Genomic DNA, 115,343 nt, shown 5'->3' on the forward strand with positions numbered 1-115,343 from the left:
GAGATTCTTTCAAAGACAAATCAAATCATCGAGGCGGGAAAGGCAAAGCCGAAAAGATACGGCATGAGAATCAACCGCCTTGACAGCAATCCGGCGACCCGTGTGAAATATGTCCTTGATGCGGTAGGGATGACACCTGCGGGGATGAACTACTCCGGAGGCGGATTCGATTATGGAGACTGGGGAGACATTTGGTTCGTGAAGAACAACCGCCCCGTCATGCTGCGGACAGACGGAACGGTGGACTATGAACTCAACCATGAGAACCACGCATTGAAATTGACAGGCGGTGCGTCCGATATTGCAAAGACATCATACGGAGGGAACGCAATGTCTGAAATCCCTCTGATTTGGGTCAAGCGGTATTCCATAGCAAATTATGATTATGTGATTTTCTGCGAAACGCAGTACGATGACACATACAAGGCATACGCCCACACGGACGCAGACGGGAACATCCTGCCCGTGACTTATTTCCCGATGTATGAGGGGGCGGTCATCAATAACCGGATGCGTTCCCTGTCCGGTCAGACACCGACAGCGTCGCAGACGGACGCACAGGAAACCACGGCAGCGCAGCAGAACGGCGACCGATGGGATAAATTATCGTTTTCGGAAATCAGTCTCATGTATGAAATGTGTACCATGATTTCATGCAGCACAAACTCACAAACAAAATTCGGGAATGGGTGCAGCAGTTCAGACACTTTCCTCCAAACGGGAACGCTCAACGGGAAAGGACAGTTTTTCGGCAGCACATCCACGACGGCAGCGGTTAAAGTGTTCTATTGCGAGAACTTTTTCGGGAATTACTGGAAACGGCTGCGGGGGCTGCTGCTGATTAACGGCGTGTACCACATCAAGCCCGTTCCTCCCTACAATTCAGTGGGAACGGGGTACATCAACACGGGAATGACCGTGGGCGGTACATCCGGAGGATATATCTCACGGATGGAACTTGCGTCAGACATCGGCAGGATTCCGACCGTTGTGTCCGGAAGTGAGACCACATACGAATGTGACGGGTGTTGGTTCAACAATGCGATTGTCGCTGTTGCCCTGTTCGGTGGCGCCCGTGGCAACGGGTCGAGGTGCGGTTTGTCGTGCTGGGCTGTGGACAGCCCTGCGCGGGACGTGATCACGCACATCGTGGCGAGCCTTTCTTGTAAACCACCTGTGCAAGCTGCGTAAGCAGCAGGGGGGAACGGGGGGAGCCATCCCCCCGCAAAGGGAGGTTCGGAGGGCTTGCCCTCCGAGTGTTCCAGAGATTTTAGGATTTCCACGATAGTGGAAACACGGCGCATTTTACGCACAAACGAAAATTTTTGTGATAAAATCTCCGTCATGAATCAAAAGCCGATGACCCGACGTGACAGGGGATTCGGTGTGCGTCCTTGCCCTGTTCGGTGGCAACCGTGGCAACGGGTCGAAGTGCGGTTTGTCGTACTGGAATGTGAACAACCCTGCGACGAACGTGAACACGAACATCGTGGCGAGCCAATCTTATCAATGACGGAGCGTATAACCAAAAGCACACCGTTTCCCTACACCGCAGGGCGTTGAAATACGCCTAACCAGTGGAAATTGTACCGATGCAGGCAGGGGCGAGTAAGTTCAGACAGAAAGTCCTTGAGGTGATAAGAAAGATGGGTAAAAAGTCCGTCAATAACCTGTATAAGCCCATGTTAGAGCATGGCAATGTTGAGAAGAAATTTCACACGGCAGCACGGGGGAAAAGCAACCGACCGGATGTCGCTGCGATATTGAATCCGGACAACATTCAAACACACGTCAATGTGGTCATCGAGCAGTTATCCAATACCGCACCGGAGGGGTACAACGTACCCTGTCCGGAACGGGCATGGAAACCGACGAACCACGGGAAAGTCAGAATCAACGAGGGAACGACGAAAAAGGCAAGGGATATTGAAAAGCCACGATACAATTATGAGCAGGTCGTTCATCATATTGTGGTATCTGCCTGTTATGAAATATTCATGCAGGGGATGTATGAGTTTTCATGCGGGAGCGTTCCGCACAGGGGCGCACACTACGGAAAGAAGTACATCGAAAAGTGGATAAAGACAGACGGGAAGAACTGCAAATATATCCTCAAGATGGATATTCGGCACTTTTTCGAGAGCGTTGACCACGGCGTATTGAAAGAATGGCTTGCAAAGAAAATCAGAGACAAAAGGATGTTGCACATCCTCAATCTGATTATAGACGGGGCGGGGAATCCCGCAGGGGATGACCAGAAAGATGTCAAGGGTTTGCCGTTGGGGTTCTACACGTCACAGTGGCTTGCAAATTTCATGTTGCAGCCTCTTGACCATTACATAAAAGAGGAACTCCGTGCGGTGCATTATATCCGGTACATGGATGATATGGTCGTGTTCGGGAGGAATAAAAAAGAATTACACCGGATGCAGCAGTCAATCGCCCTGTTTCTGCGGGATAGGTTCAACCTTGAAATGAAAGGAAACTGGCAGGTGTTCCGGTTCGAGTACGTCGAGCGGAAAACCGGAAAGGTGAAAGGGCGACCGCTTGATTTCATGGGGTTCGAGTTCCACAAGGACAGGACAATCTTGAGGGAATCCATCATGTTAAGCTGCACAAGGAAAGTGAACAGGGTGTCAAAGAAAGATGTCATCACATGGTATGACGCAACGGCTATCCTGTCATATATGGGCTATCTCACACATACGGACACCTATCAAATGTATTTGCAGCGGGTCAAGCCACATGTGAACGTAAAGAAGTTAAAAAAGATAGTAAGCAAACACTCAAAAAGAGAGGAGAAAAAGAAACGTGAAAGAATGGAGAGAAGTGTTCGGAACGGAGACGGAGAGACCGGAGGAGTTCGACACGCAGCAGTCGCCGACAACGGTGTATCAGAGACGGAACATAAAACGGGAGACAAGGGCAGAACCGGACGGAACAAAAGTGACCGGATGGCTGCGGGAGGAGCGGGAGTTGACGATTGAGGAATATCATCAGATGGCACTCATGCAGCAGGTCGTCGCAGAGAACACGCAGGGAATCGTCGCATCCGTCACGGAGTTTCAGAAAGGGGCGGTCATCGACGAGTACACAATGCAGTTGATTGAGGAGGGAATCATCTAATGAGAATACTTGCGGAAAGCATCAAACGGTTGTATGTCGGCGAAAAGCTGACAAAAGCACAGGTCGCCGAACGTGTGCAGAAAGGAAGTATTTCAGCGGAGGAATATGCCTACATCACCGGAGAGGAATATCCGGACGGTGAGGGCGCATGACAACGCTTGAAATAATCTCACGGTTATGTGGCATAACGACCGGATTGTCTGAAATCGTGAGGAAACAGCAGGAAACCATTGAACGCTCAAAGGTCGAGGAGGCGGTCAAAGAGGAACTCCGTCAGATGGTGGACGGGGCAGAAAGGGAACTGGATGTCATGGAGTATCATTTGCGGAGAATCGTTGACACCGACGACGTTGAGGCGTTCGGAAAGGAGTAGACGTTGACGGTTGAAATCTCACTTTTGTTGTCCGGAATCTCTGTTGCTGCTGCAATCTTTTTCGGCATTTCCTCAAAGAACAGGAATGAACGGAAAGACACGGAGCAGGAGACGGAGGACAGGGCATCAACACACACGCTTTTGATGACAAAACTTGAGAATATTGCGGACGATGTCAAGGACATCAAACGTGATTACCGTGAGACCAACGCAGAGGTGCAGAACCTCCGTGAAAGGGTCGTGGCGGTGGAGCAGTCATTGAAAAGTTATCACAAGAGACTGGACGGGGCAAAATCCGACCAATAACAGGAGGGCGGGAAACAGGCAGGAATCAACGGCACGTTTGGAGGAACAAAAATGAGGATGACCAAGAGCGAGCGTCGCAGATACATCCGGCATCGGAAAAAGATGGAGCGGATGGCATTGCGGGCAGCGGAAAAGAAAGAAAAGGTCTCCGGTCAGTTCATGAATCGTGTTGTGATTGCGATGATTCTTGCAGCTTTTATCTTTACAGTCGTGATGATATTTGTGTTTGTGAGAACAGGGTCAGAGCCGTCCACGCTGATTGAAAATGTATTCAGATTTCTTTCAGTCGAGGGCGGGGCAATGGCACTCATAAAATCCGTTAAGACGGTAACAAGAAAGAGGTCAGACAGAGAATCAGAAATACAACATGAGAACGAGCCGGAGCAATGTGAGGAGGAATGACAATGAAATTCATCACGGAGAACTGGTTTGTGCTTGTGGCATTTGCAGCGGTGGCAGCAGCGGGAGGGTATGCGGTATATACTTTCGTGAAAATGCCGACCGACAAGCAGTTGAAAAAGGTGAGGGAATGGCTGCTCTATGCGGTCACGAAAGCAGAAAAGGAACTGGGAGGTGGTACGGGTCAAATCAAACTGCGGTATGTATACGACATGTTCGTGGCAAGGTTCACATGGCTTGCACAGGTGATCTCTTTTGAAATGTTCAGCATGATGGTTGACGAGGCACTTGAGAAAATGAAAGGGATGCTTGAAAGCAACAAGGCGATGCAGGAACTTGTGAACGGAAAACCGGAGGGTGATTTCGGCAATGGAGAAACGGAGGGGATGAAATGATTTCAAACTGCGGACATGATGAAAATAACAGATACAAGGGCGGGAAAGCGGGAGACCAGACCGGAGGGGAATGGGCGTTGATTAAGTGGAATAACCGCCAGTGGAAATGCGTTCTCCGTCATCCGGATGCGAAAGTCCGGAAAATGATTTCGGATATGGCGACGGCAGCAGCAAAGAACAATAAAATCGGATATGACCAAAGTGAACGGTATACCTTTTGGCAGCATTTGAAAGCGAGCGGTTACGACCCCGCAGGAATCACGGTCGCTTGCGAGGCTGATTGCAGTTCCGGCGTGGCTGCAATCGTAAAGGCTGCGGGTTATCGTTTGGGAATCCAAAAGCTGAAAGATGTGAGCATTTATTGTTATACCGGAAATCTGCGGGCAGCTTTAAAGGCTGCGGGGTTCGAGGTATTGACAGAAAGCAAATATCTGACAGGCGATGCGTATCTGCTTGAGGGCGACATCCTGCTCAATGATTCCTGCCATACCGCAACGAACGTGACGACGGGGGCAAAGGCAACAACGACGGAGCAGACCGCATCAAACGGGGCAACGGTCGTCACAAAGGTTGACGCTGCCCAGGGCAAGGATAAGAGCCTCACCGGAACGTATGAGGTCACAGCGTCGGACTTTTTGTCTCTGCGGGCAGGGGCAGGAACGGGCAAGACGGAGATTGAAAAGATGCAGCACGGGGAAAAGGTTCAGTGTTATGGGTATTATACGGACGTTTCCGGCGTGAAATGGCTCTATGTGGTCTATAAGGGAATCACGGGATTTTGCTCAAGCAAATATCTGAAAAAGAAATAAGGAGGACGGATTCATGTTATATTATTTAGGCAAGGGAACGGAGTTCAAGAAAGAGGAGTGCAAGGAATACAAGACCATCGAGGGGGCGTTGCGGGCAGCAGCAAAGGACGAGGCGTTCGTGGTATGGGATGAAAACGGAAAGGTCGTCGGAGGGCTGACCGACAATGTTCCGGAGGGGGCATTGAAAACAAATCCGGACGGCAGTGTTCCGGCGTTTGATAAAAGCGGTCATCCGGTCGGAACGGTGGACGCAGAGACGGCGCAGAAAGCCACCGGAGAGGGCGCAGAGACCGCCACAGACGGGCAGAACGGGGCAGAGCCGGAAAAGAGTACACCGGAGACCGAAAACGCCGGAAATGGGGCAAATACAGAGCCGGAGGAAAGCGAGACAATCATTCCGCAGGGAACAATGAGAGTGACGGTGATTTGCGACGGAACACTCAATTTGAGACGTTCGGCAGAATGGGGGAACGAAAATATTTGCGGTCGTGCATCACGGGGGCAGTCATATTATGTGAAAGCGATTCATACAGTACAGGGAAAGAAGATGGTGCAGACGATTGATGACGTTTATCTGTCCGGACAGTCTGAACATGTACAGTTTGAGCAGTTATAAAATCCCATAAGTGGAGACGCAAAGACGGTCATGTGGTACAATCAAGGCAATGCGAGAGTGTATGAGTGGGTTTGGATAACTGACACGTAACTGACAAATTGCTTGAAAATGCCGTATTTTAGGCATTTGGAACTATCCAAGAGATAGGAAAACGGAGTATCAAATATGGATTTCAATCCCCAGAACTTATACGTTTTGGGGATTTTGTCTGGTTTTTGTATAAAATGCCAGTAGATATTTATCAGAAAATGAGTATAATATAAGTAAGAAGTTCAGTTGAACCTCTTACTATTCTGCCGGAACTGCATATCGGCATTTATAGAAAAGGTGCAGATACAAATATTTTTCGCTACCCAGCGAGCGACTAATAAATGGCTGGGATACAAATATTTGTGCTCCGCTGCTTAGCGGAGCATTTTTTGTACATAGGAGATATTTTGAATACGGGTAATTTTTATTTTATCAAAGATGAGTATTATAAGAGGTTTCCCAAATGTGGATTAATGGGAAATAAGGATAGTGATGAGGCAGGAGTGCATGGGAGACCTTGTTTCTATTGTTTTGAGATGGATGGATATTTTTGGATGGTGCCTATATCATCTAAAACGGAAAAATATAAGGCATTATATGAGGAGAAGAAAAAGAGATATAAGGAATATGATGGTTTACGATTTGGATATGTAAATGGAAAGTACAGAGCTTTTTTAATACAGAATGTATGTCCAGTGAGTGAAGAATATATTGACTGTCAGTATATGATTGAAAACAATACTGTGCCTGTTAAGATAAATGATGAACTGTCAGCAGAAATAAATGGTATTGTGAGAAAGGTAATCAGGCTAAATAAAAGAGGAATCAGGATTGTTTTGACGGACATAAATAATATTTTGAATGGGTTGAATGAAAACACCAATCCCCCAGCTATGCTGGGGAGAATAGAGTAAGCCGTAGCAAAGAGGATACCTTAAAAAAGCCTCCTATGCTAATATGAGAAAGGTGTCGCAAGCCAATCTCAAGAATAGGAGGCGGTCCAAATGGACAGTAAAAGTTTATCACATACAAGATGGAAATGCCAGTACCATATTGTATTTATACCTAAATACCGAAAAAAGAAATTATTCGGTCAGTTGAAGCTCGATGTACGAGAAATAATAAGTACATTATGCAGATACAAGGGAGTAGAAATAATAGAAGGAGCAGTGTGTGCCGACCATGTACACATATGCGTAAGTATTCCGCCAAAGCTAAGTGTTTCAAATTTTATGGGATACCTAAAGGGGAAGAGTACGCTAATGATATATGACAGGCATCCGGAGCAACAAAGCAAATGGAATAAAGCATTTTGGGCAAGAGGGTATTATGTAGCAACGGTAGGAAATGTAACAGAGGATGCCATAAAAAAATATATCCGGGATCAGTCAGAAGAGTCCCAAAAAGAAGAAAGTGAGGGAGCCGCTTTTTAGCGGAGGCAAGTAGTATAAGCTTGCGATACCCGCCTTTCAGGCGAGCAGCAACAGAGCCCTTGGGGGCGTTTTTCAAACCCCCACTTGAAGTGGGGGTTGGTGATTAGATAGAATATTTGCGGAAAGTGTTCCCAAATGTATATTCCAATATGGAAACAAAATTTGTCACGGAATTTGTCATGGAAATGCAAAAGCACCGCAAATACGGTGCTTTTGCGACAGCAGATAACGGGAATCGAACCCGCCTCCCCAGCTTGGGAAGCTGGTGTTCTACCAATGAACTATATCTGCGTATGTTCCTATTATAACACAAGAAATCCAGAAATCAAGATCAAAATTTAGAAAGAAAAAAGCGCCCGGGGGAACCAGGCGCTTTTTCCTTTCTTATGAGGGGGGAGATAGTGATGTTTAAATCAACTATCTGCATTTATTATAATATCCAAATGTGTTCAAAGTATGTCCATTTTCTAAAAGAATGCTAAAAAAATTGCACAAAAATTAAAATGTCCTTAAGACAAACGAAAATACCATGGAAGGATTGGAAAAAAAGTACAGAGTGTGGTATACTAGCAAAGAACAGTTCGGGGCACATCTGGCGCTCTTGTCTTGTTCAAGGATTAAGCAGAATAAACACAGGGAGGATAAGACAAGTGTCTGCAATACGCATAGTAGAAAACGAACAATTAAAGGTTTGTGTCAGTGATCACGGAGCAGAGCTTTGCAGTATTTTCGATAAGAAGACGGGCAGGGAAGCAGTCTGGACGGCAGATCCGGCATATTGGAACCGTCATGCGCCGGTGCTGTTTCCCTTTGTGGGAAAGGTGACGGGAGGCTTTTACACCTATGAAGGGCAGAGATACCCTATGGGGCAGCACGGCTTTGCCAGAGACCGCGAATTTCTTTTCCTGGATGCCGACGGAAGTACCATCCGGCACCGCCTTGTGTCTGATGAGGAGAGCCGTAAAGTGTATCCCTTTGATTTTGAATTGGAAATCGTGCATAAACTGGAGGGAAACTGTGTAACAGTAGAATGGAAGGTAAATAATCCGGGAGAGAAGCGGATGTATTTTTCCATTGGCGGCCATCCGGGCTTTTGTGTGAGCCAAAATGCGGGAAGCCGTGTGGTGTTTGAGGGGAAAGAATCTTTAAGCCGCGTGGCCATTGATTTGGAAACGGCAGGAGTGGACGTGGAACATCCGGAAACCTTGAATTTAGTTCAAGGAGCATACCAGGTGGACGAACATACCTTTGATCGGGATGCGTTGATTTTTGATCACGGCCAGGTGAAGCAGGTAAGCCTGGAAGAAGCCGACGGGACACGCCTGGTAACCATGCGCTGCCCGGATGCTTTAAGCGTGGGGATCTGGTCTCCGGTAGGAAAGCAGGCGCCCTTCATCTGCCTGGAACCATGGATTGGCAGATGTGACAACAGCGGTTTCACAGGAGAATTAAAGGATAAATTCGACATACAGAGTCTTGAGCCGGGAGAAAGCTTTGAGACTGCGTATGATTTAGTGATAGGGGAGTAAGGGTGGCTGAAAATTGATTTCATATGGGTGTACTTTGAGGAATATTACGGGACTTTTAATAGGAGGCTGAAATATGCGTGCAGTAAGGGAATTGCTAAAAGATCTGGACTACGAGGTCATAAAAGGAAGCATAGACATCAATGTAAACGATCTTGTCTACAATACAGCAAAGGTCACGAAGGAATGTCTTTTTGTATGCATAAAAGGCATGGCCTTTGACAGCCATGACGCAGCAGCCCAGGCAGCCGATGCCGGTGCAGTTGTAATCGTGGCCGAGCGCCCGGTAGAGGTGCCGGAAGGGATCACGGTCGTCCGGGTTAAGGATACCCGGTATGCCCTTGCCCTTATTTCAGAAGCGTATTTCGACTATCCGGCGAAAAAACTGAAAGTCATCGGAATCACGGGAACCAAGGGAAAGACCACAACCGCCTTTATGATACGTTCGATACTGGAGCATGCAGGAATCTCCACAGGCCTTATCGGAACCATAGAGACGATTATCGGAGACCGCCATATTCCGGCGGACAATACAACACCGGAATCCTATGCCATTCAAGAGGACTTTGCCCAGATGATCGCGGCAGGCTGCAAGGTAGTTGTGATGGAGGTATCTTCCCAGGGACTGAAGCTTCACCGGACGGCCGGAATAGAGTTTGACCTGGGCATCTTTACAAACCTTGCCCCGGATCATATCGGGCCGGGAGAGCATGAGAGCTTTGAGGAATATCTGGAGTGCAAAAGCCGCCTCTTCCGCCAGTGTAAAGCTGGAATTGCAAATATCGACGATGCATACTTTGAGAAAGTGCTGGAAGGCCATACCTGCCGGCTAGAAACCTACGGATTTTCCCAAGAGGCCGATTTGCGCGCCTCCCAAATGAAGCTTATCAGCCGCCCGGGATATCTGGGCGCGGCCTACCAGGCGGAGGGTCTGGCTGACTTCCCGGTGGAAATCGATCTTCCCGGAAAATTCAGCGTGTACAATTCCCTGGTAGCCATTGCAGTGTGCCGCCATTTTGATATTTCAAAAGAGGATATGCTGGAAGCTTTAAAGGCTGCAAAGACAAAGGGCAGGATTGAGAAAATCGAAGTATCCGATGAATTTACCTTGATGATAGATTATGCTCACAATGCCATGAGCCTGGAAAGCATTCTTACTACTTTAAAAGAATATAATCCAAAGCGCCTGGTGTGCCTGTTCGGCTGCGGCGGCAACCGTTCCAGGCTGCGGCGTTTTGAGATGGGAGAGGTGTCAGGCCGTCTGGCGGATCTGACGGTAATCACCTCCGACAATCCCAGGTTTGAGGAGCCCCAGGCGATTATAGACGATATAAAAACAGGAATCGAAAAGACCAGCGGCGCTTATGTAGAGATTATAGATAGGAAGGAAGCCATCCGCTATGTGATTGAGCATGGCCGTCCGGGGGACGTTATTGTACTGGCCGGCAAGGGCCATGAGGATTACCAGGAGATACGGGGCGTGAAGTATCCCATGGATGAACGGGTGCTGATCCGGGAGGTATTGGAGGAGCTGGCACAGGAAGAAAAGAGATAGGCAGTATGGATATGGCAGAAAGAGGTGGATTGTGGCCCGTTATGCCAATGTGATTGTAGATATTTCCATGGAAAAATTGGATAAAACCTTTCAGTACCGGATTCCCGAGGAACTGAAAGGAGTACTTGCCGTGGGGATGCAGGTGGTTGTCCCTTTTGGAAACGGGGCGCGCACCCTCACAGGCTATGTAGTAGAGCTGACGGATGTCTGTGAATTTGATCCTTTGCGGACAAAGGAGATTAAGGAGATTTCGAAAAAGGGAGTTTCCCTGGAGGGGCAGATGATTTCCCTGGCCCAGTGGATGCGCGGCACCTACGGGGCGACTATGAATCAAGCATTAAAGACAGTGCTTCCGGTTCGGAAAAAGGTACAGGAAAAGACGAGAAAGAGGCTGGTGCGTACGATCTCCCTGGAGGAAGCACAGACTTACCTGAAGCTCTTTGAACAAAAGCACCAGACAGCCAGGCTGCGCCTGCTGGCAGCCTTGATGGATACGCCGCAGCTTGATTACCGCCTGGCGGCAGAGCAGCTTCATCTGACGGCCCCTACCATAAAAAAGCTGGAGGAAATGGGGATTCTGAAGGTGGAGACAGAGACGATGTTCCGCAATCCGGTCAAAAGATCCGAGCTTTGCCCTCATCCCTTTGATCTGACACAGCAGCAGCAGGAGATCGTAGATGATATTCAGAAACGTCTGGCAGAGGGAGACAAGCGCCCCTCCCTGATTCACGGAGTTACAGGCAGCGGAAAAACAGCCGTTTATCTGGAACTGATCGGAAAGGTTCTGGAGCAGGGCAGGGAAGCCATTGTGCTGATCCCCGAGATTGCGCTGACCTTTCAGACAGCTCTTCGATTTTATAAGCGTTTCGGGGATCAGGTTTCCATTATCAATTCCCGGCTGTCTGCCGGAGAACGGTACGATCAGTTTGAACGGGCGAAACGCGGAGAGGTAAAGGTTATGATTGGCCCCAGATCTGCGCTGTTTACGCCTTTTCGGAATCTGGGAATGATTGTAATTGACGAGGAGCACGAGGCCAGCTATAAGAGCGAGACGGCGCCGCGGTATCATGCCAGAGAGACGGCTGTTGAACGGGCGCGGATGGCGGATGCCATTGTGGTTCTTGGTTCGGCCACGCCCTCGGTGGAATCTTATGATAACGCACAGAATGGAACATACTGTTTATATAAACTGAAGCAGCGGATTTTCGGACAGACCCTGCCTTCGGTGGAGATTGTAGATCTCAGGCAGGAATTAAAGGAAGGCAACCGCTCCATTTTAAGCCGGAAGCTCAGACAATTAATGGAAGAGCGTTTAAATAAAGGCCAGCAAATCATGCTGTTTTTAAATCGGAGAGGTTACGCGGGCTTTGTTTCTTGCAGAGCCTGCGGACATGTGTTAAAATGTCCCCATTGTGATGTGTCTTTGTCCCTCCATACAGGAGGACGCATGATCTGCCATTACTGCGGCTACGAAGAGCAGGCAGAGAAAGCGTGCCCCTCCTGCGGCTCCCCTTACATCGGGGCTTTCCGGGCAGGAACCCAGCAGGTGGCGGAGGTTGTGCAGAGAGAATTTCCCAAGGCAAGGGTTCTGCGGATGGACATGGATACAACCAAGAATAAGGATGGCCACGAAAAGATTCTGGAAGCATTTTCCGAGGGAAGGGCAGATGTTCTGGTAGGAACACAGATGATTGTAAAAGGCCATGATTTTCCGGCAGTGACGCTGGTGGGGGTTCTGGCAGCAGATTTGTCTCTCTATACCAGCGATTACCGGGCGTCTGAGCGGACGTTTCAGCTGTTGACCCAGTCGGCAGGCCGGGCTGGGAGGGGTAGGGAAGAGGGGACTGCGGTGATTCAGACCTACAGCCCGGGGCATTACAGCATTGAGACTGCGGCGGCCCAGGATTATGAATTGTTTTTTGAAAAAGAGCTTGCTTACCGCCGGCTGATGGAATATCCGCCCACAGCATATCTTCTGGCAGTCTATCTCTCCCATGGAGAAAAAGAAGCTCTGGAGGAAAGAGCGGGAAGCCTGAAAGAGATACTTGGGAAGCTGGCAGGAGAGAAGGCCGTACAGATCATCGGCCCTGCGGACGCCTATGTGGCAAAGGTAAAAGACATCTACCGGAAGGTGGTTTATCTAAAAGGAAGGGAATTGAAGGAGCTTACAAAGCTCAAAGGAGAATTGGAGGCCGTTGTGCAGCAGAGAGAAGAGCTGCAGCAGCTGAATATACAGTTTGATATGAATCCCATGAATGGATTTTAAAATATTATAGCGTTTCATACCAGTGCGCCGAAGGGACTTTGCCCTTTAGTGCCATCGCGCAGCGATTTAAAATAGGAGGATTAGGAAATGGCAATCAGAAAAATACGGCAGTTAGGGGACGAGATTCTGCGTAAAAAGTGCAGGGAGGTTCCGGAAATGACTGCCAAGCTGAAGGAGCTTGTTGAGGACATGTATGATACCATGTATGAAGCGGAAGGAGTGGGCCTGGCGGCGCCCCAGGTGGGAATTTTAAAACGCATCGTTGTGATAGATGTGGACGGAACTCCCTACACCATGGTCAATCCCAGAATTCTGGAGACCAGGGATACGCAGGAAGGAAGCGAGGGCTGCTTAAGCGTTCCCGGAAAAGCGGGAGAGGTGCTCCGGCCCGCCTTTGTGAAAGCAGAAGCATGGAATGAAAATATGGAGCATTACGTAGTGGAGGCAGACGGCTATCTGGCAAGAGCCATCTGCCATGAGCTGGATCATCTGGAAGGCATCGTTTACGTGGATAAGGTAGAAGGCGAGCTCTATGATGTGGAGCCGGAAGACGAGGAGTAAAGGGTATGAAAATAATTTTTATGGGAACGCCGGATTTCGCCGTGGGGACGCTGGAAGCTCTGGTGAAAGCCGGACATGAGATTACTCTGGTTGTCTCCCAGCCGGACCGGCCAAAAGGCAGGGGCCATGAGCTGGTTCCCACGCCGGTAAAGGCGGCGGCCCTGGCACACAAGCTTCCTGTTTATCAGCCGGCAAGGATCCGCCGGGAGGATGCGGTGGAGAGGCTTCGTGATACCGAGGCGGACGTGATTGTGGCAGCGGCTTTCGGCCAGCTGATTCCCAAGGCTGTTTTGGAAATGAAGCGGTATGGCTGCATCAATGTCCACGGCTCTCTGCTTCCGAAGTACCGGGGCGCGGCTCCCATCCAGTGGGCAGTCATTGACGGGGAAGAGGAAAGCGGCATTACCATTATGCAGATGGATGAGGGACTGGACACAGGGGATATGCTGCTGAAGGCTTCTATCCCCCTTGAGCCCAAGGAGACCGGAGGAAGCCTGTTTGACAAGCTGAGCGCATTGGGAGCTTCCCTCTGCGTGACGGCTCTTGAAAAGCTGGAGGCAGGAGAGCTTAAGCCGGAAAAGCAGGGGGAACCGCCTACCGATTACGCCCGGATGCTGACAAAGGAAATGGGGGAACTGGATTGGGCCAGACCGGCAGCAGAGCTGGAGCGTCTGATACGGGGATTGAATCCCTGGCCCAGCGCCTACACCAGGCTTTCCGGCAAGACCGTAAAGATCTGGGACGCAGATGTATGTGAGGAGGAACAGGCGGGAAGAGCCTTAGGGGAGATAGTGAGGGTTACAAAGGATGCTGTCTATGTGGCCTGCGGACAGGGGCTTCTTAAAATCAATGAGCTTCAGCTGCAGGGAAAGAAACGTATGGATACAGCGGCATTCCTAAGAGGATACCGGCTGGAGGAAGGAAGCATTTTCCAATAAGGAAAAATGCCAGGAAAGGAGATAAAACATGCCTTATTACGGATATGGTTACTATTTTGACCCCACATATATTCTTGTGCTGATTGGATTGGCGATTTCGCTGATTGCATCTGGAAAGGTTAAGGGGACTTATGCAAAGTACAGCAAGGTGCGCAGCCGTTCCGGTATGACCGGGGCCCAGGCGGCAGATCGGATTTTGAAATCAGCGGGCCTTTACGAGGTGCGCATTGAGCACATTGCAGGCAGTCTCACCGATCACTACGATCCCAGAACCAAGGTGCTGCGTCTGTCGGATTCCGTCTATGGTTCCGCTTCGGTGGCGGCCATCGGCGTGGCGGCCCATGAGTGCGGCCATGCCATCCAGGACGATCATTCCTATGCGCCTCTGCGGATCCGCAATTCCCTGGTGCCCGTGGCAAATATCGGAACCCAGGCAGCCTGGCCCATTATTCTGGCGGGACTTTTCCTGGGGAGCTCTTCTTTTTTGATTAATCTGGGAATTCTGCTGTTTTCCCTGGGCGTGCTGTTTCAGCTTGTCACCCTGCCGGTGGAGTTCGACGCTTCCGCCCGGGCCATCCGGATTCTGGGAGATTCGGGAATCCTCTATGAGGAGGAAGTGAAGCAGACAAGAAAAGTCTTGAGCGCAGCGGCTATGACTTATGTGGCGGCAGCAGCGGCCTCCATCTTATCGCTTCTCAGGCTTTTGATATTGTTTGGAGGAAGAAGCCGTGACTGAGGGACCGGACTGCAGGGAGCTGGCCCTTGGGATTTTGATGGAGGTAACCAGGCAGGAGGAGTACAGCCACATTGCCATCCGGAATGTGCTGGAGAAATACCAGTATCTGGGCAAGCAGGAGAGGGCTTTTCTGACCCGTCTGACGGAAGGAACCCTGGAATGGATGCTCCACCTGGATTATATCATCAACCAGTTTTCCAGTGTCCGGGTCAATAAGATGAAGCCGGTCATCCGCAATCTTCTCAGGATGTCCGTTTACCAGTTAAAATTTATGGACGGCGTTCCGGCTTCTGCGGTCTGCAATGAGGCCGTAAAGCTGGCTGGGAAAAAGAGCTTTCGGAATCTTAAGGGTTTCGTGAACGGCGTTCTGCGCGCCATTGCAAGGAATCTGTCCCAGGTATCTTATCCGGATCCTGCGGATAAGCGTGCTTACCTGTCAGTGATGTATTCCATGCCGGAGTGGATTGTGGAGGACTGGCTGGCTTGGTATGGGCCGGATACAACGGAGCAGATTTTGAAGGCCTTTCTGGAAAAGGAGCCTCTCTCTATCCGCACGAACCTGGCAAAGGTAAGTCCCAAGGAGCTGAAAGACCGTCTGGAAAGCCAGGGAATTGCGGTTTCAAAGGCCGCCTGGCCTGAGTATGCCCTGCGGATAGAGCAATATAATTACCTGGGGGCAATTCCGGAATTTCGGGAAGGGCTGTTCCAGGTTCAGGATGTGAGCTCCATGCTTGCAGTGGAAGCGGCAAAGCCCAGGGAGGGAGACGTATGCATCGATGTGTGCGCAGCTCCCGGAGGAAAGAGCTTTCATCTGGCAGAAAAGCTTGGGGGCACAGGCAGAGTGGAGGCCCGGGATCTGACGGAATATAAGACAGAGCTCATTCGGGAAAACGGGGAACGCTTAGGAGCCGGGAACCTGATTATCCGCCAGTGGGATGCCTGCGTCCTCCATGAAGAATCTGTGGAGACTGCCGATCTGGTTTTAGCCGATCTGCCCTGCTCCGGCCTTGGAGTGCTGGGGAAAAAGACGGATCTGAAATACCGGATGACCAGAGAGCAGCAGGAAGACCTGGCCGGGCTTCAAAGAAGGATTCTTGGGATCGTGCAGGCTTATGTAAAGCCGGGGGGAACACTGATTTACAGTACCTGCACCATCAATCCGGGAGAAAACGAGAAAAATGCAGCCTGGTTTCTGGAGCATTTTCCTTTTGAGGCGGTACCCCTTAAGGACTGCCTTCCAGCCGAGCTTGTCAGTGCGGCGGGAGACGGGGGAATGCTCCAGCTTTTGCCGGGAGTTCACGGCTGCGACGGGTTTTTCATTGCAAAATTCAGAAAAAAAGCGGGATAGTTTCGTGAAAAGCGGTTGAAGGAATCGAATACAATGGAACAGACAGACATAAAGTCCCTGACCTTGACGGAGCTTTGGGAGGAGTTTCAAGGCCGGGGAGAGAAAGCCTTCCGTGCAGATCAGGTCTATCAGTGGATGCATGAAAAGCTGGCAGAGGACATCTCCAGGATGAGCAATCTGCCAAAAGCTTTTCGGGAATGGCTGGAAAAGGAATATGAATACGTTACTTTGGAGATCGTAGAAATACAGAGATCAAAACTGGACGGCACCTGTAAGTACTTGTTCCGTCTGCCGGACGGCCATGTGATTGAGAGCGTACTGATGCGGTATCGCCATGGAAATTCCGTCTGCATTTCTTCCCAGGCCGGCTGCCGGATGGGCTGCCGTTTCTGCGCCTCCGCCATCGGAGGGCTTAAGCGGAACCTGCGGCCTTCGGAGATGTTGGAGCAGATATACCGGATACAGCAGGACTGCGGTGAGCGGGTATCCAATGTGGTTGTCATGGGCACGGGAGAGCCTCTGGATAATTATGACAATCTGGTGCGGTTTATCCGGCTTTTGTCCCATGAAAAAGGGCTGAATATCAGCCAGAGAAGCATCACGGTATCCACCTGCGGCATTGTGCCGGGGATACGGGCCCTGGCAGAGGAGGAGCTGTCCGTGACGCTGGCTCTGTCCCTTCACGCCGTCACCCAGGAGAAAAGGCGGGAGCTGATGCCCATAGCAAACCGTTATGAGCTGAAAGAGGTTCTGGATGCCTGCGGTTATTATTTTCAAAAGACAGGCAGGAGGCTGACCTTTGAGTACAGCCTGGTGCAGGGAGTGAACGACAGCAGAGAGGACGCAAAGGCTCTTGCAGCCCTGGCAGGCCCCCTTCATGCCCATGTCAATCTGATCCCGGTAAATCCTGTCACAGAGCGTGATTTTGTGCAGCCAGGGGAAAAAATTATAGACAATTTCAAAAAAAATCTTGAAAAATGCGGGATTAATGCTACACTTAGGAGAGAGATGGGCCGTGATATAGACGGCGCCTGCGGACAGCTTCGCAGAAAATATTTGAAAGGAGGAGAATGATTTGCTTAGGGCATATGGAATGAAGGATGTGGGCCGATGTCGGGACACAAACCAGGATTACATTTTTATTTCAGAAAAACCGGTCGGTAATTTACCCAATCTCTTCCTTGTGGCGGATGGAATGGGCGGTCACAAAGCAGGCGATCTGGCCTCGGAGTATACAGTTTTCCGGATTCGGGAAGCAGTCGAAAAAAGTATGCGGAAAATTCCCCTACAGATTTTTAAAAGTGCATTTCAGTATGCGAACCAGAAGCTGCTGGAAAAGGCCCGGGAGTCCAGAGCCTATAAGGGCATGGGGACGACCCTGGTTGCGGTTACAGTGATAGAGAACCGGGTTTATGCGGCCAATATCGGCGACAGCCGTCTTTACAAGGCGGGGGATACCATGGAACAGATTACGACGGATCACTCTCTGGTAGAAGAGATGGTGCGTCTGGGAGAGATTACAAGAGAGGAAGCAAGGAATCATCCGGAAAAGAATATTATAACCAGAGCTATCGGCGCATCAGGACAGGCGGAACCAGACTTTTTTGATACGTATCTGGAGCCGGGGGAATGCCTGCTGCTGTGCTCTGACGGCCTGAGCAATATGGTAGAGGATGCTCAGATTATGGAGATTCTGAAAAGGAGAAAGGATCTTCGGTCCTGTGCACAGGAACTGGTGGATACAGCGAACCAGAACGGCGGGAGAGATAATATTGCAGTCGTGCTGGTAGAACGGGATGAGGTGATAAGATGATTAGATTAGGTATGTTTTTGGGAGACCGTTATGAGATTCTGCAGAAAATCGGTTCCGGCGGTATGGCAGAGGTTTTTAAGGGCAAGGATCATAAGCTGAACCGTTTTGTGGCAGTGAAGGTTCTGAAGGATGAATTTGTGGAGGACAAGAATTTTGTCCGCAAGTTCAAAGAGGAAGCCCAGGCAGCAGCCGGCCTGGCCCATCCCAATATTGTAAATGTGTACGACGTAGGGGATGAGCAGAATATCAACTACATTGTTATGGAGCTGGTGGAAGGCATTACCCTTAAGACTTACATTGAAAAGAAGGGAAGGCTGACGGTGAAGGAGGCTACCAGCATTGCCATTCAGATGGGAGCCGGGCTGGAGCTTGCACATAACAATCAGATTGTACATCGGGATATTAAGCCTCAGAACATCATTATTTCCAGGGAAGGCAAGGTGAAGGTGACGGATTTCGGAATCGCAAAGTCGGTTTCCTCCAACACCAATACTTCCGATGCCATGGGTTCCGTGCACTATACCTCCCCGGAGCAGGCCAGAGGCGGCTACAGCGATGCCAAGAGCGATATTTATTCCCTGGGCATTGTGATGTATGAGATGGTTACGGGACGCGTTCCCTTTGACGGGGAGACCACGGTCGTGGTTGCAGTGAAGCATCTCCAGGAGGATATCGTATCTCCCAGGGTCTATGCCTCGGATATTCCCGTGAGCCTGGAGCATATTATTCTGAAATGTACGGAGAAGAGCCCGGATCGCCGGTATGCCAGCGTGGCTGATCTGACGGCAGACTTAAAGCAGTCTTTGGTTACGCCGGATGTGAATTTTGTGAAGGAGATTCTTCCGGACGGGGCAAAAACCGTTGCCATAACCAGGGATGACATCAGCAAGATCAAGCAGGAGACCGGGAGGATTTCTCTTGGACGAGGAGCGAAGCACGCTTATCCGGAGGACTTCGGGGAGGATGATGAAGAGCTCTTTGAGGACGGCGATTACGACGACGATGACTATGATGACTATGACGATGACGATTACGATGATGACGATTACGACGATGATGATTACGATGACGGCGAATACGATGAGGACGAGGATGACGATGACGACGGAGGCGTTTTAGACCCGAAGCTGGAAAAAATTATGACCATCGGCGGCATTGCGGCGGCAGTCATTATTATCATTATTATTTTCTTTATCATAGGGAAGATTTTCATCTTTGGCAAAACAGGTACAAAGCCGAAGGATGACAAGGAGCCTGAGATCGAGGATGTGCTGGACGGGGAAAAGGACAAGGAAGGGGAAGAGGCAGAGGTGCCGGATCTTTTGGGCAAGAGCTATTCCGAGGCCAAGGAAGCCTTGAACGGCCTGGGACTTGGAATCCAGCTTGGAGAGACGAGAGCTTCTTCCGACTATGAGCCGGGACAGATTATCGGACAGAGCGAGAAAGCCGGGACAAAGGTTGAGGCGAACACGACGGTTATTGTGGATATCTGCGGAGACGGAGAGGAGCTTACAGTGCCTGATGTGATCGGCCAGACGAAGGAGCGGGCAGTGAAGGCTCTGGAGGATATGGGCTTTACGGTAGACGTGACAGAGGCCTTTGACGAAAATACGGCTGAGGGAAACGTCATTTCCACCACGCCTAAGGCAGAGAGCAAGGAGAAGCGGGGCAGCGTGATCCGCGTGGTTGTAAGCAAGGGCAAGGAAGAGAAGGAAGAGGAAGTGAAGGTCCCGAAGATTAAAGGGCTTACCGAGGCCGAGGCCAAGGCGAAGCTTAAGAGTGAAGGCCTGGAATCGGGGACGGCGCGTTCCGCTTACAGTGATACGGTAGAGGAAGGACACATTATCTCCCAGAGCATCCAGGAAGGCACAAAGGTGCCGAAGGGAACGGCTGTCAGCTATGAGGTAAGTAAGGGGAAAGAGGTAAAAGAGATCTATATCGGAAATGCGGAACGGGACGGAAGCAGTGAAAATGCAGTGACCAATTATCTCACAGGCAAGGGACTGAAAGTATCCCGGTCAGAGCAGTACCATGACAGTGTGCCCAAGGGGAATGTGATTTCTTATTCGCCGGGCAACGGAAGTACGGTGACGGTTGGAAGCACGGTGAACGTGGTAGTGAGCCTTGGGCCGGAACCGGTAAAGACAGCTTCCGTACCGGGAGCAGGAGCCGATTTGAGTGAGATTACAGCCAGGGGATTTATTGTGGGAAGCCGCTCTTATGAGTATAGCGATTCCATTGCGAAGGATAAGATTATTTCCTGCAGTCCCTCTGGAACACAGAATCTGGGAACAACCATCAATGTGGTGCTCAGCAGCGGCCCTTGCGCCCATTCCAATATAGATGCAAGCGGAAAATGTACTACCTGTGGAAAAACAGGCTTTACGCCTCCCGCACCCGTGACGCCGCCGGCGGATACACAGCCAGCAAATCCGGATAGTACAAATACACCCGAGACAACGTAGCGGCGGCCTATGCAGGGAAAAATTATAAAGGGAATTGCCGGATTCTACTATGTCCACACAGCAGAATCCGGCATCTATGAATGTAAAGCAAAGGGGATCTTCCGGAATCAGAAGGTGAAGCCCCTGGTGGGCGACAATGTCCGACTGGCAGTCATCAGCAAGGAGGAGAAAACCGGGAATATCGAGGAGCTTCTTCCCAGAATGAACGCCCTTACCCGGCCCGCCGTGGCCAATATGGATCAGGCGCTGGTGATTTTTGCGGCGGCGAAGCCGAAGCCCAATTTTAATCTTCTGGATCGCTTTTTGATTCTGATGCAGTACCAGAAGGTGCCGGTGATTATCTGTTTCAATAAGCAGGATATGGCAGCGGAGGGCGAGCTGGGGCTTTTCAAGCAGATATACGAGGAAAGCGGCTGTCAGGTGCATTTTACCAGTGCGCTGGAACAAAGCGGCATGGAGGAGCTCAGAGGCTTTTTAAAGGGAAAGACAACGGCAGTGGCAGGGCCTTCCGGTGTGGGGAAGTCCTCACTGATCAACCTTCTCCAGCCGGAGGCGGCCATGGAGACAGGAGACATCAGCCGGAAGATTGAGAGAGGGCGGCATACCACCCGGCATTCGGAGCTGTTCGCTCTGGACGGGGACAGCTATATCTGTGATACGCCCGGCTTCAGTTCCATTTATCTGCCGGAGATTGAAAAAGAGGATTTGAGGGAATACTTTCCGGAATTTGCGGAGTATGAGCCTTATTGCCGGTTTCAAGGCTGCGTACATATCCATGAGCCGGACTGCAGGGTGAAAGAAGCCCTTGCAGAGAAGAAAATCAGCCAGGTGCGGTATGATAATTACAAATGCCTGTACCAGGAGCTAAAGGATAAAAGGAGGTATTAGCGATGAACAAGCTTGCACCGTCGATTCTTTCGGCCAATTTTGCCGCGCTGGGAGAGGATGTAAAAAAAGCAGAACGGTCGGGAGCCCAGTATCTGCATATTGATGTGATGGACGGAGCCTTTGTGCCCAGCCTTTCGCTGGGCTTTCCGGTGATTCAGTCTATCCGGAAGCTGACGGATATGGTCTTTGACGTGCACCTTATGATCTGTAATCCGGATCTGTATATTGCAGAGTTTGCCGCAGCCGGGGCAGATATTATTACAGTCCATGCAGAGGCATGTCCGCATCTGAACCGTACTGTTGCGTCTATCAAGGAGCAGGGAGTAAAGGCCGGCGTGGTTCTGAATCCCTCTACGCCTCTGACGGCCCTTGAGTATATTCTGGAGGATTTGGATATGGTTCTTCTTATGACTGTGAATCCGGGCTTTGGCGGACAGAAGTACATTGAAAGCTGTACAAAGAAGATTCGTGATCTGCGGAAAATGATAACAGACAGGGGACTGAATATTGACATTGAGGTAGACGGCGGAATCAAGCTCAGCAATGTGAAGAAGGTTCTGGAGGCCGGAGCCAATGTGATTGTGGCGGGCTCTGCTGTCTTTAGCGGCGATGTGGAGCAGAATGTAAAAGACTTTTTAGAGGTTTTAAATGCATGAGGGCTTTGATTGTAAGCGGGGGCAGGATCGATCCGGATTTTGCCCTTTCTTATTGCAAAAATAGAAAATATGACTGGGTAATTGGGGTGGATCGGGGGCTTAAGTTTTTATATGAGCATGGAATCCGTCCGACCCATGTGGTGGGGGATTTTGATTCGGCAGATCCCGGACTGGAAGCTTATTACCGGAAGCAGGAGGGAATCGAGATCCGCCGTTTCAATCCGGTGAAGGATTCTACGGACACCCAGATAGCCATTGAACTGGCCCTGGAGCTTGGAAGCGCCCGGATTGAGATTCTGGGAGGCACCGGGAGCCGTCTGGATCATGTGCTGGGCAATATTCAGAGTATGATGCTGGCAAAGAAAAGGGGAGCGGACTGTGTGATGGTGGATCCCAATAACCGGATTCGTCTGATAGAGGAAGATACCGTGATCAGAAGGGAGGAGCAGTACGGCCGTTTTGTATCGCTTGTTCCGCTGACTTCGGTTGTAGAAGGGGTGGAGCTGACGGGCTTTCAGTATCCCCTGCATAACTATACGTTTTCCAGTACAGAGAGCGCGGGCCTTGGGGTCAGCAATGAGATACTGGAGGAGGAGGCCCGGATTCATATGGAATCCGGCGTTTTGATACTGATTGAATCGCTGGATTAGCCTGCTTGCCAAGAGAGCGGCACAGCATTAGGAAATATTTGGCTTAATTTCCAGAGAAAAAGCTGTTTTTCCAGAGAAAAAATAGTCAGGAACAATTTTGATTTTTTTCAAATATTTTCAATCAGATCCGGAAAGAGGAAGTTCTGCATTTTTGAAACTGTAAAAAAGTCAGAGAACGAAAACCGGCCAAATTGTATATTTTTCATAAAAAGGGAGAAAATAGGGGTGAGAGGCAGGAAAGACAGGCAGGATTGACAAATGAAGCCCTTGCTGTCATAATACCTCCATTGAAACAACTATTGTTATCTGATTTTAAGTTTGAGGAGTGATGAAAAATGCAGGAAAGAAAGATTCGGTTAAATGCCACGGAAGATGTAAAGGAATTTGTAAACGGAGCAAGCCAGTGTGATTTTGATGTGGATGTCTCCTACAACCGGGTTCTGATTGATGCAAAGTCTATACTGGGTGTTCTGAGCCTGGATCTGAGCCGCGTGCTGACGGTCCGGTGCCATGGAGATAACGGCAGCTTCAATCGGGTTCTCGCAAAATTCGCAGCAGCTTAAAGTGGGACAACAGAGTAAGTGATAAGGAGAAGGGATCTGCCGGGGGCAGGTCTCTTTTGACGTTTACATAGGGAGAATGCTTTTTGAAGCCTTCTTTTTCTCTTTGTCGCCGTTTGCTTGCAGTATAAAAATAAAGTGTTTGTAAAGCGCGACAAAATGGTTTTGAGTGAAGGATATGGTGGAAATTCGAGGTCAAAAACAATCAATTAAAGGACAAATGCGCAAATATAGAGAGGGATGTGTTATAATTACCTTAATATTCCAGTGATTACGAGACAGAAATTAACATACAAAAAGATAAAATCTATCCCTTGAAACAGGGGAGGAAAGTTGAAGAAGATTTTATGCTTAAGATAGCAGTATTGGATGATCAGGACGAGTATGTAAAGCAGATCCGCGAACTGACAGCCCAGAGTATGCAGAACCTTGGTGTTCGGTATCGATTCAAGAAGTATAGCCAGGCCAGTCAGGTGCTCTCTGATTTGTTGGAAAAAGAATATTATGATATCTACCTCTTGGATGTGGAGATGCCGGATATGTCCGGGCTGGAGGTTGCAAGGCTTATCCGGAAAGAATGCTGGGGCCCGGTCATTATATACATTACGAATCATGTTGAATATGCAGTGGAAGCTTTTGAGGTAAATGCTTACCGTTACATTCCGAAAAGTATGCTGGAAGAGAAGCTTCCGGCCGCTTTTGCAGCTCTGGCTGCGCAGATGGACCAGGAGGAAGACGAGTATTATAAGGTAGAAAGAGGCTATCAGTTTGAAAGAATTCCCTACCAAGAGATCTACTATCTGAAAAAGGAAGAGAAGTATGTGCTGATTGTTCACAAGCGAGGACAGAGCCGGGTAAGGAAGACCCTGTCGGAAATGCTGGAGGAGCTTGGGGAAAGCGATTATTTTATCAAGATCGACAGAAGCTATGTGGTCAACGTTCTGCACATTATGTCCTTGAAGAATCAGCAGATTTTACTCCGTGACGGGAGCAGACTTCCTGTAGGCAAGCCAAGGCTGCAGGAGGTGAAGCAGAGAATTCTGGAATACTGGCGGTGATAACGGATGGTGCTGTTTTTATGCTATAGCCTTACACAGTTTATAGAGCAGTTTTTGGGGATCTGGATTCTGCATAAGGTGTATGCAGAGCCGAGGTTTCGGTCGAAAAGGATGATGATTCTGGGCGGAGGGCTCTTTTTGGGAGTGGCTCTTTTGTTTGTGTGGAATGCTTGGGAGTCATACATATCTAATCTTGTTGTTTTATTTGGTAATATTTTGTGGGCTTTTTTCTATTCTGTATATTTTAGATGCTCTTTTTATACGGCATATATTTGGGAAAACTTTTATAGCGTTATGGTTTCGCTTTTAAAAATGCCAATATTAATTTTAATGGGGCTATTACAACATAAAATTTTTTATGATGTAAATAGGGGAGAAAAGTGTTTTGCTGAGGTGTTTTGGTGCCTTTTAATAGAAGTTTTAATAATTGTATTGATTAAAAAGAAAAGCAACATTACAAAATTGCTGCGAATGTTGTTATCCAGATATAAAAGGCTTTTATTTGTTATTTTTTTAATAGAATGGTGTATGTTAACATATAGCATGTATTTAGGAGAACGAGGATTTGCATTCATTGATTTTGCATTGCATTTGATTTTTATTATATGTTCAGTTTTGTTGGCGCTTTATTTAATGTTGAATATTCTTTATCAGGAAATAAAGAGTGAAAATATCATGTTGGATGCAATACAGAATAATTTACAGAATCAAAATGATAAATTACAAGTTTTTTATAATCAAAATAATCGGCAGCTTCACGATGTAAAACATATTATGATTTATCTCAGAAATTGTTTAGAGAGTGGAAAGACGGAAGAGGCATTAACACAAGTTCGTGATTTTACTGATGATTTGATAGCAATGGAAAGGAAGGTGTGGACAGGATTTTCTTTTCTTGATTTTGTATTAAATAGTAAAAAGCTAGAGATGGATGAAAACAAAATAAAGTTCGAATTAGAAGTAGATTTATATCAGATACCTGTTAAGGATGCTGAGTTAGGTGTAGTGCTTGGAAATTTATTTGATAATGCTATTGAAGCCGCAAAAAAATGTGAGTTATCTAAAAGAAAAGTTTTTTTAAGAATTTGTAATCGAAATGACATGTTTTTATTGTGTTTATATAATACTAGTATTCAGGTGCCGTTAATGGTGGATGATAGATTTGTAACAACTAAAAAAGACAAATATGCTCATGGATTGGGGGTGGAAAGTGTAAAGCGTATTGTAGATAAATATAATGGGAATATAAGCTTTCAATACGATGATGAGCATTTTGAAGTTAATATTTTAATTTAGTAGGAGGTGTTAGTGATTATGAAGAATGAGAATGAAGCAATTGGCAACCTTTTGACCGAACTGGAAGAAACCGACAAAGTTGGTATTATGCCAGAAGAGGAAGGAACATATTCAATTACTGCCAATTATGGATCGTTTTTTACTTTATTATGCTGCTAGCATGCTGCGGCCCTTCGGGGCCGCATTTTGTATTTTACCGTAATAATCACGGTCAGAAAAACTTTTAAATTGTGTGCGGAAATATTATTGTTGTTGTAAAAATCTGGTATAACAATTTTGATAATTATTAAAAAATATCTGGAAGTTATTGGATTAGAATACACTATTTTGGTATAATGAAATAGACATATATCCCCCATTTGAAATGGGGGCCGAGGCAAAGCCGTAGCGTTGCATAAAGTACTAAAACCTCCTATGCTATAATGATATTGGTTTCGCAGGCCATATCAAAAGCATAGGAGGTATCCAAAATGGATAATCAAAGTATAGCACACACCAGATGGAATTGCACATATCATATTATCTTCATACCGAAATATCGAAGAAAAATCATGTATGGAGAGACGAAGAGAGATTTGGTAGAAATTATAAAGAAATTATGTGAGATGAAACAGGTGCAGCTAATGGACGGGAAGGTATGTATAGATCATGTGCATATGTATGTGGCGATATCGCCAAAGATGTGTGTATCGGAATTCATGTCATATCTGAAAGGGAAGAGTACATTAATGCTGTTTGACAGACATCCGGAGTACCGAACGAAATGGGGAGACAGACATTTCTGGGCCAGAGGATATTTTGTATCAACAGTAGGGAATGTAAATGAAGAAACAATTAGAAAATATATACAAGAACAAGAAGAGAATGACAAGTTAGAAGATGGAAGAAAGTAAAAGGCCCCCTGTAGGGGGCAACTGGTAAAGATGGTATTGCGGAACCCCGCCTTAGGCGGAACCAGTACTATACCCCGGAGGGGTTAAAACTAAACCCCCATTTGAAATGGGGGTTGCTAACTTAAACCACACTACTTCCTTTATTTTGTGCATTTGAAAAGCACTGATTTCTAACAAATGCTCAAGCCTAAAATCAATGTTCACTGTAATATGTCATTTATACCAGAGAGGAAAAAGTATGAGCTACAAAAGCGAGATAAAAGAAAACACCGCCTTTTGGCAAAAAATTTTAGGCCCGGAAACCTGCCGTCACCTGTTAAATAATGAAGCGGATGAATACGCAGCGAGAGAATATTTGAAAGAAGAAGTTCAAATCCTGTCTCTGATAGAACCTTATTACAGAAAAGCATTAACAGAAAGAGCAGAATGGGAAAGCCGGATTCTGCAGGAAGGTTCTTTTCCCGGATTTTATCGCTTATTTATAAAAACTGCTTATTTTTACTGGAACAAAAAGAAGGTATGTTTTTTAAAAGAAGCCCGGAAAGGCATCGCAGAGAACCTGTACAAAAGAATCGAAAAAATACCGATAAAGGTTTTGATACAGGATATCCATGACTGCAAGAAAAAAGGGCTTTTAAATGGGCAAAACAGTGAGGAAGAATACGAGGATTACCAAGACAGATTTTTGGAAGATCCAGTTTATATAGAGAGCCTCTGCGAAAATTATCCGGAAATGAAAAGGCTGCTGTTCCTGCAGGTCTATCAGACAGTGGGAATCATGTGGGAGGTTGAGTCTGCGTTACAGAGGGACAGAAAGGTTTTGATAAATGAGCTTTGCGCAGGCCTGGATTTTCAAAATGTAATACATATGGATACCAGCCTGTCGGACTGCCATCGAGGCGGAAGGACGGTTGCGAAGGTTGTCCTTGACAACGGCGTTACACTTATTTATAAACCCCACAGCCTGCAAAAAGAAATTTTGTTTGAAGAAATATATAAGAAATTCCTAAATAAATGCGGTCTCTCAGAAAGAAAGCTTCTTATTATAAATGGTGATGCTTATGGATGGGAGGAATATGTTGAGAAAAGGAGCTGTGACACCATAGAAGAAGTGGAGCGGTATTTTGAGAGGACAGGAATTTTGCTCTTCCTTTGTTACATTATGGGAGCCACGGATATCCATGGCGAGAATCTTCTGGCATTAGGCGAGTATCCGATGCTTCTGGATTTGGAGACATTTCCCGGATGCAGGCAGCAGAAAGAAGCACGGGATGCAGAGCAGATGGTGAGAGACGCGATCAGCAGCTCTGTACTTTGTACAGGCCTTCTTCCGGTCGTAACCTGGGGAAGCCAGGAGGCAGGCGTGATTGTAAATGCGCTGCATAAAAACAGCAAAGAAATGACGCCTTTTCGTCTGCCTATCGTCTGCGAGCCCAGAAGCTCTGAGATTCATATTGAGTACCAGCCAGTGGAAATTGAGCTTAGCGGCAGTCTCCCGGTGTTTCAAAATAAGGAGATGAATCCGGCAGATTTTGAGGAATGGATTTGCAAAGGCTTTGGAGAGGCCTATGATTGTATGCTGGAACAGAAGCAGGAAATGACAGAAAGCCTGGAAAGGCTGTTCGCATACGAGGGCAGGTATCTGCTTCGCCATACACAGCAGTACAGTATGGATCTAAATATGTCTTTTTTCCCGGAGTTTTTGAAAAGCAGAGAAAAACGGGATTTATTTTTACATGTGCTGGATAAGCAGAATATACGTGCTTCTGTCCATGCTTATGAGCGCCGCGCCCTAAGACGCATGGACGTTCCTGTTTTTTATGCAAAAGGGAAAGCTTTACTGGATGGGGATGGAGAAGAACATCCGGATTTTTTTGCGGAGTCTTCCTATGAGGTCTGGAGGAAAAAGGCGGATGCGCTGAACGGGAAGGATAAGAGGGAGCAGCTGCGGTTTATAAAGTTATCTTTGGCATTGCTGAGGGAGCAAAAGCAAGTTCGGAAGGATGCTGACTGGACGGATGAGCAGGATTGTGCTGTTTCAAAAGGGGATTTGCTCCGGAGGATAGCGGACAGGGTCTGCCGCATGGCTGTTATCTATGGAGCGGATAAGGATATAAACTGGAGTGGATTGAGATTTTTCGACGAGAAAAGCTGGAGCTTTGTGCCCCATGGCATGTATTTGTATGACGGGCTTGGCGGTGTGGCTGTATTTCTGGCAATGGTATTGAAAAGGTATCCGGAAGCGGCGTTTGAAAGAATCTATGAGATGGTGGCGAAGAAGCTTTTTGCCTATACAGAAAGGCTGTCGGAGGATGCAGAAAGGTCAGAATCTCCTCATACCGGGGCCTTTATCGGGGAGGGATCTGTTGTTTATGCGTATCTGCTGCTTTATCAGATTACACAAAGGCAGATTTATCTGGATTATGCCAGGGCACACAGCGAGATATTATTTAAGAAAATGGAAGAGGAGAGAACCACGGATTTTTTGTCGGGTCTGTCTGGGGCGGTTGTGGTGCTGGTGAAGCTTTACCGGGCGACAGGCGAGGAGCGGTTTTTGAAGGCTGCGGCGGAACAGGGGGATCGTATCTGGGAGCAGGCCGTGCGGCAGGAAACGGGGTATGGATTCTCCGGCGCAATGGAGGGGAAGGCTTTGGCAGGAATGGCTCATGGGAATAGCGGTTATATATTGGCGTATTCTTATCTGCTGGAGGTTACAGGAGAGAGATGCTGCCAGGAAAGAATCGGTGAGATGCTTGCCTATGAGAACCATTTGTATTCGGAGGAGGCTGGGAATTGGAAGGATCTGCGAAAGGAGAATACGGGGGGAAAGGAGCTCAATGCCTGGTGTCATGGGGCGGCTGGGATTCTTTTGTCCAGAATGCGGTTGAAGCATTTGGAGGAATTCCGGAATCATGCCGGGGTGCAGAAGGATATTGACAGGTGCGTCCAGGCCCTGCGTCTGTGTCCGGAGACGGAATCGGCCTGCCTCTGTCACGGGATGGCCGGGATGTGCTGGATTATCGGGCATTATCTGAAGGAATACCAGGATGAGATGCTGGAAGAGAAACGAGAAAGGCTGATGAGGCGGATTTTGCGGATGTGTGAGAAGGGGGAAGGAATGCTTCCGCAAGAGTATTACCAGGTTTCGCTGATGACCGGGATAACCGGGGTTGGGGCGGCGCTGTGTGAAGGGGAGGATTATGAGGTTTTGTGTTGATGGGAAATTTGAATTGGTTTTAGATAGGGACATAGTTATTGTTAACATTATGGAACTATGGTAAAGTAAATACAATAGTTCTGCCATTTAGGAGATTTTGAAGGTTTGCATCTGATAAACTATATAAGATAAGACAGCCTTCTGATATGATTGGGATAAAAGGAGAAGTACATAAATATGGGATTGGAAATTGCAAAAAGCGGCAGTCTATTATATCATTTGACAGAACTGGATAATTTGAGAGATATCGTATTGGATGGACTGCAGTCAAGAAGACAATTACAGGAAAGCGGAAAATTATTTTTTGATGTGGCAGATCCAAACATTATTTCGGAAAGAGTACGTCTGGGACTGGATAAATATATACCGTTTCATTTTCATCCATATTCAGCTTTTGATGCGGCAGTTAAGTATAAACACGCCGAGGATTCTATGATATATATTTGCATACATAGAGAATATGCGAGAGAGAATCGGTTTAAGGTTCTTCCGCGGCACCCTTTGTCTAGAAAAGAGTGTGTCTTATATGAATTTGAAGAAGGGATAGCAAAAATTGATTGGGATACATTAATGGAGAGGGGGAGTACCGCGGAGGATGCCAAAAATATAAAAATGGCAGAGGCATTATGCTGTCGGAAAATTCCGGTTACAAGCTTTCATTCCATTGCTGTGGCAGGAAAAGAGGATAAAGAGCAGGTGGAGGATATTTTGTGGGAGTGTAACGTGAAATTTCCATTACCATATATAGATATTCAGTCTGTTTGGTTTTAGAAAACTTGAAGAAGAGGTGATTATGCTGATTAAATATGAAGTTGGTGATATGTTTTTGTCTAATGCAGACTGTTTGGTTAATACTGTTAACTGTGAAGGATTTATGGGAAAAGGCGTGGCATATCAGTTTAAGATGAAGTTTCCGGAGAACAATAAGGATTATGTGGAAGCATGCAAAAGCGGGAGGCTTTATATAGGTACTCTGCATTTTTACCGGGAGAATGGAGTGACGATTATCAATTTTCCCACAAAGGATAAGTGGAGAGCGAAGTCTCTTATGAGTTATATTGAAACGGGATTGGATCAGATGGTACAGCTGCTTCCCAAGTTGTCCGTGAAAACAATCGCAATCCCTCCTTTGGGCTGTGGGAACGGCGGCTTGAATTGGCAGGAAGTAAAGCAGGTAATTGAGGAAAAGCTGTCTCCAATACAAGAGGATTATGTGTTTATTGTCTATGAGCCGTCAAAAAATTTTGTTCAGAAGGCACAGCAGGAACCGAAATTGGGAGTATCAAGCCTGGTCTTGATGCAAATGCTGATGGAGCTTAAACAGTTTAAGGCTTTGAGGCTGCAGAAAGCAGCTTATTTTATGAATATATTTTTGAAAGAAAATTATTTCAAATTTCAAAAAGGAAAAAATGGTCCTTATGCGGATTCCATCCGGATTGTTTCAAAAAGTATTCGTGAATATCAGAGTTTTTATGGTTTGAAAAACTTGCAAGAAGCGTATCAAAAGGTTTATCAGGTTCTATGCAGTGATAAAACGGATAAGCAGCTTGTGAAATTAAGGCCGGTAATAGAACAAGCAGTTACCTTTGTGAATGAAATAGAGGAAGATAAAGAATTGGAAGGGATTTCCACAGCGCTGTTTTTGATTGAAACCAGCAGGGGAGGCCTGACAGAAGAACAAGTAATTGAACAGTTTATAGACTGGTCGGAGGATAAGGCTGCGCGATATGCTGAAGAGGAAATAGCTTCTTATGTTGAGCGTTTGGAAGATAAAAGGATTATTGAGAGAAATATTTTAGGATGTTATCAATTGTCGGAGTATCGTTAAAGAGCTGTTTTTGCAGCAGAATACTTATTCGTAATATTATTACCGATTCCAAAATAAATTGAGATTTCGTAGATTACCTTACTCTACGATGGCAGGAGAAGCATTCTTCTGCCATTTTTTTTAATATCATAGCACATTTAGATTGAAAGGTAAATATTTTTTCTTCTTCGGCATACTTTTTGTATGAGTTTCTTGTGTTAATTTATATTTTACTCTAAAATTGGTCTATTTTTCTATGATAATATTCTATTTTATTCCATCAAATGTAAAAAACAGGATAAAAATTTCGTAGAGTAAGGTACTCTACGAAATTTTAAGTCAAAATCCAAATGCTTGATTTTCCTCAAGCATCTGCAGGGCTGCACAGCTTTCTTGGGGGCACAGCAAAAGGAAGACTGTAGGAGAAAATGACGGATTATTAAAATGGCTGGAGAAAAGAAAAAAGAATATTTTAGAAGTGCCTTGGAACTGATGAAGCTGCTGGATAGTGTTTTGGAGGGAGAAGAAAGATAGGATGGGTTTCCTGAACAATTGGAAATAATAGGGGAGTTTGATTATGGGGGGAGTACAGTTGAACAAGCTAGGAACATTGAGTGAAAAACAGGGGGAGAGACAGCCGAAGGAAAAGGATTGGGATCGCCTTACAGGTGTTATGAAAAAGAATATTGCAGAAAAGAAAATTGCATTCAAGATAAATGAGAGGCGTGGGGGTACGCTTTTTTTGTGTGATGTGGATGGTCTGGAACGGATTAATAGGCAGTATGGACACCAAGCTGGCGATGAGTGCCTAAAACAGGTGGCGCAGATTCTCTCCTTCATGATTTCTCCGGATGACATTTTAGGAAGAAGCGGTGGAGATGAGTTTGTCATTTTCATGCCAAGCTGCAGAGATGTACAGCAGGCACAGGAGATTTGCGCACGTATTGGCAATCGCTTCCGTGCCAACAGAGGAAAAGGCAATATTCCCCTTTCTGTGACGGTGGTACATGTTCTGTGGCAGTCCGGGCTGACTTATGAGAAGTTGTTTGAGTGTGCGGCCGAGAAAATGAAGAAACAAAGGGAAGATTTGGAAATACAAAAGGAACAGAAGGATAAGGAAGGGGAGCATTACATAAAGGATGTTCGGCAGATCCGAAAAGAATTAATCGAGCAGATTAAAAAACCGGGAGCCTATTGCCGGGATTATGAAACCTTTAAGAGCATTTATCGTTTTCTGGAACGTGGAATTATTCGAAGCGGACAGAAAGCATGTGTAATTCTGATTACCGTGGTGGATAAACAAGGAAGAAGCCTTCTTCCGCAAGAAAAGGATGTGCTGATGGAACAATTAGGTAAGAATATTGAGTCTGCACTTAGAATTGGAGATGTGTATACCAGGTATTCAAGCAGTCAGTATTTAGCCCTTGTCATTGATACCACAGAAGGGCAGACAGATTTGATTGTGTCTAGAATTAAGGAGAGGTTTCTTGCAGGCAGACAAGAGAATAATATTTTGATTCACCATTGCTACGAACTTCAGCCAGCGCAAATTGGGGAACGGATAGTGGGATACACCACATAGAAAATGAAAAGGTGTATCAGGAAGAAATGAGGTGTGATGGTGAAAAAGCTATGGGTTAAGATGTTTGGAGGATTTTCGGCTTCTTATGGAGAAGAGGTATTGACATTCGGCAGGCAGAAGGACTCTAAATTCAGACAATTGTTCCAGATATTGACGACTAGGCCGGGACAGGGGTTCGATAAAAGTGATATTGCCAAAAGCCTTTACGGATGGGATGAAGTGGAAGATACCAACGCAAGTCTCAATAATACGATTTTTCGGCTTCGGAAATATTTGGAGACCTCACCTTTACCTCCCGGTGAGTATCTGCAGTTGAGTGAAGGGGTGCTGCGCTTTGACGGTGGTGAGATTGAAGTAGAATCGGATGTTTGGAGCTTCGAATGTGCGGCACAGGAATTTGAAAAGGAGCAGGATAAAGGAAGAAAGGCGGAGCTGTGTAAAAAGAGCTGGGAGCTTTATCAAGGGGAATTTCTGCCTTGGCTGTCAAGTGAACAGTGGGTCATAGAAAAAAGCCGGAATTACCAGAAGCTATATTTTAGAATGCTGGAATATCTGCTTCGTGTGCTGAAAGAAGAGAGTGATTATAGAGGAATAGAAAGTATAGCAGCACGTGCGGCGGAAATCTATCCTTATGAGGGGTGGGAAATATGGCAGATTGAAAGTATGATGGCATTGGAACGCTATAAGGAGGCGGAAGAAGCATATCGAAAAACAGTAACGGATATGCAGAAGACAGGCGGGCTTCTGTCAAAAAGGCAGCAGGAACGGTTCCGCAAGCTTGGAGATAAGATGCAGCAGCCGGAAGGGACAGCAGAGGATATCAATAAATGTCTGATGGAGCCGGCACCTGGGCAAGGGGCCTATGCTTGTACGCTTATGAGCTTTTTAGATTGCTTTCGTATATTAAAGCGTGTGATTGACAGAGGCGGGAATCTTTTCAGCCTTATTTTGTGTACGATTCTGGACACAAGCGGTCAACCTGCCAATGACCAGGAATATTGTATGAAGCAGGGAGAAAAATTGTGTGCATCCTTTCGTGCACATATGCGCAGAGGGGACGTATACACAAAATACAGTGAGAATCAATATTTATTGCTGTGTATAGGTGCGGAAAAAGATAACATTACGGATATCGGAACACGTATAGATATAGATTTCCGGAAACGCTGCGGCGGCCGCAGCGGGATCAGATGCCAGCTTTTGGATGATGGAAATATATGGTAGAAGGAACTTTTGTATTTATCAAAATTTTAACTTTCATGACAAAAAATATACAAAATATGTAATATGAAAGAGTTTGTGAAAGAGCCGCTTTGTTATACTGTAGCATAAGAAAAGAAAAATGGGATCAATGGCTGACGTTCCCATCATTCAATTATAAGTAAGAGAGAGCAAGTGTTTTGCAGGAGGGTATGGAAGTATGAAGAATCGTAGAAAAAGGAGTAAAGCGAACAGGGTTTTAAAGGCGGCTGGCACGGCGGGCCTTGTCTTTGGCGCAGCAATGATCGACGCAAATGTGGTATTTGCGGCGGAAAGTGACAGCGTTGCACCGGAGGGTTCAGAGTCAGACGACTTGGGGAGTGAATCGCATAGCGAGTTTGAGTCTCTCCTGCCGAAAGAAGACAATGGGAACAATGAAAATGACAGCCTGATTTCTGATGGTGAACAATCTGCCGCAGAAAACGCTGAAATAATAGAGTCAGACGGTGAGGAAGATCCCGGAAAGAACAATGAGGATACTGTATCGGAGAAGGAATCTGCGTCTGTATCCGAGAGCGAGACTGCGTCTGCATCCGAGAGCGGGACTGAGTCTGCACCCGAGAGCGGGACTGCGTCTGCATCCGAGAGCGGGACTGCGTCTGCATCCGAGAGTGGGACTGAGTCTGCACCCGAGAGCGGGACTGCGTCTGCATCCGAGAGCGAGACTGCGTCTGTATCCGAGAGTGGGACTGCATCTGAGAGTGAATCTGAGACAGAAACTGCAAGCATATCTGAGAGTGCGGCTGCGTCTGTATCCGAGGAGGCCAGTACTTCCTCCAGTGAATCTGAGACAGAGGCTGCAAGTATATCCGAGAGTGCGGCTGCATCTGTATCTGAGGAGGCCAGCGTTTCCGCCAGTGAATCTGAGGCGGATTCCTTAAGTGCATTGGCGAGTGAGACAATGTTTGATAGGTTTATTGCGGCATTTGTGAACGAAAAGGCGTCAATGCTGGCGGAAGAGAACGGCGCTGTAGTAGGGCAGAATTCAGCACTTGATGGACTGTTAGAGAATTATAAGAATAACCTTACTGCTTTGGAAAAGGCTAAAGCTGATGAAAATACGACAGCTGAAGACTTGGCACGCCTTGAGAATGCAGTTGCGAAGAGCATTGTTGAGTATGAAGCAGCTTGCAAAGGCACGAATGCAGATGTGAAGGAGCTTGGGAACGGCGAATACAGGATAACTTATGTGGATGCTTCGGGAAAGACGGTAACCGAGTTCTACAAGCACAAGGTGGTAGATGGCAATGTGCATGTATACAAGGCGGATGCAAGTTATAATACAGGGGATGGAACTTACATTGGATATGAGATAAGTACAAAAGAAGATGGCTTCCAGTATATTGACATAAATGGAACTGAAACGAAAATTCTACGTGTGCAGAAAAATGAAAACGGAACAATTGAATATATCATTGAAGAAACGCAGAATAGTAGTGGCTTTGTAACATATAGAAAAACGGTTGTTATCGATGCGGATAAATTTACTGCGAAGGTTGTAGTGTATCAGGTTAATGAGGACTTAGCAAATAAGTTGCTTAATAACGATGGTGGATACACTGAAGTAGGAAAGACTAATGTTGGCAATAACTCGTACGATGTGGCTGGAGGAAACGCTGGATTGGGTGGTGCTGGCAGATATGTGGTTGTTCAGGATTCTGACGGTAACTGGCATAAGCTGATTCTGAAGGATGGTAATAAATATAATCAGCTTATGATTAATAATTTGGGATTTTTCCAATTAAAAACAGGCGAGAACGAATATGGCAGCTCGATTTATAGTGGCAGTTTTTTGAAGCCAGATAAATATGTGTTAAGGGCGGATCCAGATGGTATATGGAGGTTATATGATAAAAATGGAAATAAGGTTGGTGATTACGAATTTATCATTAGTGACACAGTAGACTATACAAGGGCTGGTGGCGATGAGAGTACTTCTGAGACAGAGTATGACGGAAAAATAGAAGAGACCAGTAGCGAAGCCAGCATGGCTTCGTCAACTAGCACGAGTGAAAGCTTGAGCACAAGTACAAGTGAGAGCCAAAGCACAAGTACGAGTGAAAGCCTGAGTACCTCCACAAGTGAGAGTCTGAGTACAAGTACGAGTGAGAGCCAAAGCACAAGTACGAGTGAAAGCTTGAGCACCTCCACAAGTGAGAGCCTGAGTACAAGTACGAGTGAAAGCTTGAGTACCTCCACAAGTGAGAGCCAGAGCATAAGTACGAGCGAAAGCCTGAGTACCTCCACAAGCGAGAGCTTGAGTACATCTACAAGTGAAAGCCTTAGCACCTCCACGAGCGAGAGCTTGAGTACATCTACAAGTGAAAGCCTGAGTACCGCAACAAGTGAGAGCCTTAGCACAAGTACAAGTGAAAGTCTCAGCACCTCAACGAGTGAGAGCTTGAGCACAAGTACAAGTGAAAGCTTGAGTACATCTACAAGTGAGAGCCTGAGTACCTCCACGAGCGAGAGCCTTAGCACCTCTACAAGTGAGAGTCTTAGTACCAGCACGAGCGAAAGCCTGAGTACCTCCACGAGTGAGAGTTTGAGCACTTCAACAAGCGAAAGCCTGAGTACGTCCACAAGTGAGAGCCTAAGCACAAGTACGAGTGAAAGCTTGAGTACCTCCACGAGTGAGAGTTTGAGCACTTCAACAAGTGAGAGCCTTAGCACCTCAACAAGTGAGAGTCTTAGTACCAGCACGAGCGAAAGCCTGAGTACCTCCACGAGTGAGAGTTTGAGCACTTCAACAAGTGAGAGCCTGAGTACCAGCACGAGCGAAAGCTTGAGTACGTCCACAAGTGAGAGCCTAAGCACGAGCACGAGCGAGAGCTTGAGTACCTCCACAAGTGAGAGCTTGAGTACTTCCACGAGTGAGAGTCTTAGCACCTCCACGAGTGAGAGCCTTAGCACCTCTACAAGTGAGAGCCTGAGTACCAGCACGAGTGAAAGCCTGAGTACGTCCACAAGTGAGAGCCTGAGTACCAGCACGAGCGAGAGTTTGAGTACCTCCACAAGTGAGAGCTTGAGTACCAGCACGAGCGAGAGCTTGAGTACCTCTACAAGTGAGAGCCTGAGTACCTCCACGAGTGAAAGTTTGAGTACGTCCACAAGTGAGAGCCTTAGCACCAGCACGAGTGAGAGTTTGAGTACCTCTACAAGCGAGAGCCTTAGCATGTCCACAAGTGAGAGCCTTAGTACTTCCACGAGCGAGAGTTTGAGTACCTCCACAAGTGAGAGCTTGAGTACCAGCACGAGCGAGAGCTTGAGTACGTCCACAAGTGAGAGCCTAAGTACCAGTACGAGTGAAAGCTTGAGTACGTCCACAAGTGAAAGTCTAAGTACCTCTACGAGCGAGAGCTTGAGTACGTCCACAAGTGAGAGCCTAAGCACCAGCACGAGTGAGAGCTTGAGCACGTCTACAAGTGAAAGCCTTAGCACGTCCACAAGTGAGAGCCTAAGCACCAGTACGAGTGAGAGCTTGAGTACTTCCACAAGTGAGAGTCTTAGTACCAGCACAAGTGAGAGCTTGAGTACTTCCACAAGTGAGAGCCTAAGCACCAGCACAAGTGAGAGCTTGAGTACGTCCACAAGTGAGAGCCTTAGTACCAGCACGAGCGAGAGCTTGAGCACTTCCACAAGTGAGAGCCTAAGCACCAGCACGAGCGAGAGCTTGAGTACCTCTACAAGTGAGAGTCTTAGCACCAGCACGAGTGAAAGCTTGAGTACGTCCACAAGTGAGAGCCTTAGCACCAGCACGAGTGAAAGCTTGAGTACGTCCACAAGTGAGAGCCTTAGCACCAGCACGAGTGAAAGCTTGAGTACTTCGACAAGTGAAAGTCTTAGCACCAGCACGAGTGAGAGCTTGAGTACGTCCACAAGTGAGAGTTTGAGTACCTCCACGAGCGAAAGCCTGAGTACCTCCACAAGTGAAAGCCTTAGCACGTCCACAAGTGAGAGCCTAAGCACCAGCACGAGCGAGAGCTTGAGTACCTCTACAAGTGAAAGCCTGAGTACCTCCACGAGTGAGAGCTTGAGTATGTCCACAAGTGAAAGCCTGAGTACCTCTACAAGTGAGAGCTTGAGTACGTCCACAAGTGAGAGCCTTAGCATCTCCACGAGTGAAAGCTTGAGTACGTCCACAAGTGAAAGTCTTAGCACCTCCACAAGTGAGAGTTTGAGCACCTCCACGAGCGAAAGTTTGAGTACGTCCACAAGTGAGAGCCTTAGCACCTCCACGAGCGAGAGCTTGAGTACCTCTACAAGTGAGAGCCTTAGTACCTCCACAAGTGAGAGCTTAAGTACCAGCACGAGCGAGAGCTTGAGTACCTCTACAAGTGAGAGTCTTAGCACCTCCACAAGTGAGAGCCTGAGTACTTCCACGAGTGAAAGCTTGAGTACCTCCACAAGTGAAAGCCTGAGTACCAGCACGAGCGAGAGCTTGAGCACAAGTACAAGCGAAAGCCTGAGTACCTCTACAAGTGAGAGCCTGAGTACCAGCACGAGTGAAAGTTTGAGTACCTCCACGAGTGAGAGCTTGAGTACCTCCACGAGCGAGAGCCTTAGCACCTCTACAAGTGAGAGCCTGAGTACCAGCACGAGTGAAAGCTTGAGTACTTCTACAAGTGAGAGCCTTAGCACTAGCACAAGTGAGAGCTTGAGTACCTCCACGAGTGAGAGCCTAAGCACCAGCACGAGTGAAAGCTTGAGTACCTCTACAAGTGAGAGCCTGAGTACCTCCACGAGCGAGAGCCTTAGCACCTCTACAAGTGAGAGCCTGAGTACGTCCACAAGTGAAAGCCTGAGTACCAGCACAAGCGAGAGTTTGAGTACGTCCACAAGTGAGAGCTTGAGTACCAGCACGAGTGAAAGCCTGAGTACGTCCACAAGTGAGAGCTTAAGTACCAGCACAAGCGAGAGTTTGAGCACCTCAGCAAGCGAAAGCTTGAGCGCTTCCATGAGCGAGAGCCTAAGTACTTCCATGAGCGAGAGCATTAGCGCAAGCATAAGCCAGAGCTTAAGCAGTAGTGAGAGTGCAAGTGCAAGCGCAAGTACATCGGCCAGCTCTAGCGAAGCAGCGGTAGTTACACCTGATACGCCGGCAGCGGCTCCAGCAGCGGATGCGGCAGCGCCTGTTGCGGCAGTGGCAGCGCCTCCGGTCGCAGCGGCGGCCCCGGCAGCAGTTCCGGCAGCTCCGGATGCTCCGGCAGAGACTCCAGCAGAAGCTCCGTTGGATATTGCTGATGAGGAAGTTCCTCTTGGGGTGTTAGACGATGACCTGACCGATACAACAATAGATATTGATGATAATGAGGTACCGCTGGCCGCACCGGCAGCAGGCAGGATCTGGTGGTCCTGGATTCCTGTGATAGGAGCAATTGCCAGTGCCGTTGAGAGTTATCGCCAGAACAAGAAGGAAAAAGAAGAATCGGGCGATGAAAAGCGAGAGGAATAAACGCAAAGCGATACTGAAACGTGATCAATTATAATGAAATAATATCTCTCCGGCAATTCTGCCGGAGAGATAGCTATGAGAGGAATTTCTTGAATAAAGTTAAAACACATGAGTTACGAAATAGACTTCTTTTTACGTTGATGATTCTTGCAGTTTATATGGCTGGAAGAAACCTTCTGTTGTACGGCGTAGATTCGGCTGCTTATCAGCTGGAGGAACTAAACTCCCAGAATATAGTGAATTCTATGATCAGCGGAGATAGGTATCAGTATACCTTATTTGCGCTGGGTATTATGCCTTACATTACTGCGAACTTAATCATGTGGGTTTTTACGGCACTCCAGGGGGACGAAGCCAAGGCGCGCTCTTCGCCGTACAGAACCCAACGGATAACGTTTGCAATCATGCTGCTTCTGGCAGTTTGTTTTGCTATATCAAGAACGGAAGGATTGATATTTAAGGAGTCAGGCCTTCCGCTCGATGTATTGAGAACAATTGCTGCTGTGGAAATGATAGCTGGCGCTGTGATTGTATATCATATGGCGACGTCGAATAAAAAACATGGAATAGGTGCACAGATGCCCATTATTCTGGTAAATATTCTGGACAACTTGATTTCCACTGTTAGGAAATATACTTGGGAAGAATTTTCCAGACCGTTGGTTCTTTGCTCGGTTATGGCCGTGGTAATCCTGATTATGGAGATTCGGATTATCCGCATTCCGGTTCAGCGGGTGTCGATCCACAACGAATTTGCAGATAAGAGCTTTATTGCTTTTAAACCTAACCCGATTGGCGTGATGCCGGTCATGTTTGCTGCCGCCTTTTTTATGCTGCCGCAGTTGTTTATCAGACTTCTTTTGCGGATGGATGAGAATAACAGGACGCTGCAGAACATCAGCGGCAGGCTGAACCTGAACGATGGTGTGGGTGTTGCTGTTTATCTGGGGATTATCGTCATACTGAACATTCTGTTTTCGTTTATTATGCTCATGCCGGGCGAGATGGCAAAACAGCTGCAGAAAGGCGGCGACAGCATTGTAGGAATATATGCCGGAAAGAAGACAAAACGGTATCTACGGATGAAGCTCTTGAAATTATGCATTTTCAGCAGTTGTATCCTTTGTCTGATGATGGGAATATCGCTGCGGTTGTCATTGATGGGGGTGATATCATCGGATTTGGCGTTATTCCCGGCCACAGGGTCGATATTAGCCGGAATTGGATGTCCATTGTACCGGGAAGTGAAATCCTATCGGAAGTTTGACTCGTATACGTTTTTTATCTGACTGTTTGAAAGGATGAAAAATAGCTCATGTTGTATTTTATACCGGCCTGGTATTTAAAAAATGAATGGAAGGAAAATGAGCAGCTCTGGCATATACGTCGTACGCAGACGGAGACAGATGATACTGTCAAACAGGTTCAGCTGTTCCAGAGAAATCATATCTGCGGGTATGAGATTCTGCTGCTGTCCCATGCGCCGAACTTCCGGCATTTTCTGCATCGGCAAAGCGTGTTCCGGGCGCCTTATTGGTCTGTGTTTGATGCGATTCAGGAGGTGCGCAGGAGGAAGCAGGCGATGTTCTCCTTCCATAATCTGAACTGGCCAAGAGACACGGAGTTTGTCTATACGCCTTTTTCTGTTATCGCCATGTTGTTGGGAGAAATGTATGCGAATATTGAGTTTGGAGAGTATGGAAATCCCATACAGGTGGATTTATATCGAAACGGGCAGATCACCCGGAAAAATATATATGATGACAGGGGGTTTATATCCTGTACGGAAGTATATGAGAATGGGAAGAAAGCATATGAACAGTATCTGACGGAGAAGGGAGTCTGGAAACTGTGCCGTTTTACAGACGGACATGTAGCTGTGAACCCACATAGCAGCCGGTATTTAATCCGAACACTTAGGAGGGAGGAGGAGATTCCTTTTCTAAAGAATACTTACACATCTATGGAGGAGGTTATCGAAGAGGTTTTGGCATCATGGCTTCGGACAACCCGGCAGGAAGATATTTTCTGTGCGGCGGCACATGGACAGCACCTGCCCCTGCTGGATAGGCTGCTGGAAAATCGGAGAACTATTTTTTCCGTGTTTCAAAACAGACTCTCCTTGAAAGATGAGAAGTCCGTGCAGGCACTTTCACGGGGAGATTGTATTGTGACGGATTCGGAGGATAATCTGGAACTTCTGTTAAGGACTGGCGGCGCTGAAAAAAATACGAAAGTTAATATACCGCCCTATGATACAAGAGTAGATCCGGGTATCAGCCTGCAGCTGCCGGTGCAAAAAATTTTGTTTCCGGTGGATCATCTGGCACCGGAGGATCTGGCAGAAGCGGTAAAATATTTGGCGGCTTACTTGGAAGAGAATAAGGATGCCAGGGTGTGCCTGTTTACCAGAAATGCGGATTTTGGGCGCGAGGATGCGATCTTAAAGCAGGTCAGCGAGAGCCTGGAGAAAAACGGCTATCCGCCAGAATGGGCCAGAAAGGCTGACCGGAGTAAGGCTGAGTTTTGGCTGGATGCGGAAGACCAGATTCCTATTATGTTCATGGTAGAGCAGTGTGTCGATGAATTGTCGGTGAGTAAATGTGTGCGTCAGCAGCGGATTTTTGTAGATCTGGAGGAGCCGCCTGATCTATTTCTGCAGATTTCCTGTGTGGGGATGGGCATTCCGCAGATTCTGCGCAGTGTCACCCAATATATGCGTCCCGGCAGGAATGGACGCATATGCCGGGATATTTCCCAACTGGGAGAGAACTTGAGATATTATTTGGAAAATTTGAACAATTGGAATACAGCGATGATTCAATCTTTTGAGCTGGGAAAGACCCATACGACGCAATATTTGATTGAGCAATGGAAAGAGGTAATTGACAGGATTGGACACAGTAAAAGTATTACAGCTGGGAAATAGAGATTTTAGCACAATTATGCATGTATCAGCATGTGCAAAGTGGTGCTATGAGCCTGATTTTTCGAAACTGCCCAAAAAGGATTTTGATGTTGTTATCCTGGACCGGGAAATTGTTAAGGAAGAATTTGATTATCTGATTCGGTTTTCCAAGGCATACTGCGTATTTCTGACAGAGAACGCAGTTCCCAGAAAGGGCAGTGTGACAGGACAGCTCTTTAAGAGGAAGATGGGTAAGAAGATTTCTTTTGAAGAATTGAGGAATCTTTTAGAGAATGACCTGCCGGATTATTTTCCGGGGTCTTATGGAGAAAAATATGCGCCCCAGTTCCTGTCCGTAGCACAGGGATTCAAGGGTTCTGTCTCCTGGAGAGGTTATGAGAACGTTGATCTTACCGGCGATTACGGCGATGAACTGGCCCAGATCGTTTTCTGGCGGAACAATATTCCCATTCATGAAAACCAGGCGATTGAATTTTGGTTAGAATATGCCAAAGAGGATACCGTTGCCATATCGCTGGAAATATCATTATTGTATTTTACATATAACACGAAGCCGGATTCGCAGAAAGTCTGGTCATTTTCTGAAGATGATTTGAAGGATATTGTATATGTTGAAAATCATCTGGATAAGAGAGGTTTTTTGTTTGTTTCTTTAAAAGCAAAAGGGCATGGACGTCTGACAATTACAGGACTGCATGACCGCTATTCCAGAAGGGGTAAGGGAGCTTTCCTGCCCGGAGGGAAAAGAGCGGTCACCGCAAAACGGGAGGAGATATTTTATTATTTCGACCCCGGCAATTTAAAGCCGCCCCTGAATGTCTACTTTTCCGGTTACAAGACGAAGGAAGGGTTTGAGGGATATTATATGATGCGGAATCTTGGGCACCCATTCCTACTGATCGCGGAGTGCAGGCTGGAAGGCGGAGCATTTTATCTCGGATCAAAAGCGTTTGAAAATACGATTGAACGTATTATCCGAAAATATATGGAAGCGCTTTCGTTTAAACACAGTCAGGTGATTCTGTCCGGCTTGTCCATGGGGACATTCGGCGCGCTGTATTATGGCTGCAGGATCCGGCCGAATACCATATTGCTGGGTAAACCTTTGATTAATATGGGAATAGTAGCTGAGAATGAACGGCTCAAATGTCCGGAGGGTTCTCATTCCTGGCTGGATGTTCTTCGCAAAGCGTGCGGGAGTTTGAAACCGGAGGCCGCCAGGCGGCTGGATGACAGATTTTGGGAGCGGTTTGACCGTACGGACTGGAGTAAGACCAGATTTGCGGCAGCATATATGATAGAGGATGATCTTGACGGAAACGCATATGAAAATCTTAAGGATCATTTAAGTGCGGGAAATACATGGATATATGGGAAGGGACTTCATGGCAGGCACAATGATGATACATATGGTATTGTGAGCTGGTTTCAAAACCAGTATCGGGAAATCATACGGAAGGATTTTGATGAAAAAGAAACCGGAAGAGGCGGGTGAAAGCCATGACGGGGGAAGCATGGAAAGTTTACTGGAATGAATATGCCAAAGATACCTATCTGTACGGGTCGGAGGTGTACTTTTATGCAAAGGACGATGTTGAATTCCGAAACGAACTGATACAGCCGGGGGCAGTTGTCAAGAGATGGTTTTCCAAGGTGAATTATCAGGAGACACGGATCGAGCCGACGCTCCCTATGATAGACGGAGAGGGAAGCTACCATATCAGTCTGGACGCAGCAGCGGAGCCGGAAGATGGGCTGCTTTTGAAGATTATCTTCTATGACCGCTATGACATGGAGGCGGGAAGCCAGATTGTCAGGGACAGAGAGGCAGACTTTCGGTGCCCCATGAAGACGTTCAGCTATGAGGTGCAGCTAATCAATGCCGGAGCGGTGCAGTTTCATTTTCATTCAATTATGATAACGGAAGTAACAGATGGCGAATAGAAAACTTTATCGTATCCTGAAAAAAATAAAGCAGGAGCAGCCTGCCGTGAGAGCCTTAAGCGATGAAGAGCTGAGCGGAAAGACCGGGGAGTTCCGAATGCGTATTGCACAAGGGGCGTCTGCGGACAGCCTCCTTCCTGAAGCATTTGCCGTAGTGTGTGAGGCGGATCGGAGAATCTTGGGGATGGAGCCATATGATTGCCAGATTCTGGGGGGCGTTGCGCTGCATTACGGTTACCTGGCGGAGATGAATACCGGGGAGGGCAAAACCTTGACTGCTACGCTCCCTCTTTATCTTAATGCTTTGACCGGGAAAAGTACAATATTGGTCACAGCCAATGACTATCTGGCAGAGCGCGATGCAAAAGAGATGGGTCCGGTGTATGAATTTCTGGGTATAACGGTGCGTTCCGGGGTCAGGCAGGAGGAGGAGGGGAAAACTCATAATGCCTGGAAACGCCAGATCTATAATGCGGACATCGTCTATACCACGCATTCGACGTTAGGATTTGATTATCTTATGAATAATCTGGTATCCAGCGCCGAGGATCGCTTTATGAGGGAATTTTATTATGTAATCATCGATGAGGCGGATATGGTGCTTATGGATGCGGCCACAATGCCCCTTGTGATCTCCGGTGCACCCCGCGTGCAGTCCAATCTGTATGAGATTGCGGATTTTTTTGTTACTACGCTGCAGGAAGACCGGGATTACATAAAAGAAGAGAACAGCGTGTGGCTGACGGATGAAGGGGTGGCCTATGCAGAGCGGTATTTTCGCATCAATGGTTTCTATGAGGCGGAAAATTTTGAACTGAACCGGCATGTGACACTTGCTCTGAAGGCGCATTTTACTATGGAGAGAAATAAGGACTATGTTGTCACCGAAAAGGGGGAGATATCCCTTCTGGATAACAGCACGGGGCGGGTCCTTCCCGGGATGAAGCTCAGGGGAGGTATCCATCAGGCGCTGGAGACAAAGGAGAAGGTGCAGGTCACACAGGAGAACAGATCGGTTGCCTCCATAACCTATCAGAATCTCTTCCTGCTGTTTCCCCGGATGTCCGGTATGAGCGGCACAATCGCTGATGCGAAAAGAGAATTGCGCAAAATATATAAAAAGAAAGTCGCCGTTATTCCGCCGCATAAACCATTGCAGAGAGTGGATCAGAAAGACCTTTTTTTTAAGACCGCGGAGCAGCAGTATGAGGAAGCTGTCAGGGAAGTTCTGGAGCGTCACGAAACCGGACAGCCGGTGCTGGTTATGACATCGACTATCGCCGATACGCAGCTGGTGTCTCATGCGCTGATTGAGAAACAGGTGCCCCACAGTGTGTTGAACGCTAACAATGCCTATTGGGAGGCCCAGATTATTAAGGAAGCAGGGCAAAAAGGAATCGTCACGGTATCCACCGGCATGGCGGGAAGAGGAACGGACATCCGTCTGGGGGACGGGGTAGCTGAACTGGGCGGTCTTGCCGTCATCGGGATCGGGCGCATGGGGAATATCCGGGTGGAGCGCCAGGCTAGGGGGCGCGCCGGCCGTCAGGGAGATCCGGGGTGCAGTCAGTTCTTTGTTTCTCTTGAGGATGATGCGGTTTCCGCAGTCGGGGAGAAGGTACTGGAAAGATATGTGGATAAGGATCGCCGGATCTCGAAAGGGCATTTAAGGAGGCTGATTAATGGGACACAGAAAGTCCAGGAGGAGCGGAGCGCTGCCGGCAGACAGAGCACGGTGGATTACGACAAAGTCTTAAAGCGTCAGCGGACGATGATGTATGACGTCAGGAACAGACTGCTGGATGGGGGAAGCTTGGAGCAGCAATTGATACTGCAGCTGGCCTGGGAAGGTGTAGAGAGATTCCTGAAAGAACATCCGCATCCTGCTGCCGGGGAGATTAACAGGTATATGCTGGATAATCTTTCCTATCGGTTGGATAACCGATTTTTGAATGCCAGGCATATGAAGAAGAAAATGCTGAAAAAGAAGATACGGTTTTATGTGGAGACAGTGTGGAAAAGAAAAACGGAATTGTTTTCATCGGAGGAGGAACTCAGGGAATATATCCGCCTGTGTTCTCTGCGGGCTATCGATAATGCCTGGGTGGAGCAGGTAGACTATCTTCAGCAGCTGCAGTATGTGGTCAGCGGTCTTGCCGCCGCACAGAGGAATCCTGTGTTCGAGTATCACAGAGAAGCTTATGATTCTTTTATCCGCATGGAGAATGTAATTAAAAAGGATATCGTGCGGAACGTTTTTCTGGGACAGAAGTCTTATGGCAAGGCGGGGGAAATGCAGGTTTTATTTCCATAATACCGGCTGCGATGATTTGAAATTCTGCGGAGCAAAATTTCGGAGAAAATAGGAGACAGATATGGTTTATAATTTTAATCTTGGGATTGGCTGGGCTTCCAGTGGTGTGGAATATGCCCAGAGTTATCGGGCATCCATACTCAGGAAGATTGGAGCCGATGCAAAATTTGTATTTACGGATTTGATCGTAACGGAGAATATCGAACATTTGACAAAGAATATCGGTTTTGCGGACTCGGAGATCCTTTGGCTGTATACCTTTTTTACAGATTATAAGACAGCACCGGTCTCTTATACGTTAGATGACCTGAAAAAGACGTTTCCCACACAAAAATATACCTATAGAAGAGATGGAAAGACCGGAAGAGTGATCTTTCCGGGAAATAATAACTATTATGCCGTTTATTTCGTGGATGAAAAGTCAGAGCGGGTCCACAGAGTGGAGATTGTCTCAGGCGGGTATTTGATCCGCAAGGACTTTTTCACTTACGGCAGAGTTTTCACGGAGTATTATGCGCCGTTGGACAATAAGGCACATATGTATCTGCGCCGGTTTTTCAATGAAGACGGCACGGTGGCCTATGAAGAAATTAACGACGATGGAAAGGTGATGTACCAGTTTCCGGACAGGCTTCTGTGCTCGAAAGAGGAGTTTGTGGGATACATGGTATTGCGTCTGGGGCTGACAAAGAAGGATACCGTGCTTATCGACCGCACCACGGGTATCGGGCAGGCAATCTTGCAAAATGCCGGCAAGGCACGGGTGGGGATCGTCGTCCACGCAGATCATTTCAGTGAGGGAAACACGGACAATCATAATATTCTGTGGAATAACTTCTATGAGTATTCTTTTACAATGCATAGACATGTGGATTTCTATGTGACTTCCACAGATGCGCAGAGTAAGCTCCTGCGGGAGCAGTTCTTAAAATACATGGGAGTGGAGCCGGATGTTTACACGATTCCGGTGGGCAGTCTGGACGAGTTAAAATATCCTACGGTGAACCGGAATCCATATTCTATCCTGACGGCTTCCAGACTGGCGTCGGAGAAACATATCGACTGGATCATCGAGGCCGTTGTGAAGGCGCGGGAAAAGGTTCCTCAGCTTACATTGGATATCTACGGTAAGGGCGGGGAAGAGCAAAAGCTTCGGGAATTGATAAAAAAGCTGGGAGCGGCAGACTATATTGTCCTGCGCGGACAACAGAATCTGAAGGAAGTGTATCAGGATTATGAGTTGTATCTGTCCGGTTCCATGAGCGAGGGATTCGGCCTGACCCTGATGGAAGCTATCGGAGGCGGACTTCCGATCATCGGTTTTGATGTGCGGTACGGGAATCCTACGTTCATTGACGATGGAAAGAACGGATATCTGATTCCGGTGGATGAGGATACGCCGCAGAAGGAGAAGATTGAAGCAGTGGCAGAGCGCCTGGTGCGATTGTTCACGGAGGATGATTTGGAGAGTTTCCACGAACATTCTTATGAGAAAGCAAAGAAATTTTTGACAAAGGAGGTGGAGCTTAAATGGAAAAATATAGTGGGATGATAGATACGGTACTGCTGCTGGATAACTATGGGGAAGAAAGCCAGATGCTCCACCAGTCATTTCAAAGGGCGGGTTTTACGGGACCGGTGATTGTGATTGGGGATGACGGATTTCTTCCGGATGACGTGATCTCGGTATATCAGTACTTCTGCGGTGACTTTAAGGAAAGCGGAAAAGGACCTGGCAGAGCGCGGTATTTTAATCAGATTAATGTTCCGGACTACTGGGAAATCAGCGGAAACAATAGCGAGGGAAAAGTGTATGACCTGCATCGGGAGAGGGGACGGATTTTCTATGCGGAGCCGAAGCACAAAAGGCTGGTGCGGGTGGTGGACTGGCTGGATGAGAAGGGAACGGTCCGATCCAGCGACCATTACAACAGATATGGTTTTCTGTATGCAAGGACCTTTTTCAGCAAGGATGGAAAGCGTTTCTGCAAGGCGTATTTTGATGCGGAGGGCAGAGAGACGCTTTTGGAGAATTTTGCGACCCACGATATGATTCTGAACAGGGAGGGCAGAGTTTATATATTTAAAGGCATCGTAGATCTTATTTTGAAGGTTTTGGAAGAGATTGGAGCCGTGGGAAGCAGAATCTTCTATAATTCTTTGTCTACGCCGCTTTTCTTATCGGAGCGGATGCCGGGCGGCAGACGGGAGGATATCCTGTTCTGGCAGGAGGGAACGAGAGAAGACATCCCCGGCAATATGCGGATGATTCTGGAGGGAAACTCAAAGCGCACGAAAACTATCTATGTACAGAAAAAGGGCAGCTATGAAAAGCTGGTCGAGTTCGGCGCTTCAAAGGAAATACTGAAACCGCTGGGGTTTGCCTACGCGTACAGCCGGCAGAATACGTTCAAAAACGAGGCATTGATCTGCACAAATTCCGACAGGATCGAAAAATGTGAGGAACTGATCAGAGCGCTTCCGCAGATGCGCTTCCATATTGCAGCCATCACGGAGATGTCTTCCAAGCTGATGAGCCTGTCACAGTATGAGAATGTGCTGCTGTACCCGGGCGTCAAGGCAAAAAAGGCCGCGGCACTTTTTGACAGCTGCGATTATTATCTGGATATCAATCATGAAGGTGAGATTTTATCGGCGGTGAAGCAGGCATTTTTACATAATCAGCTGATTCTTGGCTTTCGGCGGACGTTACATAACAGAGCATTTATTGCCCCGGAGCATGTGTTTGACGGGCATGAAGCAATGATTGATTTCTTAAATCGGGTGATGGGGCATGAGGAAGCGGTTAACAGGCAGATTGATCTGCAGCAGAAAGCAGCTATGTCGGAAGAAACGGCTGTCTATACGGATCTTTTGAAATAGAAAACATTTAATAAGGAGGAAAAAATGATGTTAGGAACAGGGGGAAACGCAGCTACGGTTGTAATTATTTTGGAGTTCATACTTGCGATTTACAGTGTGGCTCTTGTGATGAGTACAAAGAAAAAATGGCTGAAGATCGTACATATTGTACTTACTGTTTTTTGGATAGTTTTGGCGTTGTTGAATATTTTCTTATAACGCGGGTAGGGCTGTTTTATTATGTGAGACAGCCCTATAGTTAGATTATGAATCAATTTATGCGGGAGCGTGCCATGAATGTGTATATTACAAAACTAAACGGGATGTCCTTTACGAGCACGGAGCAGTATGCTCAGCATATGGCGGCAGATATTGCACATTCGTTAGGAATCAGGGAAATGGGTATCTATCGCTATTATGCGGAGGCAGAGAGCACAGAAAACCGTACAAGGCGGTTTGACGGGATTATTGCGGGAATCAATGTGGGAGATATTGTGATCTGCCAGTTCCCCACATGGAACGGTCTGTCATTTGAACGGGCGCTGGTGAGACATATCAAGGCCTATCATGGGCGTATTATCATCTTTATCCATGACGTTGAAGCTCTGATGTCGGACACACACCACAAGGATTTGCAGGACACAGTGGAATTGTATAATGAGGCGGAAGTATTGATCGTCCCGTCTCTCGGAATGCGGATGTTTTTGACAGAGCATGGTATTCGAACCGGAATGAAGTTTGTCATCCAGGAGATGTGGGACTATACGGCGCTGCCAGGAACTTTGGGGTCTGGGACATGGAACAGAGAAATCCATTTTGCGGGAAATCCCGACGGTATTCATTTTCCAAACGCATGGGAGTGGGAAGTTCCCCTGAAAGTGTATTCTGATTCAGAATGTCATGGAACTCATGTGCGGAAAATGGGATGGCTGGCGCCGGAGCGCCTTTTGATGGAATTAGCAAAGGGCGGTTTCGGGTTGGTGTGGTATGGAAATGAGGAATGGCGCCGGTATTTGTCGGTGAATAACAGTTTGAAACTTGGCGTGTATTTTGCCGCCGGAATACCGGTAATCGTACCTAGGGGAATTTCAAGCCGGAGCATCATTGAGGAAAATCATCTCGGCATCGCGGCGGACACGCTGGAGGAGGCGGCGGAAGCCATAAAAAAGATGACAGAGACGGACTATCAGGTATATTCGGCAGCAGCGGCGCAGTTTGCCCCTCTGGTAAGGGAAGGATTTTTTACGAAGAAGTGCCTGTTAGACGCCATTCACATGTCCGTGCGGAATGATATGTATACTTATTCCGAGTCGAATGAGACTTACAGAATGTCCGAGTGTACATTTGCATATGTCTGCCTCAAGGAATCTTATAAAAATAATCTGGCGTTGTCATGGGCTTTTCAGGGTGAGGCGGAAGGATTTCTGATCTATGATGCGGATTCCGGGAAAGCAGCGGGAGAGATTTCCAATGTGCTGGAACATTATTTCCTTTTGGAAGATTATCCGAAAACAGCCCGGTTTATTGTGAAGGCTTATGTCAGGACACTAAAAGGAAAAATGATATTGGCGGAGTCCGGGGCGGCAGCCGTATCCGAAATGCTTCCGATAAAACCCGTTGTCAGTTTGATCATGCCGGCATATAATGCGGAGGAGTATATTGCCAGAAGCATTGATACTGCGCTGGCGCAGTCGTTTCCGGACATGGAGCTTATCATTGTGAATGACGGCAGCACGGATGAAACGCAGGCGGTGCTTGACTGGTATCGGGAGCGGTATCCGCAGGTGAAAACTTTTTATAAGGAAAACGGAGGGCAAGCCGCTGCCAGGAATATGGGAATCGAAAAGGCGGAGGGAAATTATATCGCATTTATGGACAATGACGATACGCTCAGGCCGGATATGATAGAGAGATTATACGCCACAATTGTGAAAAATGACTGTGATATCGCCATGACGTCGGTATACATGCTGACAGGAGAGCGATATGAGGATATGACAAGTTATCCCATGATTGAGGATACGGCTGTTTCCATAGAAGTGTTTTTTGAGTACTATATGAGAAATCTTTCGCCGGTGCTTTGGAATAAATTGTATCGCGCTTCCCTTGTAAAGGAACATCCTTGTGCTGTCCGGGTTACGTTCGAGGATGATGCATGGACTCCTTATGTTTTATCATATGCCGATCGTGTGTGTTACATCAACGCACACCTGTATGAATATGACAGAAGCAGAGGCAGCACGGCAATCCACGCTTCGTGGAACAGGCCGGTAGAAGAAAAGTTTCTTGATCACAGGGAATTGGTTTTATTTTTCCTTGAGAATGGAAATCAGGAGAGAAAAGACTTGCTGAAAAAGCTTGCTTTGGTTTATGTGTCGGCGTTTCCGTATTCTGCTTCCTATGTTGGATATAGTGAATTGAGAAAAGAGATAGAGCAAATGTGAATGTGGTACGCAGAAATCGCAGAATATGGAGGCGGAGATGAATTTATACATTACTCGGTTAAATGGAATAGAAAACCAGCCAAAATTCTTGCAGTGTATGACTGCGGAAATAGCACATTGGCTTGGTTTTAGGGAAATGGGCATCTATTATTACAATGCAAATGCGGAAAGCGATGGAAATCGGTCGGTTCGGTATGACGGTATGATAGCGGGCATATCGGCAGGAGATGTCGTGGTTTTCCAATTCCATACATGGAATGGGCTGAAGTTTGAACGCGGCCTGGTAGATCGTGTCAAAGCGTATCACGGACGTGCTGTTATTTTCATTCATACCGTAGAGGCGCTGATGATTAGAAGCAGCGGTTTTATGCTGGGAGAAACGGTGGAACTCTTTAATCAGGCAGAGGTATTGATTGTGCCTTCCTATGCCATGAAACGGTTCCTGGTGGATTCGGGTATCCGGCCTGATATGAAGTTTGTCGTTCAGGAGATGTGGGATTATACGACGGGCATAAACTTTACGGGAGAGCCTGTATTCCGGAAGGAAATTCATTGTGCCGGAGGTTTTGCCCCGAATATGGTACAGAACTGGAATAGTGATGTGGCGCTGAAACTATACAATTCTTCTATGGATGTTCCGAACCGGAATGTCACTAACATGGGTACGTTAAAGGCAGAGGAACTGGTGATTGCTTTATCCAAGGGCGGATTCGGCTTGGAATGGTATCATGATGAACAGGCGTACAAGTATATGAAATACGGCAATTCGTTATCCCTGAGCAGATATCTCGCAGCCGGAATACCGGTGATTGTTCCTGCAGGGATTTCCTGCCGGAAATTGATAGAAGATAACCATCTTGGGCTTGTGGTGAATACTCCGGATGAGGCTGTGAGAGCCATTGAGGCTATGAGTGAACCGGAATATCGGAAGTATGTTCAGCATGTGGGACAATTCGCCGTTGCTTTGCGAAATGGGTATTATACGAAAAAATGTCTGATCGATTCCGTCCAGGCGCTTTTCAGGGAGGATCTGGGAAAGACCTTTTTACAGGAAAGTGATATTTATGATCTGGATGATTATAAGTTCGTATCGGCGGTATTAAAGAAATCTTACGGCGGAAAGCTTGTCTTGTCGTGGAACCTGGAAGGGGAAGCAGACGGCTTTTTCCTATATGATGCATCCGGAAGGATGATTGAGGAGACGGAAAACAGCCGTCAGCATTATTTTCTTGTAGGAGGCCGGGAGGAGACAGAGGGCTTTCAAGTCAAAGCTTATATCAATACACCGAAAGGCAAAATGATCGTGGCAAAGTCCGCACTTGTCCAGCTGGGTGCAGGAGAGTATGAAAAACCCCTGGTCAGCATAGTGATTCCGGCATACAATGCACAAGACGGTATTGCCAGGAGCATCGACACAGTATTGGCTCAGTCTTTTCCTGATGTGGAAATTATCGTTGTTGACGATGGAAGTACGGATAATACGCCGAATATTGTTGACTGGTATGCCTCAAACTATCAGAATGTCACGGCAATCCATCAGGAAAATGCGGGAGTTCAGGCGGCAAGAAACATGGGAATAGCACATGCAAGAGGTGAATTTACCGGTTTTATAGACAGTGATGATATGATTCGGCTTGATGTGGTGGAAAAGATGTATCATTCCGTGAAAAAGAATCATTGCGATATCGCAGTTATGTCCGCATATAAGATAGACAATAGGGGGTATGAGGAATTCATGCGGTATCCGCTCAAAGAAGATGCGGCCATGCCGGTGGAAAATTTTCTTCGGATGTATGCTTCCGAAGCGTATGCACTGCCGGCGCTCTGGAATAAATTGTACCGCACTTCCCTTGTGAAAGAGTATCCGCTGCCTCCGATTGTGTATGAAGATGAAGCTTGGACGCCTTACGTGTTGTCTTATGCAGAGACAGTCTGCTATCTGAATATTCATGGCTATGAATACGACAGAAGTACGTGCAGCGGTTCGCTTGTAGATAAATGGGCGGGGAAATCAAGAGATGAAGTGCTTGAGGACCATAAACGGTCGATTATGTTTTATCTGGAGCATGGAAATCCGAAAAGAAAGGAATTGCTGAAAAAACTGGCGGATAATGAGCTGGCCTATTTTGGAAGGGTAATGTCTTATCCTAAATATGAGGAAGTGCGAAAGCAGATAGCAGAGCTGGTATGAATGGAATCCTACGGAAAGAAAAGGGGAAAATATGAATATTCTGATTGCTGCAAATACAAAATTTATGGGACCGACTTCTGTAATGGTGTATTCCCTCTGCCGCAGTCATAGGGATATGGAGGTAGATATATATCTTGCTTATCATGATTTGAGGGGACAAGATATAGAAAGGCTGCAAAAGATAATCACTTGCTTTGAAAAGAAGAGGTTACATCCGCTGGATGTGGGAAAGGAGTTTTCTTTAAGGGTATCGGACTCAGAGAGATTCTCACATGAAATATATTATCGTATTTTAGTATTAAACATATTGCCGCAGAATATGGATCGTATTTTATATTTAGACGCAGATATGTTAGTGAAGAAGGACTTGACGGAGGTTTATGAGACTCCTATGCATGAGGCTTGTCCTTTTGTTGTCTGTGAGGATCATCTGGGTTATTCAAGAAGCGGCAATGAATTTCCGCCGGATCGGGTTGCAATACCTCGTAATTATAAATATTTTAATACGGGATTCATGTTGATGAATTTGAACTATTTAAAAAAAAGGAACAGCGTTGGCTATATTCTGGATGCATTTTACAGAGAACAAGGCCGATATCCTTATCCGGATCAAGATATCTTAAATCAGATGTATTATGATAAAGTTCAATATGTGCCATGGTCTTTATATAATTTGCCGTCGGAATGGTACAAGATAGACACGGAAGCATTATCAAAGGGAAAAATCCTTTTTGCCACTTATCCGGATATGAATAATCCGTCTATTAATCAGGAAGAGTGCTATCTAAATGTAACGAGGCAGATGCGGGATAATGCCCATATTATACATTTTTTGGCATTTTTAAAACCTTGGCTTTATCGAGATAAACCGATGTACTCGGATCTTGAAATATATGCGGAGCTTTGGTTTGAATATGAACGGGAAATGTATGAAAATGTAGAAGGATTGGAACGGCTGTAATAGTAAAGCTATTATTTTGCTCAAAGGAGGAAATAAGTTTGAATATTTTGATTGCTGCAAATACAAAATTTATAGGTCCGACATCTGTAATGGTTTATTCTCTTTGCCGCAGTCATAAGAGCGCAGAAGTGGACATATATCTTGCATATCATGATTTGGAAGAGCAAGACATAGAAAGGCTGCAAAATATAATTTCTTATTTTGAAAAGAAAAGATTGCATCCTGTCGATGTGGGGAATGAGTTTGCATCAAAAATAACGGTCAAGAGACATTTTTCATACGAAACATACTATCGCATTCTGGTAGTAGATTTGTTACCGAAGGATATGGAACGGATTTTATATTTAGATGCCGACATGCTGATAAAAAAAGATCTGACTGAAGTTTATAGCACGCCTATGAGTGAAACATGTCCTTTTGTTGTTTGTGATGATATTGAGGGGCATGCAAGGGGAAGCTATGAATCCACGTTGGATAGAGTCGCAATTCCTTATAATTACAAATATTTTAATGCAGGATTTATGTTAATGAATTTAAGTTACTTGAGGCGGAGAGATAGTGTTGGCTATATTTTGGATGCATTTTACAGAGAGCAAAATCGATATCCGTTTCCAGATCAGGATGTGTTAAATCATATGTATTATGATAAAGTTCAATTTGTGCCGTGGTCTTTATATAATTTACCGGCAGAGTGGTGGAAAGTAGATACGGAGGCGCTCTCTAAGGGAGTCATACGATTTGCCAGCTATCCGGATATGAATAATCCTTCCATTAACCAAACAGAACGTTTTGCTGATGCGACGCTGCAGATGCGGGATCATGCCCATATTATTCACTATTTGGGAATCTTAAAGCCGTGGCTTTATCGAGATAAGCCGATGTATGCAGATGTAGCTTTATATGCAGGACTTTGGTTTGAGTGTGAAAAAGAAATGTATGAAAATATTGACGGATTAGAGCGTTTGCAATAGAAGTGGGTAGAGGAAAAAAGAATATGATATACAGCTTTCATCATTTTTATTATTGGTCAAAAGGCGGCGTGGAGTCAGGGATGGCATATCGGGCGAAGATATTCCGCGCCCTGGGGCTGGAAGCTAAATTTGTTTTTGCAACTACGTTCCCAAACGCCAACATACAGCATGAAATGCAAATGCTGGGCTTTTTGGATTCAGAAGTTATATGGATGTACGGATTCTTTTCAGATTGCAGGATTTCACCGGTGACTTATAGGCTGAAGCAGCTGGAAAATACGTTTGGCGGGAAAGAGTATGCCATTTCCGGAAATGGCGATGTGGTAAAATATGTCTTTCCGGGAGAGCACTATTATTATCAGGCATATCTGGCGCCCGGTACAGACGATGCCGTACACAGGGTGGAAATCATTTCGAACGATCGGCTTATCCGAAAAGATTATTATACATACTGTAAAATTTATTCGGAATATTATACGCCGATGGAAAATTATTCCCATCTGTATTTGAGAAGGTTTTTTAACGAGGATGGAACAGTTGCCTACGAGGAAGTGATGGGAAATGAAGCGATGGTAGATGATGTGGTTTTATATAAGTTTCCGGATCGTCTGATTTATTCACGGGAGGAGTTGGCGGGCTACATGATGTCCCGCTTGAAGCTTACCGGGCAGGATGTCGTTCTGATAGACGGGGAACCGGGAAAGATACATCGTTCAGCTTTTATCTTAAATGCATTTCCGGCAAAAGTTGGTTTTATTCTTCATGCGGATCATTATATATGCAGCGATGAAGACCATGTTTTTTGGTACCGGATTTATGAATATGCGTTGTCCCATCCTGAAAAAATTGATTTTTATGTGACTAATACAGAGGCGCAAAGCGCCCTCTTAAGAGAGCAGTTTAAGCAGTACAAAGAGGTAGAACCTTTAGTAGTGACATTGCCGGCAGCAGGTTTGGATGAATTAAAATATCCGAAAAACGGCAGGCGCAGACATGCCCTGATTTCTGCAGGGCGTCTGGCGCCGGGGGAAAAGAATATGAACTGGGTTATCGAGGCGGCGGTAGAAGCGAGGAAGAGCGTGCCGGATTTGACGCTCGATATTTATGGCGAAGGGGAAGAGGAGGGCAGGTTGAGAGACTTGATACGGCAGTTAGAGTGTGGGGATTATGTACATCTCTGCGGTTTTCAAAAGCTGGACGAGGTGTATCAGGAGTACGAAGCTTATGTGTCTGCCGCTTTAGTGGAAACATTAGGAGTGACATTGCTGGAGGCTATTGGATCCGGGCTTCCCATTGTCGGGTTTGATTTACCTTATGGAATGCAGACGTTTGTCGATGAAGGGGAAAACGGATATAGAGTTCCATTTGGGAACATAGACGGGCTGGCAGAAGGAATCGTCAGATTATTTACAGAAACGGACATGGAAGAGTTTCGGCGACATTCCTATGAAAAGGCCAGTGGTTATCTTATGGAGGCGATGGAAAAGAAATGGGAGAATGTGCTTGGGAAAATGAAATGATTTTGCTGTTTGACAGTTATGACGAAGAAAGCCGGTTTTGGCATGAGTCCATAAAGCGGGCGGGATACGACCACGTGGCAATTGTCGTACAGGAGGATGATTTTTTACCGGATGGGATTTTCCCGGCGTATGACCTGATTCTTGGAAATTGTCGTGATAAGGTGAGGAAGGAAAGATATTTCAACGAGATTGCGGTGCCGGATTCCTGGGACATTCATGTCGGTAGTGATGAATCGGGGAGCGTTTCTTTTCGGCGGGAAGAAAAAGGGACGATTTATTATGTGGAGGCGGAAAAAAAGCGTCTGGTAAAGGCGGTGGATTGGTATGACAGGAAAGGAGCCGTCCGTTTTCGGGATCATTACAATCGGTATGGAGCTCTCTGCGCCCGGACGGTATATGATAATCAGGGGAAACCCATGAGCAAGACATGGTTTTCTCCACAGGGACAGGAGATTATTGTGGAAAACCTTGTCAGCGGAGATATCATTCTAAACGATGAAGGCCGGGAGATGTTATTCCAAAAGAAACGAGATGTCATTATTTACTATTTTAAAAAGCTTGGTTTTGCAGAAAAAAGGTTTTTGATCAATTCCTTGTCTACGCCGCTCTTTATCTTAACCGGGCTTCCCGGAACAGAAGAAAAGCGAGATTTGCTGTTCTGGCAAGGGGCGATTGGTGATGAAATTCCGGGAAACATGCAATGGATTCTCAATGGAGGTTCCGGCCGCATAGGAAAAATCATTGTGCAAAGGACAGATACCTATGAAAAACTGATTCAATTAGGCGCTAAGAAGGAAATGTTGTATTTATTGGGATTCATTTATCCGTTTCAGAAAGAAAATCGACACAAACCCGAAGCGCTCATCTGTACCCGCTTTGATAAAATAGAGCATAGCAAGGAATTGATTGAAGCGCTTCCTAGTATGCATTTTCATATCGCAGCGCCTACCTTGATGTCGCCGTTGCTGACAGATTTGGAGAAATACGGAAACGTAAGTTTATATCCGGCAGTGGCCGCAGATGTTTTGGAGCAATTGTTCCTGGATTGTGATTACTATTTTGACATCAATTATTATGGAGAGTTTGCATCTGCGAACTATAGGGCATTTCTACATAACCAGTTGATTTTTGCATTTGAGGAAACCGTGCATGAAAAAGATTATGTGGCAGAGGAGCATATTTACCCCATAACGGAATTTGAAGTGATGAAAGCGGATGTCAAGTCAATTATGAGCGATGATGCTTTGATGGAATGGCATTTGGACAGGCAGCATAAACGGGCTGCGGCAGAAGACAAGGAAGGATATAGAAGGATTTAACAGAAGTCCATGCGTCCCCGGTAGGCGAATCCACTTCCAAAATAAATTGAGATTTCGTAGAGCATCTTACTCTACGATGGCAGGAGAATCATTCTTCTGCCATTTTTCTTTAACATCATAGCACATTTAGATCGAAAGGTAAATATTTTTTCTTCTTCGGCATACTTTTTGTATGAGTTTCTTGTGTTAATTTATATTTTACTCTAAAGTTTGTCTATTTTTCAATAAAAATATTCTATTTTATTCCTTTAAATGTAAAAAACAGGATGAAGTTTTCGCAGAGTAAGATGCTCTACGAAATTTCAAGCCAAAATCCAAATCCGAGGTGAAGTGAAGAATTATGTCAGCTCCTCAGAACCAATATTTTGTGCTGACATTGCCCTTAAAGCCGGAGCTATGGCAGCAGGATCTATTGGAAAAGCGGTTTGAGATGAATCGCCAGATTTATAATGCCCTGCTTGACACAGCAATAAAGCGATACAGGCAGATGGCCCAGACACGGGCATACCGGGCAAATAAGGAAGCTCTCTTTCATACTGTGGAAAAGGAACAGCGGAAAAAGCTGCTGCAGGAGCGGGACAGTCTCATAGAAAAATACCAGCTCCGCAATTATGACATATGCAGGGAAGCAGCCCGATACCGTCAGCATTTCCAGGAGCACACCGACAGCCCCATCGTCCAGAATCTGGCTGGCGAGGTCTGGCAGGCAGTGGATGGCCTGATAAAGGGCACAGCCGCCCAGGTGTATCCAAAGAAACCAGGACAGTTAAAGAGCCTTTCAGGGAAAACAAACCGTTCCTCTATCAAGTTCCGGGAGGATGGCCTTGTCTGGAAGGGACTGGTGATCCCGGTGGATAAAAGGAATTTCACCTGGTATGAGGAGCAGGCCTTGAAGCAGGAGATCCGTTACTGCAGGCTTAAGAAGTCTGTGATCCGGGGAAAAGACAGGTATTTTCTGGAGATTGTTTTCAAGGGAAACGTGCCGGTGAAGCCAAAACCGGAAGCGCCCGGAACAGTGGGGCTGGATATCGGAAGACAGAAGCTGTCCCTGGTATCACAGGAGCAGGCAGTTGAATATCTCCTTCCCATTAAGAACCGGCAGCTGGAATTCAGAAAACGGCAGTTGAGCCAGTACATGGAGCGCAGCCGCAGAAGCATGAATCCGGAGAATTATCATCCCGACGGCCGGATCAAAAAGGGAAGCGTACATTGGATTTATTCCAGAAAATATCAGAAGGCACGGCTTCAGTACCAGGAGCTCTGCCGGAAGCAGACCGCATTGCAGAAGCAGGCGCAATACAGGCTTGCAGGCAGAATCACTTCCAGCGGAACATGCTTTTATATAGAAGAAACAGGTTCGGCAAAGGCGGACGGAGTAAAGCTAGATCCCTCTTATAGAATGCAGACAGCGCCGGCCCGGTTTCTGAAGATTCTGGAATACAAGTTAAATCAACAGGGAAAGCAGCTTCTGTTTTAATCAGACAGAGTTGTGATAGATCTTACCGGTCACTAGGTGAACGGTAACGTGATAGGCAGGGTGGTCTTGAAGCGGGCCGATATCCGCAACGGATGAAAGCCTTCGCGAAAAGGGATTAGGGCAAAGGTACTTCGGTTCTTTGCAGAAGCCTGGCAGCGGAGGACCTTCTGCAGATATTTTGCAAAAGAGCTTCGGTATAGAATATTTAAAAAAATAATTTCACCATGCAGTAAAGACAAAGCCTTCTGTATGGCCAGACTGCAAAGACAAAATCTTAAGCTTTGAAATCGTCGCATTGCCGCGTTTTAAAGGGTAAGAGGTTATCATGTGTATTTATGTCGGCATTTTTTTCATGCCGATATGGCGAAGCCTACCCTTTTTACGGAATACAAGGAAAGGGGCAGAAGCCATATGTGGTACGTGATACAGGTCAGAACCGGAACAGAGAGGGAGATTATACGGCAATGCCAGACCGTGATCCCCAAAGAGACTCTGGAAAAAAGCTTTCTTCCCTGTTTTGAGGAAATGAAACGATATCAAGGCGCCTGGCACAAGGAGCAGAAGCTTTTGTTTCCCGGGTATGTATTTCTGATTAGCGGGGATCCGGAGCAGCTCTACCGGAGCCTGAAGCCAGTCATCGGATTGACCAAGCTTTTAAAAACAGGGGATCAGATTATTTCTCTGACAGAGCCGGAGATTCAGTTCCTCTTAAGATTTGGCGGAACAGAACAGCTGGTAAAAATGTCTACTGGTTTTGTAGAGCAGGATCAGATAATCATACTGGATGGGCCGCTTAAAGGTATGGAAGGATATATTAAAAAAATAGACCGCCACAGACGGGAAGCCAGCCTGGAGCTGCCGATGTTTGGGCGGATTCTGGATGTAAAAGTCGGGTTGGAGATTATAGGGAAGAAGTGATAAGTAAGCCGTGGAAGTATCTGCGGCCTATTTTTATGTGGAGCAATTGTGAAATGAAGGAAAGAAACAGCAGTATAACAAAAAAAATAGCAGGCGCAGCCATAGTCTTAAGCGGAGCGTATTTCCTTATGAAGGCTATTGCAAAGAAAAAGTCGGAAGGCAGAGAGATAGATGCGGACAATCCCTATATTGACAAAACAGAGCTGCCCTTTTCTTCCGTAACTATTTACGAGCAGACGTTTAAGCCAATCATAGACAAAAGCCTTGCATTTGCAGGCCTTGTAATCTTGTCCCCTCTTTTTGCAGCCATATCCGCTGCGATTTTTATCGATGATCCTGGAACAATATTTTTTACGCAAAAGCGTATAGGAAAAGACAAGAGGTTTTTCTGCCTCCATAAGTTCCGGAGTATGAAGATGTCAACTCCCCATGATGTACCGACACATCAGCTGAGGGATCCGGAGCAGTATATCACGAGAGTGGGAAGGGTGCTGAGAAAAACCAGCCTGGACGAGCTTCCTCAGATCTGGGACATTTTTAGAGGAAGAATGAGCATCATAGGCCCGCGGCCGGCCCTGTGGAATCAGGAAGATCTTGTGGCAGAGCGGCAAAAGTACGGGGCCAATGGCGTACTTCCCGGCTTAACCGGCTGGGCGCAGATTAACGGCCGGGATGAACTGGAGATATCCGAGAAGGCGAAGCTGGATGGAGAATATGTGCGGCATTTAAAGCAGGGCGGATTAAGAGCCCTGTTTTTTGATATCAAATGTTTCCTTGGAACTATAAAATCCGTTGCCGGGAGTGACGGGGTTGTAGAGGGAGGAACTGGGGAATTACACAAAAGCGCCGGATTTGAGGACTATGGCTATAAAAAGGAATTCCATATAGACAGAGCGATGTGCAAGCGTATCTTAATTGTCGGCGCAAACAGCTATATAGGGGAATCCTTTGAGTCCTATGTCAGAAGCTATTACAGCAGTAATTTCCGGATAGATACGGCAGACACCATGGACAGCAGCTGGAGAGAGACTGATTTTGGTTCCTATGACACGGTATTCCATGTTGCCGGAATCGCTCATGCAGATGTAGGAAACGTGGATGAGGCCACGAAGCGGAAATATTATGCAGTAAATACGGATCTGGCAATAGAGGCGGCCAGGCTTGCAAAGGATGCAGGTGTGAGGCAGTTTGTATTTATGAGCTCTATGATTGTTTACGGCGAGTCCATGCCTTACGGCAAAGAGAAAATGATTGATGAGCATACGGTTCCGTCTCCTGCGAATTTTTACGGGGACAGCAAATGGCAGGCGGATCGGGGCGTAAGGCAGCTGCAGGATGAGAATTTCCACGTGGCAGTGCTGCGCCCTCCCATGATCTACGGCCCGGGAAGTAAGGGGAATTATCCTGTTTTGGCAAAACTGGCCAAGCGCCTTCCGGTATTCCCGGCTGTTCATAATCAGCGTTCCATGCTTTATATAGACAATCTCTGTGAATTCCTGTGCCTGCTTATGCTGAGCGGAGAGGGAGGAATCTATTTCCCACAGAATGCAGAGTACACAAATACATCTGAAATGGTGGAGCAGATTGCAGACGCCGTGTGGCATCCCATCCGGGTGACAAAGTTATTCAATCCGGCAGTAGCGGCAGCTTCCCACATCCCGGGGAAGGCGGGCGGACTGGTGAATAAGGCGTTTGGAAACAGCGCCTATGACCGGAAGCTGTCTGTCTATAAGGGCTTGGATTATTGTGTCAAAGATTTGCGGACATCTATCGCAGAGACGGAAGAGGAGAGGCCGGAGGAAAAGGAGAATAAGGAAAATTGCAGACCATATGGATTATCGATCATTATTCATCAGAACCAATATACGGAGGGATTTCCCGTCAATACGATTTTGCCAGAGAGCTGGGACGGCGCGGATACCATGTAGTTGTGATTGCATCGGGCTTCTGTCACTTTACGCACAGTTACATTTCGGAAAAACCGGTAAAGGTCAGTAAGCTGGCAGAGCATGTTCATTATATTTATTTAAAAACAAGCAGTTATGAATCTAACGGCGGACTTGGGCGGGCGCGGAATATGCTTGATTTTATGAATAAGGTCATAAAATATGAAGGCATTATTGCAAGACGCTACGGAAAGCCGGACGTTGTTACCGGCTGCTCTGTACATCCCCTGTCCTGGATTGCGGCATATCGGACAGCAAGGAAATACAAGGCCCGCTTTGTGGCGGAGGTTCGGGATTTCTGGCCGAGAATCTGGGTGGTCAGCGGCGACAAAAAGGCGATGGATCCCATGGTAATATTTTTCGGCCTGATTCAGAGATGGGCATTTAAGCATGCAGATCGCATTATTTATTCCATGTTTCATGGGGATAAATACATTTGCGGAGAATTGGGGATTCCGCGGGGCAGGGTGTACTTAATCGGGCAGCCTATGGATTGCTCAAGATTTGATGAAAATTGCGAAAAGACAGAACTGCTGCCAAAGGAGGTGCAGGAATTTATCAGAGATTCCTTTGTATGCTCCTTTGCCGGTTATTACATGGTTTATGAAGGCGTCTATGTAATGCTGGAGGCGCTGAAAATATTAGAGTCAAAGGGTCTGCCTATCAAAATGGTGTTTGTAGGCTCCGGGCAGGAAAAGGAAGGAATGGAGAAGTATATCAGAGAAAATCATCTTCACAATGCTTTGGTATATGACAGAATTCCCAAGGAAGCTGTGCCGGCGCTGCTCTCTCGTTCTCATATCTGCATGGCACATTTGGAGGTGGAGGGACACAAAGAGGTTTACAAATACGGCGTTTCAAAGAACAAGGTAAATGAATATCTGTATTCAGGAGCTTGTACCTTATATGGATTCCTGTACAAGGATGACGAGGCAGCCGTAAGCGGAGGCGGTATTATGTTCGAACCTTATGATGCAGAAGATTTGGCTGAGAAGATTGCATATGTATATAATCTGCCGGAAGCAGAGCGGCGTCAGTATGGCGTCAGGGGCCGGGAATATATCAAGGCCAATCACAGCGTTGAGGTTCTGACAGATCGAATGCTTGAGGTATTGTTTGGATGAACAGGATAGAAAAAGCATGGCTTTACTGGAATACGGTAAAAAGTCTGAAACCCGTTCAGATAAGACATCAGATAGAAAATCGGATATGCAGGGGCCGGAGAAAAAAATATCTGGACAGCGTAAAAGCACTGCTGGGGCCAAAGAGCTGGAGTGAGATAAAGCTTCTTATTCCAGAGCTGGACTGTGATCCGGATTATCTGCAGAGATTTCCTAAGGACAAGCTGCTGCGCAATGAGATCGAACTGCTTCACGAATCTCACAGGATAGAGAAGGAGTGGAGGGTTTTGGAGGCTTCTCATTTATGGAATTATAATCTTCATTACCTGGAGTTTTTGATTCCATTGGCAGTAGAATACAGCGTCACAGGAGAAGAAGCCTATTTTTTAAAGTGGAAAGAGTTCGTGGAGGGGTGGCTGAAGCAGTCCTCTGATGACAGTTTTGAGCCCTATACCATATCCATGCGGATTCCCAATCTGCTGATTTGCATGGAATTATTGAGAGAAAAGCTCCGGGATACGGAGCTGGAATCCGCAGTGATAACTTCTCTTTACCAGCAATACAGGTATCTGCTCAAGACACAGGAACAGGCGCTGCTTGCAAATCACTATTTTGAAAATTTAAAGGCTGTGGTGATATCCAGCCTCTTGTTTCAAGAGACAGGGATGTATCATCAATATTTTGACCTGTTTCTAAAAGAGATAGAGGAACAGATACTTTCCGACGGGCTTCATTTTGAAAGAAGCCTTATGTATCATAAAATAATTCTGGAAGATATTCTGCGCGTGCATGCAGCGCTACGCAGCACAGGGCACAGGGAAGACGCTAAAAAGCTGATTCCGGCAATTCAGATGATGGCATCGGCAATGATGAAGCTGGAGAGGGGGTTCGAGAGGACACCTCTTTTTAATGATGTCGGAAATAATGTGAGCAAGAGCCGGGACGCCCTGTTTCGAGCCATAATAAGGCATTGTACAAACAGCGTAACAGCAGAAAAAAGCAATGCGCAGAAAGAAACAGTGGTGGAAGGCTTTGAAGCTTCCGGCTGCTATATGCTCACCCACAAGGGTACAGCGCTTTTTTTTGATTGCGGAGAGATTGGGCCTTCTTACATGGGAGGGCATGCCCACTGTGATTGTCTCAGCTTTGAACTGAGCGTGAATGGGAAAGCATTGTTTGTGAATTCCGGCACCGGACAGTATCAGGGAGAGCTGAGGTCTTTTTTCCGCAGCACAGCGGCTCACAATACCCTTATGATTGACGACAGAGAACAGTCAGAGCTGTGGGGAGAGCACAGGGCGGCGAGGAGGATAAGGAAGGTGCAGGGCAAAGCCGGAGACAGAGGGCTGATTGGCCGGTTTCAAAGCTTTCGGGGAGATTTTTTCCGAAGGAGCTTATGGTGGAAAAAGGAAGAGGAAAATGTTCTTGTAATACGGGATGACTTGAAAGCCTGCGACGCCGGGAAGCATACAGCCAGGCAGTTTCTGCATCTTGCACCGGGATACCGTTATAGACGGGACGGCAGGCAGATAGAGGTTCTGGAAGGAGAAACCCTTCGGGCAGTTATTAAGCTTCCTTATAAATGTGATTATCTCATTCATAAGGAAGGAATCCTGACGAACTATGCGGAGGATTTTGGGGAATATCAGAGAAAAGAGGTTCTGGAGGTTCGGACGCTGTTTGAAGAGAAAGTCCGGTCAGAGCTTGAGATAGAAATGACAGGAGAGTGGGAAACAAATGGTTAATGTAATCGGATTGGGATATATCGGGCTGCCTACGGCCTTAATGCTGGCGTCTCACGGCATAGAGGTGATAGGCACGGATTATAATAAAAAGCTGGTGGAAACGCTGAATGCAGGCCGCACCACCTTTAAAGAGGAAGGCTTGGACGAGCTGTTTAAAAATGCTGTGGAGGCCGGTATCCGATTTACAACCGAGTACCAGGTGACAGATACCTATATTGTCTCGGTTCCCACACCTTATGATAAGTTTTCCAAAAAGGTAGACGCCTGTTATGTAGCGGCGGCGGTGAAGGATGTATTGAAGAAAGCGCCCCAAGGGGCGGTTGTTGTCATTGAATCCACGGTTTCCCCAGGAACACTGGACAAATTTGTGAGGCCGGCAATTGAGGAAGCCGGAAAGGCGATAGGCACGGATGTACATCTTGTTCATGCTCCGGAGCGGATTATTCCAGGAAATATGGTTTATGAATTAATTCATAATAACCGCACCATCGGAGCGGACGACAAAGGAGTAGGAGAACGGGTAAAATCCCTCTACGCATCTTTCTGCCAGGGCGAGATTGTGGTCACGGATATCCGGACAGCAGAGATGACAAAGGTGGTAGAAAATACATACCGTGCGGTCAATATTGCATTTGCAAATGAACTGGCAAAAATATGCCGGCATGACAACATGGATGTGTATGAGATTATCCGCATCTGCAATATGCACCCCAGAGTGAATATCTTACAGCCGGGGCCGGGAGTGGGAGGCCACTGCATTTCGGTAGATCCCTGGTTTCTGGTGGGGGATTATCCGAGCCTGGCAAAGGTGATTGACGAATCTATGAAAACCAATGACGGAATGCCGGATTTTGTGCTGAACCGAATCTACGAGATTATGAAGGAAGAGGGGCTTACGGATATCACACGGGTTGGCCTGTATGGGCTTACTTATAAAGAAGATGTAGATGATATGCGGGAATCTCCGACGCTGCAGCTTCTGGAATCCCAGGAGCGGCATCTGGCTTTTGGGCTTAAGGTTTATGATCCGCTGATTTCGGAAGATATGGTGCCGAACCAGTATCATAGTCTGGAAGAATTTCTGGATGGGGTGGATATGGTGGTTGTTATGGTGGGGCATAGGGAGATTAAGGAGAATATGGATAAGCTTAGGGGAAAGGTTGTATTGGATACGCGGCATATCTGTGGGTTCGACAAGGTCTATCAGTTATAAAATATATGTGACGAATCTTTTATAGAGAGGGTTAGAATTTTGAAGCAGTTATTTTTATCAGTCAGTGACGGTTCAGTGAATGTTGTAGAAACACCGGCGCCTACAGTAAAAGAAAATACGGTTATTATGGAAACATTATATTCGGTTGTCAGCGCGGGAACCGAGCGCTCCCTTACGTCCTTTGGCGGAAAGAATCTGATTCAGAAAGCCATGGAGCGGCCGGATCAGGTGAAAAAGGTTACGGAGAAAATGTCTACGGACGGTATTCTTACAACAGTGGAAGCAGCCTTTGGAAGACTAAAGGATCCTATGCCTATGGGCTATACGGCAGTGGGCAGGGTAGTGGAAACCGGAAGAGGCGTGACGGAGGTTAAAGCAGGCGATATAGTTGCGGCTGTGGGACAGGCTTATCACAGTGAGGTGAACCGGGTTGGAAAAAATCTGGTGGTTAAGGTTCCGGATGAAGTAGAAGATCTGAGACAGGCGGCATTTTCTGCATTGGGCGGCATTGCCTTAGAGGGCATCCACCAGGCGGAGGTGATTCCGGGAGAGACGGTTGCTGTAGTTGGACTGGGACTGCTTGGACACATTACAGCGCGGATCCTGGATGCCTATGGCTGTGATGTAATTGGATTCGACGTGGCAGATAAGACATTGCCGCATACCAGACTAAAGGCCTTTATCAATTCCACAGACGACCATGGGGCGGAGCTGGCACGCTCCCTGACACATGGCAGAGGCGTGGATAAGGTGATTATCACAGCGGCAGCGGACTCCAATGCTCCGATTGATCTGGCGGAGGAAATCACCAGGGATCGGGGAACGATCTGTATGATCGGCGTGACCAGGATGGAGCTTGACCGCAGACCGTTTTATCAAAAAGAGCTCAGCTTTAAAATAGCCAGATCTTATGGGCCGGGCCGGTATGACAGCAGCTATGAGGAGGACGGCGTTGATTACCCCATCGGATATGTGAGGTTTACCGAGGGGCGGAATGTAGAAGAATTTCTGCGCCTGCTTGCCGCAAAGCGGCTGAATATAACGGATTTAATTACCCATACGCTGCCGTTTTCGAATGCGGCGGAGGCCTATGAGATGATTACGAAGAATCCGAGGCATGAAACGTATATTGGCGTTGTGTTAAAGTATGAGGAAAATGAAGCAAAATGGGACAGTGTGGTGAAGAATGCCGAAGCTGTCTTGGAAGGCAAAAAAGCTGCAAATAAAAGGACTGCAGATAAGAGGCAGCTTAACCTTGGCTTGATAGGAGCGGGATTATTTGCCAGGACTACCATGCTTCCAGTGATGCAGGCAAGCAGCCTGTATCATTTTAAGGGCCTGGCGACTACTGGGGGAATCGCCTCTGCACAGGCCAATGAGGTATTTCCTTTTGACTATACCACCAATGACTACCGAAGGCTTTTGGAGGACGAGGATGTGGATCTGATCGCGATCTCCACACAGCACAACAGCCATGCAAAGTTTATTGTGGAGGCTTTGGCAGCCGGCAAGAATGTCTATGTGGAAAAGCCTTTGTGTCTGACTCTGGATGAACTGAAACGCATTGAGGATGCTTATAAGAACAGTACGGGAGAATTATTCTGTGGACTGAACCGCAGACATGCGCCGCTTATAAAGGAAATCAAGAAGGAATTGCAGACAGACAAAATTCCGGCCGTGTATGATTACATCGCCAATGCCGGATACATTCCGCCGGAGCACTGGACGCAGGAGGAAGGCAAGGGCGGCGGCCGGATTATCGGGGAGGCTGTGCATTTTATAGATACCATTCAGAGTCTGGATGGGAGTGAGCTGGTGGAAGTGAATTTGTCTTTTGCAGCAAATCCGGCTTATCCCAAAAAGGATAATGCGATTATCACTCTCCGCTTTGCTTCCGGCGCTGTGGGGACGGTTCTTTATACTTCTATGGGGAGCAAGAAGTACCCAAAGGAACAGTTACGGGTGTTCAGCAATGGATCCGTGTATGTGATGGATAATTATGTGGGGCTTGTGAAGTATGGGAGCAGCAGGAAGAAGGAGACGAAGCTTAAGCAGGATAAGGGGATTGGGGATGAGTATCGGTATATTTTTGATGTGGTGAGTGGGAAGAGGAAGAATCAGGTTATTAAGGATGCTTTTATTGGGCATAGATTGTTGTTTGAGGCGATGAAATAATGAAAATTGTAACTAATTTGAGAAAAGTAGTTCGTTATAATAGCTTATACGGTTTTAGAAGGACAGTTATTAAAGTCGCAGGCAGAACAAGGAATCATAAATTAAATATTTTTTTTCCAGTAAAACGTGGAGAAAAAAATATATCTTTGATAGGATGTGGACAGTTTGGATTTTCTACGATATCATATTTCCTTTATAAAAAGATAGGAAGCCATTTTTTAGAATGTTATGATATTGATTCGAAAAAAAGCCTTTCAACTGCAAAGTTTTGGGGATATAAGCCTTGTAAGAATGCTGAAGCACTGATTTCCAATCCGAAATGTAAATATGTGTATATTGCTTCGGATCATTATACACATAGCGAATACGCAATTGAAGCTATTGAAGCGGGTAAAATAGTTTATTGCGAGAAGCCGATTTCAGTTACACGAGATCAACTATTGAATCTTGTAAAAACAATTAAACAATTTCATGCGGAGATTTATTTTGGATACAACAGACCCTTTTCAAAAGCTATAAGTGATTTAATACCTTACATTAAAAATTGTAGAGCACCAATGACATTAACCTGTTTTATTTCGGGGCATAAACTGGCTGCTGACCATTGGTATAACGATCCAAAAGAAGGAACCCGGATATGTGGAAATCTTGGCCATTGGATCGATCTGTCCATGTATTTATTTGAGCAAAGAGGGTTAGAGCCGGAAATATATGATATTAACATTACCTATTCCAGTAAGGATGAGCTGGATGATAATATTGCAGTTTCCTATAGAACAGAACATGGAGATTTGATTACACTGGTTTTAACCTCGCGTACAGAGCCTTTTGAAGGAATTAATGAGACCATTAATCTGCAATGTGGGAATTTGATTTCAAAGATAGATGATTTTCAAAAGCAGACCTTATGGGCTGGAGAGAAAAGGCAGCTGCTAAAATACAGTCCTAAAGATGTTGGGCATTTAAGAGCCATTAATCAGCCATTTATTGATGAGAAGCGGAGAGTGAATACAGTCATAAAGTCAACACTTTTGATGTTAGAGATTAAAGATATGGTGATGAATGTGGAAGAGAGCAGGCGATATGATTTGAAGGAAGATAATAAATTTTTGTTTTAATATAAAGCGGCTGAAAGGAGAAGGGCAGCGTAAATGGATAAGGAAAGAAAAGTTTCTGTATCAGTAATCATTCCGTTCTATTCACATGCAGATTGGCTGGAAGAGGCCTTGGACAGTGTTTTGTCACAGACATTACCAGCATATGAAATTATAGTTATCAATGATGGTTCAAAAGAAGATTTATCAAAGCTTATAGAAAAGTATAAAAAATCGGTGACATTTTTAAAACAGGAAAACGAAGGGGCAGCAAATTTTTCGCAAGGCCTGGATGGGACAATTCGTGTAGATGAAGATTTATGATATGTGGAATTTTTAGCGAATGAGAATTTATTAAGGAAAAGTATTACGCAATGAACAACACTGTAATAATAAAAGGAAGAACTATCAAATATAACAATAAACAAATCAGCTTAGATGATTTGATGACAATAGATTTTTATGAATATATGGAGAATATCGCACCAGAGTATGACTCGGGCCATATATTTGATAATGTTGTCTATTTGAATTTTGTATTAAATATTTATGCATATATTTATTTTTTTCGTAAAAACAGCATAAATAATGTGATAGTTGAAGAGACAGAAGACAGCATAAAAGATTATGTTTATGATGCTGCAAGATTGTTGGATATTAGAATTGAAAAAAGATATAGTAAAAGATATCATAGCTGGACCAGTAGGTTGATACTTTGTGCAATATTTATGTACATGTTCTTTCAACAAATTTGTATCAAATGGGAGAAAAGAGATTTAGATAGAAATAAAGATATAGCAGTTTTAAGAACCCCTGCGGCAAAAAAGAAAATACGGGCATCAGAAGAGCGGGAAATATTATGTGAGGAGTCCATTGCAAAGGGCAGTTTATATTCTTTTAGTTCGCGGATGAAACGTTTCTTCTATCTAATAAGTTCTTTTGGATATGCAGTGGGTAATCTAAGGGAAGCTGAGAAATATTGTGATAAGCATGGTTTATATGAATCAAAAAAAGAAATAATTAGTTTTTTACGACTGCGTTTGCTTCCGGTTAGCTTTTACAGGCAGAATCTTGAGGGGATTCTGTCGTTGAAGTGGAACAAGGATTTTATAACAGGAAATAATCTTGATATGTATGCAATGGTGGAAGAAGAATGCGCACGAAAGTATGGAATAAGGATGGTATGTATACCTCATGGTCTGGAGTATGGTTTCCGCTTTCCACATTGTTTTACAGGAGATTATTTTTATTCGACCAGCATTAATGCAGAAAAGTATTTCAATAAAAAGTACAGAACAGAAAAGTTTCATTTTGATCCTTATATGGCCAAGGAAATGTTTTCATTGAATATTGCCCGGAATAGAGAAAAGCCGAGAAAGATCGTATATTTTACTGAACCGAGGGAACCGCATGTTAATATAGAAATTTTACGTCCTTTGGTAAAACAACTTTGTAATTATGGTTATAAGTTATATATTAAGCATCATCCCAAGGATAATATGGCTGATTATGAAGAGTTTAACGGAGAGATAGAAGAAATTCAAGAGTTATCAGAAGCAATCGTTGGGAATATCTGCATTGCAAGAAAATCGACAGTCCTGCTTGAGGGACTTTATAATGATGCACTATGTGCAGCCATTGTTATAAACGAGAAGGATAATGCGCTTTTTAGAATGTTTCCGTCATTAATGGATGATAAGATACAACAGTTTCATAGTATTGAAGAGCTGACTAAATGGATATATGAAACGAATAAACAGGAATGTGAATAATTGTATAAGGAGAAAGGTTATGAAAATAATTGGAGTAATACCTGCACGATATAAATCGTCCCGATTTCCAGGAAAACCATTGGCTGATATTTGTGGAAAGCCAATGATTTGGTGGGTTTATCAACAATGTAAAAAAGTTGAGGATTTTTCTGAAGTCTATGTTGCAACGGATGATAAGATAATATTTGATACGTGTAAAGAATTAGGTATAGAAGTTGTGATGACATCAGATAAACACCAAACAGGAACAGATCGTATTGGTGAAGTGTCAAGAAAAATTTATTCAGACTTGATTATTAATATTCAAGGAGATGAACCTCTTTTAGAACCGGAGACAATAAGGGCTGCAATAACACCATTTTATGAAAATAATAATCTTCAAGTCACCAATTTGATGACAAAAATAAAGGATCCGATTGATGTAATCAATTACACAGTTCCAAAAGTTATCACAAACAAGGAAGGGATTGGAATATATCTTACCAGATCAGCATCGCCTTACCCCAAAGGAAGCTTAGATTATAGTTATTATAAACAAGTGTGTGTATATGGGTTTAAGCCAGAGGCGCTTCAGTTCTTTTGTGAATACGGGGAAAAGTATGGTAAGGCAAAGATTGAAGCGATTGAGGACATAGAAATACTGCGTTTTATAGAAAATGGATATAAAGTACAGTATATAGAAGTCGAATCAGATACGGTAGCGGTTGATACACCTAATGATTTGGAAAAAGTTCGGAGGATATTGAATAACAATGAAGATACTTGATTGCACATTACGAGATGGCGGATACTGTAATCAGTGGAAATTTGGCTATGAAAATACAAAGAAAATAGTGGCAGGATTATGTGAATCAGGAATCGACATTATTGAATGTGGTTTTTTAACAGAGAAGATAAAACACGATTTGGAGAGCACTCAATTCAATACGATTGAAGAAATTACAAATATAATTTCAGAAAGCGAAAGAGAACCACAGTTTGTTTGTATGATAAATTATGGTGAGTATGATGTAGAAAAGCTTCCGGATTGTAATAAAAACGGAATTACCGGGATTCGAATTGCGTTTCATAAAAGGAATATGAAAGAAGCGTTGATTGCTGGACATATCATAAAGGAAAAGGGATACAGGCTATACCTGCAGCCAATGGTGTCTTTGAATTATTCAGATGAAGAATTTTTGCTGCTGATTCAGCGAAGCAATGAGTTAAAACCATATGCATTCTATATAGTGGATAGTTTTGGCGTGATGAAACAACAAGATCTCATCCGCCTTTTCTATTTGGTTGAACATAACCTAAAAAAAGATATCGCTATTGGTTTCCATTCTCATAATAATATGCAGCTGGCATATTCTAATGCACAGGCACTTCTTGGCATAAGCTCAAAGCATGAGATTATAATTGATTCATCTATATTTGGAATGGGCAGAGGAGCAGGTAATCTGAATACAGAATTGTTTTTAGAATATCTGAATGATAATTATAAAACAAAATACAGATTAAAGCCTTTGCTTATCATAATAGATGAGATATTAAATCAGTTTTATCAAAAGAATTACTGGGGGTATTCATTGCCAAACTACCTTTCTGCAAAATATAATACACATCCCAGTTATGCAATTTTTTTGGATGCAAAGAAAACATTAACAATAGAAAGCATGGATGAGATTTTTTCCATGATGGAAAATGAAAAGCGTTCCAGTTATGAACAGCAATATATCGAAAGGCTATATGAGAAATATATGAGCGTAAGGGATTGCTCACAAAATCATTTAAATGAATTAATACGCATCGTTTCAGACCAAAATATTGTTATCATTGCACCAGGCAAAAGTTCTATAGCGGAAAAAGATAAAATTCTGGAATGTGTGAAATGTGAAAATGCAGTTGCAATCAGTATTAATCATAAATATGAGGAATATGAATGCGATTATATTTTCGTGAGCAATTTGAGACGATATCGAGAGTTAAATAAGGAAGATTACGGGAAGTGTATTATTACAACTAATATTCGTTCTGATGAAACGTATTTGAGAGTCAATTATGAAGAACTGATAAATAATATAGAGGCAGTGAGTGATAACGCCAGCATGATGCTGATAAAATTATTAATTTTATTAGGAGCCAGAAAGGTATTCATATGTGGATTAGATGGATATTCTGTTGTTCCCACAGAAAACTTTGCTGATGAGAAGATGAATTTCTATGTTAATAAGACTAGATTTGAGGAGATGAATGAAGGATTAAATAGAATGATAGAGAGATATAGTAAAGAAGTACCTATGGAATTTGTGACAACACCAGTATTTGTTCATTTGAATACAGAGGCGAGAGACGCATGAGGCGAACGAAAGGCATTACAGAATTTTTAATTGGGAATTATTATTTGCTTATAATTACATTATATATGTTTGCAATGATATATAGAAGTATGCGTGTTGGAGTATACGCATCATTTTTTATGTGCTTGATTTTAGGGGGATTAATGCTAAAAGGTAGAGCAGGTATGACGATCAGGGAAACAGATGTATATGTGCTTTTATTTTTGTTATACAGTGTTATATCAGCTATGGCATATTTTGTAAATAATATACCAGTTTCCGTATTTATAAGTGCGGCATCTAATGCCCTTCTCCCCATTGTCTTTTATGTGTCTGGAAGGAAAGGGATACAGTTTAAGAGAAGTTCATTTTACTTTGCCTTAGATATTTGCTGTCTGATAGGTATTTTTCTGTTAATTATAAAGCCAGAGTGGTATGTGACATATTGCAAAGGAAGAGGTATCTCTTACACGAGATTGTCATCAGGATTAGGCAGTGTTGCAATTGGAACATTATCTACAATTGCCTTAATTTATACAATCAGCGATATGATCGAGTCGAGAGGAGAAAAAGGAAAGCTGCAATATATATTTTCAATGGCGTTTGTATTTTTGAGTATGCAGCGTTCTGCCTGGGCTGTGGGGATATTGTCAGTATTTGTCATGCATTATTATGTGTTCTTTAAGTGGCATGCTGTTAGGAAAAAATATCTGCTTATAGAGCTGCCTGCCATTCCATGCGGATTATTCATGTTTAGAAGACCTATAATAAACATGGTGAGAAGATGGATGATGGAAAAAGCTTCTCATGGAAATCTGGGAATGATTTCCAGCAGATCGTCTCAGTGGATAAATGGATTAGAAAGCTCAAATTGGATAATTGGAAGTGGGTTTGGCACGCGTGGACAAAAAGCCATGCAATTTGTAAAGGTATTTATTGGTGATGGTGGATGGGCGGTTTTGTTATGCGAAGTGGGAATTATAGGCCTTATCATATTTGCAATCATTATGGCAAAGGTAATAAAAAAGGGGATGTATTCTTTTAAAAAATTGTATGTTCCAATGTTGATTATTCTATTGTTTTTCCTGCAGGCAATAGGGTCTAATGTATTTATGTTTCAGCTACTGGTTCCGTTTTTTTGGATGTCAGTTGGAGAAATAGTGGGGTTTAATAAGAAGGATATACGAAAGGAAAGTTTAAATGAAAGTACTTGCATTTTATCTCCCACAGTTTCACGAAACTGAGGAGAATAATATATGGTGGGGAAAAGGGTATACAGAGTGGAAGGCAGTAAAAGGAGCGAAGCCTTTATTTAGTGGACATAAAGAACCAAGAGTGCCTTTGAATGATAACTATTATGATTTGTCTGATAAAACGGCATCTACATGGAAGTGGCAGTCAGAACTTGCAAAAAAATATGGGGTTTATGGTTTCTGCATATATCATTATTGGTTTGATGGAAAAAAGCTTTTGGAAAAACCAATGGAAATACTGCGTAATCATCCAGAAATTGATATAAACTACAGTATTTGCTGGGCGAATGAGACATGGAGCAGAAACTGGTATGGCCAGAATCGAACGGTGCTGATAGAACAGACATATGGAATGGAAGATTCCTGGAAAAACCATTTTGATTATTTGAAAGATTTTTTTCTGGATGTGCGTTATATCAAAATAGATAATAAGCCGGTGCTCCATATTTACCGTTCGCAGGATATACCTTGTTTGCCAGAGATGCTTTCTTTATGGAACAGGCTAGCTAAGGAGTTGGGATTTGATGGACTCTATATCATAAGTGGGATAACAAGAAAAGGAGAGGAAACAAGAAAAAATTTAATAGACAATCAGTATTACTTTAATCCGGGATTTATATTAAAGAAGAAACTGGATTTTGGAGAATATCTGGGCTATTTACTTAAAACAGCCGTAAAGAGATTTTCCAATAAAATTTTAAGAGCAACGTTTCTTGAACATCTGATCAACATTGAAATAATATACAGGCATATTGAATGTGAGTCAATTCCCGATAATGCATGCCCTTGTACATTTCCGCAGTGGGATAATACACCAAGAACAGGAACATCAGGTCTATGTTATAAAAACGCTTCTCCAAAGCTATTCGAGAATCATTTTTCTAAGCTATACAAGAAATATAAGGATAAGAAAGAATTCATTTATATTAATGCATGGAATGAATGGGGAGAGGGTGCCTATCTTGAACCAGATACAGAATATGAATACCAATATTTAGAGGCAATCAAGAAAGGCATCAATGATGAAGAATGTGCTTGTTAGTGTTATAGTACCAGTATATAAGGTTGAATTGTATCTTGAGAGATGCTTAGAAAGTATTATCAATCAGACCTATCATAATTTAGAAATAATCTTGGTGGATGATGGTTCACCAGACAAGTGTCCAGAGATATGTGATCGGTATGCGGCATATGACAAAAGAATAAAAGTTATTCATAAACCAAATGGTGGGTTGTCTTCTGCGAGGAATGCTGGTATAGATGTGATGAATGGAGAATATGTTACATTTATTGACAGTGATGATTTTATTCCAGAGGATGCTATAGAGAAGTGGGTGCACTATATTAAAAAGTATCATGTCAATATTGTTGTTGGAAGATATCAGATATATAACAAGGGTGATATTCTGGAAAGGAAAAATGCCGGAAAAGTGGAAAAGTGGTCTGTATGTGATGCTCTGCGGTATATGTTTATCATTGATGGAAAGCTGTGCAGTGCATGGGGAAAGCTGTATGATGCCAGATTGTTTGAGAAGCTTAGGTATCCGGAGCATATACAGTATGCCGAGGATATGTATGTTATTCATTTGTTATTTCATGAAGCTAAAAGCATCGTTTTTGTAAATGATGTTCAATATTATTATAGTCAAGAAGGAGAAAGCCTTGTGCGTTCCGCATTCTCTGAAAAGAAATTGCAGAGAGTAGAAGCAGTAGAAAAATGGATTAAGTTTATTGAAGAATTTTATCCGGAATTAAAGGAAGAGATACTATCTTTTTATGGAGGAGTACTTATTAATTTATGCATGGAAATAGAAAGCAATTCTGCTGAATATGCCAAGACTGCCTATAGAAAATATCGTGATATTCTTATAAAGGGGTATCAATGTTTTCGCAAAAATCAATATATGGGTAAAAACAATATAATAAAACTTTTTATGATAAAAAATAAATGTACTTTACCATATCAATTATTTCGAAGAAGGAAATCAGGAAAATAAATAGAGTGATATTTTAAAATGGAGAATAAGATTAAAAAAAGTGTTGTAGTTAAAGCGACACTCTGGTACACAGTGTCAAGAGTGCTGATTCGCGGCATTAGCTTTTTTACTGCGCCATTATTTACGAGACTACTAAGTACATCGGATTATGGAATAGCAAGTAATTTTAATTCATGGGCCAACATTGTTTCCTGTTTTGCAGGGCTTAGTCTGACGACAGCTGCTTTGAGAGGAAAAGTAGAATTTAAGGAAAACTACAAGGAATTTTTGTCGGCAATTCAGACTCTGGGAATTATATCAACATTAGTATGTATATTAATTATTACTCCTACCATTAATTTCTGGTGTGGCGTGATGGAACTGAATCAGGTATGTATTGTTATTATGATGTTTTATCTGATCTTCGAACCGTCAGTTAATTATGCGCAGACTGATTTTCAATTTGACTACAAATATAAAGAAAATATAGGTATTTCTCTTTTTACAGTTCTGGGAACAGTGTTTTTTTCGATTGTATTTGTATTGTTATGGCCGGATATGCGATATATGGGCCGGATACTAGGAATGGCACTGCCATGCATTATTATTGGATTATATTTTGCAGTTAAAATATTCTGTAAGGGCAGACTGCTATATAGCAGGGAATATTGGACTTATGGTTTGAAACTTTGCATACCTATGATACCTCATGGTCTTGCGATGATTGTTCTTGGGCAGATTGACCGTGTAATGATAATAAAGTATATTGGGGAATCTGAGGCTGGTATATATAGTTTTGGATATTCTTATGCTATTCTTCTTTCGGTAATAACAAATGCAGTAAGTGATGGTATAAAGCCGCAAATGTACAATCTGCTGGAAAAAGGAGAAGATGAGAAGCTTGCAAGCTTTATAGAACGTATTGTAGCAGGAACAACCTTTTTGACTATAGGAATTGTTTCAGTTGCGCCAGAAGCATTAAAAATATTAGGGACAAGGGAGTATTACGATGCACGCTGGGTTATTTTTCCTGTTGCTCTGGGAACATTGATGCAGTTTATGTATCAGAATTTTAATATAATACAGTTATATTATAAAAAAACAATATATACTGCAATTGGTTCAGTATCAGCGGCGCTAGTTAACTTTACTTTGAATATGGTATTTATTCCGCGATATGGATATATAGCAGCAGCGTATACAACGATGATATCCTATGGTCTTTTGATGCTATTTCATTATTGTGCATCATGGTGGGTTGCAAAGAGAAGAATATACAGGTTTGCACCATATGCATTTTTTTCATTTATAGCTATATTGGCAGGTTTTTGGTTTAATCTAATGTATGATCATTCAGATGGCATTAGATACATTATGATATTATTTCTCATTTTAATAATGGGAATATATTTTAAACAAGAAATAAATTTGGGAATTGCAATAGTGAGAAAAACATTTAAAAAGTTATAAGGCAGTAATATATAAAGGGAAAATGAATAATAATGGTTAAGTCAATAATAAAAAAACAGCTTTTAAAGAAAAAGAATATTTATATAAGAAAAAGCTCCATAATTAATTATGGAGTTGAAGTTACGGATTTTGAAAGAAAAACGATAATAGTTGATTCAACAATGCATATAACAAAAATGGGGAGCGGGTGTTTTTTCGAACACGTTTATGCTTATGGAGATATAGAGCTTGGAAAGAATGTTTCAATATCAGGTCCAGGAACGGTATTGCATGCAGAAAAAGGAAAAATTAAAATTGGAAGTTATACATCAATTGCTCCAAATGTGAGTATACAGCAATTTAATCATGATATGAACAGAGCCACAACCTATGCGATGCATTACAACATCTATGGGGAACCTTTTGAAAATGATGTTATAACAAAAGGTGATATTTTGATTGGCGAGGATGTATGGATTGGCTCTAATGCAGTTATATTGTCAGGCGTATCAATTGGCCGTGGAGCAGTGATTGCGGCAGGGGCCATTGTAACCAAAAGTGTACCTGCCTATGCCGTAGTCGGGGGAGGGCCAGCCCAAATAATTAAAATGCGGTTTAATGAGAAGAGAATTAAAGAACTTGAGGCTTCCAAGTGGTGGGAGTGGGATTTGGAAACTATATTGAAAAATAAAGAATTTTTTCAATGATTTCTATGACAAAAGGGTAACTTTGATAAACTGAGATGTATTGAATTGCCATATAAAATAAAAAGGAAGGGGACAAGGTGTTTTACTTTTATAAGCGCCATACAGAAAAATATGGATAGTTTTAAAGGGAAAAAAATTTTGTTTGTGTGCAAAGAATCATATTCATTTCCTCTATATTATTTAGCACAGAAATGGAAAAATGATAACGAAGTATCAGCATTTTTTTTTAATGCAATAGAAGCTAAATTTGCCAAGTGCAAATTTAATGAGCAAACATACTATCGATGGAAGGCGATAGAAAATATAAAAATATATGATTCTGTTAAAATTGCAGATATTTTTGTAAATCAGAAAGATGATGAAGTCAAGAATTATGAGTTTCTTCAGAATATTCAAAAAGAATATACTCATTATTTAGGAATTAATGAACAAGTTGTAACAACACAATATTTAACAAGACATTATCATTATCGAAATTATTATGGAAAGTGTACTTATTCACAACAGTTAAACTGGGTTATTTTAAATTATGAAAATGTATTGGGGGTAATAAAAGATGCATCACCAGATGTAATACTCGATCTGGACAATTCTGAATTGGCAAGGACCATTTTGCTGGAAGTTTGCTATAAAAGTAAAATTCCATATATTACATTGGACTTTCCAAGATTTGATTTATATAAACTGGCAACATTTAGCTTAGGAAGAAAGATAGATCCATTTTTTGAATTACAATATAATAAATATAAGACATATAGTAGAGACAATTTGATGATAGAATATAATTATATAGGTAGATTTAGAGAATCTGCAAGAATAACAACTCAAGAATATAAATCTGCAGTTAATGAGCAGTATAAGGCGAGCAGCATGTTGGTGGCTATCAAAAAAATGTTTGTAAAGGCGATTTATTTGAACAACCAGGACAGAGCAGGGAATAATCGAAAAATAAAAAGAACAAGTAAAATATTATATAATAACTCTCGCGATATGTTTCATTATTTTGCAGGTATCGAACTAAGAAGGCAGATTCTGACTCGCAGTAATCGCTATTTTACTACTCCTATTGCTGCAGAGAAGTATGTTTACATGCCATTACACTTAATACCAGAATCATCTACATTTACTTTGGCACCTTTTTATGTCAATGAATTATCGATTATTGAGGCTGTTTCAAAAAGTTTACCAGCTGGATGGTGGCTGTATGTAAAAGAGCATCCGGCAATGCTGGGCGAACGTGAAGTAAAGTTTTATAAGGAAGTAAATAGGCTTCCAAATGTTAAAATGGTTCAGTTTAATTACTATGATGATCCCAAGCCATGGATTGTAAATTCTCAAGGGGTAGTTACGATTTCGGGAACAACAGCATTTGAGGCTGCTTTGCTAGGGAAGCCTTCAGCTGTCTTTGCAGATATATCATTTAAATTAATAGACGGAGTGACGAGAGTTCGCTCTTTTGAAGATTTACCTAGGCTTTTTAAACAATTTGCCCGATGGGAAGAAGATAATGTTCATTCCTGTGCAGCATATATACGTGCAGTTAAAGAGATAGGCGTTGAGTTTAATATAAACTATATGCTTGAAGAAGGCGAAAGGATAGTGAACGGACAAGCTGAGATCAGTGAAGAATTTGAAAGGCAAATTGACAATTTAGAAAAGCTATATGTCGATGCTTATAATAGATATCCAATGTATAATGAGTTATTATAGAGGGGTATGAAAATTACATGGTATTTAGCTCAACGGTTTTTATTTTTATATTTTTGCCGGTTGTTCTAATAATAGATAGAATATTACCGTTAAAAGCGAGAAATATTTTTTTGATATTTGCAAGCTTTCTTTTTTTCTCCTGGTCGCAGCCTCAGTATTTATGGCTGCTGCTATTGAACATTTTAATCAACTACCTTGGCGGAATTTTAGTCTCGGCAAAAAGAGGAAAGGAAAAGAAATTTTTCTTTATCTGTACTATTACTCTTAATCTTGCACTGCTTATATATTTTAAATATTTTGATTTTCTTATTAGGACAGTAAACGATATTGGAAGAAAAAATATCCCGTTGAGGAATATAATCCTTCCTATAGGAATATCCTTTTTTACTTTCCAGGGAATGTCATATGTGATTGATGTATATAGAGGAAAAGTTAAGGGGCAAATAAACATATTAAACCTGTGTTTATATATATCATTATTCCCACAGCTTGTGGCCGGCCCGATTGTTAGGTATGTGGATATAGAAAAGGAAATTGAAAATCGGTCAAGGAAAAAGGGAGAGTATTATCAGGGAATATGCAGATTTATCATTGGACTTGGGAAGAAGGTGATTCTTGCAAATAGTCTTGCTTTAATAACGGATCACATTTGGGGAGTTGGAGCAGGCTTGAATACAAGTGGTGTTGCATGGCTTGGAAGTCTTGTATATACGCTTCAGATTTATTTTGATTTTTCCGGATATTCAGATATGGCGATAGGTATTGGAATGCTACTTGGATTCCATTTTATGGAAAACTTCAACTACCCATATATTTCAAAAAGTGTATCCGAATTTTGGAGAAGATGGCATATATCATTGTCTTCATGGTTTAGGGATTATGTATATATTCCTTTGGGAGGTAATCGTAAGCATGTATATCTGAATCTCCTATCTGTATTTTTTCTTACTGGATTGTGGCATGGTGCTGCATGGAATTTTGTGGCGTGGGGAGGGGTAAACGGAGCATTTATTGTATTAGAGAGGTTTATTCGTTCTGTGCTGGAAAGGGATAGAGCTATCAGTGAAATACAAATGGAATCTAGAGTTTTAAATGGAATAAAGCATGTTTATACCTTGCTTGTTGTGAATTTCATCTGGATTCTTTTTCGTGCGCCATCACTTGAAGAGGCATGGCTATATATTAAAACAATGCTTTGCGTGTATACGAGCAGCACGCCTTTGTTTGGTCTGGGGTGGTATCTCAACATCTGGAATGTAACAGTTATATTAATTGCGATACTTTGTGCCTTTCCGATTTGTGGGAGAATGACAGGTATTCTTCAAAAAAATCTGGATGGAAGAATTTTGCTGGTGATAAAAAATATAGGATTGATTTTGGTTTTTGCATATTCAATTATACGAGTAGTATCGGGGACATATAATCCATTTATTTATTTTCAATTTTGATATTGTAAAAGGGAGAAATATGAAGAATATAATACAGTATAGATATGATGAAATAATAAATGGAATTTTTATCATGATTATTACATTTATGGTAATATTGCCTGTAGGGTTTATTAATTGGAAAGAGGGGAAGATATCAGAGACAGAGAACCGGGTATTAGCGAGTCAGCCACATTTTTTTACAGAAAATGGAGAATGGAATGAGAAGTTTATTGATGATTTTGAAATTTGGATTAAAGACAACATAGGACTTCGTGAATCAATGGTTTCAATCAATAATAGAATTGGGTATTATATTTTTCATAAGATAGATGATGGTATATATTATATGTTGGGACCCAATAATGAATTGAATTTTACACCAGAAAATATTCTTGAAGACTATCATCGTTTGAATTTACGTTCTGAAGAAACCATTAATGAGATTGCCGAATCATATCAGTATGTATATGAGTACTTGAAAAGCAGGAATATACAGTTTTACAGGATGCAATGCTGGGATAAACATACGATATATCCCGAACAGTTTCCGAATTATATTTATCAATACGGAGATATTTCAAAAACAGATCAGGCGGTAATTGCCTTAACGGAGAAGACCGATATTCAACAACCAGACATTAAAAAGGCTCTCGTTGAAGGGAAAAAGCAATATGATGTATATCCTGCCTGGGGAGATCCAAGCCATTGGAACCAGAGAGGAGCATTTATTGGATATATTGAAATTATGAATCTGATAAATGCCAATAATGGTAATAGATATAGGGTTTTGAAAGAAGAAGATTTTAATATACAGTTAGAAGATATTGGGCAGACAATTCTCGGGGGAATTCACGAAGAGGATCTTTCAGAGGTATTTTATCTTGATAATAGCAGTAAACCTGAAAGAAATAAAAGCCTTCTTACAGTTTGTGGTGATGATGAGCGAAGTGATTATTGGATTAACAGGAATGTGGATAATAATACAACACTTTTGATTATTGGGGATAGTTATATCAGTTCTTTTTTAACAGGATACTTTGCCGAAAGCTTTTATAAAGTAATATTTATACATCTTAACCACACCTCGGAGCTGCAGGAACTTGTAAAAGAATATAAACCAGACATAATTATAAATGAAAATGCGGAGAGGGTTAATGCTTATGGACTTATAAATGATGCAGCAAAACAGATAAGAGAGAGTATGAAATAAAGTTTTTGGGGAGGGATTTTAAACGAAAAAGGAACGTATACAGAGTTTTGAAGGTCTACGTGGAATTATGGCTATTGCAGTATTAAATTGTCATGCAAAAGTCTTATTTCCAGTACTTGTTGAGACATCTATTTGGAAGGCTTTCCTTTATACTCCTTTCTCAATGTTTGTATCTGGTGGATTTGGAGTGTCATATTTTTTTGTCTTGAGCAGTTTTGGATTATGGCTCAATAATTATGAGAAGGATTGGAGATTAATTGTTGCAGGGTATGTAAAAAGGTATTTTCGATTAATTCCAACTTTAGTAATGTCGGATTTTGTGGCATTTGTTTTAATTAGAAATGGTTTTTATTATCTGACACCAGGATACTTTGATGATACGGGCATGATTAAGTTTAACATATTTATGAGCAATAGCAGGACAGTGCTTGGAATGTTAAAAGATTCTATGTGGGATGTGTTTGTTTACGGTAAATCAAATTATGTAGCACCATTTTGGACAATGAAATTGGAAATGTTAGGAGGGATTATTGCAATTGGTATTCTTTTTATTATACGGAACAGGACATATAAATATAAAATTATAACTCTCCTTTTTGCTGGTCTGATAATTGCATTTTATGGCAATGGATATTATTATTCTACACTTGCAGGGATAATACTTTATGAGACTTTGGGCTATATTAGCCTAAGAAAGATGCATAGAAGAAAAAAGTATAGTAAATATTGGTTTTGTGTTACATTAATGATTTTTTGGATGATAGTAATGTGGGCTGTTATGCCAATGAATCAAAAAGTGAACTATGCGAATCTCTGTGGTATTGCCTGGGCGCTGCTTATGGCGTATCTTTTTTTTGATCAAAATAGTATTATGTGCAAATTTCTTGAAAGCAGCCCCTTGAAGATATTAGGAAAATTATCTTTTCAAATATATGGATTACATTGGGGAATTATATGTTCTATTGGCTGCTTTCTTGTGAACAGAGGTTATGATATCCAGATTGGGGGTGGAATTATGATATATCTAATAGTTGTAGCAGTAACAATTATTTTGGCATATGCTATTTGGCAGATCAATGATGTAATACAGCGCAACTTGATAGATAGAATGTTTGCTCATTTAGGGAAAAATATAGGAAGGCGGATTAATAATTATGCTGAACAATAAGACAATTTTAATTACCGGAGGTACAGGCTCCTTCGGCCATCATTTCGTGGATTACGTATTGAAACATTATGAAGTTAAAAAAATAATCATTTATTCCAGAGATGAATACAAGCAGTTTGTAATGGACAATGAATATAAGGAATACAGGGATGTTCTCCGTTATTTCATCGGCGATGTCCGTGATGAAGCCAGGCTTAAGATGGCGATGAAAGGCGTGGACTATGTAATCCATGCCGCTGCACTGAAGCAGGTTCCGGCCTGTGAGTACAATCCCAATGAGGCGATCAAAACAAATATCAGCGGAGCCATGAATGTAATCAATGCCTCCCTGGAAACAGGTGTAAAAAAGGTGGTAGCTTTATCCACAGACAAGGCAGTAAATCCTGTGAACCTTTATGGTGGGACAAAATTAGTCTCGGATAAGCTGTTTTGTGCGGCGAACGCATACAGCGGAGAAGGCGGAACAAGATTTGCGGTGGTCCGTTATGGAAACGTGGCGGGCAGCAGGGGAAGCGTGATACCTTTTTTCCAGAATATTATAGATAATGGGGGAGAAAAACTGCCAATTACCGATTACCGGATGACTCGCTTCTGGATCAGTCTGGAACAGGGAGTGGAGCTGGTTATCAAAGCACTGGAAGAAGCCAGAGGAGGAGAAACTTTCATATCAAAAATCCCTTCCTTCAAAATTACGGATCTGGCCCAGGCCATGCTTTCCGGCTGTGAGATGCCCGAGGTGGGAATCCGGGAAGGAGAGAAGCTGCATGAAATTATGGTGACAAGAGAGGATTCCCTTCACACCTATGAATATGAAAAGCATTTTATTGTTTATCCGCATTATAACTGGTGGGGAGAGAAGGACATCATTCCGGGAGGAAAGCCGGTAGAACCTGAGTTTGAATACAGTTCCGGGACAAATACAGAATGGCTTGGTATAGAAGATTTAAAAGAAAAGCTTAAGACAGATCTGGATGGGCACTGAGGGCTCTTTTTTTATGCAGAAAAACAGGTAAGGAGCAGAAAAAAATTTCATGGACAGATTAGCAATTGACGGCGGTATGCCGGTCCGGGCAGAAAAAATATATTATGGCAGGCAGTGGATTGATGAAGAGGATGTAAAGGCAGTAAGTGAAGTCCTTACAAGTGATTTTGTTACCTGCGGACCGAAAGTGGTGGAACTGGAGAGGGCCCTTGCAGAATATACAGGAGCCGGATATGCCGTGGCAGTTTCCAACGGGACAGCGGCTCTTCACTGTGCATGCATGGCAGCCGGCATCGGGCCGGGAGATGAAGTGATTACAACGCCTCTGACCTTTGCAGCAAGTGCCAACTGCGCCCTGTACTGCGGAGCAAGACCGGTGTTTGCAGATGTGGATCTTAAGACATATAACATCGATCCGACCAGTATAGAGTCTCATATAACGGAAAAGACAAAAGCGGTAGCAGCTGTGGATTTTACCGGGCAGGCTGTGAAGATGAAAGAAATAAGAGAGATATGTGATAAGCACGGACTCATATTAATTGAAGATGCGGCCCATTCGATCGGAACGAAGTATAAGGGGAAGCCGGTAGGAAGTCTGGCAGATATGACCTGCTTTTCCTTTCATCCGGTGAAAACCATTACATCCGGTGAAGGCGGAGCGGTAACAACCAATGACAAAGAACTCTATAAGAGGCTGGTTCTTGCACATACCCATGGGATTACCCATGAGGAAGGTCAGATGGAAGGAGCGCCCCATGAAGGCCCCTGGTATTATGAACAGGTTTCCTTAGGATACAACTACCGTATGACGGACTTCCAGGCAGCGCTCCTGCTCAGCCAGTTAAAAAAGCTGGACAGGTTTGCAGAAAGAAGAAAGGAAATTGTAAAGAGATACAATGAAGCCTTCAGGGGGCTTCCGGAAATTATCCTGCAGGAGGAAATACCGGAATCGGATACATGCAGGCATCTGTATATTATCAGACTGGACCTTGAAAAGCTGGCGTGCACGAGGCGTCAGTTTTTTGATGCCATGGCAGCAGAAAATGTGCAGTGCCAGATTCACTATGTGCCGGTTTACTGGTTTCCTTATTATCAGAATCTGGGATATAAGAAAGGTTTGTGCCCGGATGCGGAAGAAGTCTATAAGGGGATTGTAAGCATCCCTCTCTATCCAGGGATGACGGAGCAGGATGTGGAAGATGTGATCCATGCGGTGACAAAGGTAATAGAAAATTATAGGAGATGAATCGTATGAAACCATATGCCATTATAACGGCCAGGGGAGGTTCCAAACGGGTACCAGGGAAGAATATACGGGATTTCTGTGGGAAACCTATCATTGCCTACAGTATTGAGGCGGCTCTTGAAAGCGGTCTGTTTGAGGAAGTAATGGTTTCCACAGACAGTGAAGAAATTGCAGCCATAGGACAAAGCTTTGGCGCATCCGTGCCTTTTATGCGGAGTGAAAAAACCTCCAATGATTATGCGGATACTACGGATGTACTGAACGAAGTGATCGGAATGTATGGAAAATGCGGAGTAACCTTCCATGAATTCTGCTGCATCTATCCCACAGCTCCGTTTATTACACCGGATAAGCTGAAAGAAAGCTACCGGCTGCTGCAGGATGAAGATGTATTTAATGTGATACCAATGGTGGACTTTTCTTTTCCGCCCCAGAGGGGAATGAGATTAAGAGAGGATGGTTTTATGGAACCGGTGGATCCGGAAGGAATTAATGCGCGTTCCCAGGATCTCCCTTCTGTATACCATGACTGCGGGCAGTTTTACTGGATGAAAACAGAGAAATATCTGGAAAATGACAACATCCTGAACAACCATACGAAGCCCTATTTTGTATCAGAATTAGAGGTGCAGGATATTGATAATGAAAGCGACTGGAAGCTGGCGGAAATAAAGTATCGTTATATGAAAGGCGTATTATAATGGCGGCGGAATTTAAAATCGGGAACAGGATCATTGGAGAGGATTCAGAGCCCTTTATCATTGCGGAAGCAGGAATCAATCATAACGGGGATATGAATCTGGCAAAAAAGATGATCCTTGAGGCAAAAAAGGCTGGTGTGGATGCTGTAAAATTTCAGACCTTCCGCACAGAAGAATTCATCCAGGATAAGGAAGAGATGTATACTTACCAGTCACAGGGAGTCCAGGTAACAGAATCACAGTATGAAATGTTCAGGCGCACGGAATTTTCAGAGGAAGAATGGAAAGAACTGAAAAGCTTCTGCGATGAGCAGGATATTATATTTCTTTCGACTGTGTCGGGAATTGACGGCCTGGAGCTTCTTCTGAGAGTCGGAGTAGATGCAGTCAAAGTCGGATCGGATGATTTTGTGAATATTCCGTTACTGGGTAAATATGAAAAATACGGACTTCCGATGATAGTTTCCTGCGGAATGGCGGAAGAGGAAGAAATTGCAATTACATTAAAGACGCTTCGTGTGAAGGAGGGACATCCGGTCTGCCTGATGCTGTGCACATCCGAATATCCCACACCTCCGGAAGATGTGAATGCAAGGAAGCTGCTGGCTATAGCCGAAAAGTTTCCGGAGGTAATTCCCGGTTTATCCGATCATACACAGGGCAGCATAGCAGCAGTTATAGCAGCGGCTTACGGAGCAAAAATATTTGAGAAGCATTTTACGCTGGAGCACAACCTTCCCGGTCCGGATCACTGGTTTTCTGCCGATCCTGCCGAACTAAAGGTATGGGCGGATGGAATCCGTACAGCACATGTGATGCTGGGAAGTCCCATACTGCGTCCTACAAAGACAGAAGAAAAGCAACGAGCTGTGATGCACAGAAGCATCACGGCAGCAAAGGAGATTAAGGCCGGGGAAGTGCTGACCGGTGAGAATCTGGTATTGCTCAGACCCGGTGACGGCATAGGGGCCATACATTGGGAGGATATCATTGGGAAGAAGACAAAAAGGGATATTGCTAACGGTATAAAACTGACATGGGAGGATATAGAGAGATAGAAGTGCAAATATTTTCTTGAAAGATTATGGGTGAAAAAGTTATGAAAATTCTGTGTTTATACAGTAATGAATGTGCGGTGGAACTGTTCCGGTGGCTGGAAGAGCAGGGACACGGGACTGTTCTGGAAACAGGGCGGTTAAATGCCGGGTGGTGCAGGGAAAACAGGTTTGATCTTGGAATAAGCTACACGTATCCATATATGATACAGGCTGAGATTATTGATGCGCTGAATGGCAACATCGTAAATCTGCACAATTCATATCTTCCTTTTGACAGGGGGACATCACCTAACCTTTGGAATCTCCTGGAAGGAAGTCCGAGAGGGGTTTCGATTCATTATGTGGATAAAGGACTGGATACCGGCGATGTGATTGCACAGCAGATAATAGAACCGGAAGAAGGAGCGACTCTTCGGACCAGTTATGAACAGCTTGACAGAGCTGCGAAACAATTGTTTAAAAAAGTATTTCCACAATATAAGTATTGGAATTCCATGCGGAAGAAATGTATCGGAGAGGGAACTTATCATAGGGAGCGTGATTTTGATATTATTTTACAATCGTTTGAAAACTGGAACTGGGATCTTCCTGTAGAGAAGTATATCCAGAAAGCAGGAGAAGTCATAAAAGCATCCGAGCATGCTCATGTATCTGGGAACAAATCATTTGACAACTGACAGAATGCTGTCCGGCTGGAAGAGGAGGAGAACTATGTTAAAGGAACATCTGGTAATTGTATTTGCAATGGAACACTATAATCCTTTGGGTCTGATAAGAACTTTGGGAAGATGTGGGATTCATCCAGTCTATATTGCGATTAAAGGCAGAGGCGCAGCATCTTCAAAAAGCAAATATATAAAAAAGGTCCATTATGTGGATACAGCAGAAGAAGGCTATCAGGTTCTTCTGGAAGAATACAGCAGTATGCCGGAAAAACCGTTTGTGCTTACGACGGATGATGATGTCCAGAGCATTCTTGATATGCATTATTCAGAATTAAAAGACAGATTCATTATGTATAATGCAGGAGCTGACGGACGCGTGACAGAGTATATGAACAAAAAACGTATTTTGGAGATCGCAGAAAAACATGGTCTGAAGGTTCTTCCGACTGTGACTACAGACAGGGGTGTGGTTCCGGAGAATCTGGTATACCCGGTTATTACAAAAGCCATATCTCCCGTAGAAGCGGACTGGAAAAAGAATGTGTTTATCTGTGAATCAGAAGAGGAACTGAGAGAAGCATTTGAGCAGATTGCCTGTCAGAAGGTGTTAATCCAGAAGTTTGTGGAAAAGAAAAATGAACTCTGCCTGGACGGCTTTACCATAGATAAGGGACAAAAGAGCTTTATCCCAATGGGTACAAATTATAATTATCTGATCCGGGGCTACTACAGTCCCTACATGACAGCGTTTAACTTTGAAAATGAAGACATCCTGTCCTCTCTGGATTCTATGCTTGCTGAAATAGGATTTGAGGGTATTTTTTCCATAGAATTTATCATTGATCAGGATGATACCTGTTATTTCAGTGAGGTTAATTTCCGTAATTCCACATGGAATTATATTGCAGCTTTCATTGACATGCCTGTTCCGGTGCTGTGGTGCGAGGCAATGCTTACGGGCAGGATAGACAAGAACTGGAAGAGGACATTTCCGGAAAATTTTACTGCTATGACGGAACCGATTGACTATAAAATACGTGTTGAAGGCGGAAGAGTTGATCTTGCCCAGTGGCTGGTTGATTTTAAGACAACGGATGTCCCATTCTATCTGGATCCGGAGGACCCGGAACCCTTCCGGGCGATGGTAAACAATTGGAGAGTTTTCAGTTAGTATAGCGTTTCGAAAATAACCGGACGATATTCCGGGCAGGCTGACGTAGAGACAATTTGGAGAAAAGATAAATGTCAAAGAATAAAAAAATGCGCAATCCGGTATTTATTATTTCATTAACCATATCCCTGGGACTGGCCCTTTTTGCTGTCTGTTTTGGTGAACAGTTCAGTGAGCTTTCAGGCAGACTGTTTACCGGAATTACAGAGAATTTTGCATGGCTGTATCTTATGGTAATGCTTTTGTTTGTTCTGTTTGTCCTGGGAACTGCATGCACAAAATATGGGAATCTGCGGCTGGGGCAGGATGATTCCAGGCCGGAATACAGCACCTTTTCCTGGTTTGCCATGCTGTTCTGTGCAGGCATGGGGGTAGGGCTTGTGTTCTGGGGTATATCAGAGCCTGTTTCACACTACATGAATCCCATGGCAGGGATAGAGGCAGGTTCCGCTGAGGCGGCAGAGTTCGCAGTCAGGGCTTCCTTTATGCATTGGGGCATCCATCCATGGGCCAATTATGCGGTGGTGGGGCTGTCGCTGGCATACTTCCAGTTCCGGAAAGGGCGGCCCGGGCTGATGAGCTCCACGCTGGAAGGCCTGATCGGACAGAAAAGAACGGAAGGATGGATTGGAAAAACTGCAGATATCCTGGCGGCTTTTGCCAGTGTGGCAGGCATTGTTACTTCCCTGGGACTGGGAGTACTCCAGATCAGCAGCGGTCTGAATACCATGTTCGGCCTGCCGGACACATTGACGGCTCAGATTATTATCATTGCTGTTGTAACAGCGGTTTTCATGTGGTCGGCTGTATCGGGCATAGAAAAAGGAGTTAAACGCCTGTCTGATTTTAATGTTTACCTTGCAGTTGTTCTCATGGCGGCTGCAGTTATTGTGGGCCCGAAAATTGAAATATTAAATAATCTGGTAAATGGGATCGGCGGTTATCTGGGAGGATTTTTCCGGGACAGCCTTGCAATACCGGCCTATGGCGATGCTTCCTGGGTAAAAGCCTGGAGGGTATTCTACTGGGCATGGTGGATTGCATGGGCTCCCTTTGTGGGTATCTTTATTGCCAGGATATCAAAGGGAAGAACGATCCGTGAGTTTGTGCTCGGTGTTGTAGGGGCTCCTACCCTGGCTTCCGTGGTCTGGTTTGCGATTTTCGGATCTATGGGGCTTCACCTCGGAACAACCGGAGTGCTGTCCGCGGAGGAATTACAGCAGGCAGCCGCAGTTCCCGAATCCGGTCTGTTTACAGTGCTCGGCCATTATCCGCTGGGGACTGTTTTGTGTCTGGTTGTAATTGTGCTGCTATGTACCTTTTTTATTACATCGGCGGATTCGGGGACATTTGTACTGGCGATGCTTTCCTCTGACGGCGAGATGAATCCGCCTGCTGTGAAAAAAGTAGTATGGGGGCTTGTCCAGTCATGCCTGGCAATCGGTCTGCTTGTTGCAGGAGGATTAAAGCCATTACAGACCATATCAATTGCGGCAGCATTTCCATTTATGTTTATTATGATTGGCGCATGTATTTCTCTGGTTAGGGAGCTGAAACGGGAAAAAGTGTAAGAGGGAGACAGGTATGAAAAATGTACTGGTAGTTGCAGCTCATCCGGATGATGAACTGCTGGGGATTGGCGGAACGGTCCGCCGCCTTGCAGATGAAGGGATATGTGTCCGTGCAGTGATTCTGGCAGAGGGACTGACATCCCGTGGAAATAAACGGGCAGATACAGAGCAGTCAGATTTGGAAGAATTACAGAAAGATGCCCGTATGGCAGCCCGTGAGGTGGGCTATACAGGTATTTATTTCTGCGGATTTCCGGATAACCGGATGGATGAAGTGGATTTGCTGGATATCATAAAAGCGGTAAGTAGCTTTGTGGATAAGTATCATCCGGATACGGTATTTACACATCATCATGGGGATCTGAATATTGATCATCAGAGGACCTGCGAGGCGGTTCTGACGGCCTGCCGTCCAGTCGGGGATTACTGTGTGAAACGGATCTATGCATTTGAGACGCCATCTTCTACGGAATGGAATTACAGATATAATGAGCCGTTTTGTCCAAATGTTTTTTTTGATGTGACGGAAACCCTGGAGGCGAAGATAAGAGGAATGGCCTGCTATCGGACAGAGAGCACTTTGTATCCGCATCCGAGGAGTCCGGAGGCGTTAAGGGCTTTGGCGGCATATAGAGGAACGAATGCAGGGCTTAAAATGGCGGAAGGGTTTGAGCTGATAAGGGAAGTGTTTTGATAGAAGGTGAAGGCATTTTAGTATGAATGAAATCTTTAATAATAATTAGCTGGTGGAGATAATGAAGATATTATTTCGTGCGGATGGAAATGGACAAATAGGTGCTGGTCATATTATGCGGTGTCTGGCTATTGCAGGAAAAGCAAAGGAACTTGGAATAGAGAGTGTTTTTATAACTGCAGATGATTCTTATTATAATAAGATTCTAGAAGCAGGAATTCGATGTGTTGTACTTAACACTGACTTTAGGCAGTTAGAAGATGAGATTTCAAAACTATTGGAGCAACTTGACACTGAAAAGCCAGATCGGATTATTATAGACAGTTATTATGTTACAGACAAATATCTAATGACACTAAAAGAAAAAGCGGTTACAGTCTATTTGGATGATGTTGCAGCATTTGCGTATCCGGTAGATATTCTGATTAATTATAATATTTATGGTTTAAAAATGGACTATCCTCAGTTATATAGAAGAGAAGAAATACCACTACCCAAGATGCTTTTAGGTCCGCAATTTGCACCGCTCAGAAAAGAATTTCAGAAATTTTCAGTAAAAACAGCCTGTGATTGTGTAAGGAACATTTTTGTATCGGTAGGCGGTTCAGATCCAGAATGCATTATTGTGAAGATGATAGAATATCTAATTGACCATTCAGAATTGACAGAAGATAAAGAGTATCATTTTGTTGTGGGAGATTTTGAGCCGGATAAAGATAAAATATTTGATATGGCCTTGAAACATAAGTGGATTGTTCCGCATTACAGGGTTAGTGAAATGGCAAAATTAATGCGTGCCTGTGACATTGCGATATCAGCTGCTGGAAGCACACTGTATGAACTTTGTGCATGTGGGATTCCAACAGTGACTTATGTGTTAGAAGATAACCAGATTCCGGGGGCAGATGCATTTCAAGAAAATGGTTTAATGAAGTCAGCAGGTGATTACAGGTATGTTCACAATTGGATATATAAGCTTTTTGATGGGATGAATGAATTATGTGATAGTAAGGAGCTGCGAGAGGAAATGGGGAAAAAAATGAAGGAATTAGTAGATGGCAGGGGGGCAGAAAATATTGTCAAGTCGATATGAAACAAAGGTATCAGATATCAATTAATATTATGTACAAATAGTATTTGTTATAAAAGTGATTGATTTTTAGGAGAAGGCATTAAAAGTTTAAAAACTTAAAAAAATTTATTTTTTTTAATGGGAGGTTTACTTGAAAAAGAAGATTATTACTTTTGGAGAAATTATGATGCGTCTGATGCCGCAAGGGTATTACCGGTTTGCGCAGGCAGAGAGATTTGATGTTACCTATGCCGGTGGGGAGGCAAACGTAGCAGTATCATTAGCCAATTATGGAATGGATGCAGAGTTTGTTACGAAGGTTCCGGCAAATGAAATTGGGCAGTGTGCCATAAATGCATTGAGAAAATATGGTGTTGAGACAAAGCATATCAATCGAGGCGGAGACCGTTTGGGGATATATTTTGTTGAAAAAGGAGCAAGCCAGAGACCTACAAAAGTAATTTACGATCGTTTTGGTTCGGCAATAGCAGAGGCCGACTTGACAGACTTTGATTGGAATGAGATTTTTGAGGGTGCAGACTGGTTTCATTTTACAGGCATTACTCCTGCACTTAGTGAGAACTGTATAAGGTTATGTAAGGCAGCTCTGATAGAGGCGAAGAAAAAAGGAATTACCATCAGTTGTGATTTAAATTACAGAAATAAATTATGGAGCAAAGAGCGAGCCAGACAAGTAATGTCTGAGTTGTGTGGATACGTTGATATCTGTATTGCAAATGAAGAAGATGCAGCAGACATATTTGATATTTATGCAAGCAGCACAGATGTGGCATCTGGAAAAATTGATTATAATAGTTATGAGGAAGTGGCAAAAAAGCTAGCAGGAAAATTTGATTTCAAGAAGGTTGCGATTACTTTACGGGAATCTGTTTCTGCAAATGATAATATCTGGTCATCCATGTTATATGAAAATGAACAGTGTTATTTCAGCAAAAAGTATCAAATGCATATCGTAGATCGCCTTGGAGGAGGGGATTCTTTTTGCGGAGCTTTCATATATGGATGTCTCCAAGAATTAGATCCTCAAAATTGTATTGATTTTGCAGTAGCAGCTTCTTGTCTAAAACACTCTATAGAAGGTGATTTTAATCAGGTTTCAGTAGATGAAGTCTTTCATTTAGCAAATGGTAATTTGTCTGGGCGAGTTCAACGATAGCTGGTTTTTGGCCGGTGTTTCAATATAAATTGATTTAGAATGATAGAGAACAAGCAGATTGTTAACTAAATATAGAAAAATTAAGGATGAGGTTATGTGAGGTAAAAAATGTAATGAAAATATTAACCGTATTCGGCACCAGACCAGAAGCCATCAAAATGTGCCCCCTGGTCTTGGAAATGAAAAAACACAAAGAAATAAACTGCAAGGTCTGCCTGACCGGCCAGCACAGAGAAATGCTTCGCCAGGTCATGGAAGCTTTCGGAATCAAGGAGGATTACAACCTGGATATTATGCGTGAGCGGCAGACGCTCACAACAATTACAACAAGCGTATTAGAAAAAATGGATCCGGTTTTGCGTGAAGCAAAGCCGGATATTGTTTTAGTACACGGAGATACGACAACTTCTTTTGCCGCAGCTCTTGCGGCCTTTTATCAACAGATACCGGTAGGCCATGTAGAGGCTGGCCTCCGCACAGGGAATATCTATTCTCCATTCCCGGAAGAAATGAACCGATTGCTGACAGGCAGAATCGCTTCCTATCATTTTGCACCTACAAAGCGGAATGAAGAGAATCTGCTAAAAGAGAATGTCAGTAAAAATATATTTATTACAGGCAATACAGTAATTGATGCATTTAAAACCACAGTAAAGGATGATTATAAATTCAGCAATCCGGTTTTGCAGGAAATGGATTATGCAAAGCATAGGGTGATTCTTGTTACAGCCCATAGAAGGGAGAATCTCGGTGAGCCGCTGAAACAGATTTGCCGGGCTGTCAAAGGGCTGACGGAGAAGTATCCGGATATAAAGGTAGTTTACCCCGTACATTTGAATCCGGCTGTACGGGAAACAGTGTATCAGATTTTAAGTAACAATTCCCAAGTGGAACTGCTGGAACCGCTGGATGTACTGGACATGCATAATCTGATTGCCCGGAGTTTTATGGTAATGACGGATTCCGGAGGACTGCAGGAGGAAGCGCCTTCTTTTGGAAAGCCGGTTCTGGTTATGCGGACAGAAACGGAACGACCAGAGGCTGTGGAGGCCGGGACGGTGAAGGTGGCCGGCGTGGAGGAAGAGGATATCTTTGCACTGGCCAGCGAATTGCTGAGTGATCCGGAAAAGTATCTGGCGATGGCAAAAGCGGTGAACCCGTATGGAGATGGACATGCCAGTGAGAGGATAGTGGATGTTATTTTAAAACAAATTTAAAAGGCTATTTGAGTAATGAAGAGGATTCAGACTTTATATTTTTCATAGCAGATTTTTCAAGATTTAGCCAAAAGCCAAAAGACTTATTGAAGCTTTTTTATAAGGGGCTTGTAGGAAGAGAGAAAACCAAGTATAATAAAAAATAATATCACAGAACTTTGATATTAAGAGATTTGTGCCACAGTGCAAGGAAAGGAAGAAAAGATGATAGATACAAATCTGGCACAGGCAATTGAGGCAGCAAATGCTTCAAGCACCTATGATACGAATATAAAATTCCTACTTGCAGATAAACAAATACTGGCACGGATTTTAAAGTATGCCGTACAGGAATTTAAGGATATGGCTGTTGGTGATATTATGAACAGCATTGGCTCACATATCGATATTGGGACGCATCCGCTGGATGCAGGGCTGTCGAATATGGGACGTGTAAATGTAGACAACACAGAGGATAATATTCCGGGAGAAGGAAAAATTTTCTTTGATATCCGTTTTACAGCATATCATAAAGAGACGGAAATGAAGTTTTTGATCAATATCGAAGCACAAAAATCATCAGATCCCGGTAAGTTGGGCTATCATTTGGAAAACAGAATCATATTTTACCTGGCAAGGATGATTTCGGCACAAAAACAGACGGAATTTTATCATAGTGACTACGATAATTTGAAAAAAGTCCGGAGCATCTGGATTTGTATGGATAATAGTGAAGAGGGCGATTCAATTGAGGAAATTATTCTTAGCAGAAATTGTGTTTTCGGAAATAAAATGAATCCATACAACATAGATTTAATACGCGGTATCGTTATCAATGTAAGAAGTGGGAAGAATCTAGGAGATTCCCAGAATATATTGATTTCTATGCTGGAGAAGCTGCTCTCTCAAGCAAGTATAGATGAAAAGAAACGTATACTTACAGAGAAATATGGAATGATAATGACAGCTGAACTGGAAGGGAGGATACAGACCATGTGCAATCTGTCGGAAAATATTAAAGCCATAGGAATTGAAGAAGGAATTGAGCAAGGAATTGAGCAAGGAATTGAACAAGGAATTGAACAGGGAATCGAGCAGGGAATAAAAAAGGAGCGGCTTGATGCGATTGCGAGAATGATTCGAGCAGGCGCTATGAAAGAGCAGATTATATCATTCGGGTATACAGAACAAGAGTTAGCAGAGGCAGAAAATATTTCGTGTGCAAATGCATAATGAGGTGAAATACAAAGCGAAATGCAAACGGGCAGCAGTTCCATAGTGAATTGCTGCCCGTTTTACGTCCCTGCCCGTCTACAGAAGCCTAAAATCCCCCTCTCGCCTATACACCTATATAGAAGGCGTCACAAAATGCCTCTTAATATGAAGTATAAACTTCTGCGTAGCAGCAGAAATCGTCAGCTCAGACTTCCACACCATACAAACCGAAGAAACCAGCGAGGGGCAATCGATCTTCCAGATCAAAAGGTCAGCCGTATCCGTCATATCCAGCATATTTAAAGGAGTGACCATAATCCCAAGCCCGGCACGGGCACAGAGCAGAGCAGTAATCGCATTGCTGCTCCGGCAGATGACAGACGGCTCTACACCCTGCTGCTTGCATGCCGTAAGCACGGTATTCTCATAGTTATCCAGCAAGACCAGATTCTCATCCACCAGCTGTTCCAGGCGGATGGGCAGGGAGGTATCCTGCTTATAAAGAGATGTGCAAAAATGGTAATTTTTACTGGCCACAGCGATAACATCCTCCGTAAAGAGCGGAAAAACATTATAAGACTGGGATGGAAAGGGGGTGCGCGTAAAAGCAACCTCTATCAGCGCAGAATCCAGCATATCAAGAAGAGTAAAGGCATCATTCTCTATAACATTGTAGTTAATGCGTGGATTTTCTGCGCAGAACCCCATAAAATCAAAATTCATCAGCAGTCCCACTGCAGAAGAAATAATTCCCATATGTACAGTTCCAAGGGTTCCGCGGCCGGCGTCCTTTAGTTCGTTCTGTACATTATCTATCATTGTCATAATCTGTGTACCACGGGTATACAGAAGTCTGCCTTCCGGCGTTAATTCAATTCCCTTGGAAGAACGATTGATCAATTTGATATCCAGAGAATCCTCCAGCTGCTTCAGCTGCTGGCTGAGAGGCGGCTGAGTCATATGCAGCTTTTCAGCAGCGCTTGTAATCTGCCCTTCTTCGGCAACCGTGAGAAAATATTTCAGCTGATTGAACTTCATAAGCCCTCCTTCTATATGAAAAACATATGGCATATTACATATTAGATATTTGATATACAACGCAATATTTGATATAATTGTAAAACAAAAGCAAGAAAAAATCAATATTTTTTGGCTAAATTTACCATTATTTTGTGCGCGCAAATTTATAAACCAGCCGAATAAAATTTGAAATTCATATGGGAGAAAAATATGCTGCATGATAAACTGAAGAATTATTTTGAGGAACAGAAAGAAGAATATCTAAAAATATTTACTGATTTGGTGTCGATTGACACCCAGACGATTGAGCAGGGGATCGGAGGAGGGAAGGAAATAAATGGCCAGCAGTATCTGGAAAAGCTTCTAAGCAGTATGGGAGCAGTGATACAACAGGACCCGATTCTGGAAGAAACGGTTCAGGAAGGCCTTCACAGATTCCATGAGGGAAATCCGGGGCACAACAATGAACAGCGGTATAATCTGATTGCTGATTTTCAGGGAGAAGGAAATGAAAGATCCCTTTTGTTTAACGGCCATATAGATACCATGCCGGCCGGCGATCCGGACAAATGGGAAAGGCCTCCCCTTGCCGCAGTGTTGGAAGGAGGGCGCTGTTATGGGCTGGGGACGTCAGACATGAAAGCCGGTCTGGCGGCTGCAATTTGCGGTGTTAAGCTGATACAGGACGCAGGCATAGCGCTTCCAGGGAAGGTGAGAATTGTTTCGGTGGTTGATGAGGAAGGAGGTGGGAATGGTTCCCTTTCCGCCACAATGCATGGATATAACGCAGATGCGGCTGTCATCTGTGAACCGACGAACTGCAGGATTATAACGGCAAATATGGGATTCATATTTTTCCGGATCAGGGTGAAAGGTGTGAGTCTCCATGCAGGAATGAAAAAAATGGGGGTCAATGCCATTGAGAAAGCAATGAAATTAATAGGCGCCCTGCATGAGCTGGAAAAATGCTGGAATACTCAGTATACCCATCCGGAACTTCCGCCGCCTTCTATTAACATCGGCTCCATTAAGGGAGGCCTGGCGGCATCGGCTGTTCCAGGGGAGTGCGAGTTTAAATTGTGCCTGCATTATATTCCCAAAGCTATGACATATGAAAGTGTGTACAAGGAGGTTACAGGCGCACTGGAAAAGGCGTCCGGGGAGGACGGATGGCTTTCTGAAAATCCGCCGGAAATAGAGGTTTACCAGCAGGGAGACGGATTTGAGATGGATAGGGCAGACCCCTTTGTACAAGAGGTTTACAGTACATGCCGGGCCGTGATGGGGACAGGAGAGCTGGCGGTCTCTTATACGGGAAATGACGCGCGGTATTATCAGAAGATAGCCCGGATTCCCACGGTGATACTGGGCCCCGGCCATCCAGACAAGGGGCACAGGCCAAATGAATACATAGAAATTCAGAATTTCTATCATTGCATTCTGGTTTATGCAAACCTTATATTACGCTGGTGTCGTTAGTATATCATGGCATTCCTTCCAGTGAGCAGCGATCCCGGGGAGATATGCTCATTTGGCTGGTAAATGATGCCTGATGTACAAGGAGGCTGTCAAAAGAGATCTGGCAGGCTCCGGCAGACATAGAAAAATTTTAACAAACAGAAAGGAGACGTTATTGTGAAAAAGCTATTAAGTATGATTCTTGTAGTGTCTATGCTGGCGATCTGTGCTTCCTGCGGTACAAACAAAAGCTCTGAAAAACTAGAGACAGTGCAGACAGAGGAAAAGGGAGAAAAAGAAGAATCCGCAGAGCAGACAAAAGAGGCAGCTGGAGTTTCTCTGGAAGGAAAGCGGGTGATGCTGGCCCTCAATGCATTGGGAGATTTGTCTTTCAACGACTTGCTTTACAAGGGACTGCTGGCCATTCAGGACACTTATGGTCTTGAGGTGGAGTATGCAGAGGTGGGAACGGATATTTCGACTTATGAAGGATACTTCTTTGATTTTGTTGACGCAGGCTATGACTATGTCTTTCTGAGAAGCGGCTTTATGGAGCTGTGCGAAACTTATGCTGCGGATTATCCGGACATGCGTTTTATTGTGTACGATACCACACCCCTTGATACATGTTCGGCAGACAATGTATATCTCTACTCAATCGCTACATATCAGGCCGCCTTTCTGGTAGGTATGGCGGCGGCAGGAACAAGTGAAACAGGCGTGATTGGATTTGTCGGAGGCCAGGAAAATCCCTTAATCAATGATTTCCTGTGCGGATATATCCAGGGCGCATTATATGCCGACGAGAATATCAAGGTCTGCAGTGCGTTTATGGGAGATTACAACGATGCCGGCAAAGCAATGGAGCTGGCTACGGCACAGATAGGCAATCATAATGCGGATATTATCTTTGCGGCCTGCGGAGGAGCAAGTCTTGGCGTGTTCCAGACTTGTAAGGATAAAGGGGTGCTGGCAATTGGCTGTGATTCCGATCAGTACAGCATTTATACAGCCAATGGGGAAACAGACCTGGCATCGGTTATTATGACCTCCTGCCTCAAAGCCATCAATGCTTCCTTGGAAGCCATTATGAAGGATGTTGCCGACGGCGTGGATATTTTTGCCGATGAGCAGGCAGCCGCATTGGATTTGTCGGATAAGGTTACAGGTGTTGCAGACAATGAAAATTATCAGAAGTATGTATCTCAGGAGCTGCGCAGGCAGATTGCAGAGGCGGAGCAGGATATTATATCCCAAAAGATCACGGTAAAATCGGCATACTATATGTCTCAGAGTGAAATTGACGAGCTGGTAAATTCAGTAACTCCGTAAGAACAAGGGCAGGGAGCTGCGGCAGATAAGCCGTCAGCTTCCCAAAGCCCCAAAGTTTTGCGCAATACGGAAAGGAATAAAAGATATGGACGAGCTGCTGCGTGTTGAGCATCTGACAAAGGTTTACCCGAACGGATTTGTGGCAAATCAGGATATTTCTTTTTCAGTGAACCGCAATGAAATCCATGCTCTGGTAGGAGAAAACGGAGCTGGAAAGACGACGCTGATGAAGATGCTGTTCGGAATGGAAAATTATCAAGAGGGCAGTATTTTTTTAAATGGACAGAAATTGGAAATGAAATCTGCTCTTGATGCAATAAAAAGCGGAATCGGAATGATCCATCAGCATTTTATGCTGGTGCCGTCACTGTCAATAGCAGAAAATATGGTTTTGGGGATTGAGCCTGTAAAAGGCGCATTTTTTGACAGTCAGGAAGCGGTGAGGCGTGCAGAGGAGGCAGTAGAGAAATACGGTTTTGATCTGGATGTGACCCAGAAGGTATGCGATATCAGCGTCGGCTCTATGCAGAAGGTAGAGATATTGAAAGCGCTTATCCGGGGAATTCAGGTGCTGATTATGGACGAACCAACAGCAGTGCTTACGCCTCAGGAAACCAGGGAGCTTTTTGAACAGCTTCGCAGCTTGAAGGAGCAAGGATATGCGGTTATCTTTATTTCCCACAAGCTGGAAGAGATTATGGAGCTCTGCGATCGTGTGACGATTCTCAGAAAAGGGCATTGCCTTGGAACGTATGAGATATGTAATCTGACCCAGGAAAGCATCTCGAGTATGATGATCGGGAGAGAGGTTGACTTACACTTTTGCAAAGAAACTATTTCCCCTAAGGAGGAAATCCTCCGGGTATCAAAGGTTATCATTGTGGGAGATGACGGAAAGCGGAAGGTGGACCAGGTGAGCTTTGGCGTGCGCCGCGGAGAGATTCTTGGAATTGCCGGAGTGGAAGGGAGCGGCCAGACAGAACTGGCGGCTGCAATTACCGGAACCTTAGAATATCATGCGGGCAGCATCACTTTGAAAGGAGCGGAGGTAAAGGAGCATTCAGTGCGGCAGCTTAGGGAACTGGGAATGGCAAATATCCATGAGGACAGAATGAACATCGGGGCAGCGGTTCAGCAGTCCATCCGGGATAACATCATTGCGGATCGTTACTACAAGCCGGAGTTTCGCAGGCTCTTTTTTACAAACAAAAAGGCAATTGACGAATTTGTGAACCGCTGTATTGAGGAATTCGAGATTTCCTGTGATGATCCAGACCAGCCGGTGCGGATGCTGTCTGGGGGGAATATCCAGAAAGTGATTGTGGCCAGGGAATTTACTTCCGGGTGTCAGTTTATTGCAGCGAATCAGCCCACGAGGGGAATCGATGTGGGAACGACAGAAATGATTCGAAGAAAGCTGATATGGATGTCCCATGAGAATGACGTAGCCACCCTCCTCATTTCGGCGGACTTGAATGAATTGCTTGAAGTCTCGGATCGGCTTCTTGTTCTGTATAAAGGAAGAGTGGCAGCGATGTTTTCGGATGTAAATGAAGTTACAGAGGATATTCTGGGTGAGTATATGCTGGGTATCCGCACCATGACTTCCGGGGAAATGGGGGAATGTTAGATGAAAGTAAGACGTGTAGAGGCTGTTTTTGAATTGCTGCGGATAGCGGCGGCTTTTTTAATCGCCTATGGCTTGACGTTATTGGTGCTGGTGCTCATCAGCGGAGATCCTGCAAAGGCAATTTACAATTTTACGGCAGGCCCGTTTACCACGGCCCGCAGATTTGGGAACATTATTCAGAAAATGGTTCCTCTTGTGTTTACAGGGCTTGGCATGTGCTTTATGTATTCTGTGAACCGGTTCAATGTATCGGGAGAAGGAATTTTTATTACATCTGCCTGTATTACCACCTTTTTTGCATTACTGATAGAGGGTCTTGGGATGCCTGGATGGTTGAAGATGGCTGTACTTCTGGCTGTTGGAGGAGTGATTGGTGCAATTGCGGCGAGCATACCGGCGGTAATCAATGCGAAACTGGGTGCGAATATCATTGTCCTTTCCATCATGCTGAATTATATTCTTCTCTATTTTACACAGTTCATCCTTACACGCGTAGTCCGGGATGTGAACGTCTCTTACACGGCGTCCTATGAGATCCCTGCTGATGTACGCTTTGATGAATGGATTCCGCGCACGGGAATACATACAGGTATTTTTGCGGCAATATTTTTTGTGATTGTTGTAGTTATTTTATTTCACAAAACCTCTCTTGGCTTTGAAATGCGTACCGTAGGGTCGAATCCGGAGTTTGCCGTGCAGATTGGAATGAATACGGCTGCTGCGATTATTATCGCCCAGATGCTTGGGGGCGCTCTGGCCGGGGTGGGAGGTTCTCTGGAGCAATTGGCTATGAACAGCCGGTTTCAATGGACTGCGCTGACGAATCACGGGATGAACGGCGTGATTGTGGCGGTGCTGGCAAAGAAGAAACCTCAGTATATCCCTCTTACGGCGTTCCTGATGGCCTATATCCAGCAAGGGGCGCAGATTGTAAACAGCTCCACAGATGTCCCGGCAGAATTTGTCGTTGTGGTGCAGGGAGTTGTTGTGCTGATGATTGCGGCCGAAATGTTTCTTTCCAAAACCAGAAATAAGATTATTTACAGTATGGCGCTTCAAGAATCCCGGAACAGGGAGAACAAAAGAGAGGAGAGTGGTTCCAGGTGACACTGTTTGATTCCATTACCAGCTTTGGCTTTTCGGTTTTCCGTCTGTCCACTCCGATTATTTACGCGGCACTGGCCTGTACGGTCACAAAAAAGGCCGGGCTTTTGAATATGGCAGTAGAGGGAATGATGCTGACGGCGGCCCTTATGGGAGTGATTTCCAGCGCTTTGACGCAGAATGTATTTTTAGGCGTTATGGGAGCGGTGATTGCAGGCAGTCTTGTGGGAGCGCTGATCAGTTATGTGAACCTGGTGGGAAAATCGGAGCTGTATCTCACGTGCATAGCCGTAAATTTAATGGCAACAGGGGGAACAACCTTTGCGCTCTATCGGATTACAGGGGCAAAAGGAACCACCTTTTCCTACATGGCCAGCCTTGCAGTGCCAGATTTAAGAATACCGGTTTTGGATAAAATACCGTTTTTTGGGGAAATCCTTTCGGGCCACAGTATCCTAACCTATCTGGCCTTTGTCTGTACAGGTGTTATCTGGGTGCTGCTGTTTAAAACGAGACTGGGTTTAAGGCTGCGCTCGGTAGGCGAGAATTCCCATGCAGCTGAATCGGTAGGAATTTCCGTAACAAAGATCCAGACTGCGGCTTATCTGATTGCAGGAGCTGTGGCGGGATTGGGCGGAGCTTTTATGTCCATGAGTTATGTTACCTGGTTTTCCAGAGACATGGTGGCAGGAAGGGGCTACATTGGCCTATCTGCCAACAATATTTCGGGAGGCTCCCCGGTGATTAGCACCTTGTTTTCCGTTCTTTTCGGTATTGCAGATGCTGCTTCTAATGTACTGCAGCTTACCAATGCCAGCTGGGCCTACTTTGTTAAAATGATTCCTTATATCATTACGATTCTGGGAATGGTGATTATGGCGGTTTTGGTGAATCGGCGTAGGAGAAGGATGAAACAGAGGGTCGTAGAGGCGGCAATAAAAGATTAATTGCAAAGAGGAATCAAGATGAAGGAATTATTTGATCTATATGTATCGTTTTTTAAAATGGGAGCGGTAACTTTTGGAGGAGGCTATGCAATGCTGCCGATTCTTCAAAGGGAGGCTGCTGAAAATAAAAAGTGGCTGACCAACGAAAAGATTATGGATTTTTATGCAGTAGCCCAGGGACTGCCGGGAATTATTGCTGTGAATGTCTCGGTTTTTATCGGTTATGAACGCCGAAAAATATTGGGCGGAATTGCAGCGGCTTTCGGGGTTGTATCGCCTTCTGTGATTGTCATTACGGTTATTGCGGCGTTTTTATCAAATATTAAGGATAATGTATATCTGCAGCATGCCCTTTCCGGTATTACAGTCTGTGTATGCGCACTTATTTTTCATTCTGTGCTTGGATTGGCAAAAAAGGGGATTAAAGATGCTTTGGGGATTGTTCTTTGCATTGCCACATTTGCTTTAACAGAATTTACAGGCATTTCTCCGGTATTAATCATAATTGGGGCTGCGGCAGCGGGGATTGCAATGCAGATGATATATGTCAGAGGGGCAATAAGCAAAGGTGGTGATCAGTCGAAATGATTTATGTTCAACTTTTTTATGAGTTTTTGAAAATCGGATTATTTGCCGTGGGCGGCGGTATGGCGGCACTTCCGTTTTTGCAGGAATTGTCTGTGAAAACAGGCTGGTTTTCCGGTGAATTCATTACAGAGATGATTGCCATATCGGAATCGACACCGGGCCCGATTGGCATCAATATGGCTACTTATGTGGGCTATGATACGGCAGGCATCTTTGGGGGAATCATTGCAACGCTGGGGACGATTTTGCCGGCAATTGTCATTGTTTCGATTGTTTCCGGTTGTCTGGAAAAATTCAACGGAAATCCGTTTGTTGGATATGCCTTTTATGGACTGCGCCCGGCGGTTACGGGCCTGATAGCGGCAGCCGGGTATGATGTGCTGAAGGTTTCGGTTCTGCATGTAGATGATTTTTTGAAGGCAGGACGGATCACTGCCTTGGTACCACCGGTTTATCTGGCGTTGTTTATGGGCTTTTTCTTTGCAATTCATAAATTCAAGAAGCATCCGACCGCTTATATTGGAGCTGCGGCGGTTATGGGGATTGTTTTGAAGCTTTGAGGGGAGAGGCAGAAAGTATTTTGGGCACAAATGCATAGCAAGGCGAAATGCAATGAGGCAGAAAACGGGCTATAATTCTAGGATGAATGCAGCCCGTTTTTTATTGGGTGGGAAGCGGCATTTTATACCTAAGCCAAATTTACAGCCAGGTATCAAAGAGGAAAAAATTCGGGGACAAAAACAAACAATTGAAGGATGTCTGCACAAAAGCGGCGGAGGATATGGTACAATCAAGTCATATCGGGCGAACGCTTTGCGCATATGAAACGAAAGCTTCCCCTAAAACGATTAAGCAGAATACTAGTCCAGCTAAGAAATGTTAAGTATTTATTAGAAAAAATTTCTGCTGGACGGTAAAGCTGCAAAGGCGCACGAGAGGAACTTTTATGAGTGTTTTTTCGAATAAAAGTTTCTCTCATTACCGGTGTGTCGAAGCAGCTTTACCCTTTCGTGCTATCGCGCAGCGATTTAGACTAGGAGGTCTAACTATGGCAGGAAAGAATTCTGTATTTGATTCCATTACAAATTCCGAGGACGAGATGATAAAGCGTGCCGGCATACTGAAATCCCAGGCCTGTGTGTACCTTCGGGCCTATATGATAATCAGGCTTCTGTTTTTTAAAGAATTTGTGATAAGTGACTCATCGATCAACCTGAACAGGGCTTTGAGGACATTGATACTAAGCGGTGAAGGCAATAACGGAGATTATGATTTAAGAAAACTGCCCCATGCTGATTTCGGCGAATTAATTGAAGAAGGCGGTATCAAGCTGGCGGCCAGAGATATTTATAAAGGCAGCTTTTCGGAAAGCCTGCGCATTGCGCAAAACAACAAAAAACATGTCGATAAGCCCAGTGAAGAATACACGAGACTTATTGACGGGCTTTGTAAAGAAGAAAACATTTATTGGTGGAATGCAGAGAAAGTTTCACATGAGTTTACGGAAAAAATAAGGGATGCGCTGAAAAAAGAGTTTTCGGCTCCAATCAACGCATATTTAAAAGAACTTTCCTATCGTCTGAGCGATGAGGAAATACTTACTTATAATATGGTAAAAAATGAAGTTCTTAAAACATATAAGGAAACAAGCGAGGAATACCAGATCGTCCGCACAATGCTGAGAGATGCTTACGATTATAATATTCCAGAAGCTCTTGAGCTGAGCTATTTCAGATTTTTTAACAGTCCGCTGCAGCTTATAAAAAAGCGTGAGTTTGAAATAAATATAAAAGAGGAGTATGAGATTCCCTGGAAGTACTCATTTAATACCTATGCATTTGCTCTGCTTCCAGTGTATGATTTGAAATTCATATGGGCATCCAGCGAATATGGGCGCTATGAAAAGGCAATGTCGGAGTATGTAAATGGTTCGGGCAGCTTTCATTCCTTTCTTAGTTCCCTGGAGAGTTATCTGGGGCTTATTGATCGTGTGCTTGTCAGTTTATACAACAATAAATATATTGAAAATGAACCTAAAAATATGGTTGCTCGCTTTCGGGAATATAAAAATACTACAGATCCGGTAGCGGTGACAGTAGAAATGGGGCAGAAGGTTTATGATACTGCAGGCACAGCGGCTGACATCATTATGAATCCCTTTACCGGGATATTAAAGCTGGCTTTGACAAATCTTTTTCCAAACCTGATAGTAAAAAAGCGTGAGGAAGCTGCAGTTATGCCGGAGATAAAGCATGCGGTAATCAAAATAGATAAATAACCCCAAACTTTGAAAACGCATTTATGGAGATATCTGATTTACACAATATTTAAAAGGAAGTACTAGGCGGAAAATGGCTTGTCATGGGGAATATACATACAATAATTACACATTATTAAATCCGCTGCTTGATTTGGAGGATTTTCAAAGCGCATCTGTCCATGAATATACCCATATGGTATTGAGCGGAAGGAGCTGCATTGGGATGATGCTTTACTGCCTGGAGAAAATCAAGATTCCATACAGATGCACCCAGGATATATCCCGGTATAAAACGATTACAGAATTTCTAAACAGGCATACCAATAAGGTGCAGGAAGGGCTTGCTGTGTTCGTCCAGAGCACCGTGAAATTATCATCAGAGGGCCCAGAGGCCTGCAGCCGGTTTATAGATTACCTGTTCTGTAATAATGGGGCTTATTATAAATACTTAGAGCCCTTGCTGTTTATTATTGATATTATGAAAAAGGAATCCGGCAGAGAAGAGATTCTGAAGACGGCAAATATTGTTTTTTTACTCGGAATTGAATGTATGAACGGGGAGTTGTACCAGGAGGATCCCCTTCATTTTATTACAGGCAAGGCTGTTCAGAAGCTCATTTCAAGGCCGGATTTTTCAAAAACGTATCTTCCGGATAATCGGTTTACCAAGTGCTTAAAAGCCTTCCGGGGAAAGGCGGAATCTTGTAAGGAAATACAGGAATATATTATGCCATTTTTAGGGGAGGATGTGTTAAATCCGTCCATGAGCAGGAGCGAAGAGCGCCTGAACTGTATAAAGGAATTTATTATAAACATTTTTGGCAGCTCCGAGCATGTGATGCTTTATAAGAACAGCTTGTCGAAAGTAAATGCGGTGGAAGTCCGTATGGATGAAATGTATTTTCAGCAGCTGCCTGCGGTTTTTAATGAGGAAGAGGTTCTGGAACGTTCCCGAAAAGGGAGCATGGCAGAGCTGCAGAAGGCGGTACGTGAAAAGTATTCCATGATTATGCTGCATGGGATGCTGGAAGAATCGCTGCTGTATATGTATCAAAGGATGGGGGCAGAGACGGGATTTGAATATGATAAGAAGTATTGTTCGGAAAATGAGTTGATTTCACATTTTGACTTGAAGAAAAAAGAGATTCTGATGGTGCTGGGGGACGTAAAGCAGGCGGACGAGCTGCTTTTGCTGCCGGAGAGAAGGTCTGTCATTGTTACGAGTTATAAAAATTATGATTTTTCTGTAAATGAGATCAGTCTGCATAGAGATATATGGGATGAGATATTTATTTACTGTGACAGAACTTACAGCAATGCGCGGTGTTATCTGGATCTGTGGAAAGAACAGGATGTATATTATCGGTATATGGCTTATAACAATATGATCGTTCTTATTGTGAAAATTGCAGAGAAAAGGTTTTTTCTGCTTCCGATGACATCGATTGCGGCTGTGGAGGCGGATGCAGATATCAGGGAAAACAGGATGAATATGCAGATGTGCTGCGAGGAAGCAGATGAGGGGTATGATCCGTATATAGTTACAGGGGAAGATGCGAGGGAGAAGATTGATACTATAGTGAATGGTCTGTTTTTTATTACAGAGGGTGGGAAAATAGTTTAATAAGATTTTTGATTTAATGGTGTTTAAAGGTGTTGGAATAGGGCTTTTTGCGGTTTTGATAGAGTGCTTTTGAGATAAGGATAAAAATTCGCGGTCAAAAATAAACAATTGGAGAACATCCGCCCAAAAGTGTGGGGGAATGTGGTTTAATAGGGAATAGGGGGGAGATTTAATGAAGATGAGGGAATGAAGGGATACATAAAGGATAATTAAAAGTTATCTATTGGTTTTATTTGGAAATGGGTGGAATCAAAGGTAATGTCTAACTATCTATTGATTAGCCCTTCTTTTTAGTGTAGAGGATACTATTTATGAAAAAAAGTAAGGTTGTTTATTTTAAATCAACAATAAACTTTGTTTTGAATCATTCTAGAGTTATTATTGGCCTTATCATTTTAGCAGTTTCCATAATTCTTTCGCCACGAATATATGCAAAGGTTAGATATATTTGTATATCTAATAACATTACTATATCGGTTTTTTATCAACAGGTTATTACAACGGCAATATCGGCTATTATCCCTATAATTTATGCAGGGATAACTCAAATATATAAAAATTGGAGTCATAACATTAAAGCGTTTAAAAGAATTTTATACAGAAGATGTTTAAAATATTCAAAATCAGAAAAAATATGGTGGCCATTAAAAAAGATATCAATGTTGCTCATTCACGTATTTTATTATCAAAAACGTGCTCCACTTGACCAACAGCAACTTATTGTTAATGAAATTTTAAATGAACTAAATTTACATCCTGTTATAGAAAGTAATAAAAGAGTTTTTTGGATACAGGGAAGCCCTTATAGTGGGAAGACGACTGCTGTATTAAATTTATTTATTGATCTGATTTCCAAAAAAGAATATAGTGATTTGTTCGAACAGCTTGACGGCAAAATAATTTATATTGATCTAGGACGAGATGATTTTAAATTCTCGAAACTCATAGATGATTACATAGTTGGGAAATTTGAAAATCATTTTTTGGTTTTGGATAATTTACATAAAACATCTAATGCAGAAAGTGTAAATATAATCAAACAAATTGTTCTGGACATACATGCCTATGCCATTATCATTTTGCTAAGGAGGCCGGAAGATTTTTTATGCGATTCAGAACGAATAATGCTTTTAAAGACAACAATGCAATCTGTAGGAGCCACCTATAATTTACAACAAATATTGCCAACGGATTTCTCTGTTTATAAAGATAATGCTTTTAATTCATTTTGTTCCCAATTTAATCTTTTTAATAATGTTGAGAATGCGGTTATCATACATCTTTTATCTTTATATGCAAGAAAACGCATAGATAAATGCCATTTGCTTGATGAAATACAAGCATTTGTCCTAGGAGATGATGTATCAAATGAAGAGCATAAGAAACTAATGGTAATAGTGGCTGTGAGTCTCTTCACTGGAAGCTTTAATTTTCAAGTATTACAAATATGCGAAGATATTCCTGCGCACAATTGGAGAATGTTTATACAAAAACTTTTAGATATAGGCTTTTTAGTTAATTATCCACATTCCTCACATAATTACTATTATTTTCATGAAGCTTTAGCGAAATTTTATTTTGAAAAAAATTATGTAAGACCTTTCTATAAATCGCAATATCTTAAATATTTCAAGCGATTATTAGAATACTATTCAGCCAGTCACAATATGGTTTTAACCTATTTATATTCGGTATTACAAAATGAACCATCTGATTGCAGTGAATTATTTGATCAAATAGTGGTTAATGCTAATTTCATCAATTTATACCATGAATTAGATTTTCTTTTGTGCCAAGATGAGGAAAAGCGTCCGGAACATTATCGAGAATTAGGAATTTTGTGTGATAGGATCGGCGAATTAAAAGAAGCAAAAGAGTATTACATGAAATATTTTAAAAAAACAGAAAGCCCCGATGCATTTTATAAGTTAGTACAGATTGACCATGATTATTTAGCAAAATATCCGCACATTGAAAAGAAGGCAAAAGAAAGTCCAGACTATTATTATAGATTTCTAGCAAAATACTGGGAAATGCATGTAAAAATGCATGATGGAGTATTTGACTTTCAGGGCTTTCGAGATATAGTTTTGAAAAGTCAGGCCCAATGTGAGCAAATACTGTATAAACATCCCTATGACGGAATTCATCTATTAAGGAGGCTTTATTTTGATTGCTTTAGAATATATTATCTGAATGGAAATTTAAATCCTTCTGAATTAGAATTTATTATTAACAATAGTCGATTAAAGCAAAAGCTTGCAGCGGAATTAGATGAGTTTGACGCTTATTATATAAAATTTGCTTTAGGTCAGTTTCTTGCCCAAGATATACTTTTTGCATTAGCATTTTTAGAAAAGGGAATTGCCAGAAACGTTTATGATGCTTTTCTAGCAAATAATACGTCATTAGCTTATGAAGATACGTATAATGCAGAAGCAATTATAAAGGAAGCGATTGTACAGTATAAAAAATCCATAGAAAAATTTAAAAGGATCGGTGATAAAACGGCAATATTTGTACGTTATCATTTGTATAATGTAAAAATATGCCTTGTTAAAGATGACAACTTTTCTGAATACGAACAGTTTTATGAAGAATATATGGGATTTGCAACCAGAGAAAATGATATCGAATACCAATCCTATGCCGAATTATTTAAGCTAAAGCTTCTTTTGGTAAAAATAAGTTCGCCTGCTATCATTTGTAATGCTCCTAACTATGACGACTTAATCATTCAGACTAAAAAGAAAATAGCTATTACAAGAAAATATCAGGAACTTTGTAATACAAAAAACGGAAACAGTTATGCAGAATTTCGATTAAATTTATATGAAACCCTTTTTAATTTTTTAATTCAAAATATAAAGTGTGCAAAATTTAAAGAAAGGATATTATCTCTTCGCAAAACAGCAATTCTCTTAAATTATAGAAGAGAACAATATATAATAAATTATATAGAAAAATATAAGTTTAATCCCAACAGAGAGCAAATTCGCATTATTGTGACCTATTATCCTATTGTAACACAATAGCATGAAGGGGATAGCCATTTGGCAGTCCCCTCATGCAACGAGAATGTCTGAAAATTTACATTTGAAATAACATAACTTAATTCTGGTAGTCAAGATGCTTGACGTGGCATTCTATTAGCTTTATGAAAACAAGACTGTGGATACGGATATTTACCTTACTGGTTAAGGGGAGATAAAAATTTTATATAGTCCTGTACTCTTTTAAGCAAACTATCAGAAATTTCTGTTTGGTAATATATATCCGATATTATTTTTGCAAGTTCCGGCAGGTTTTGTTCATTAAGTCCCTGTAACGTGGCGGCAGATGTTCCCATGCGTATACCGTACCCCAAATCGTAAGGGAGCTTTCTATAATTAAACAAAATACCACACTGTTCTGCTTTTTTGTAAAAATGATATGCTTGCTCCATATTATCAGGTTTAATCCAAATATGATGGGTTGCAATTCTGTTAGAGGCTCTTTTTATTACTGGGATACCCTCTTCAAGCATTTTCTTTTCTAATTGTATGCTGTTATTAAGCATTCGGTTTGAGTAAGTTTTCAGTATATCCTGAAATTTCAAAATTTGCCCAGCTACAAAAATATTCTCAGCATGTAAATTGGAAACGTAACTGGAAACAGCATCCATTATGCGTTCCCAGTAAATGTTATCATCCTTACTGCATACCAATGCTTTTTGCGGTCCAGGGAAATTTTTATGTAATGTGGACATGAGAATATCAAACCCCATGGAAAATGGAGATTTAAAATCCTTTTCTAGTATATTAGTTAGATATTGGGACGCATCGAATATAGTTCCACAATTATCTGGAATATTGTCTAAAAGCTTTGAAAAATCTTCGTAATATATTCCTTCGCTTCTATCTACAAAAATCAGTTGCGGTTCACGCTGATAAATAATTTCTTTGGTTTTATCTATATCTACACAATAATTTATATTATCTGGAATCATCTCCAAAACATTATACCCCAAACGTTCCAATATTTTTTTCGTTGCATAGTGCCCACCAGCTGATTCGGGAAGAAGTAAAATCGTGTCACCTATTTTCCCCAAGCCCATGAAAAGGACAATATGAGCATGTAATCCGGAGAGTAACCTCATAGATAAAGATTTAGCTCCCAGTTGTTTAGCCCATTCGTTATAAATAATGCGTATTTTATCTGAATACTCAGATCTACCAGAAAATGCAATTTTCGATTGTTTATTAATCTCGTCATCTTTGTACTTATCTGAAATATATAGTCCTTTTGTAAACTCATCTATATGAATTTGAAATAACTTAGGTATATTCTCAACGGGGTTTAAAATTAATTGATATAGTCTTTCCAAAGTTATTCCCCTTTCTGACTTTCATTGAATAAGTATTTTACTTGTGGAAAATCCCATCCATGAAAATGATTAGATTTACATAAGGAATATGTTCCCATTTCCTCTAAGA

97 protein-coding genes and 1 tRNA gene (1 of these 98 running past the window's edge) are annotated in these 115,343 nt (G+C 43.8%); 93 read left to right on the forward strand and 5 right to left on the reverse strand.

Features of this window, described 5'->3' with window-relative positions; genetic code table 11:
• From VV089_RS23520 to tnpA (VV089_RS23575), 12 genes are all read left to right on the forward strand, one after another.
• Positions 1–1,191, forward strand: a 1,191-nt coding sequence (locus tag VV089_RS23520; protein ID WP_334337637.1) for a hypothetical protein, incomplete at its 5' end; no start/stop codon positions are given.
• Between the two features lie 401 nt (positions 1,192–1,592).
• The gene (locus tag VV089_RS23525; RefSeq protein WP_334337623.1) at positions 1,593–2,987 is read left to right on the forward strand and encodes an RNA-directed DNA polymerase; all 1,395 of its coding nucleotides are present in this window, start codon (positions 1,593–1,595) and stop codon (positions 2,985–2,987) included.
• Complete coding sequence (locus VV089_RS23530; protein ID WP_172528642.1) at positions 2,977–3,126, forward strand: hypothetical protein; 150 nt, start codon at positions 2,977–2,979, stop codon at positions 3,124–3,126. The genes VV089_RS23525 and VV089_RS23530 overlap by 11 nt, the downstream gene beginning before the upstream one ends.
• Complete coding sequence (locus VV089_RS23535) at positions 3,126–3,278, forward strand: XkdX family protein (protein WP_160568796.1); 153 nt, start codon at positions 3,126–3,128, stop codon at positions 3,276–3,278. The genes VV089_RS23530 and VV089_RS23535 overlap by 1 nt, the downstream gene beginning before the upstream one ends.
• Positions 3,275–3,499, forward strand: a complete 225-nt coding sequence (locus VV089_RS23540; RefSeq protein ID WP_172528641.1) for a hypothetical protein — start codon at positions 3,275–3,277, stop codon at positions 3,497–3,499. The genes VV089_RS23535 and VV089_RS23540 overlap by 4 nt, the downstream gene beginning before the upstream one ends.
• Before the next feature lie 3 nt (positions 3,500–3,502).
• On the forward strand, positions 3,503–3,805 hold the full coding sequence (locus VV089_RS23545) for a hypothetical protein (protein WP_160568800.1): 303 nt from the start codon (positions 3,503–3,505) through the stop codon (positions 3,803–3,805).
• A 51-nt stretch (positions 3,806–3,856) separates the two neighbouring features.
• Positions 3,857–4,207, forward strand: a complete 351-nt coding sequence (locus VV089_RS23550) for a hypothetical protein (RefSeq protein WP_334337622.1) — start codon at positions 3,857–3,859, stop codon at positions 4,205–4,207.
• Positions 4,208–4,209: 2 nt separating this feature from the next.
• Positions 4,210–4,599, forward strand: coding sequence for a hypothetical protein (locus tag VV089_RS23555; protein ID WP_172528640.1), 390 nt, complete (start codon positions 4,210–4,212; stop codon positions 4,597–4,599).
• Positions 4,596–5,408, forward strand: a complete 813-nt coding sequence (locus VV089_RS23560) for an SH3 domain-containing protein (protein ID WP_172528639.1) — start codon at positions 4,596–4,598, stop codon at positions 5,406–5,408. The genes VV089_RS23555 and VV089_RS23560 overlap by 4 nt, the downstream gene beginning before the upstream one ends.
• Before the next feature lie 13 nt (positions 5,409–5,421).
• Positions 5,422–6,024 (forward strand): hypothetical protein, encoded by a 603-nt coding sequence (locus VV089_RS23565; protein WP_334337638.1) that lies wholly within the window; start codon positions 5,422–5,424, stop codon positions 6,022–6,024.
• A gap of 437 nt (positions 6,025–6,461) precedes the next feature.
• Complete coding sequence (cptIN, locus tag VV089_RS23570; RefSeq protein ID WP_334337639.1) at positions 6,462–6,968, forward strand: type III toxin-antitoxin system CptIN family toxin; 507 nt, start codon at positions 6,462–6,464, stop codon at positions 6,966–6,968.
• A gap of 90 nt (positions 6,969–7,058) precedes the next feature.
• Positions 7,059–7,487: an IS200/IS605 family transposase gene (tnpA, locus tag VV089_RS23575; RefSeq protein ID WP_334337640.1), complete on the forward strand. Its 429-nt coding sequence runs from the start codon at positions 7,059–7,061 to the stop codon at positions 7,485–7,487.
• A 220-nt stretch (positions 7,488–7,707) separates the two neighbouring features.
• On the opposite strand, the gene VV089_RS23580 is transcribed toward tnpA (VV089_RS23575), so the two are convergent.
• Positions 7,708–7,778 (reverse strand) — tRNA-Gly (locus VV089_RS23580).
• Between the two features lie 359 nt (positions 7,779–8,137).
• Between VV089_RS23580 and VV089_RS23585 the strand changes: the two genes are divergently transcribed.
• The 23 genes from VV089_RS23585 to VV089_RS23695 all read left to right on the forward strand — a co-directional run bounded on the left by VV089_RS23585 (position 8,138) and on the right by VV089_RS23695 (position 34,526).
• Complete coding sequence (locus VV089_RS23585; RefSeq protein ID WP_334337641.1) at positions 8,138–9,016, forward strand: aldose 1-epimerase family protein; 879 nt, start codon at positions 8,138–8,140, stop codon at positions 9,014–9,016.
• Positions 9,017–9,089: 73 nt separating this feature from the next.
• Positions 9,090–10,568 carry a UDP-N-acetylmuramoyl-L-alanyl-D-glutamate--2,6-diaminopimelate ligase gene (locus tag VV089_RS23590; RefSeq protein ID WP_334337642.1) on the forward strand — a complete coding sequence of 493 codons (1,479 nt, stop codon included), beginning with the start codon at positions 9,090–9,092 and terminating at the stop codon, positions 10,566–10,568.
• A gap of 31 nt (positions 10,569–10,599) precedes the next feature.
• Positions 10,600–12,834 carry a replication restart helicase PriA gene (gene priA / locus VV089_RS23595; protein WP_334337643.1) on the forward strand — a complete coding sequence of 745 codons (2,235 nt, stop codon included), beginning with the start codon at positions 10,600–10,602 and terminating at the stop codon, positions 12,832–12,834.
• Positions 12,835–12,921: 87 nt separating this feature from the next.
• Positions 12,922–13,395, forward strand: coding sequence for a peptide deformylase (gene def, locus VV089_RS23600; protein ID WP_172542891.1), 474 nt, complete (start codon positions 12,922–12,924; stop codon positions 13,393–13,395).
• A 5-nt stretch (positions 13,396–13,400) separates the two neighbouring features.
• Positions 13,401–14,333, forward strand: a complete 933-nt coding sequence (gene fmt / locus VV089_RS23605; protein WP_334337644.1) for a methionyl-tRNA formyltransferase — start codon at positions 13,401–13,403, stop codon at positions 14,331–14,333.
• A gap of 28 nt (positions 14,334–14,361) precedes the next feature.
• Positions 14,362–15,069, forward strand: a complete 708-nt coding sequence (locus tag VV089_RS23610) for a zinc metallopeptidase (protein ID WP_172542893.1) — start codon at positions 14,362–14,364, stop codon at positions 15,067–15,069.
• Positions 15,062–16,417: a 16S rRNA (cytosine(967)-C(5))-methyltransferase RsmB gene (rsmB, locus tag VV089_RS23615; RefSeq protein ID WP_334337645.1), complete on the forward strand. Its 1,356-nt coding sequence runs from the start codon at positions 15,062–15,064 to the stop codon at positions 16,415–16,417. The genes VV089_RS23610 and rsmB overlap by 8 nt, the downstream gene beginning before the upstream one ends.
• 33 nt (positions 16,418–16,450) lie before the next feature.
• Complete coding sequence (rlmN, locus tag VV089_RS23620; RefSeq protein WP_172542895.1) at positions 16,451–17,491, forward strand: 23S rRNA (adenine(2503)-C(2))-methyltransferase RlmN; 1,041 nt, start codon at positions 16,451–16,453, stop codon at positions 17,489–17,491.
• 19 nt (positions 17,492–17,510) lie between these two features.
• The gene (locus VV089_RS23625) at positions 17,511–18,230 is read left to right on the forward strand and encodes a Stp1/IreP family PP2C-type Ser/Thr phosphatase (protein ID WP_172542906.1); all 720 of its coding nucleotides are present in this window, start codon (positions 17,511–17,513) and stop codon (positions 18,228–18,230) included.
• Positions 18,227–20,695 carry a Stk1 family PASTA domain-containing Ser/Thr kinase gene (gene pknB, locus VV089_RS23630; RefSeq protein ID WP_334337646.1) on the forward strand — a complete coding sequence of 823 codons (2,469 nt, stop codon included), beginning with the start codon at positions 18,227–18,229 and terminating at the stop codon, positions 20,693–20,695. Before VV089_RS23625 ends, pknB begins: the two co-directional genes overlap by 4 nt.
• Before the next feature lie 9 nt (positions 20,696–20,704).
• Complete coding sequence (rsgA, locus tag VV089_RS23635; protein WP_172542897.1) at positions 20,705–21,583, forward strand: ribosome small subunit-dependent GTPase A; 879 nt, start codon at positions 20,705–20,707, stop codon at positions 21,581–21,583.
• A 2-nt stretch (positions 21,584–21,585) separates the two neighbouring features.
• Positions 21,586–22,239: a ribulose-phosphate 3-epimerase gene (rpe, locus tag VV089_RS23640; RefSeq protein ID WP_334337647.1), complete on the forward strand. Its 654-nt coding sequence runs from the start codon at positions 21,586–21,588 to the stop codon at positions 22,237–22,239.
• Entirely contained in the window at positions 22,236–22,889 is a 654-nt protein-coding gene (locus VV089_RS23645; protein WP_172542899.1) for a thiamine diphosphokinase, read from the forward strand. Before rpe ends, VV089_RS23645 begins: the two co-directional genes overlap by 4 nt.
• A 335-nt stretch (positions 22,890–23,224) precedes the next feature.
• Positions 23,225–23,452: an HPr family phosphocarrier protein gene (locus tag VV089_RS23650; RefSeq protein WP_172542900.1), complete on the forward strand. Its 228-nt coding sequence runs from the start codon at positions 23,225–23,227 to the stop codon at positions 23,450–23,452.
• A 344-nt stretch (positions 23,453–23,796) separates the two neighbouring features.
• Entirely contained in the window at positions 23,797–24,507 is a 711-nt protein-coding gene (locus tag VV089_RS23655; RefSeq protein ID WP_172542901.1) for a LytR/AlgR family response regulator transcription factor, read from the forward strand.
• A gap of 144 nt (positions 24,508–24,651) precedes the next feature.
• On the forward strand, positions 24,652–25,803 hold the full coding sequence (locus tag VV089_RS23660) for an ATP-binding protein (protein ID WP_334337830.1): 1,152 nt from the start codon (positions 24,652–24,654) through the stop codon (positions 25,801–25,803).
• 18 nt (positions 25,804–25,821) lie between these two features.
• Positions 25,822–25,962: a hypothetical protein gene (locus VV089_RS23665; RefSeq protein WP_172542903.1), complete on the forward strand. Its 141-nt coding sequence runs from the start codon at positions 25,822–25,824 to the stop codon at positions 25,960–25,962.
• 311 nt (positions 25,963–26,273) lie between these two features.
• Positions 26,274–26,696: an IS200/IS605 family transposase gene (gene tnpA / locus VV089_RS23670; protein ID WP_334335752.1), complete on the forward strand. Its 423-nt coding sequence runs from the start codon at positions 26,274–26,276 to the stop codon at positions 26,694–26,696.
• A 238-nt stretch (positions 26,697–26,934) separates the two neighbouring features.
• Entirely contained in the window at positions 26,935–29,913 is a 2,979-nt protein-coding gene (gene lanM / locus VV089_RS23675; protein ID WP_334337648.1) for a type 2 lanthipeptide synthetase LanM, read from the forward strand.
• A gap of 177 nt (positions 29,914–30,090) precedes the next feature.
• Complete coding sequence (locus VV089_RS23680) at positions 30,091–30,684, forward strand: DarT ssDNA thymidine ADP-ribosyltransferase family protein (RefSeq protein WP_334337649.1); 594 nt, start codon at positions 30,091–30,093, stop codon at positions 30,682–30,684.
• Between the two features lie 22 nt (positions 30,685–30,706).
• Positions 30,707–31,741: a type II toxin-antitoxin system antitoxin DNA ADP-ribosyl glycohydrolase DarG gene (darG, locus tag VV089_RS25330; RefSeq protein ID WP_442891614.1), complete on the forward strand. Its 1,035-nt coding sequence runs from the start codon at positions 30,707–30,709 to the stop codon at positions 31,739–31,741.
• Between the two features lie 556 nt (positions 31,742–32,297).
• A complete protein-coding gene (locus VV089_RS23690) occupies positions 32,298–33,302 on the forward strand; it encodes a GGDEF domain-containing protein (protein WP_334337651.1) in 1,005 nt (334 codons plus the stop codon).
• Between the two features lie 33 nt (positions 33,303–33,335).
• Entirely contained in the window at positions 33,336–34,526 is a 1,191-nt protein-coding gene (locus VV089_RS23695) for a hypothetical protein (RefSeq protein WP_334337652.1), read from the forward strand.
• A 1,941-nt stretch (positions 34,527–36,467) separates the two neighbouring features.
• Here the strand turns inward: VV089_RS23695 and VV089_RS23700 are convergent.
• The gene (locus VV089_RS23700; RefSeq protein ID WP_334337653.1) at positions 36,468–39,521 is read right to left on the reverse strand and encodes a hypothetical protein; all 3,054 of its coding nucleotides are present in this window, start codon (positions 39,519–39,521) and stop codon (positions 36,468–36,470) included.
• On the opposite strand from VV089_RS23700, the gene VV089_RS23705 reads away from it, so the two are divergent.
• From VV089_RS23705 to VV089_RS23940, 48 genes are all read left to right on the forward strand, one after another.
• The gene (locus tag VV089_RS23705; protein WP_334337654.1) at positions 39,520–40,017 is read left to right on the forward strand and encodes a hypothetical protein; all 498 of its coding nucleotides are present in this window, start codon (positions 39,520–39,522) and stop codon (positions 40,015–40,017) included. The genes VV089_RS23700 and VV089_RS23705 overlap by 2 nt on opposite strands.
• A 158-nt stretch (positions 40,018–40,175) precedes the next feature.
• On the forward strand, positions 40,176–41,306 hold the full coding sequence (locus VV089_RS23710) for a hypothetical protein (RefSeq protein ID WP_334337655.1): 1,131 nt from the start codon (positions 40,176–40,178) through the stop codon (positions 41,304–41,306).
• Between the two features lie 26 nt (positions 41,307–41,332).
• The gene (gene asp1 / locus VV089_RS23715; protein ID WP_334337656.1) at positions 41,333–42,946 is read left to right on the forward strand and encodes an accessory Sec system protein Asp1; all 1,614 of its coding nucleotides are present in this window, start codon (positions 41,333–41,335) and stop codon (positions 42,944–42,946) included.
• Positions 42,947–42,962: 16 nt separating this feature from the next.
• A complete protein-coding gene (asp2, locus tag VV089_RS23720) occupies positions 42,963–44,441 on the forward strand; it encodes an accessory Sec system protein Asp2 (protein WP_334337657.1) in 1,479 nt (492 codons plus the stop codon).
• A 5-nt stretch (positions 44,442–44,446) separates the two neighbouring features.
• Positions 44,447–44,890, forward strand: a complete 444-nt coding sequence (gene asp3, locus VV089_RS23725; RefSeq protein WP_334337658.1) for an accessory Sec system protein Asp3 — start codon at positions 44,447–44,449, stop codon at positions 44,888–44,890.
• Entirely contained in the window at positions 44,880–47,204 is a 2,325-nt protein-coding gene (gene secA2, locus VV089_RS23730) for an accessory Sec system translocase SecA2 (protein WP_334337659.1), read from the forward strand. The genes asp3 and secA2 overlap by 11 nt, the downstream gene beginning before the upstream one ends.
• Positions 47,205–47,265: 61 nt before the next feature.
• Complete coding sequence (gene gtfA, locus VV089_RS23735) at positions 47,266–48,756, forward strand: accessory Sec system glycosyltransferase GtfA (RefSeq protein ID WP_334337660.1); 1,491 nt, start codon at positions 47,266–47,268, stop codon at positions 48,754–48,756.
• Positions 48,735–50,087, forward strand: a complete 1,353-nt coding sequence (gene gtfB, locus VV089_RS23740; protein ID WP_334337661.1) for an accessory Sec system glycosylation chaperone GtfB — start codon at positions 48,735–48,737, stop codon at positions 50,085–50,087. Before gtfA ends, gtfB (VV089_RS23740) begins: the two co-directional genes overlap by 22 nt.
• Before the next feature lie 24 nt (positions 50,088–50,111).
• Positions 50,112–50,285 carry a hypothetical protein gene (locus VV089_RS23745; RefSeq protein WP_172541905.1) on the forward strand — a complete coding sequence of 58 codons (174 nt, stop codon included), beginning with the start codon at positions 50,112–50,114 and terminating at the stop codon, positions 50,283–50,285.
• Between the two features lie 74 nt (positions 50,286–50,359).
• Positions 50,360–52,510, forward strand: coding sequence for a glycosyltransferase (locus tag VV089_RS23750; protein WP_334337662.1), 2,151 nt, complete (start codon positions 50,360–50,362; stop codon positions 52,508–52,510).
• A 37-nt stretch (positions 52,511–52,547) separates the two neighbouring features.
• Positions 52,548–54,701: a glycosyltransferase gene (locus tag VV089_RS23755; RefSeq protein WP_334337663.1), complete on the forward strand. Its 2,154-nt coding sequence runs from the start codon at positions 52,548–52,550 to the stop codon at positions 54,699–54,701.
• Positions 54,702–54,732: 31 nt separating this feature from the next.
• A complete protein-coding gene (locus tag VV089_RS23760) occupies positions 54,733–55,662 on the forward strand; it encodes a glycosyltransferase family 8 protein (RefSeq protein ID WP_334337664.1) in 930 nt (309 codons plus the stop codon).
• A 38-nt stretch (positions 55,663–55,700) separates the two neighbouring features.
• Positions 55,701–56,633, forward strand: coding sequence for a glycosyltransferase family 8 protein (locus tag VV089_RS23765; protein WP_334337665.1), 933 nt, complete (start codon positions 55,701–55,703; stop codon positions 56,631–56,633).
• A 23-nt stretch (positions 56,634–56,656) separates the two neighbouring features.
• Positions 56,657–58,153, forward strand: coding sequence for a glycosyltransferase (locus VV089_RS23770; protein WP_334337666.1), 1,497 nt, complete (start codon positions 56,657–56,659; stop codon positions 58,151–58,153).
• Positions 58,123–59,472 carry an accessory Sec system glycosylation chaperone GtfB gene (gene gtfB, locus VV089_RS23775; RefSeq protein ID WP_334337667.1) on the forward strand — a complete coding sequence of 450 codons (1,350 nt, stop codon included), beginning with the start codon at positions 58,123–58,125 and terminating at the stop codon, positions 59,470–59,472. Before VV089_RS23770 ends, gtfB (VV089_RS23775) begins: the two co-directional genes overlap by 31 nt.
• A gap of 340 nt (positions 59,473–59,812) precedes the next feature.
• Positions 59,813–60,949 carry a hypothetical protein gene (locus VV089_RS23780; protein WP_334337668.1) on the forward strand — a complete coding sequence of 379 codons (1,137 nt, stop codon included), beginning with the start codon at positions 59,813–59,815 and terminating at the stop codon, positions 60,947–60,949.
• Positions 60,950–61,276: 327 nt separating this feature from the next.
• On the forward strand, positions 61,277–61,867 hold the full coding sequence (loaP, locus tag VV089_RS23785; protein WP_334337669.1) for an antiterminator LoaP: 591 nt from the start codon (positions 61,277–61,279) through the stop codon (positions 61,865–61,867).
• 53 nt (positions 61,868–61,920) lie between these two features.
• Complete coding sequence (locus VV089_RS23790) at positions 61,921–63,795, forward strand: sugar transferase (RefSeq protein WP_334337670.1); 1,875 nt, start codon at positions 61,921–61,923, stop codon at positions 63,793–63,795.
• Positions 63,687–64,937, forward strand: coding sequence for a glycosyltransferase family 4 protein (locus VV089_RS23795; protein WP_172542680.1), 1,251 nt, complete (start codon positions 63,687–63,689; stop codon positions 64,935–64,937). Before VV089_RS23790 ends, VV089_RS23795 begins: the two co-directional genes overlap by 109 nt.
• Positions 64,934–66,679, forward strand: coding sequence for a heparinase II/III domain-containing protein (locus VV089_RS23800; protein WP_334337671.1), 1,746 nt, complete (start codon positions 64,934–64,936; stop codon positions 66,677–66,679). Before VV089_RS23795 ends, VV089_RS23800 begins: the two co-directional genes overlap by 4 nt.
• Positions 66,672–67,892 carry a nucleotide sugar dehydrogenase gene (locus VV089_RS23805; protein WP_172542678.1) on the forward strand — a complete coding sequence of 407 codons (1,221 nt, stop codon included), beginning with the start codon at positions 66,672–66,674 and terminating at the stop codon, positions 67,890–67,892. Before VV089_RS23800 ends, VV089_RS23805 begins: the two co-directional genes overlap by 8 nt.
• Positions 67,893–67,931: 39 nt before the next feature.
• A complete protein-coding gene (locus VV089_RS23810) occupies positions 67,932–70,067 on the forward strand; it encodes a bi-domain-containing oxidoreductase (protein WP_334337672.1) in 2,136 nt (711 codons plus the stop codon).
• Positions 70,067–71,185 carry a Gfo/Idh/MocA family protein gene (locus VV089_RS23815; protein ID WP_334337673.1) on the forward strand — a complete coding sequence of 373 codons (1,119 nt, stop codon included), beginning with the start codon at positions 70,067–70,069 and terminating at the stop codon, positions 71,183–71,185. Before VV089_RS23810 ends, VV089_RS23815 begins: the two co-directional genes overlap by 1 nt.
• Positions 71,186–71,218: 33 nt before the next feature.
• Entirely contained in the window at positions 71,219–71,485 is a 267-nt protein-coding gene (locus tag VV089_RS23820; protein ID WP_334337674.1) for a glycosyltransferase family 2 protein, read from the forward strand.
• Between the two features lie 50 nt (positions 71,486–71,535).
• A complete protein-coding gene (locus tag VV089_RS23825) occupies positions 71,536–72,933 on the forward strand; it encodes a hypothetical protein (RefSeq protein ID WP_334337675.1) in 1,398 nt (465 codons plus the stop codon).
• Between the two features lie 19 nt (positions 72,934–72,952).
• On the forward strand, positions 72,953–73,699 hold the full coding sequence (gene kdsB, locus VV089_RS23830; RefSeq protein WP_334337676.1) for a 3-deoxy-manno-octulosonate cytidylyltransferase: 747 nt from the start codon (positions 72,953–72,955) through the stop codon (positions 73,697–73,699).
• Positions 73,686–75,275, forward strand: a complete 1,590-nt coding sequence (locus tag VV089_RS23835; protein ID WP_334337677.1) for an aldolase catalytic domain-containing protein — start codon at positions 73,686–73,688, stop codon at positions 75,273–75,275. Before kdsB ends, VV089_RS23835 begins: the two co-directional genes overlap by 14 nt.
• Entirely contained in the window at positions 75,272–76,498 is a 1,227-nt protein-coding gene (locus VV089_RS23840; RefSeq protein WP_334337678.1) for a hypothetical protein, read from the forward strand. The genes VV089_RS23835 and VV089_RS23840 overlap by 4 nt, the downstream gene beginning before the upstream one ends.
• Entirely contained in the window at positions 76,455–77,549 is a 1,095-nt protein-coding gene (locus VV089_RS23845; RefSeq protein ID WP_334337679.1) for a glycosyltransferase WbsX family protein, read from the forward strand. Before VV089_RS23840 ends, VV089_RS23845 begins: the two co-directional genes overlap by 44 nt.
• Positions 77,527–78,504: a glycosyltransferase family 2 protein gene (locus tag VV089_RS23850; RefSeq protein ID WP_334337680.1), complete on the forward strand. Its 978-nt coding sequence runs from the start codon at positions 77,527–77,529 to the stop codon at positions 78,502–78,504. The genes VV089_RS23845 and VV089_RS23850 overlap by 23 nt, the downstream gene beginning before the upstream one ends.
• Positions 78,505–78,522: 18 nt before the next feature.
• The gene (locus tag VV089_RS23855; RefSeq protein ID WP_334337681.1) at positions 78,523–79,953 is read left to right on the forward strand and encodes a lipopolysaccharide biosynthesis protein; all 1,431 of its coding nucleotides are present in this window, start codon (positions 78,523–78,525) and stop codon (positions 79,951–79,953) included.
• Positions 79,954–79,985: 32 nt separating this feature from the next.
• Entirely contained in the window at positions 79,986–80,639 is a 654-nt protein-coding gene (locus tag VV089_RS23860; protein WP_334337682.1) for a CatB-related O-acetyltransferase, read from the forward strand.
• Between the two features lie 111 nt (positions 80,640–80,750).
• Positions 80,751–82,349 (forward strand): hypothetical protein, encoded by a 1,599-nt coding sequence (locus VV089_RS23865; protein ID WP_334337683.1) that lies wholly within the window; start codon positions 80,751–80,753, stop codon positions 82,347–82,349.
• A gap of 173 nt (positions 82,350–82,522) precedes the next feature.
• Complete coding sequence (locus VV089_RS23870; RefSeq protein ID WP_334337684.1) at positions 82,523–83,797, forward strand: MBOAT family O-acyltransferase; 1,275 nt, start codon at positions 82,523–82,525, stop codon at positions 83,795–83,797.
• A gap of 19 nt (positions 83,798–83,816) precedes the next feature.
• On the forward strand, positions 83,817–84,989 hold the full coding sequence (locus tag VV089_RS23875; RefSeq protein ID WP_334337685.1) for an alginate O-acetyltransferase AlgX-related protein: 1,173 nt from the start codon (positions 83,817–83,819) through the stop codon (positions 84,987–84,989).
• Between the two features lie 37 nt (positions 84,990–85,026).
• Positions 85,027–86,157 (forward strand): acyltransferase family protein, encoded by a 1,131-nt coding sequence (locus tag VV089_RS23880; protein WP_334337831.1) that lies wholly within the window; start codon positions 85,027–85,029, stop codon positions 86,155–86,157.
• Entirely contained in the window at positions 86,144–87,139 is a 996-nt protein-coding gene (gene pseB, locus VV089_RS23885; RefSeq protein WP_334337686.1) for a UDP-N-acetylglucosamine 4,6-dehydratase (inverting), read from the forward strand. Before VV089_RS23880 ends, pseB begins: the two co-directional genes overlap by 14 nt.
• Before the next feature lie 49 nt (positions 87,140–87,188).
• The gene (gene pseC, locus VV089_RS23890; protein WP_334337687.1) at positions 87,189–88,385 is read left to right on the forward strand and encodes a UDP-4-amino-4,6-dideoxy-N-acetyl-beta-L-altrosamine transaminase; all 1,197 of its coding nucleotides are present in this window, start codon (positions 87,189–87,191) and stop codon (positions 88,383–88,385) included.
• 5 nt (positions 88,386–88,390) lie between these two features.
• Positions 88,391–89,086: a pseudaminic acid cytidylyltransferase gene (gene pseF, locus VV089_RS23895; protein WP_334337688.1), complete on the forward strand. Its 696-nt coding sequence runs from the start codon at positions 88,391–88,393 to the stop codon at positions 89,084–89,086.
• Positions 89,086–90,144, forward strand: coding sequence for an N-acetylneuraminate synthase family protein (locus tag VV089_RS23900; protein ID WP_334337689.1), 1,059 nt, complete (start codon positions 89,086–89,088; stop codon positions 90,142–90,144). The genes pseF and VV089_RS23900 overlap by 1 nt, the downstream gene beginning before the upstream one ends.
• 41 nt (positions 90,145–90,185) lie before the next feature.
• Positions 90,186–90,821 carry a formyltransferase family protein gene (locus VV089_RS23905; RefSeq protein ID WP_334337690.1) on the forward strand — a complete coding sequence of 212 codons (636 nt, stop codon included), beginning with the start codon at positions 90,186–90,188 and terminating at the stop codon, positions 90,819–90,821.
• A gap of 34 nt (positions 90,822–90,855) precedes the next feature.
• Entirely contained in the window at positions 90,856–91,980 is a 1,125-nt protein-coding gene (locus tag VV089_RS23910; protein WP_334337691.1) for an ATP-grasp domain-containing protein, read from the forward strand.
• A gap of 71 nt (positions 91,981–92,051) precedes the next feature.
• A complete protein-coding gene (locus tag VV089_RS23915; protein ID WP_334337692.1) occupies positions 92,052–93,551 on the forward strand; it encodes a BCCT family transporter in 1,500 nt (499 codons plus the stop codon).
• Between the two features lie 13 nt (positions 93,552–93,564).
• Positions 93,565–94,245: a PIG-L deacetylase family protein gene (locus VV089_RS23920; protein ID WP_334337693.1), complete on the forward strand. Its 681-nt coding sequence runs from the start codon at positions 93,565–93,567 to the stop codon at positions 94,243–94,245.
• A 61-nt stretch (positions 94,246–94,306) separates the two neighbouring features.
• Positions 94,307–95,338, forward strand: a complete 1,032-nt coding sequence (pseG, locus tag VV089_RS23925) for a UDP-2,4-diacetamido-2,4,6-trideoxy-beta-L-altropyranose hydrolase (RefSeq protein ID WP_334337694.1) — start codon at positions 94,307–94,309, stop codon at positions 95,336–95,338.
• Positions 95,339–95,468: 130 nt separating this feature from the next.
• Positions 95,469–96,494, forward strand: coding sequence for a sugar kinase (locus VV089_RS23930; protein ID WP_334337695.1), 1,026 nt, complete (start codon positions 95,469–95,471; stop codon positions 96,492–96,494).
• Positions 96,495–96,607: 113 nt separating this feature from the next.
• A complete protein-coding gene (gene wecB / locus VV089_RS23935) occupies positions 96,608–97,711 on the forward strand; it encodes a non-hydrolyzing UDP-N-acetylglucosamine 2-epimerase (RefSeq protein WP_334337696.1) in 1,104 nt (367 codons plus the stop codon).
• Between the two features lie 204 nt (positions 97,712–97,915).
• On the forward strand, positions 97,916–98,923 hold the full coding sequence (locus VV089_RS23940; RefSeq protein WP_334337697.1) for a hypothetical protein: 1,008 nt from the start codon (positions 97,916–97,918) through the stop codon (positions 98,921–98,923).
• Positions 98,924–99,037: 114 nt separating this feature from the next.
• On the opposite strand, the gene VV089_RS23945 is transcribed toward VV089_RS23940, so the two are convergent.
• Positions 99,038–99,943, reverse strand: a complete 906-nt coding sequence (locus tag VV089_RS23945; RefSeq protein WP_172544522.1) for a LysR family transcriptional regulator — start codon at positions 99,941–99,943, stop codon at positions 99,038–99,040.
• 192 nt (positions 99,944–100,135) lie between these two features.
• Between VV089_RS23945 and VV089_RS23950 the strand changes: the two genes are divergently transcribed.
• The 10 genes from VV089_RS23950 (at position 100,136) to VV089_RS23995 (ending at position 113,903) form a co-directional block, all read left to right on the forward strand.
• Positions 100,136–101,404, forward strand: a complete 1,269-nt coding sequence (locus tag VV089_RS23950) for a M20 family metallopeptidase (RefSeq protein WP_334337698.1) — start codon at positions 100,136–100,138, stop codon at positions 101,402–101,404.
• Positions 101,405–101,560: 156 nt separating this feature from the next.
• Complete coding sequence (locus tag VV089_RS23955; RefSeq protein WP_334337699.1) at positions 101,561–102,715, forward strand: BMP family lipoprotein; 1,155 nt, start codon at positions 101,561–101,563, stop codon at positions 102,713–102,715.
• An 85-nt stretch (positions 102,716–102,800) separates the two neighbouring features.
• Positions 102,801–104,345 (forward strand): ABC transporter ATP-binding protein, encoded by a 1,545-nt coding sequence (locus tag VV089_RS23960; protein ID WP_334337700.1) that lies wholly within the window; start codon positions 102,801–102,803, stop codon positions 104,343–104,345.
• On the forward strand, positions 104,346–105,452 hold the full coding sequence (locus VV089_RS23965) for an ABC transporter permease (protein ID WP_334337701.1): 1,107 nt from the start codon (positions 104,346–104,348) through the stop codon (positions 105,450–105,452). It begins immediately after the preceding gene.
• Entirely contained in the window at positions 105,449–106,396 is a 948-nt protein-coding gene (locus VV089_RS23970) for an ABC transporter permease (protein WP_334337702.1), read from the forward strand. The genes VV089_RS23965 and VV089_RS23970 overlap by 4 nt, the downstream gene beginning before the upstream one ends.
• Positions 106,397–106,414: 18 nt before the next feature.
• Positions 106,415–106,984, forward strand: a complete 570-nt coding sequence (locus tag VV089_RS23975; protein WP_172544525.1) for a chromate transporter — start codon at positions 106,415–106,417, stop codon at positions 106,982–106,984.
• On the forward strand, positions 106,981–107,544 hold the full coding sequence (locus VV089_RS23980) for a chromate transporter (RefSeq protein WP_334337703.1): 564 nt from the start codon (positions 106,981–106,983) through the stop codon (positions 107,542–107,544). The genes VV089_RS23975 and VV089_RS23980 overlap by 4 nt, the downstream gene beginning before the upstream one ends.
• 488 nt (positions 107,545–108,032) lie before the next feature.
• Complete coding sequence (locus tag VV089_RS23985; RefSeq protein WP_334337704.1) at positions 108,033–109,262, forward strand: hypothetical protein; 1,230 nt, start codon at positions 108,033–108,035, stop codon at positions 109,260–109,262.
• Positions 109,263–109,335: 73 nt separating this feature from the next.
• Positions 109,336–110,868, forward strand: coding sequence for a hypothetical protein (locus VV089_RS23990; protein WP_334337705.1), 1,533 nt, complete (start codon positions 109,336–109,338; stop codon positions 110,866–110,868).
• A 311-nt stretch (positions 110,869–111,179) separates the two neighbouring features.
• Positions 111,180–113,903 (forward strand): hypothetical protein, encoded by a 2,724-nt coding sequence (locus tag VV089_RS23995; RefSeq protein WP_334337706.1) that lies wholly within the window; start codon positions 111,180–111,182, stop codon positions 113,901–113,903.
• Between the two features lie 155 nt (positions 113,904–114,058).
• Here VV089_RS23995 and VV089_RS24000 read toward each other — a convergent pair whose 3' ends face one another.
• A complete protein-coding gene (locus tag VV089_RS24000; protein ID WP_334337707.1) occupies positions 114,059–115,234 on the reverse strand; it encodes a hypothetical protein in 1,176 nt (391 codons plus the stop codon).
• A gap of 2 nt (positions 115,235–115,236) precedes the next feature.
• Positions 115,237–115,343: the final stretch of a nicotianamine synthase family protein gene (locus VV089_RS24005; RefSeq protein WP_334337708.1), read on the reverse strand. Its footprint extends 1,714 nt past the window's final position; 107 of the gene's 1,821 nt are visible here — the last part of the coding sequence; its start codon lies beyond the right edge, outside the window; its stop codon occupies positions 115,237–115,239.

The sequence above is a fragment of the Candidatus Merdisoma sp. JLR.KK011 genome, assembly GCF_036941125.1.
GTDB lineage: Bacteria > Bacillota > Clostridia > Lachnospirales > Lachnospiraceae > Laedolimicola.

Excerpts from the sequence above, each read along its gene's own strand:
- VV089_RS23525 (WP_334337623.1), top strand. The coding sequence starts at position 1,593 with ATGCAGGCAGGGGCGAGTAAGTTCAGACAGAAAGTCCTTGAGGTGATA.
- VV089_RS23535 (WP_160568796.1), top strand. The coding sequence starts at position 3,126 with ATGAGAATACTTGCGGAAAGCATCAAACGGTTGTATGTCGGCGAAAAG.
- VV089_RS23540 (WP_172528641.1), top strand. The coding sequence starts at position 3,275 with ATGACAACGCTTGAAATAATCTCACGGTTATGTGGCATAACGACCGGA.
- VV089_RS23550 (WP_334337622.1), top strand. The coding sequence starts at position 3,857 with ATGAGGATGACCAAGAGCGAGCGTCGCAGATACATCCGGCATCGGAAA.
- VV089_RS23555 (WP_172528640.1), top strand. The coding sequence starts at position 4,210 with ATGAAATTCATCACGGAGAACTGGTTTGTGCTTGTGGCATTTGCAGCG.
- VV089_RS23560 (WP_172528639.1), top strand. The coding sequence starts at position 4,596 with ATGATTTCAAACTGCGGACATGATGAAAATAACAGATACAAGGGCGGG.
- VV089_RS23565 (WP_334337638.1), top strand. The coding sequence starts at position 5,422 with ATGTTATATTATTTAGGCAAGGGAACGGAGTTCAAGAAAGAGGAGTGC.
- tnpA (WP_334337640.1), top strand. The coding sequence starts at position 7,059 with ATGGACAGTAAAAGTTTATCACATACAAGATGGAAATGCCAGTACCAT.
- VV089_RS23590 (WP_334337642.1), top strand. The coding sequence starts at position 9,090 with ATGCGTGCAGTAAGGGAATTGCTAAAAGATCTGGACTACGAGGTCATA.
- def (WP_172542891.1), top strand. The coding sequence starts at position 12,922 with ATGGCAATCAGAAAAATACGGCAGTTAGGGGACGAGATTCTGCGTAAA.
- fmt (WP_334337644.1), top strand. The coding sequence starts at position 13,401 with ATGAAAATAATTTTTATGGGAACGCCGGATTTCGCCGTGGGGACGCTG.
- VV089_RS23610 (WP_172542893.1), top strand. The coding sequence starts at position 14,362 with ATGCCTTATTACGGATATGGTTACTATTTTGACCCCACATATATTCTT.
- rlmN (WP_172542895.1), top strand. The coding sequence starts at position 16,451 with ATGGAACAGACAGACATAAAGTCCCTGACCTTGACGGAGCTTTGGGAG.
- VV089_RS23625 (WP_172542906.1), top strand. The coding sequence starts at position 17,511 with ATGAAGGATGTGGGCCGATGTCGGGACACAAACCAGGATTACATTTTT.
- pknB (WP_334337646.1), top strand. The coding sequence starts at position 18,227 with ATGATTAGATTAGGTATGTTTTTGGGAGACCGTTATGAGATTCTGCAG.
- rsgA (WP_172542897.1), top strand. The coding sequence starts at position 20,705 with ATGCAGGGAAAAATTATAAAGGGAATTGCCGGATTCTACTATGTCCAC.
- rpe (WP_334337647.1), top strand. The coding sequence starts at position 21,586 with ATGAACAAGCTTGCACCGTCGATTCTTTCGGCCAATTTTGCCGCGCTG.
- VV089_RS23645 (WP_172542899.1), top strand. The coding sequence starts at position 22,236 with ATGAGGGCTTTGATTGTAAGCGGGGGCAGGATCGATCCGGATTTTGCC.
- VV089_RS23650 (WP_172542900.1), top strand. The coding sequence starts at position 23,225 with ATGCAGGAAAGAAAGATTCGGTTAAATGCCACGGAAGATGTAAAGGAA.
- VV089_RS23655 (WP_172542901.1), top strand. The coding sequence starts at position 23,797 with ATGCTTAAGATAGCAGTATTGGATGATCAGGACGAGTATGTAAAGCAG.
- VV089_RS23665 (WP_172542903.1), top strand. The coding sequence starts at position 25,822 with ATGAAGAATGAGAATGAAGCAATTGGCAACCTTTTGACCGAACTGGAA.
- tnpA (WP_334335752.1), top strand. The coding sequence starts at position 26,274 with ATGGATAATCAAAGTATAGCACACACCAGATGGAATTGCACATATCAT.
- lanM (WP_334337648.1), top strand. The coding sequence starts at position 26,935 with ATGAGCTACAAAAGCGAGATAAAAGAAAACACCGCCTTTTGGCAAAAA.
- VV089_RS23680 (WP_334337649.1), top strand. The coding sequence starts at position 30,091 with ATGGGATTGGAAATTGCAAAAAGCGGCAGTCTATTATATCATTTGACA.
- darG (WP_442891614.1), top strand. The coding sequence starts at position 30,707 with ATGCTGATTAAATATGAAGTTGGTGATATGTTTTTGTCTAATGCAGAC.
- VV089_RS23690 (WP_334337651.1), top strand. The coding sequence starts at position 32,298 with ATGGGGGGAGTACAGTTGAACAAGCTAGGAACATTGAGTGAAAAACAG.
- VV089_RS23705 (WP_334337654.1), top strand. The coding sequence starts at position 39,520 with ATGAGCGAGAGCCTAAGTACTTCCATGAGCGAGAGCATTAGCGCAAGC.
- VV089_RS23700 (WP_334337653.1), bottom strand. The coding sequence starts at position 39,521 with ATGGAAGCGCTCAAGCTTTCGCTTGCTGAGGTGCTCAAACTCTCGCTT.
- VV089_RS23710 (WP_334337655.1), top strand. The coding sequence starts at position 40,176 with ATGGCTGGAAGAAACCTTCTGTTGTACGGCGTAGATTCGGCTGCTTAT.
- asp1 (WP_334337656.1), top strand. The coding sequence starts at position 41,333 with ATGTTGTATTTTATACCGGCCTGGTATTTAAAAAATGAATGGAAGGAA.
- asp2 (WP_334337657.1), top strand. The coding sequence starts at position 42,963 with ATGCATGTATCAGCATGTGCAAAGTGGTGCTATGAGCCTGATTTTTCG.
- asp3 (WP_334337658.1), top strand. The coding sequence starts at position 44,447 with ATGACGGGGGAAGCATGGAAAGTTTACTGGAATGAATATGCCAAAGAT.
- secA2 (WP_334337659.1), top strand. The coding sequence starts at position 44,880 with ATGGCGAATAGAAAACTTTATCGTATCCTGAAAAAAATAAAGCAGGAG.
- gtfA (WP_334337660.1), top strand. The coding sequence starts at position 47,266 with ATGGTTTATAATTTTAATCTTGGGATTGGCTGGGCTTCCAGTGGTGTG.
- gtfB (WP_334337661.1), top strand. The coding sequence starts at position 48,735 with ATGGAAAAATATAGTGGGATGATAGATACGGTACTGCTGCTGGATAAC.
- VV089_RS23745 (WP_172541905.1), top strand. The coding sequence starts at position 50,112 with ATGATGTTAGGAACAGGGGGAAACGCAGCTACGGTTGTAATTATTTTG.
- VV089_RS23750 (WP_334337662.1), top strand. The coding sequence starts at position 50,360 with ATGAATGTGTATATTACAAAACTAAACGGGATGTCCTTTACGAGCACG.
- VV089_RS23755 (WP_334337663.1), top strand. The coding sequence starts at position 52,548 with ATGAATTTATACATTACTCGGTTAAATGGAATAGAAAACCAGCCAAAA.
- VV089_RS23760 (WP_334337664.1), top strand. The coding sequence starts at position 54,733 with ATGAATATTCTGATTGCTGCAAATACAAAATTTATGGGACCGACTTCT.
- VV089_RS23770 (WP_334337666.1), top strand. The coding sequence starts at position 56,657 with ATGATATACAGCTTTCATCATTTTTATTATTGGTCAAAAGGCGGCGTG.
- gtfB (WP_334337667.1), top strand. The coding sequence starts at position 58,123 with ATGGGAGAATGTGCTTGGGAAAATGAAATGATTTTGCTGTTTGACAGT.
- VV089_RS23780 (WP_334337668.1), top strand. The coding sequence starts at position 59,813 with ATGTCAGCTCCTCAGAACCAATATTTTGTGCTGACATTGCCCTTAAAG.
- VV089_RS23790 (WP_334337670.1), top strand. The coding sequence starts at position 61,921 with ATGAAGGAAAGAAACAGCAGTATAACAAAAAAAATAGCAGGCGCAGCC.
- VV089_RS23800 (WP_334337671.1), top strand. The coding sequence starts at position 64,934 with ATGAACAGGATAGAAAAAGCATGGCTTTACTGGAATACGGTAAAAAGT.
- VV089_RS23805 (WP_172542678.1), top strand. The coding sequence starts at position 66,672 with ATGGTTAATGTAATCGGATTGGGATATATCGGGCTGCCTACGGCCTTA.
- VV089_RS23815 (WP_334337673.1), top strand. The coding sequence starts at position 70,067 with ATGAAAATTGTAACTAATTTGAGAAAAGTAGTTCGTTATAATAGCTTA.
- VV089_RS23820 (WP_334337674.1), top strand. The coding sequence starts at position 71,219 with ATGGATAAGGAAAGAAAAGTTTCTGTATCAGTAATCATTCCGTTCTAT.
- VV089_RS23825 (WP_334337675.1), top strand. The coding sequence starts at position 71,536 with ATGAACAACACTGTAATAATAAAAGGAAGAACTATCAAATATAACAAT.
- kdsB (WP_334337676.1), top strand. The coding sequence starts at position 72,953 with ATGAAAATAATTGGAGTAATACCTGCACGATATAAATCGTCCCGATTT.
- VV089_RS23835 (WP_334337677.1), top strand. The coding sequence starts at position 73,686 with ATGAAGATACTTGATTGCACATTACGAGATGGCGGATACTGTAATCAG.
- VV089_RS23840 (WP_334337678.1), top strand. The coding sequence starts at position 75,272 with ATGAGGCGAACGAAAGGCATTACAGAATTTTTAATTGGGAATTATTAT.
- VV089_RS23845 (WP_334337679.1), top strand. The coding sequence starts at position 76,455 with ATGAAAGTACTTGCATTTTATCTCCCACAGTTTCACGAAACTGAGGAG.
- VV089_RS23850 (WP_334337680.1), top strand. The coding sequence starts at position 77,527 with ATGATGAAGAATGTGCTTGTTAGTGTTATAGTACCAGTATATAAGGTT.
- VV089_RS23855 (WP_334337681.1), top strand. The coding sequence starts at position 78,523 with ATGGAGAATAAGATTAAAAAAAGTGTTGTAGTTAAAGCGACACTCTGG.
- VV089_RS23860 (WP_334337682.1), top strand. The coding sequence starts at position 79,986 with ATGGTTAAGTCAATAATAAAAAAACAGCTTTTAAAGAAAAAGAATATT.
- VV089_RS23865 (WP_334337683.1), top strand. The coding sequence starts at position 80,751 with ATGGATAGTTTTAAAGGGAAAAAAATTTTGTTTGTGTGCAAAGAATCA.
- VV089_RS23875 (WP_334337685.1), top strand. The coding sequence starts at position 83,817 with ATGAAGAATATAATACAGTATAGATATGATGAAATAATAAATGGAATT.
- pseB (WP_334337686.1), top strand. The coding sequence starts at position 86,144 with ATGCTGAACAATAAGACAATTTTAATTACCGGAGGTACAGGCTCCTTC.
- pseC (WP_334337687.1), top strand. The coding sequence starts at position 87,189 with ATGGACAGATTAGCAATTGACGGCGGTATGCCGGTCCGGGCAGAAAAA.
- pseF (WP_334337688.1), top strand. The coding sequence starts at position 88,391 with ATGAAACCATATGCCATTATAACGGCCAGGGGAGGTTCCAAACGGGTA.
- VV089_RS23900 (WP_334337689.1), top strand. The coding sequence starts at position 89,086 with ATGGCGGCGGAATTTAAAATCGGGAACAGGATCATTGGAGAGGATTCA.
- VV089_RS23905 (WP_334337690.1), top strand. The coding sequence starts at position 90,186 with ATGAAAATTCTGTGTTTATACAGTAATGAATGTGCGGTGGAACTGTTC.
- VV089_RS23910 (WP_334337691.1), top strand. The coding sequence starts at position 90,856 with ATGTTAAAGGAACATCTGGTAATTGTATTTGCAATGGAACACTATAAT.
- VV089_RS23915 (WP_334337692.1), top strand. The coding sequence starts at position 92,052 with ATGTCAAAGAATAAAAAAATGCGCAATCCGGTATTTATTATTTCATTA.
- VV089_RS23920 (WP_334337693.1), top strand. The coding sequence starts at position 93,565 with ATGAAAAATGTACTGGTAGTTGCAGCTCATCCGGATGATGAACTGCTG.
- pseG (WP_334337694.1), top strand. The coding sequence starts at position 94,307 with ATGAAGATATTATTTCGTGCGGATGGAAATGGACAAATAGGTGCTGGT.
- wecB (WP_334337696.1), top strand. The coding sequence starts at position 96,608 with ATGAAAATATTAACCGTATTCGGCACCAGACCAGAAGCCATCAAAATG.
- VV089_RS23940 (WP_334337697.1), top strand. The coding sequence starts at position 97,916 with ATGATAGATACAAATCTGGCACAGGCAATTGAGGCAGCAAATGCTTCA.
- VV089_RS23945 (WP_172544522.1), bottom strand. The coding sequence starts at position 99,943 with ATGAAGTTCAATCAGCTGAAATATTTTCTCACGGTTGCCGAAGAAGGG.
- VV089_RS23950 (WP_334337698.1), top strand. The coding sequence starts at position 100,136 with ATGCTGCATGATAAACTGAAGAATTATTTTGAGGAACAGAAAGAAGAA.
- VV089_RS23960 (WP_334337700.1), top strand. The coding sequence starts at position 102,801 with ATGGACGAGCTGCTGCGTGTTGAGCATCTGACAAAGGTTTACCCGAAC.
- VV089_RS23965 (WP_334337701.1), top strand. The coding sequence starts at position 104,346 with ATGAAAGTAAGACGTGTAGAGGCTGTTTTTGAATTGCTGCGGATAGCG.
- VV089_RS23975 (WP_172544525.1), top strand. The coding sequence starts at position 106,415 with ATGAAGGAATTATTTGATCTATATGTATCGTTTTTTAAAATGGGAGCG.
- VV089_RS23980 (WP_334337703.1), top strand. The coding sequence starts at position 106,981 with ATGATTTATGTTCAACTTTTTTATGAGTTTTTGAAAATCGGATTATTT.
- VV089_RS23985 (WP_334337704.1), top strand. The coding sequence starts at position 108,033 with ATGGCAGGAAAGAATTCTGTATTTGATTCCATTACAAATTCCGAGGAC.
- VV089_RS23990 (WP_334337705.1), top strand. The coding sequence starts at position 109,336 with ATGGCTTGTCATGGGGAATATACATACAATAATTACACATTATTAAAT.
- VV089_RS23995 (WP_334337706.1), top strand. The coding sequence starts at position 111,180 with ATGAAAAAAAGTAAGGTTGTTTATTTTAAATCAACAATAAACTTTGTT.